The sequence below is a fragment of the Pseudomonas sp. On1 genome (assembly GCF_033783325.1).
Genome location: NZ_JAWPOA010000001.1, coordinates 57672 through 162461, shown reverse-complemented (window position 1 = coordinate 162461; position 104790 = coordinate 57672). Strand labels below are relative to the sequence as shown.

The following is a 104790-nucleotide window of genomic DNA, read 5'->3' as shown; positions in this document are numbered from 1 at the left end:
CAAAGCACCCGGAAAGCGGTCAGTTCCGTCGATTCATCGACTGAGTGAAGGGGGTGAAAGAAACTTCAGCCGCTGGTGGTGGCACAGGTTGAGCAGCTCGAACATGGCTACATCAACGCACAAGCGAGTAATGAGCCATGAACCTGCAGCATTCTCCACTCCAGCAACTCACCGCCCTCGGCTACACCGTGACTTCTGGAGCCACGCGCTTCGACGTCGCAATGTCGATGGGCGTGTCCATCCTGGCGCGTGACGATCAGGGTGCCATTCTGCAGATCAGTTGCAGCAAGGGCATCCTGTCTATTACAGCGGCCAAGCAAACTCCCCAGCTCACCGCCCCGGCGATCCTCTTGAATCGCGTCATCGCTTAGCCACCCCCCAAGAGCGCGTATCAGGAAGATGGATCACAACGATGAACATGGTTGAAGTACAAACTGACGAGTTGCTCGGCGCGGCACTGGACTGGGCAATCGCAACGATTGAAGGCCTGCCGATACAGTACGACCCGATGGCTTTCGGAAATACCGCGAATGGTGGCTACTGGATCTGGGATAAAGCGCCTGGCGGCATGATGGCCAAGATCGGCGACAAGTACAGCCCCTCAAGCAACTGGAGCCAACTTGGGCCGTTGATCGAGAAGCGCGTCATCGTCCTGGGCAACCACGAATCCGGGGACCCGAGCCGCCAAGGTGAGTTTTGGGGGAGCGCTCATTGCTTCGACTCTGGCACCAGCTTTGAAACCTACAAGGGCATCAAGGTGGCCGCCTGCCGCGCAATCGTCGCCAAAGAGATGGGCCCTGTAGTGCGAGTCCCAAAAGTGCTGGTCCAGCCTGGCTGAACCGCAATCTCGGCTCCTGATCAGCCCTTCCGTAAACTGAGGGGGCGCCTGCCCCCTATCCCTGGTTCAACTCCAGCTATTGGCACTGAACTTTGCCCCTGAGTTGCATCCAGCGGCCCCCATATCTCCCCTGAGCAGCAACTCGAAACTTTTCCTCTACGCCGGTTCTGGCACAACCGGGTGCCCCTGAAACTGGGCTCATTCCGATATTCATCGCAGTGAGCCCAGCACCATGACCTCCGCGCAAACCAAACTGACCCAGTCGATTCAAGCCGGCCTATTCGACGCCGCAGAGCCTGCCCCGGTTCTTCTGCAGGTGGTGGACCTGACCTTCGACGAGAAGGTGAAAGCCGCGGTTGAGGCCATCAAGCAGCAGGTGCGCGAAGGTCGTCGCCTAGTGGTGGCCTGGTCGGGAGGCAAGGACAGCAGCGTGACACTGAATTTGGCGTTTACCGCCCTGCGCGATCTGATCGCTAAAGGCCACAGTGTTCCGGCACTGCACGTAATCCATTCGAACACAGGTCTCGAAAATCCAGTGATTGAGATCTACAACAAAGGCCAGATCAGGGCGATCAAGGCTTACGCCAAAACTGCCGGTATCGAGACTCGTGTTTGGGTGGCCTCCCCAAATCTGTCCAACGACTATCTCGTTGGCCTGCTGTCCGGCCGCACGATCATGTCGGTGGGCAACAACACCAAGTGCCAACAGATGATGAAGAAGTCAGCATTGGACCGAATCAAGCGCCAAGTGCGTGCCTGGATAGCCGAAAAGGATGGAGTCAAAGCGAAAGACGCAAATCTGGTAAGCCTGATCGGCACACGCTTCGAGGAAAGCGCGCAGCGCGCTGCACGGATGAAGGCTCGAGGTGAGAGTTCTACGGAAGCTGTCGATGCGATGGAAGATGGTCAACTCGTGTTGAGCCCGATCGCCGAATGGGATGCGTTCGAAATCTTCACCTACATCGGGCACGTCCGCTCCGAGAAGATTGAGGCCTACTCCGACTTCGAAGAGTTGGTTGATATCTACCGGGACGCCAACGGCGGGGACTGCATGGTCAACCAGTACATCTCGGGCCGGGAGCAGAACCGCCCACCCTGCTCCGCCAGGACAGGTTGCTGGGCCTGCGGACGTATCTCGAAGGACACCAGCGCCGAAAACATGATTTCGGCTGAGGGCGGAAAGCACGCTTGGATGAAGCCCCTGCTCGACCTGCGGAACTACATGCTGGCGCGACACTTCGATCCGTCTGCGCGCTGCTGGCTGGCGCGCACCATCAACGAAGAAACCGGGACCATCAAGATCGTTCCCAACGCCTACGCCCCGGAATATACCCTGGAGCTGCTGCGCCTGATTCTGACGGTCCAAGTCCGGGAGCAGATCGCTGCACGCAAGCTGGGTATTGCTCCGCGCTTCCACCTGCTCGACCACCGCCAGCTGATCGCTCTGGACTGCCTCTGGGGCCGGTACCAGTACCAACGCAGCTTCATGGCCCTGCGCACCTGGAAAGAGATCTACGAGCAAGGCAAGCGTTACGACATTCCCGATCTTGCCTCGATTCCGAAGTACACCGAGAAGGACGTGTCCTTCCGTGCAGAGGTTCCCTTCGCGGATGAGGAATATTTCGCCGCGTGGCGTGGATTCCGCAACGTGGAAGCTGCTGCCGTGGATTGGGAAGACACCACCGTTCTTCCGAACGGCAAGATCGTTCAGAACGCGAACGTCGGTGACGAGTTCGAGATCGACGAGGAAGGTGCGGCATTGTTCTGGGAGTTCGACCTCGACTATGCCCTGAACCGAATCTCGGTGCTGGATAACCCCTCGGGCGTTGTCCATTACCTGGTCGGTCTCGGAACTGTAACCCTCTACAAGGGCAGCCTGGGAGAGTGGGATCGGATGATGCGCGTGGGCAACCAGGCGTGGTTCCACGGTCTGATGCCGATCATCAATGACCCCCATGCGCTGGTCGAAACCCTGCAAGCAAAGTTCCAGAAAAAGGAAGAAGACAAGCGAAATGCCCTGATCGGGCAGCTGGCGCTGTTTCTTTAAATCCGAACTACGAGGATGAAACCATGGTCCTGATCACCAGCCTGGCAATCGAAGAAGCCGCAGAAACGCTGACCGAGGACGGAGGCCGCTTCGGCGACACACTCTTCGGCGGTCAGGTCATTGAGGCTGCCCGCGCACTGCTCAAGCAGCAGACCGATGATCAAGGGCTGCCGCTTCCCCTGGGTGAATTCTTCGAACGCAGGGAGGATATGGGCAAAGGACGCTTGCGGTTGATCCTGGACGGCGACTCTGATGTTTGCGTAGCAGTGATCAGCGACGAGGGTGAAATGGCGGACGTGGAGTTCTGTGTGCCCTTCTCCGGCGGCGGCCGCTCCCCGAAAGTCCGTGAAGCGCTGTTGAACCTGTGCCGCGCTATCCGCGAAGAGAACGAAACCAACCCGATCCCAGACTAGCGCCGGCCGACGACGACCAGGCGCTTCAGAAGTACAGCCTGAAAACCCGGGCCTCGGTTTGGCTCGAATAACGCCAGCGGGCCGATAGACTACCAACCCCATGGACTGCCCTGAGAGGTCCTCAGTCGCATGAACGTGGACAGAATGAAGGAAAGAAAGTGAGCAACAGTCAATTCCCACTCTATGCCTCACGAATCGCAGACAAATTCGTGGTTCGCTTCCCGGACGGAATGCGCAACAAAATCGCGGACGTTGCCCGGGGGAACTTCCGCAGCATGAACTCAGAAATCCTTGCCCGGCTCGAAGCGAGCCTCGAGGTCGAATCTGAGGAAGGGAATGAAAACCTTCCTGCAGCGAACGGCGAAGGCCTGTCCGCCGATGAACTTCGCCTAATTGCCCGTTTCAGGAAGCTCGACGTGAAACAGCAGTCCGCGCTGGTCGAACTCCTCACACCAGTGGCCCAGGCTCCTCACCTCGCCAAAGCATCCTGATCGGTTAAGCCCGTCTGTTGAATCCCAAGCCCCCCCAAGTGTGGGGCTTGGGCCTTTAAAGAGGCGTGTTATTCGCGCCGGCGATAATGCAGGAAATGGCAAATGTCTGATACGCCCACAGGAAAATTCACTCTCAGCGACTCGTTACCATTCAGTGGAAAGGGGAAAACCCCCATTGCTGACGCATATTCGGAAGCAGAAAGGATGTTGGCCGAGTATCGTCACGCCCTCAACGATGGTGTCTGCGCGGACAGTGATCGATATGAGTTGATCTGTTATCCCAACTTCATGGGCAAACAGAATGTAGGGGTTGCTTACAGCACCGAGCTTCAGCGGGTGTATCTGCTATTCATCGGCGCAGATCGCCCTGAGCCAGATTATGTACCAGTGTGGCTGCTCGACCAGGCAAAGGAACTCACACTGCTTGCGCGCACATTGGTGGTACCGGATCAGCCCTCGAATACAATCACTATTTGGGAAGGCATTAAACGCGGGCCAATCATGTCCTTCCGCTTCAAACTGGCGGATGAGCCTAGTTCCATAAAGTTCTAATGCATTCAACCAAGAAGCGCCAAAACGCCAAGTTCACACATAGAAGAATTTTTTATGCCACTCTGCAAAATCCCTGGCCAAGTTAAAAAGCCGCGCAGCCCCGTAGGAAGTAATCAGTCTCATGCCAAAATCCCTATCGACATGCTGCTTTTATTTTTAATCGTAGCGTGGGGATGCATGCAAATCTACTTTCAGATTTCATCGAGCCTGCTATTCAGTGCCTCACAGCTTTCACAAGCGTCCCTAACAAACATTAGCTATTTTGTATTTTGGGTTAGAGTCGCACCTTTACTGCTAACGCCCTTTAGAGCGGTACAGCTAATTGTATCGGGTGGTCTTTTTAGAGCTATCGTATACGCAGCAGTCTTTTTCCTTTATAGCGCAGTGTTGATAACGACCGACCAAGAATTTGTGGTTAGAGGGTTGGGATTCACTGCATCCATGTAGTCCTGCAACTGACCACCAGTTATCGAAGTCTGACTTTTTATTACCGCTTAGTATTCGTCCTTGAGATTTCTATGAGCCAGCACATTGTTTGCATTCATTGTGAAAAAATTCGCGGCATGGTTCGAATCCAGCTTGGGTGGGACAAGCCAATGGCTGAGTTCTACCTAGTAGTCATCGCGGAGCCACCTGCGGAACAGCAATACAATGATGAGCAGATCATTTACTCCAACCTCGACGACCCACGTTCTCATGCCCAGGAGCTTGCCTATTTCAAGGGGGTGGCCCGCGAACTGGGCTGCGAGGTCCCGGAGTCTATGTGGCGTGCTGCGTACCAAGATAGAGAGTTTAATGTCGTCAACAAAACCGTATTTTACTCACCGGTTGGGGATGTAGTTGAGCACCTCTAGGTTGCAGACTCCATAGTACCCAAGGCGAATCTATGAACCAGCTGGTGGCACAGGCTGGTAGATAATTCAATGCAGGAACTGACGATGTCCATGGGGGACACGTCGAGCGAAAGGAACCATCATGTTGAAGAACGATACCTTCAGCCGTACCGGCAGCTATCACCAGATATCCGCATCGGTTTACAACCTGATCCTCGGAGCGGTACTTCTCTGGGGCTTCGCCCTAAACTGGTGGATGGTAGCAACCATCCCGACCGAAACCATCAAAGCGATCAACCCGTTGGTGTTCATCATCGGATACTTCGTCAGTGCGATCGTCGGCTGCATCATCATCTTCAGCTCGAAGAACCCGATCATTAGCTTCTTCGGCTACAACATGATCGTGGTTCCGATCGGCCTGGTATTGGTCATGTTTATTCCCGGCCACTCGCAGGAGAACATCATCGCGGCAGTCCGTGTCACCACACTCCTCACGATGTCCATGATGGTTCTTGGAACGCTGTTCCCAACCTTCTTCAAACGGATCGAGGGTGCGCTTTTCTGGGCGTTGTGCATCACGATCGTGGTTGAGCTGCTGCAAATCTTCGTGTTCGACGTAAAACTGGGCGTAATGGACTGGATTGTCGCAGCCATTTTCTGTGGATACATAGGTGTGGATTGGGGGCGGGCCAACCAGATCGAGCGAACCGTCGACAACGCGGTGGACAGCGCGGCATCGCTCTACCTGGACATCATCAACCTGTTCGTGCGGATACTGGAGATCATCTCGAAGAAGTGAGTCCGCCGGCCCGGTTCGCAACGGATTTCAGCCCCTCAACTTGGCTCGTACGGGCCGCCACCACTTCATAGGATAGGGGTCTCCACCATTGGACTCCTATCCATATGAACCAGAACACTGACGCTACCAAGCCCCAGGACACCGAGGTTTCGCCTCAGAAGCAACTGGCCATCCTCCTATCCATCCAAGGTGGACTCACCAACGGGATCACCACCCAACGCTGCCTCTCACAGATTGCCAAGGTCAGTCCGATCGGCAACTGGGAGTCAGCCTCCTCCGAATACGAAATGAGCAGCTCGCTGCCGCGGGCCCTTTTGTGTTCGGGAGCCTTCTGTTCCGATGTCCAGCTGCTGCTCGGATTCTTGGATGGTCCTCAGATCAATCCGCACCAACAACTCGCTCCCGCAATTGAATACCTCAAAGCAATCCTTTAGGAGATCATCATGCTTCGCTTGATCATTTTTGCTGTTATCGGCCTCACCCTCTACTTCGGGCGTTTCAAAAGTGACTGGCTGTATTCGTTGTTCGAGCAAGACATGGCCGCTGATCCGGATCGGATCTTCGGTCTGATGGCGACCATGGGGATCGGGGTCCTGGGCGTTATCTTGCTCGTTGCCGGCTGCATGGCTGCCGGCAAGCGGAGCGCCGTCGCGCAAGAACAGTAGTCTCCCTCAATCTGTCAAGGTAATGAGCCGCCTCAGTGAACGAAGCACCTGCAAAGGTGCTTCACCCCTCAAACCGGGATTCAAATACCCTTTGGAGAACGAATGCCGAAACTCCCCATGTTTGCTCTGGCCGCAGTCGCGGCCGCTGTAATCTCGGTGCCTGCATCCGCCGGCGAACGCATCTCGATCCAGACCGAAGTCACCATGGGCGGCATTGTGGTCAGCAGCGGTACCCAGGAAATCTCGAACGAAGCTACCGCCCATTTCAGCGATGGGCGCTTCAAGGAAATCGATGCCGACGTGACGGTGACCTGCCGGGAAGGCATCAGCCGCTGGTTGAATCCCTTCAAGCCCGCCTGTGACAAGCCGATTCGAGAGAAGGAAAAGGTACCCGTTGGGTTCATGGCCGATATTACGGCTCGAGAAGCGTCCGACGACAAAATTGCCGTCTCTGTCGATGGTAGCTACGTTCAGGTCCTCGGAGAGCAAAAACTCAAACTCGGAGACACCGAACTTGAATCTGCATCCTTCCGTATCCAAAGTCTAAACAGCAGCATGGTCGTCATGGCTAATTCCGAGATGGAAATTACTAACGGAATAGGTGCTGATGAGATCAAGCTGAAGGTAAAAGTTCAGCGCCTATAAGGCCTTCTACCAGCGCCGCTGGGCATTTCACTGCGGTTCTGGCACGCTTCGTCTGCCTTGAAACTGTGTCCATTCTGAACACAGCCAGGGGCTACACGATGACTGCAGCACGCAAACTCCAAACCTCACCTGAGACCCATACGGTCGAAGGGATAGCCGCCATGTACGCTCAGGAGCTGGGCGGGCGCGCCGGTCGAGAAATCCAGGTGCGGGACTATCACCTGCATTTCGCCGAAGCGATCCTGGCGCGCGATGCGTATGCGCTCAAGTTCCTGGCAAACGGATTGAACAATGTCGGCAAGGCAGTGTTCACCGCGGTTACCGGAGTCCAGCTGCCGCGCACTCAATCCGGCACCTGGGCCATTATCCTCGAATGGGCCGGCGTAAGTCCGAAGCAAGACGACCTCAAGAAAGCCGAGCATCACCTGCAGGTTCTGCACACAAGCCTGTGCTCACGTTTCTCTGAAGTAGACCGCCTCACCCGCTTCGCGGAGAGCGGATACGCACAGGGCTTCGTTCAGGTGATCAAGGATGGCCGTCGCTACCTCATGGCGGATGCAAGTGGAAAGGTCGGGCTCAACCTGAGCACTCGTGGGCTTCACGGTGAACACACCCGTCCCTACATCGAGGCCTACCTTGCGGTCCAAAAGATCAAGGTTGAACTGGGCCTGCAGAAGGAGCCGGTGTACGTGCCTGCAGACGCGCCTGCAGGCGACCATTCGCCAGAGCCCAAGCCTGCTCCGGCCACCCAGATGACAGAGCAGCTCGGCATGGGCTTTTGACCAAGCGCCAGCTATTCAGAAGGTGGAGATGGCTTGAACACTCCACCTGCTCATGATCTTTTCATCACCAGCGGGCCAGCCTTGGGCCCGGCCTAAAGGGAACTTCATGAAAGACTCGCTATTCACCCGCATCCGCCGGTCCATGCGCAACAAGTATGTGCAGTCCATGATCGGGTGCGCACTCACCTTGGTGCTGTTCGGGGGCTACTGGGCGTACAACCAATTCCTGCAACCCCAGGCCGCTGATACGGCTGCTGATCAGCAACAAGCAACGATCATGGATCAGATCAGCAAGAACCCCTCCCGATGGACCGATAACAGGAAAACGCTGGACAACCTCATGGAAGATGTCCGTCAGGGGAACGTCATCGAAGCCGACATCGGTAAGGAAGACATCTACATCACGACCAAGGACGAACGGGCCTATGTCGTGAGCGATCAGTTCGGTCAAGTCGCCCGGCAGTTGCTCAATTTGATCTACAACGAAAAGACTCCGTTGTTCACCATTCAGGAACTGAAGATTGGACCTCAGATCAGCGCAGCCCGATCGCTGGACGTAGCGGTTCAACTGATGATGGTCCTCTTCTTCGGGTGCATGCTCTGGCCCATATTGAGTCCCTACCTCACGATCCGAAGGAAAAAAGCGACATCCAAGGTCGCCTTCAAGGACGTGATCGGGTGCGATGAGGCAAAGCGAACTCTGATGGACATGACCGCCTGGCTGCGGACCCCGGAGAATTTCGCCCTGCTGAACGCGCGACCACCGAGAGGTGTTCTGTTCACTGGCGACCCGGGCGTAGGAAAAACGCTCTTGGCCAAGGCGCTGGCGAATGAGTGTGGCGTAAACTTCATCGAAGCGAATGGCAGCAGCTTCAGCAGCATGTTCTATGGCGTTGGCATCCAGAAGGTAAAGGGCCTGTTCCGAGAGGCACGCCGCAAAGCGCCGTGCATCCTGTTCATCGACGAGATAGACGGGATTGGCCGGCGCGTCGACCAAGGGCGCCTTGCCGATGGTGAAGGGAACCGCATCGTCAATCAATTCCTCACCGAACTGGATGGGTTTAGCGAGAACGCAGGGGTGATGCTGATTGCCGCGACCAACCATGTCGATGCCCTGGACAAAGCTCTGCGCCGGGAAGGTCGCTTCGACCGGACAGTTCATGTCCCCCTTCCGACGCTCGAGGACCGAATTCGCTTGCTTAAGCTGTACCTGGGCAAGACCAAGCCGGCAGAAGACCTGGACTATGACCGCCTTGCCAAGAACTGCATGGGGCTGACGCCGGCGGCTATCGCCTTCGTTGCGAACAACGCAGCGCTACTCGCTGCTCGCAGCAGCGATACCGAAGTTGGAATGCACCACATCCTGGAAGCAATCGAGATCCAGCGCATGGGTGAAGCGGACGAGAACCAGAAACTGGCAAGCTCCAAGGACCGCCGTAGAGTGGCCGTTCATGAAGCTGGCCATGCACTGGTTGGCGCGCTTCTCAACACAGGACGGGTGGAAAAAGTCACCATTCTCCCCCGTGGGCCTGCGCAAGGCGTAACCCTGATTCTTCCGCTCGAGGACAAGCGCCTGCATTTGCAGTCCGAGATTCAGGCGCAGCTCGCTATGGTCCTGGCGGGCCGAGCTGCGGAATCTAACGTCTTTCAGGAAGTATCCACTGGCGCTGCTGGGGACCTGAAAGAAGCCACCAGGATAGCCCTCTCGATGGTGACCAGTTACGGGATGTCCAATGACGAAAGCCTCTCCAGCTTGGCGACCATGCGAGAGCTCGGCATAGAGATCGATGCCCGGATCATTATGGAGAAAGTGGATGCGCTGCTTAAGGCTGGGTACGAAAAGGCGTTGGCCCTTATCGAGAACCACCGCCCAGAGCTAGATTTCATCGTCGAGCAACTGCTGGCGCACGAGACCATTGGCGGCGAAGTCGTATATCAGGCCCTGGAGCCAACCGAGTTCCCGGTACAGAGTGTGGAGTCCGCGGCGGTAGCTTGACTGCTCCGGCGGGGCCGGGATTACTCCGGCCCTAGGACTTTCAACCTCGAATCAGTCGCCCCCTGCTAGAAACCATAGGGTGAGGAGCCATAGGGGTTCTGCTGCGGCCCCTTGTAATCCGTCAGGAACTCGTCGAAGCGCTCCAGCATCTGCACAAAGATGTGCAGCGCCCTCGTGGATTCGTCGCGGAACACCAAATTCCCCTCTTCGTCCACCTGGTGGTAGAAATCGAACACTCCCTCACCCATCAATGCCAGGGCAGGCATTTCGGCCAGGCGCCCAGCCATCCGAACGATCTCACTTTCCCAAACCTGAATTTCCGGGGTGAAAGTCCAGTGCGGATGGTATGCATTCCACGGCTTGGCCATGTACATTCCGGCCCGATTACGAATCAGTCTGGCGAACTCCGTGTCGAACTTTACAGTGGAGTTGAACCGATCCCCGGGCGATACACGGAACTTCTCCTGCCGGAATCTCACTCTGACCTGCCAAACCTCATTGAGGAATTGCGCCGCATTTTGATGATCACGGGTGAGATCACTGCCAACCAATAGAGCTTGAGGGCGGCGCCCCCCGGTTTGGTGAGCGGCGATAGCCAGGCGCTTCCAATAGTGCAGCATTTCAACTGGGTAGAGGTGAGCGCTGTGATCGATCATGCGATGGCAAACCGCGCACAACCAAATGCCATTTTCATAGCCGTGACGATCCACATCCATTGGCAGATCGTAATATCGGGCAGCATTAGGGCGCGCTCCGCAGATATGCGCAGCATCGCCGGTCAGCTTGTCTTTGCGCCTGGCCCGATCGTAGACAAAGGTCTGAATCCCACAAAATGGGGCTGAACAGTAACCCCCAACATCCCGCCGTAGATCTTCTTTTACCCGCCGAGGGAATCCATCATCTGTCGTGCTCATGCTATTTCTCCTGAGCCTCTAATTAATAAGTAGCCGCCAATCAAAATCGGCACCGATAGACGAGGATAACCGGGAAATTCACCGTTGCGTTTTGACGTATCCAAGCTTGAGTCGGCCGTTACCATCATGAACCTCAGGAACTCCTGGAGGATCACAGTGAACACGTCGTTGGAAAGCTGCCCGGTGTGGCAGCGCTATCTCGAGGTCGTTGCCGCGGACGGCGCAATGCCCAACCACCTTCCTGACAAGAGCTCGCTCTATCATCGGCTCCGCGCCGGCAAACAGCCACTGGTGCTGCCGCCTCCCTTGTCCCATTCTTACCCCTGGTACGACGTTGTGGAGTCCGAAAAGGTTTTCGCCCCATTAGATGGGCCAGTCGCTTACGAGCCGCTGACGGAGGACGAACCGCCCGTCGATGCGGTATGGATCGACCAAACACCCTGGCTTGTGGTCGAACGGATCAGCAATTCGGAAATGATCGTCTCGCAGCCTGGCTGGCTGGATCTCGGGTTCCGGTGGCGTTACTGGCATAAACCAACCCGCGCAGATCAATCCGAGGCATCCATGATCGCCCACTATGATCGAGCTGTTGGCCGCATCACCACCAGTGCTCAGCTCGACCTGGAGTGCCGGCACCAAGCGGAGCATTGGAAGGCGCACCTCGAAATTGCCGCTTCCTCCTTCAGCAATGAGGTCAAATTGATGGGTATCGACCCCGATCTTAGGGATGCAGAAGATACCCTAAGAGCGCGAATGAACAGGGCCGCGGCTCAAATGCGGCTTGACCGGGCAGTAAGGGATGCGCAGAGACGAGCGGAGGGAGGCCTGCCTGCGGTGCCGTCTGATGCGGAGGTTGAAGCCTACGCGCAGCGCTACCGGATAAACCTCCTTGAGGGTTCATTCCAGGAACAAGATGGCTGGCTGTATGTAGACGGCTGGGCGTTGCAACGAATCTCGCCAGAGAAACTCGGGCCTGAACACTATTTGCCTGGCGCACCGGCAAGCCAACTGCAAGTGAGCCTTGAAGACTAAACTGTGCTCCACCCCTGCAATGAAACTGCGAGAAATCTGCTACTTCGCCTCGAAGCAGCTGGCCTGCGGGAGAGTGCTACCCTCAGCCTCGACGTAATCGGCAGTTACTGCATCGGCGTTCGGGCGACCAACGCCATCGAGGTGTTCGAGCTTAGGAGGGCTCAGGGAGCTGATTTCGGCAAGATCCGCGTCGAAAGCTATGCGGAGGGCCACATCATCGCGTTCCCTGAAGCGCTGGTAAAACTGGATTACGGTTCTGCCTGAGCATTTCCAGTTCGGTCTGCTGCACCGGTTCTGGCACAACCGGCGCAGTCTCACGATAGGTCCATCGAATTCATCAACGAAGGATCTACTCCATGAGCACCAATAACCCCAACGCTCTCGACCTCAATCGTGCGATCAACACCTATTCCAGTGACGAGGCGGAGCGCCTGGCCTATCAGCGTATGCAGGAGGTCGGCTTCAAGATTGCTGACATCCTCATAGAGATGCCTCTCGGGACCATGGCTGATCTAGGCCAAGGCGAGTGCCTGTTCGTAGCCCCGTATGCCGGCCGAATCGAGGTTTTCTCTACCCCGGACTGGCATGACAACTGCCGCTGGGGTGATGTCAACTGGTTCTTCCTGAATGACTACCAGGGCCTTGCCGCCGAGGACCTGGACGAACACCGAGTCACGATGGAAAACTGGCTGAAGAACCCGGTATTCCGGCAGTGCGTGCCTGCGGACAACGCATTCAAGGTCATATCTGCTCAGGAAGAATGGGCCCAGAGTCAAACCGGGGCGGCTCCCTCGCCGCTGAATCGCTATGATCATGACAACGTCAAAAACCTTATCGGCGGCTACATGGCCCCTTCCAAGACCAAACCGCAGGAAACACGAGTGGAGCAATTCAGCCGGGCGAAAGCTGAGTTGATCGGTCACTTGGAGCGCCAGCTCCAGCAGGTTAAAGGCTTCACCTTCTTGGATCTGTCCAAGAAGGTGAGTTGAGCTCAACTCCAACTCTTTGAACCCCGCATCGGCGGGGTTCTCTGTTCCTGGGTGGGGCCTAGGCCGAATTTTAGCCCTGCCATTTCGCTTGTGCGCGCGCCCACGGGCAGGACACTAGGGCCTTTCTCACCCAGGGAGCCAACATGATCAGCATTCGAGACAAGAAGGTTTTCGAATCCGCGGACGAAGTCCAAATCGTAGTCCATCAGGACGACATTCATCTGAATGCCCTGGGGCAGTTCACAGCGGTACGTTGCGGCTACGGCGGCCATACTTCCTTCACGGCCATTCAAGAGGACAATCCCTTCGATTCCCAAAAGCCCCTGGTGCAGGTGAAGGAGGGCTACAACACACTTGCGTGGTTCACCAGCGAGGTAGAAGCCAACAAGCTCCTAGCCCAGCTTCGCGAGGTGTTTCTGGAGATAAGGACAAAGCAGAACGAGAATTACCGTCATGAGCCGGACTCCACCACCGTCAAAGTGATCAAGCGTTCTATCGAGTGGATCGGAATCGTCCTGACAGCGCTGGTAATCGCCTTTGTCGGCGGCTTGACTGCATATCCAGGCTGGAAGGTGGGCGAGGGCCTGTATCACTCTGTGATGAACAGCTCTGAGACGTCGGCTGGGCTGAGCTTCGATTCGGCCGCGGAGTTGCTCTCGCCGGCAGGATCACCCGAAGCTGATCCCGCGATGGAGCCCAATCAACCCAGCGAAGCATCTCCGCCAAAAGACTGAAAATCAAAAACCCGACACGCACTCAGAGAGGTGTGTCGGGCTTCGTCCCAGATGTCAGACCACGCCAGCGCGGATCGCCTCGTAGACGACTTCCAAGAGGGGCTTATGGTCTTCGAGCGAACCATCCTCATCCATCTGGTCGTATGCCGTTAGCGTGTCGAGCCAGGTGAAGAACGCCTCGAAGTCGTCATATCCGCTGATCACATCAAGAGGATGACCGTCTTCGCCCAGCAGGCCTGATACCTGAGCCATCAGCTCGCGATAGGAAGGCAGGACCCCATCCAGCTCAGCTGCGAGCTCTTCGAGTTTTTCGTTGTAGCGTTGTTCGAATGCGGAAGTGTTGGTGGCGTACGGCATGATGCTGGCTCCAGTGGTTGGGGCCCTTTGCCCCGCGATGGAGTCACTATCAAGCCGTCCTTCTTGTGCCAGAAGCATTCCGGCATTTTTTCTTGAAGGTCGGCACTTTCCCCTTCGGTTCTGGCACCTCCAATCTTGATGGAACATGAGCACTCGATCAGGAGAGAACCATGTTCCCGAAGCAAAAGCACTTCTACCGCGGTACCAAAGCCAGAATCTCGAAATTCCAGCCCGCAAGTCGCGGCACTTTTGGTTCCGGCCTGTATTTTGGGGATCAAGCCTGTGCCGATGAATACGCAGGACCTGGCGGCTCTGTCTGGGAGGTCCAGCTCGACATGGGCAACCCTCTCCACTGCTTGGCCAGCCTTGAGCATGAGTACGACCTGGACAGTCCGGCCGTTCCCCTTATCGAGCAGATTTTCTCGGAAGAGACTGCAATTGAGCTGATAACCAGGGCTATTGAAACCGACGGCCATTTTGGGATTGAGATTCAGCAGCGAATTGAGCAGCTCGGTCATGACGGACTTGTGGCCACTTACCCGGATGGCAGTTACGAGGTAGTGGTTTTTTCCCCTGCACAGGTACTGGACATTCGTCGACTGGATAGCCGCGCAGCGTGACGCCTCCAGCAAGGAAGCGTGGAGATCACACTCTGAATTCAGGGGATTCAGGCACGCCAGCAGGTGGCAGATTATCGGCCTGGCGAATCGGGATTTCAGCGGGCCATTTTGGCTTTGTGTCACCCGTCAAATCGCGCAACCTCTTCCCCACCCCCAGCCAAAAGGAATCAGGCAAATGGTCAAATTCACCCCCAAACTTCTCGATGGTTACACCTACATGCTGGATCGCGATCGTACGGTGGACACTGCCGTTCTGGAGTTGAAGGAGGCATTTTCTCCGCAGGCAATCTTCGATTCCGCGGAACGCAGGTTGATAAAGCTGAATCCTGGTACCACCCACGACCTGCACGCCTACATCGGTGTCGGATACAACCAGTTCGGCGCAGACGCCCGAGCAGTAGCATTCAAAATTCTGGTAACCGATACCGGACAGACTGCTGCCAATGCTCTCCTCTGCGCCGAGGGCTATTTCATCGCCACGACCTGCAAAGGCCTGGATCTAGTCATCGCGATGGACAGTATCAGCCAGGACGTTTACCTAGCCGGGGAACTCTTCAGTCAAGGATGGCCACGCCGTAATGGCACCTTCACGCTTTTCACCCAGCTGATCGTTCACCCCGATCTGCGGTCCCCTGTACTCCATGCCCTGATGCTGGAGCTCGAGGGGGAGATCTGCTCATTATCGCCGGATATCCCGACTCTCTCTTCAGGGCTAATGCTGGTTTTCAACCGGGACTCCGAGCCGACCAATAACCTGCTGGAAAATTGCAGTATTTGCACTGTTCACGAACAGCGGGACAAACTGCGACTGTTCAGCATACCCACAAAGTCATTCTTCAATCGGCCAAGCCCCCGCACCACTGGCGAGCGAATTTGCGAGTTCAGCTTCGACGCTTGCGCTTAACCCCCCTCCTCCGTAGCCGGCAGGATCTCACCCGTTATGATCTTGCCGGCAACCGCTTTCGGCTTATCAGTCCAACTTGAGGTCCCCATGCCTATTCGCCATTGCATTGTCCATTTCATCGACAAAAAGCCCGACGGGAACCCGGCGGCACTCCATTCCCGGGATGCGGAACTGGAACACAACGAGGCAGCAGATAACCTCCTTGCCGATCTCAACGATGCCTACAATGCCAAGGCAACCAAAGGTTGGGGACTTTTCCATGGTCAATCGGGGGCCTATCCACTGAGCGGGTGGCTGAGTGAGTACCTGGATGGTGGGCAAGATTTCGTGAGCTTCAGCCGCCAGGCAGCCGAGCACCTGATGAAGCTGATGGACGAGTCAAGCCTGACTGTCGGCGGCCATTTCTTGCTGGCGCATTACCAGCAAGGCATGACTGACTACCTCATCCTCGCGATGCTCCATCACCGAGACGGTGTCGCGCTGACCGAAGGCCTAGAGGTAGCCGCCATCAAGCATCTCGACGTGGGGCAACTCCACCTTGCCGCAAGGATCAATCTGTCTGAGTGGCGTAACAACCCTAAGTCGCGCCAGTACATTTCCTTCCTCAAGAAAGGTGGCCGCAAGGCTTTCGACTACTTCCGCGACTTCATCGGTTGCGAGGAAGGCCACGATGCTCCAAGCGAGACGCGAACTCTGCTGAAAGCATTCTCCGACTTCGTTGAAAGCGAAGACCTGCCAGAAACAGCTGCCAGGAAGAAAACCGATACGCTGGTTGATTACGCCAGTGCCCAAGCGCGGCTCGGGCAACCGGTAACCCTGGACGAACTTTCGAGCCTGATCGACGAAGACCGACCGAGAGCCTTCTACGACTACATCCGGAACAAGGACTATGGTCTGGCTCCGGAAATTCCAGCTGACAAACGTACTTTGACCCAGTTCCAGCGATTCACCGGCCGTGCTGGCGGCCTGGCCATCACCTTCGAGGCCCATCATTTGGGATCGACGGTTGAGTACGATGAAGATCGCGATATGCTGATCATCCGCAACATTCCGCGTCAGCTCAAAGACCAACTCGTGAAGCGGAAGGACTCTCAAGGGGCTTAAGCGGCCCCGACCACTCTTACCGTGAGATCACCGCATTACAGGAGAATTGGGTGCCCAGCCTGCAACCGGATCAGATCCTCAAAGACGTCAGAACAATGTTCGAGTCGATGCTGCACTCCTCACTCGGACATGAGCGTACGAACGGCACCTGCCTCTACGCCGCCATCCTCTGTGAGGCACTGCTACGGAAATTCGCCGCGCTGGACCCGATAATTCGAGGTGGTGACGGTAAGGAGGATGGGGGCCTGGTGATTGATGGGGTTCCGCATGGCCACTACTGGGTTGAAGTCGAATATCAGGGCGGAATCCACGTCGTAGACATCACTGCGGACCAGTTTGGCCTCGACGCCATGGTGTTTGCCCCGAAAGACAGCATTTCTGCTGATTACGTGGCCGGCGACCAGGCGACTGTTGACGCTCACGTCCAGGACATGAGGAACAAGATCAAAGAGGATGCAGATCGGGAGCTCCCTTAGCAGAGCCAGGCAAAGATTACTGCCTGACTTTTGTCCGAGCGGATTCTGGCACGCAGCCGTCACCCTGAGACTGGCGACTTTCCAACAGGGAGTCGCCCATGCTTCTACCAATCGCTCTCTTCGCATCCCTCATCTGCGCAGCGCTGGCCATGACTTGGCTGGCCAACACTCTTCCAGTAGCCTTTGCCACTGAAATTCAAGGTGTGGCAGCTATCCTGGCACTGTTCGCGCTTGCCCTCCTGATCACTGCATGCCGTCCGAACCGGTACCTCCAATGACTACCAAGAACAGCAAACCAGAAGTCCTCGATGCTCGCTGGGCTGATTGGAACCACCAGGTGGTCACCATCAAGAGTGGGCGCAAGCATGCCTGCAAGGTCCCTTGCAAAGATTGCCCATGGAGGCGTGATGCCGTCGGAGTCTTCCCGGCCGAGGCATTCCGACTTTCCGCCGCTACCGCCTATGACATGAGCGACCGAACCTTTGGCTGCCATACCACCGGGAAGGAGAAGCCAACTACCTGCGCGGGCTTCCTCCTCAGGGGAGCCGATCACAATCTCTCGGTTCGGTTAAATCTCATCAATGGTGAACTGGACCTGAACCAGGTTTCGGACGGCGGAGTCGAGCTGTTCGACAGCTATGCAGAGATGGCCATCGCCAACGGCGTCGACCCCGAAGATCCGATCTTGAAACCCTGCAGGAACAACTATTCCTGACCGGGGGTTGGCTTCTGGCACACCTGCCTAGCCTTGATCATGGCTCCATCTCATAAGGAGCCATGCGATGAACGTAACCTTCACCTACAGCTACAACCACAGCATCGTGCCCCCTCGCTGCCGGTTGCCTCGTACAGTCCGCGAGCACGACGGACTCATCACCGTCGAAATTCGGGAAATCCCGCCGGAGCAGGCCCCGGTGGCGATCATCAGCCGAAACACGAGCGACCAGGGCCACGATCCGGTGGAATACCGCACTTTCGAGGGTTGCCTCTGGACGAACTGCAAGCTCTTCGCCGGCGCGCGGGACAACAAAGCGGAAGGAGGCCCGAACGCGACCCATCGCATGCCGGAGCCTGAGATCTCTCTGGTGACGGAAAGCGTCACGCTGAGCCATTGGGAACAGGGAATCTACATCGGCGCCTATCAGGGAAAGGCCGGGATTGACGAATATCTGGAGAGGTGGGCACGCGATCGGATCATCATCGATGGCCAACTGTTCCTGCCGGTCGGAGAACCCATGTATGTGGTGATGACCTTCGGCCTGTCAAACAACCACGGCGGTACGTCCCTCCATTGCACGGACTTCTTGAACGCCAACATCAAGTCTTCCTCCTACTTCTCCATTTTGGAGTTCGACCGAGCTCTGGAGTACGCCCGTCAGGTGGCAGCAAACCGCGGCGACACTATCAAATTCTCCGTCGATCCTGGCTTCGAGTTTCAGGTCCTGATTCACAAGGCCGTTCAGTGGAAGAACCCTGGCTTGTCAGTGGCTGCATGACCGCGCCCTGACTCCTCACCCGCCATCACCCGAGCTTCTAACTTGCTCAATAGAGACCTTGTGCTGGCTGGGTGATGGTGGCACGACCTACCTGGTCAGAAAATTCCCTCATCAAATACACACCCAAATCAGACACATACCGTCTGAGCCGATGAGGAGATGAAATGGCTAAGTTATCCAAAGAAGCGGCGAAGCGTCACAAGCAGGCGCTCGACCTGGTTTACTCGGACAAGAGCCTGCGTCTCGACGACCGCTACTTCATCTTGGAACATTTCCATGAGTCCGCGACCAACATGAATGGTCTAGCCGGTGCATTCTTCACGCCAGAGGGACTGGCCAACGATTTCTCCATCGAAGTCCCGGAGTGTGAGTCCTTGATTGACCTTTGCGCAGGCATCGGGAGGCTGGCTTTCGCCTGTCGCGAGCGTGCAAAGCGTATCGTGTGTGTCGAGATCAACCCGGAGTACGCTGAAGTCGGGAAGCGAGTGCTCCCAGAAGCGGAGTGGATCGTTAACGATGTGTTTTCTATCCCGGATATGGGGCGTTTCAGTACAGCGATTTCGAATCCACCCTTTGGATCTGTGAAGACTGGCCAGGCGTTCGACGGTCGCTACACAGGGGCAAGCTTCGAGTACAAGCTGATCGAAGCCGCATCCAAGATCGCTGATCACGGCGTGTTCATCATCCCGCAGACGTCCGCCCCATTCCGCTACTCGGGCCAACGCTCCTATAGCGTCGAGATTACCCGGGAGTGTGAGAAGTTCATGAGTCAGACCGGTATCGTGCTCGACCATAATTGCGGCCTGGACACATCTGCCTACAAGAACGAATGGCACGGCGTTAGTCCGATCTGCGAGATCGTCTTGTGCAACTTCAACCAAGACCCTGCCGAAATCCCAGCAGCTCCGGCAGAGGCAGAGCAGAATTCCGTGTCCAAGTCTGTAGTCGCGCCGCCTGCATTAATTCCGCCACCGGCTCCAGCGCAAAGCGAACCCTCGCTGGCGGCCGTGCCCGATCGTGCCGTAGCGTCAGCACCAACTGCACCGGCCCGAATGAAAGCCTCCAGGAAGCCAGACACAGGTTCTGCCAACCCGCAGTCCTTTGCCCAACTTTCCCTTTTCGATGCAGCGTAGAGGGCATTTTCCGGGCGCTTCTGGCACACCACCTGCGCCTTAAGAATGGTCATCAGTCCCCGGACTTGGCTGGAATGAAAACCAAGCATCCGGACAATCAAGGCAGACCACTCTGGAGAATCAGCCCGTGATGAGCACCACCGTCTACCATGCCCTCGAGCAGATCGCGAATATCCCTGGCACCAACGACAAGTTGGCGCTACTGAAGACCCACGCCGACAGCGAAGCCTTCCAGCGCGTCCTGATCTACATGCTCAACCCATTCATCACTTTTGGCATCCGCCCGGCCCGGGCTAGCCAGTTCGGGGCCGAGGAGTTCAGCCAGGAAACCTGGTCGATGCTCGACCAATTGGCCGCCCGAAGCCTTACCGGACACCGCGCGGAGGAGGCGGTTACTCGGGCATTGACGTCCTTGAACCCAGAGTCCTCTGAATTGCTCTGGCGCATCCTTTCCAAGGACCCGCGCGCCGGCTTCAGCGAAACCAGCGTCAACAAAGTCTGCTCCGGGCTTATTCCTGAGTTCAGCTACATGCGCTGCAGCCTCCCTCACCACACCAATCTTTCGGAGTGGAACTGGGCTGCTGGTATCTACTCGCAGGTCAAAGCCGACGGCATGTTCGTCAACGTGACGATCGAAGCCAATGAGGTCAGCCTCACCTCGCGCGCTGGCACCCTTCTCCCTGCAGCACCGTTCCAAGAACTGCTCGACGGGCTTCGTCAGCTTCCGACCGGGCAAGCGCATGGCGAACTGCTCGTCGAATGCGACGGCAAGATTCTCCCCCGTGAGGTCGGCAACGGCATGCTGAACTCGGTAGTCCAGGGCGGCCAGTTCGACCTTGGCTGCCGGCCGATCATCAAATTGTGGGATCAGATCCCGCTGGCCTCGGTCAAGAAAGGTGGGCGCTGCGACACCCCATACAAGGACCGCTTCGGTCAGCTGACCGATCTCGTAACGGCGCTCGCCCACTCGGCGATCTCGATGATCGAGACGCGCATCGTGTACTCCTTTAAGGAGGCCATTGACCACTATGTGGAGCAGCTTGAACTTGGACTGGAAGGCACGATTATCAAAAAGCCGGAGGCTATCTGGTTTGACGGTACCAGCAAGGATCAGGTCAAGCTGAAGCTCGAAGCCCCTTGCGAGCTTGAAGTGGTTGATTTCCTTCCTGGTAAAGGAGCAAACGCAAAGACCTTCGGGTCACTGCTCTGCAAGAGCGCCTGTGGCCAGTTGGTTGTAGGAGTAAGCGGCTTCAAGAAGAAGAAGCGAGAGGAGATCCATCTCAACCGGGAGACGTGGCGCGGGATGATCATCACCGTACGGTCCAACCAGATCATGCGTCCGAAGAAGCCAGGCAAACCCTACAGCCTCTTCCTCCCCCGATTCGTTGAAGAGCGCTTGGACAAGTCGGTGGCGGATGACCTGGCGCGGATCGAGGAGCAGTTCGAAAACGCTATCCGCATGGCTGCCCTGGGCTTGGCTGCCTAATCTCAGATACGAAAGGGGCCGCCATTTGGCGGCCCTGACCAAGCTCGGCTCTGAAAAAACGGACTACTCGGTCTCGAGGGCCTGGATCTCCAGCAGCAGGCAATTTCCATTGAATAACGACTGGCCGCGATCCAGTCCGTAACGGAGTAAACACAATGCCGACCAAAACGTCTGGCTCGGAACTCAAGGCCTTCTACAACGACGACGGGTTTTGGAATCCGAATGGTGAAGATGATGTCTGGCATGAAGAGCTTGAGCTTGAAGTTAACGGCCAGGTCATGGATGACTCATTCTCCATCGACGAAAACCTCAAGCCAGAAGACCAGGTTCGAATTATGGCTGGGTGGGTGCAGTCCAATGACGGTTCTGTCGACGTTTCCTTCGAAACCTACTTCAAGCGCTGGAAGAAGAAACAAGACACGGTTTTCCTCTCGGTCCAGGCACCGAAGGACAAGCTGGATGCCATCAAGGAGGCGATCATCGCCGCCGGCGGAAAAGTAGCATGAGCCCCTCAATAGAGGGGTTCGCCAAAGTCCCGCAGTGGCTTCTAGATGAGGGATTCTGCAGGGATGAGGTGGCCACCGCTGAGCAGGTCCAGGCAGTAGCCCAGAAACTTGAGGGCGAAGGGAACCGTCTCATCAGCCTTGCAGAAGACATACGTATCCAGTTGTCCGCGACACGCCCAGCGGACATAACGTCATGGTGAGGTGAGCATGTCCTGGGCAGATCGAGCGGCACCGATAGTGGCAGAAGTCATCAACCGCGTCGGACGGAAAGACATGACTGCATTGCGCAAGGCTCTCGCCGAGGCATACCCCTGGGGAAACCGCGCAAACAGGCCTTACAAAGCGTGGCTCTCTGAGGTCAAGCGCCAGCTCGGGCACCCGCTTAACGCCCCCAGGACTGACCTCAACAACCGGCAAATCGATTTCTTGCAAGATCAGTGATCATTCTCTCCCGCGCCGGTTCTGGCACACCGTCAGCCCCCTGAAGATCTCCTCAGTCCACGCAACTGAGGAAGTCACATGAACTACACATCCGTCAGCGCCGGCCTCGGCTTTATGCGTGCCGCTTTCAACGGTATAGGCAAATCGGTCGGTGATCGGGAGCGCTCCAAACTTCTCCATGAAGCGATGGAAATCGCGATCAAGGGCAAGATGGCCTTTGATCTGGATGACGTTGAGCCGATGAAACGTTTGCAGATGACCACTTCGGTCGGCGTTTTCCGCCCCTTCTCGGACCACAACTACTTCACCGCATGCTTGGCAGGGGGAACGTTTTGCCGGCTGTGGGAAAAGGCCTTTGACTTCAAACCCTTCAAAGCCCCGCTGGTTGCGATATCGACCTCCGAAGTCCTGAAAGACAATCGGGTCGCACCAGGTGTCGCACTGTTGGTGCCCGGCGATGACACCGACCTGATGATGCCTCGATTCCAGGACCTGCAGGTGTGGTGGTGCACCAGTCTCAGTACCAGCAAAGACACGATTACCCTCAGTCGTTATCGCCTGACAGAGGACCGTCGTTACCCGTTCTCCCGTGAGGGGCATCCGGCAAACCTCAAGCGCCTGACCCGGGCAACCTGGAAGGACTTCGTCTGCGGCGCAAATGGTGCTGAGCGATGATCCCGCTCTACCCAGCGCTCGACCTGCCCGCTCTTGATGTAGCTTGTTTGCGCCGGGGGCTGGCCGTGCAAACCCGGATTTTCTTCGCCGACAGCATTCCTGGGAACAAGGCAAGGGTCATTCGCTTCTGGGATACCCCAAAGGGCGTCTTTGTCCGCTGTAACTACGGCAAGAACCAGGGTGGGCAGTCGTTGCTTAAGACCATGCCAGCCAACGTGCTGGCCCTGGCCGATTAGCTCACGGCTTCCGGAACGCGCTCGGTCTCTCGAGCTTAGACCTGATCAAGTACGAGGACGTTCGAATGATTTCTACGACTCCGCCCAAATCCCAGCTCGAAGAGCTGATCGGCGATTCCCAGAACCTCACTGTAGGCCGGCGTGAATTTGCTGTTTCAAACATCCGCCGCGAGGGAGATCTTGGTCTGTTTGCCACGTTCAAAACCAAACGCGCGGAGTTCATTGCGATGAACATTCCCGCCCGTGTCATCGGGCGTCCCAACGCCGAAGCCTGGAGTGTGCTGTCCCTTCGTAACCGAGGGAGCAAGATTGTTGACTTCGCGATCGATCAGGGCCGCGTCCTGGTACTGGTGTGACAAGAGGAAATGCTCATGCTGACCATCTTCATGGCGTCTGCATCGCTGGCTTGTTGGGTATGCACCGAACGAACGGCTCAGCGAGGATTCGGATTCAACCCTGCCAAAGGTCTGGCAAAGCTGATCGACAACGTGCCTCATCTACTTGCGTTCGTCGCCTCGGCCGGCCTGGTAGCTCAAAGCCCCATCCTCGGTGTTGTGTTGTTGGCCATGCACAACGTGGTTTTGTTACTGCTGGCTCTGATGGTAAGAGCCGACACCTTGGATGCCCGATCCCCACGGCTTCGAAAGCGCAGTGATGCGTTGGCAACAATGGACGGCCGCCGTATCTGGAGGCTTACCTCCATGTACACCACGATCCTCATGATTGTTCTTGGAGTGCCGGCGTTCTCGCTGCTGCTGCACCTGCTGAACTGAGCCGACGATGGCCCACGAAATATAGGCCACCCACTTGGCTGGTGACACACACCGTCCAGCCTCACCATGGGACATCGATTGAAGGAGTCACCTCATGAGTACCAAGATCAATCACGGCCGGATCAAACGCCGCGCAACTCTGGAGCAGGCACTTGCCGAGCTTGTACGGATACGCCCTGCTTTCATCCAGGAAGCTCGCAAGGCGGTGGCTACCGTCATTGCTCGAAAGCTCGCCTTCGGCCGGGACCTGGCGGAGAACTACTGCTTTGTCGATGAGGACCGCAATCGCTGGTCCCGAAACCATGTGTTAGGCCAGATCGAGGACGCCTACCGTAATCAGGACAATACGATCAAAACCATGAATTGGGACTTCATAGGTTCGGTATCGGTTTTGCCGTATCGCGGTGATGTCCTGATGCTGACGTATTGGCGCAACCATGCGCCGTTCGCTCGACTGATTGAAGACGCGGGATTCGCTGACTACCACTACCAGAACTCAACCGACAGGCCTGACACAATCAGCGAAGCTGAGTGGGACACCAGGAGAGATGCGTGGGATGAGGCACTACCCACCGGCAGGGCAGTCGATGTCGCTTTCGAATTCCAGCTGGTGGATTGGTACGACATCCTTTCCGCAAGATATGACGCCGATCTGATCCGAGCCTGCGCTCCCAACGAGAAGGCCCGCAGGGAGCGAGTCGCTTACCACCTCACGGAAATCGAAGAGTTCCACGGATGTGATACGACACAAGGCGCAATGCGCATTGTTCGGAAGGTTCGGGAGCTCTATCCACTGCGTGTGCCGTCGATTCATCTCTGCGAAAAACCTTTGCAGGATGTGTGAAGCACTCCCACCCTGCATGGGCGTAGTTGCATTCTCGCTACACCTTCTGTGCTGAGCCGAAGATAGCCAACGAAACCTTCAAGGTATTTGGCGGGTAGCGCATGCTTCTTGAAATACAGACTTGGAGATTGTGTTCAGCAGTTCGACAGGATTGCTGAATATCACTCCTTTTGCTTGATCAAGAACCGTTGAAGGCTCTACCCAGAGCGATCCCAATGAGAAATATAAAAAAATGGCTAGTGATCAAAAAAATCAGCTTATGAATTTTTCGCCTTACTACTATTTCCTTAGCTATAACCTCTTCAAAAGTAGGGTACGGTTTTGAATGCCCCATAGCGCCTCCATCCAGGTCAAGAAGTGAGATTTTTTTGGCTTCCATGCTTACATAGCGGACCAAAATCCAATTTCTGTGGCTACCACGCCATAGAAAACGTAACAAACCAAAGCCAAGGCGGGCAGCGACAAAATCACAATAATGAAAAGCTCGATCTTAGATGGTTTCATAAGCTTATACTTCTCAAAAGACAATTTCAGGTTTACACACTATATACCAAAAATCAGAAGTGTCGCACAAAGCACGCGCTTGAAGTTCTGTGCAATATATTTCGAGCAAGTGATCCCGCCGCTTCTGGCACATAAGGCTATGGCAGATCCTATTGGCCCTAACCAATAGGACTAGACCATGCCCTTCTACAGAATTTCCAGCTCCAGCGAACCACTATCTATCCCGCCTCTAATCACTGATTCGATGGATTTCCGCGCCTACTGGAAGGCCAACGAAGATATTCTGATTGCCCACCCCGGGCGCGGGCTCATTCTGCGCTGCCCAGAAAGCCCGCACTTCAGAGAGGTCAACTTTATGGTTGGGGGTGATGTCTGCTCGGCACCACTCCATGAAGATGGTCTGATCGACGTTGATGAGATTGGATGTCTTGATCCCAGATGTTGGGACTTTGAAGGGGAGGACTGGGTAGTTCGGCAGTTGAACAAACCTGAGATCATCGACATTCGCCTAAGACCCTACGGGAAGGTCAGCGACCTGTACTTCGAACATGAAGACTTCGAGATCCGCGACCCAACGCTCAGCGAGTGTGGGCGCTTTAAAGTTGAACCCAGGCATTACGGGTTCATGAAGATTTCGCCCGACGATACGCTTTGGTATCGGACTGCTCCACAAGGCAGCCTTGTGGTGACTCCCACGCAAGTAGTTCTCATGGATGGATCGGGACAGATTCTTGCTGCGAGGGACATCGACGCGATCCCGGTACCTGGCGAGGAAGAAACACCAGTCTGACCCTGGCCTGCTTCTGGCACACTTCCATCGCCTTGATCCTGTTACCAATACTTTCATAACAGGATCAACGAAATGTCCTTCCAGCGCCGCTTCATCAGCACCACCCCTGACATCGACAGATTGCTGGCAGCTAATGCTGCAGTTGCTGTCGGCGTCAGCGGGGGCCAGGACAGCCAAGCTTGCCAACTGGCCGTGCACGAACATCTCAATTCGATCGGCCATACCGGTCCCCGCATTGCAGTGCATGCTGACCTGGGCCGTGTTGAATGGGATCAGAGCCTTTCGAAGTGCCAGGAAATGGCAGACTTCCTGGGATGGGAGCTGCTAGTCGTGCGTACCGGCAACGGCGACATGATGGATCGCTGGTTGACCCGCTTTGAGAACAACGTGAAGCGCTACATCGACCTCGAGTGCGTCCAGTTGATCCTGCCCTGGTCTACCGCCTCGATGCGTTTTTGCACCTCCGAAAAGAAAGCAAAACCGATTGCGAGCGCCCTCAAGAAGCGATTTCCCGGCCAGGACGTTATCAACGTGGTGGGTGTGCGACGGGAAGAGAGCGCGAACCGGGCAAAGCAACCTGTAAGCAAACCGGATAGCACTCTGGTCACCCGGGGTATGGAGGGAGCGACCTGGAACGCGATCATTGATATGAAACGGGAAGAGGTGATCGACTTCATCGAGTCGTACGGACTTTCCAGGCACGTCGGCTACACCACCTACAACATGACTAGGATTAGCTGCGCATTTTGCGTGCTTGCTTCTGCAGGGGACCTGTTGTCGTCGTCTGGGTATGAAGGGAACCACGACATTTACAGAGAAATGGTCGGGCTCGAAATCGCATCAACCTTCTCGTTCCAATCTGGGAAATGGCTGGGAGACGTGAGGCCTGATCTTTTGACGCCAGACATGCGCCTGGCTCTGGAGGATGCAAAGCGTAAAGCCGTCACCCGCCAGAATGCTGAAGCTCGCCTTCCGAAGCACTTGCTGTATGTGAAGGGGTGGCCTGTTGCGGTACCTACCCACGGGGAGGCCGAGCTGCTCGCCGAGGTGCGATGCACTGTTGCCGATGAACTTGGGTTGACCATCAACTATCGAGATGCACAAAGCATCATCGTCCGGTATGAGGAGCTTATGGGCGAGGCCGCGGCGAAAGGTAAGGGACTCCCCCCTAGCTTCGAGCAGCAAGCCTCAGGCTTGTTGATTCCTGTTCAGCAGATCGATGCTCAAAAGCATGCCTGGCCTTTCTGAGGTCTGGCCTTGGCTATTACGAATGTTTGGCTACATCGCTGACTGTGAGATTTAGAACAGCCAATCAAGGGTTGTGTCGCGTGGATCGCGGGGACGTTCAGGCGTGCTTGTGCGCTCAAGCTCCTCGCGGCAAGGGGCACACAATATGTAGCAAACACCGGCAGACGTATAGCTGCGAGCTGTTGGCTGTTCTCTGCTGCAGCGATCGCAGGTGAGAACAATCGGTTTCACCGTTATCATCGATATTTTTCCGAGATCAATTGCTTGATAGGTCGGCAACTTACAGTGCATCACGCCTCATTGTGTAATTTTTCCAAAACGTCCTTCGCATCACGCAACTGGTTAAGCATCGCCAGGAAGCCACACAGACTAATCAGCGCTACCACTTTGAGAACGCCGCCGGCATCCGTGCACCAGGCAGCGACTGTTGAAACCAAAGTGGACAACAGTGCCATCCCAGCGACAAATTTTGTCACCCGACAAACGCTGTCCAATTGCTCTATACGATCATGATTATTCATACCTTGTCCTGGCCTAAAACGAGCGAAATCTAGGGTACGGCTTTCTTACCCGAAAGTTACAGGTTCTTATATGGATAAATATTAGTTGAGGACCTTTCCTGCAAACCATCCGATGCCGATACCCAATGAACCAATCCATATCCCGGCTTCGGTGGTATATGGCCTGCCAATATCACTCCAAGCCAGAAGGTTGAGTATGACTCCGAAACTGATCATTGCAATCACGATTACGAGCACGACATTTTTGATGTTGCGCTCCTTTCGATAATCATCTGCCGATTTAGGTGTTGAACGGTTAAACGGTTGAGTTTCCATTTTCGCTTTCCTAGTCATTCGTGCTGCTGGTCGGCACCTAGTTTCCGAGTGAATAATTCTAATTCTGCCCATCACAGATAAACGAAGCGTCGAGCTTGTTTGCGCCTACTGCATGACGCGCTTGGCATTTTCCTACCTACTTCGACTTCGTCTTTATGGACTGAGAATCCAGCTTCGTGGCTATGTGTGATGATAGACCCGGACTAGGGCATCTTGTATCACAACATCGGGAGCCGCCTCGATGAGTTTAACGCCGCAAGCACCAGGGTCAACCGAATCTGGTTGCATCGGATCACCCTCTGCTTTTGTGCCAGCATCACTCAGGGTAACCGCGACGGGAGAATCTTGGCTCTGAGATATTGGTGCGATAACCATATCCCACCCCCACAATGTAGATACATGGTAGATACTAGGCGCACCTTATCAAGCGAAGTGTAGGGCCAACCTCGCGCAGTCGAGCTTTTCGAGCGCCGATCCTCATGGTCGTATTCTCGATCTTCGTCTACAAAGTCAAGTGCGGCGTGGGCGCCCCGCAGAGCTACAAGCTCGGATAGTGATTGACAATCGAGATTCGCGAACGGGAATTCCAGCCTTCGGCTTTGGTTTTGGCCTTTAGGTGTTGAATGGCAGGATCGCTACGCTTATGGCACAGGCCGTAAGCACGCATGCTGAATGCGATCAATTACTACGGCCACAACATGAAAAGCACCATCGCCATTCTCCTAGCCAGCATTTCCATCAACTTGGCTGCCTCGCCCGCTCCGGTACCGGCGGACGACCCGCGCCTTCAGCCTGCAGCAGTGACGTTCCTCAAACCGTCTGAGGATGGCGGATTCCCTGAAATCTACATCGACGGCTATATCCATCAGCCAACGGTGGAAGCATTCAAGGGCGTCGGCAATCTCAATGGGGCAGGCCTGGGAATGGTCTACTTCAACTCGCTTGGCGGGGACCTGGTTGCAGCAATTGAACTCGGCCAACTCATTCGAGAACGAGGCTTTTCAACGAGAGTAGGTCGACGAGGCGCTGCGGGCACTCCACAACCTGGTCGCTGTGAGAGCGGTTGCCCATTTGCATTCGCTGGGGGGCACTTTCGTTTCCTGGATGAGGATTCGAAGATGGGCGTACACCGTTTCTATCGGGCTGCCGGCCAGCAAGCAAACGACCTGTCATTGGCGCAGGTCGCGTCGACACTGATCGCAACTCACCTCAGCGCAATGGGAGTTAGCCTGAGTCTAATGGACCGTATGGTCTCGGCTGGCAGTGAGAGCATGCGGTATCTGACTCCGCAGGAGGCTTATGACCTGGGCCTGATCAATGCGGGTGAACTGCCGGCGCGGTGGGGTATCGAAGAGGTCCAGGGAGCCATCGTACTGGTGGGGACTCAGGAGAAGGTGCAGGGTACAGGTAAGATCGCCTTGGCCTGCAGTCAAGATGACAGCGTCGAACTAGCTGCCCTTTTCAAGTCCTGGTACTCCCCTTCGCTGCTCCGGAGAATGGATACCATCACACTCACTGTCGATGGGGCTCCGACCGGCCAAGCCTTGGCCGAATTGAATCCTGAGCTTAGAAACGGATTCCTGACATTCACAACAGAACTTTCCGCAGAGCAATTGAACGCAATTTCGCGAGCCAGGACTGTTGGGTTCCGGTACGGCAAATCCAGGACTGATCTTCGGGCTGGATTCGACGTTGAGGTGGATGGCGCATCGTCCATGATCGGTAGCTTTATCCAGCTTTGCCAAGGGAAACGGCCAAGACTGGCTGCCCGCCAATGATCAAAATTTTTTCGTAGATGGTTCTGGCACACACCAACCAAGCTGAACATTCCCCCATCGCAAACAACACCTCGGGGAAAAGCCATGAGCAAACTGAACACCCTAACTTTCTTCTCCAACAGCACCTGCTACCTCTCCCATATCGTTCGCCTGGTGCTGGCAGAGAAGGCAATCGACGCGCGCATCTTAGATGTCGCAGTACCGGCCAATGCACGATTGATGGCTCAATTCGGTTCCACTATGCAGGCTCCAGCACTGGCTGAACGCGACCTCGCACTTCATGATGTGGACATGGTTGTCGAGTATCTGGAGGAACGCCACCCGCATCCGGCGCTCTTACCCAGCACCACCGTTGCCCGCGCCCATACCCGTATGCTGGCTCGCCGTATCCACCGGGAACTCTATCCGCTCTTGGATAAAGCCCAAGATGGTTGTTCCGATTCGCGCAAGGAACTGGCAAGCACTCTGCTGGCGTTGGCACCGCTCTTTGAGCAGAAGAAATACTTCATGAGCGACGAACTTTCGGTCGCTGATTGCACCCTTGCCCCTCTCCTTTGGCGGGTAAAGTCCCTTGGGATAAACCTGACCAAGATTCGCGGAATCTCCGAATATTGCCAGCGCATATTCAACCGCCCTGGCTTCATCGCCAGCCTTTCCGAGCAAGAGCAAAAGCTGGCTTAAGTCCTATGCGGCCTCTCTGAGGCCGCACTACTGGTGCTGCCATGAAATTCTGCAAGAAGCTACACCTTGCTCTCGACAATGCTGCTCACGCCGTTGCTGTAGCACCCGAGGTCCATTGCCACTACGAAGACCCGCCCCAGACCTTGTGTGACAACATTCGCTACTGGATTTTGGCTTTCATAGACGGTCTGATCGGCGATCTGCCGCTGCGCACCCTTCGATGCAAATTCATGGCGCTGAAGCAAAAGGCGGCAGCCAAACTCCGCGTCCTCCTACACCAGGTCCTTCAGAAGTGACCAAGCCGGTTCAATGGACCGGCTTGTGGGAGGTTGAACCAATTCTCGACTCCGCGTTGTTGGCCTGGCGGCTCCCGATCCATTCCGGCCCCTGCTTTGGGGCTTGAATTAGAACCTGCCGTTCACGTCCCCTTTTGGGACTAGAACATCCCTCGCTCTGCTCACGTGCAATCTTCAACCGCCTGCCTCGGTGGACAGGGGTTGGAATATCGGGCCATTACAGTGCTTCTGGCACACTCAACCGGCGGGGAAGATGGTTCCAATTACACACCACGGGGAACCAGAAGATGAACGTACCTGAACCTATCACCGAGAAGGAAGCGGACATGATCGGCCTGTCCAGCATGCAGGCCACCTACGCAGCCTTGGAAGCAATCTGCGGCGACCATTTCCACGACAGCTATGAGAAAGCGCGCATCGTCTTCAACAAAGACGGCCGGTTTACTACGGTCATGCGGGATGGCCAGTGCGTTGCGCACATGGCAGGCCGCTTTTCGAAGCAGGAGCTTCGTGACGCACTCAAGGGCAACATCAAGGATCATGGGCGCTATGTTGCCGGCAAGATCAAATCGATCCTGGAACAGAAGCTTGCCCTGCCTGATACCTACCTGTTCCGAATGGACATCGAGGACGATCTCCGCTGGGTAGATTCGATCCGGAGCCGCCAATTCTCCGCCTGGGTGGTTCCAAAGGTTCCGGACAATGACGATCCCAAGCAAGTGCGAGCTGAGTTTCGATTCTGGATCGCTGAAGCTCGCGCAATCATCTTCGCCGACAAGGGCAAGGCCTGGGCCTGGCAACACAAGGCCATCGTAACCGACGGCCTGCAGCATCCGAAGGCGGACACGCACGAGGAGCTGGCCCACCTTGTCGCAGATACTTTCAACAAGGCCGTGGTGCACGCCGGCTGGGACTAACTCTGCCGTGTTGGCATGCATTTGGGCAGCAAGCGCTTGCTGTTGCCCCCTGCATTTTCCCCTCCCCAAATGGCCGGGTTCTGCACCAAACCTGGCCAACTCTCCTCAATCACACCCTTGATTTTCATCGGGATGAGGGCCGCCTTGAATTTCAGCACCCTCACTTCACTTGAATCCCTTCCCACGATCGGAACACTGGCCACCGCCAGTACGTACTGTCATCCGGAGCTTCAATGCCTTCCACACAACTCGAAGCCTATGTGGCACAGCATGGTTCATCCCTGGACTTCGCCGGCGAACGCATCCAGGTTCGCAATTTCATCCAGCGGACAGCCGAGTCCGTTACCGCCGAGTTCCTGGGTAGCCGAAACCTCTACCTAGGTCGTTGCGACAGGCTGGATGACGATGCCAGTAGCTCGAGTCATTCCGAAGTTTGGGAGCTAATCCGGATTTCCGGTCGAGGTAACGTCGCCGGAAGGCTCATGGTGGAGAACCAGACGATCACTCAACTTTGAGTCTCGGCTCAGTCGCCTGGATTCTGGCACGCCCTGCCGCGCTTGAATTCGACATGCTTGCCAAGCACGGCGACGATAATGCTTGGCTGGTATGTGCGGTGTACCAGGACGGAATGTACCTCTACATCGAAGACCTGCCTGAGACCGTCCCGCAAGCTCTGCGCGACATCCGCCACTGGCTCAATACGCATTCACGTCTCGGATGGGTGCGCCTGGACGAGCAGTTCGATACCGTGGAAGGACTCGCCATTTACGACCAGAGCTAGGTTCAGCCTGGATTACAGCTCCGATGTTTGGCGGGCACTCCGCCAGCTCGACCGGCACAATGCGTACCACGGCCACTCTTGGCCGTGGTACCACAGAAGTAGGAGTATGGACGAAGCGATGAAGAACAAGGACAGCAACTCCCGTACCGCCCCCAAAGTCATGGTCCGCCTCAACAGCCAGTGCCATGAAGGCCTCACCGACCTCGCCCTACAGCATGGGAGGAGCATGAATGCAGAATGCGTCATGGGCCTCATCTCTTGGCTTGACCACCAGAAACGCTGCGCATTGATCCGCAAGATGCTGATCTCTCAACTTGATGAAGCGGACGTCGCGGTGCTTCTGGCAAAACTGCCTGTCGTCACCGAAGAGCCCGGCCTGGCTTCGGACAAGATTTCGACCATGCTGCGCTACACCCCTTACATTCGGGACCGAATAGCAGAGCAAGCCAAAACCCATGAGGTGAGTGTCCACAGCATGCTGCTCACAGCCTTGGCGTGGTGGGTGAATGTCTCGCGCCAGGTGAACGCATTGCTTGAAGCGATCGTAGACCAAGGAGGAGTACTCCAAGCTCAACTGCTCGATCAACCAGCTCGATCCGCTGCCTAGGTTCTGCCACGCCTGACCTCATGGGGTAATGGCTCCAGTCACTCACTGGAGCCACCGCATGTCATCTTCCCGCTCGATCTGCCCCCGCACTCAAAGCGCCGCTCTTGCCCTCCGTCGAAACTTCGTTGTTGGCCCTTCCTATGACCAGCCAATTGTCGAGATCAACACGATCCCAGCGCGGGTAATCGATATCGCTGCACGGCAGAAATCCTCCGGTTTCGTTTGGATGGACTACGGCCAAGAGGTGCTTCAGGTCGCAACCTATGACGGCAACGGACTGGTTTGCTTGGGCACTGATATCGCTGGACCGAAAGCATCACCGGAGTCGCTGCTGGTCTACGCAGAAAGCATCTACCCAACTATGCGCGTAACGAGCACTCCTGCAGTGCCTGTAGCCGGCATCGCTTCGTTCTACCGACCTGACCCTGCTTTTCGAGGTCCGGTAGTTCCTCTTGAGGTGAGCGATGACCGAATGGAAGCGCTGCTGCTCAGCAACAAGATGATTTTCTCCTATCAAAACTCTGACCACTTGTCGTCCAGCGAACTCGTTGACCAAACGTTGCACCTCCTCAAAACCAAGCCAGAGGGATGTGGCGGATGGGAAGCCCGGGTGGCGGCTCGAATCCAGGCGCTAGGTGATGCTTTGCGCTTCTACGAAGGAACGGTCAGGCAGGGGGTGAAAAATGTTGACGAAAGTGCTCCTGGCACACCGGCAGCGGCTTAAGAATTTCGACAAATCCTACAGAGGTACTACCCCATGATTCTGCGCGTTCTCGCTGTCATCGCTTTTGTCCTACTCGCTTCCGGCCTTCAATTCTTCGTTGTGGAGTACGGACACTGGGCAGAGTCCAACATTATCGTCGGCATCTCCGTTGCTGCCCTGATCTGCGCGTTCTTCGCCGGAGGACTGTCTGCCTTGGATGATCAGGCCGCGCGCAAGCGCAAGAAAGGGTAAGCGGCCAAGTGTAAGTGGGGCGTTAGCCCCCACTTCCCTTCGGGGACACGAATGCCGAGTACCACTCCTCGCTTCTGCCACTCCCAAATCAATCGGATCATGGCTAGACCAAACAGGAGCCATGCCATGCAGCAAATCAGCCTCACCCTCCCCAGGGATTTGAAATCCTCCGGCGTTGTCCCAGCACTTGAATGTCCAGTCCAGCCTATGGACCACGTGATCTTCACACCTCATGACAAGTCCATGCTGAAACCGACAATTCGTGGACGAGTAATGAACACTCTGCGCACCGCCGCGGGAAACTGGCGATGCGCAATCGTCCTCCAGGGCGAGCCATTCCCCTACGGCAACAGCGTGAACGTTTACTCCCATGAAGGATGCTTTGATGTAGTCGAGGGGCACTTCAATGGTTAAGAGGACCCCAGCTCCAGGCTCCGCAGCTGAACTGATTGCACAGCAGGGTATCGAGGCGCTCCGCGGCCGGCCCCTGAAAGATGGCAACACAATCGTGTACATCGCCAACACAGAGGTTGATCGGCTCCAGGCGGAGGAGAAGGAAGATCAGGAGAGCGGCGAATTCCTTTTCCCGGCCTGGAGGAAGCGAGTCTACGGTGGGGAATCTCCCGACGCTCAGATGGTGCGCTGGGTGAACCTGAATAGCGTTTTGCCGACCCAGGATCTGATCGAAGAGGACCATCATGGTTGATCGAAAAGCGCTGCACCTGATGGCACGGAATCCCAGGCTTCACGCACAGTATGTTCGGACAGGACGTGTACCTGAGTTCAAGAAGCCGGAAAGCCCTCTCATCACGCTACTGGAGTCGATCAATCCACGTGACAGACTGGCCATCACAGCCGTGGTGATCGGCCCGGCATTGGGCTATAGCGGGCGGCGTTGTTTTCAGAATGCCGCCCAGGCCCTGAACTGGCTCAAACCCCAGTACACGGCATCAAGCTACCCGAGCGAGTCCTGGCGGATCAAACGATTCGCCCAACGTCTCGGAATCGACGATCTTGCTGAGTGTGCTCAGGTTCCGGAAGGGATCATCAAAGAGTGGAACCGGAGGCATCACCCGGGCCGCTAATCGGCGGCCCTACCGTCTGAGTTCGATTTCCCAGGTGCCCACATCCTTGCTGCCGCCTTCCTGCTCGCACCAGTCTCCGTCCATGAGGTTCCCCTCTGGTGCGCATAGGGTGGCCTCCCCAACAAATCCATCTGCTTCTGGCCAGTACCGCAAAGAGTAGATGCCGTCCTTCAGGTGTCCCCGATATGTGGAGGGTTGCCCCTTGCGGGTGTATTCGATTACCACCTCTTCGTCGCGAAAAATAACGACGCATGGCTCAGATTGCCCGCCGACGCAGCCGTTGAAATAGGTTGTCATGAGGGAATTCGGGTAGCGCATATTTGCAGCCTCAAAACCATACGAATCCTGATCATAACCGGCTGGTGGCACACTCAGGGCGAGTCACCATTTGCATGAATTCTGCTCATGGATCTCAACATGCAAGACGCCGCCTTCACCCCGCCAAGCTGGATGACCCCCTACAAGGAGGGAAGCCGAGTCGGGTACTCCCAGGCTGTTATGGCCTATGCCGACTACTACAACCTCGATGGCAGTGCTGATCTGGAACCGGAATGTGAGGAGCGGCTGCCCGTACATCGCCGCGAGATGGTCTCCTACGCAAGCAGAACTGGTACCAAGCAGAATCTTGCCGCCATGCGTGAGGCTGGCTGGCGACTGCTGGTGAGTCCAACTGGAGTATTACGGACGGAAGATTTCCGGTACTGCCTGGACAATGGCGCTTGGACAGCATTTCAGCAAGGACGTCCATTTGATGAGCGCGCATTTGGGCGAGCAATCGACCTGCTCGGCGAGGGAAGCGACTTTTTCATCCTGCCTGACATTGTGGCCGGTGGGATGAGATCACTGGAGTTCAGCCTCAAATGGAAGGAACGACTTTCAGGGATTCCCACCCTGACTTTGCTGGCGGTGCAAGATGGCATGGAGCCCGACGATGTACGAGAGTATCTCAACCCGGCATGCGGAATCTTCCTTGGTGGGTCGACGGAGTGGAAGTTGGCAACGGCCAACGCATGGGGTGTCCTGGCAAGACGAAGGAACTGCTACTACCACATTGGCCGGGTGAACAGCGCGAAACGAATCCACCTCTGCGCAGCCGCGGGCGCGCATTCGTTCGATGGCACCAGTGCTACCCGTTTCTCCAAAACGTTGCCCAGACTTGATGCCGCCCTGGATCATGCAGAACGGCAGGTGGATTTCTTTTCACCTCAGGCGAAGCCAATGGGTGAGACAGATTTCGACTGCGGGTGGCCCTTCAAGCTAACCCGATAGACGCTCTGGTTGTGCTGAGGACCCTTGCACACAACCGTCACCCTCAGGATTACTCCATCTAACAAGGCCTTCATCTGAGGTAGATAATGCAACCGATTCAACGAGACCAAAACCAAGACCAAAGCTGGACACCGTTTTATTCGAAGTGGCGTCATGGAGGCTGGTACGTATCCAATCTTCGTTACCCAAGCGGGGCTTGCGGCTGCGTCAGCAACAACTATCCGGACGGTAAGTGGCGTATTGTCTGTGACCGCCGCCGCACCGACTTGGGCAAGGAAGGCGACTTCATCTTTGAGACTCGAGATGGAGCAGCACGCGCCGAGTTCGACCTGGTGCAGAACATAATCGCCGAGCAAGCTCTGCAAGCTGCGCTGCAGGATGGATACCTAACCTGGGGTGGATCGCCTATCACAGGTCCTCACCTTCCACACGGGCTCAGTGAAGCGAGCCAAGTCGAAGTGATCTTCCGCAACGGCCAGCGGCACACCGGCAGTGCACAGGCCTTCGGTTGGAACCACAGTGGTTACAACCCACACGCTCAAATCGTGGCCTACCGTGTGGTGGATATTACGGCCCACTCTCACTTTGCTGGCTGATTCCAGGACTCTCAATCCATGAGCACTCAATCCGTAAACGAACCGTACTCGAGCATTATCCAGCAAGCGTTGACCAAACGAGGCCACGATGCGGACGACTTTTCGCGCCATCCCCAGTACAGCGCGCCAAACTACGTGGTGAGGATGTGCACCAGCCTGACCGAAGCGGTCCACAAAGCGGGTAACCAGGCAGTCACTCTGGAGCAACTCATTCGACTTGAGAGTACCTGCACCGGGACCGATTACCAGCACAAGCTGGCATTGCGCTGCAATCGCCTGGCGCAAGGAATCGGCTGCTGAGGGGTATTGCAAGGGGCTGCTTCTGGCACACCTTGCCTACCATCAACATGGAGCTCCATCTCAAGGAGCTCCAGCATGAACAAACTGCTCAAACCCTTCAGCGTCCTCGTAATGCTCGCTTGCCTGGCCGGCTGTGCGACCAACCCCATGACCGGTGAGCGTGAAATTAACCGGACCGCCGTCGGGGCCGTAGTAGGGACTGTTGCAGGCGGCCTAATTGGCGCGGCGATCGGCGATAGTCGTGCAGCCCTCATTGGTGCGGCAATTGGTGCTGGTATCGGCGGTGGCACCGGGTTCATCCTCGACCGTAAGCATGGCGAGCTTGAGGCAAAGCTGAAAGGGACAGGCCTCACCGTTGAAAAGCAGGTGGATGATGCGAACACCACCCAGGCACTCGTGGTGAGCGCGCCCGCGGACATTACGTTCAGCACTGGATCGGCAGATCTGCAAAGTCAGGCTTTCCCGTCCCTAGCGCGACTGGCCGAATCGCTGCGGAACCAAGGTAACCTTCGCATTGAAATCACCGGCCATACGGACAACACCGGTCCGTTCCAAAATAACCTTCGTCTCAGCTACAACCGAGCGCAGGCGGTTGGACAGTTCCTTTACGCAGGTGGAATTCAGGCTGACCGGATTGCAATTCGCGGGGTGGCCGATTCGATGCCGGTCGCAGGAAATGAAACACCCGCCGGTCGCCAAGCCAATCGCCGGGTGGAGTTGCGAATAAGCGCGATCTAGGGCGGCTGCTGAAGGTCAAGCGAGCATTTCAAGTTCTGGCCAATCAGGCGCAAGGTTGGCCAGCCACTGAGCATCGGTCGAAGGATCGAGTAGCTCCACAATCCAGTGTTCTGGCTCCAGGACGGTCGATTCGGCCACTCGCCAGGTTCGAACCTTGCCGACGTCGACATGGATGAATCCCTTCGTGGGATAGAAGCCCACACCTCCGACGCCAATAGCCTGGGCCAGCTTTCCCAAGTTCTCGACGGACAAGCCTGGTATGCGAATATCCGCGGCCATCGCCTTGATATGAAGTGATTGCTTGGCTGCGCCCTCCAATTTGGAGTTGTGCTGTGGGGTGCGGTACCCACTGTTCACAAGGATCTTGTAGGGCAATCTGTTGATCCTCAACCAGACCTGGATGAGGTACAGCAGATCAAGTAGCTTCGGGCTCATGCGAACGGTTGATTTGAATTTCACGTCTCGCAGGATGCTGCAGGCTTTCTGGTATCCACCAACGTCCCAGCCCTTCCCTCCGCGGAAGTAGCAGAAAGAGGCCTTCTCACCGCTATCTGGCCTTTCAAGATCAAGCCAACGATCTCGGTTGAGCGCTACTACGCGCCAATCGTACTTACGTCCTGAAGGGACATTGCCGAGGGCTTGGCCCAGTGTGAGTGCGGCTGGCGCGGCGAGAAACGCTGCAAGCAGTTGCCGTCGGGTAATGGTCGATGGTTTCAACGCCTGTATCCGATGAGCTCCGAAAGTCGGAGCCCACGATAGCTGGCGCATCTCGTCATTCAACTCAAAACGACTGCGGCTTTTCCCGAGCTGGTGGCACACTTGGATAATGCCAAGATCGGTGCTCCCAACCAGATGATAGGTACCTCGATGCACCAACTTAATGAAGCAATGCGGAAGCGTGTCGCAGCCGCTATGGAGAAATCAGGCTGGGAGATGGACCCGGAGACCTCTGCCATTCCTGCAGTTCGATGCTGGTTTTACTCTGTGAACATTCACCGAGGTCCTCGGGTGGCCGCAATGGTTTCCCAGGATCTCTATCGCTCTGTAGTCAGTGGTGATGGGATCATCGCGGAACTGCTTCGACGAGATCCGAAACACAAGCCGTTCGAGCAGTATCTCGGTACAGTTGCCGAATTCGACTCCCTTCCGGAGGCATCTCAGCGAGATCTAGGTAAGAAAAATACGGTAATCGCTTGCCTGGCCAGCTTTGCGCGGACCACGCAGACCTGGGGCCTTGCACCTCCGCTCAACGAAGTTCCAGGGCTTCATTTTGTCGCGATCGATTGGCAGGCAAAGAATGGTGCACACGTACTTCGTTCTGGCCTGGCGATTGGCGACGCCCCCCTAACGAAAGAGGACCTGGCCAAGATCGCTTCGATTCAACTCGGTTTGCATCTGGCGCGCTGCCCCCAAGAATCACCGATCGACTTCTGAGTGTCAGGCCCTTCGGGGCCTGATTTTTACCAGCTGGTGGCACAGATTCTCGAGCATCACGATGGGCGTACTCAATCTGGAATCCCATCACATGAAACGTCTCCGAGAACTACAGAAAGCACATCCCCTCTGGGAAATCTCCATCACCCGGGGAACACACTTACGTTTCAGCCGGCCAGGCTGCCCTCCGGTGTTCGCCTCGTACACGCCAAGCGATTGGCGAGCGGACAAGGATCTAGCATGCAAGCTGCGCCTGGCAGAGCGCTCCTGCCCAACCAGCACCATTGCCACAGCTGCCTGAGGTGACCACAGTGCCAATATACCTGGAAGGCCCAAGCTGCGATCCGCGTGGCCCTGATGGAGGCGGTAGGAATCGCTTACGCATCGATTCGATTGACCCTCAACCCCGCTGCGCACTCCGGCCGCGGACATTTGCAGGGCTTCGGGAATCGATGAATACGGCCATTGCTCAGTGGGGTAGTCATTTTGATGTGTGCTCCGGCGGCGGTGAATGCTCGGCTTGCTTCCGATTCACTCGTCGACACAACATCCAATCACCTCCAGACGCACTGATAGTCCGGCTTCATCCCGATGGATCGCTCCATTACACCAGCGACGTTAAAGCAGGGTGGAATGCCGGTCTGACCCCGATCGCCTGGGATGACCTGGCTGCGCTTGAGGAAGGATGGAGCCTCGGCCGGGTACTGAGAGACGAACACTCGCAGTACATAACTCTAAACCGGGCTCGACCGCGTTAGAGTGAGAAAATTGGCCTCAGTTTGACTTGCGATGGGTAGGGCGTGGTGATACAAAAAACATGCTTCCTGCTTGAGTCCTTGGACTTTAAGCACCAGATGTACGCGCTAGAACTCTAGGGTGTTCATCGGGCCCCGTCTGAGACCTGAGTTTCAGTTTTCAATCGGGGAGTCACCGCTGGCTCCAACCACTGCACATTCGTGCACACCGAGTGACTCGACTACAGTCGACTTACTCAAATCCTCGAAGTGAGACCTGTCGGGCAACTCTCAAGCTGCTCGCCTGATGACGTGCGCCTTTCCGGCCGGCCATGTCGTGAAGTCAATCTGTGGATGAAGACAACCTGGTTGACCAGGAGCAGCACACCGCGCATAGCGTGGTTCGAGCGCCCTGGCATCCGCCGGCGCGTCCTCTAACCCTACCCGGGGCACATCATGCCCTGGGCTTGAGTGCTCCCTTGGAGTTCTCATGGATAAAGACCTTCGAAATCGCTTCATCGTGCAGGCAATGGCAGTCCGCCAAACCTTCGGGGATGGCGAAGACCTCCATGCCGATCAAGCTGGTCTATCGCCTTCGGTCCGCCAAATGCTCCGGGAAAGCATGGAGCGGCACGAAGCCCTGACCGTCTTGTACAACGAACTGGACCGGGTTGGCGTAGGGTTGATCCTCAAACATTGGTCCGGGAACCAATGGGCGCTGGTTCTTCCTGATGCCTCAGAACCCGGTAAATTCCGCTACCAGGCTTTCGGTCTGCACGGCTGGATTACCCATCACACCTGCACAACTCTGGACGAAGTCGTATCAGACGCCTTCTGCGCCGGTTTTCGTATGGTGGCATCTCCAGATACCCTCGATCGGGTTGCATCTACGGTCGAGTGGAAGAAAGGGTGCGAGCGCCTGGAGTTCATCACGCGGCACAATTGCGGCGAGATCAGCTACCGGGAAATGCTGGATCAGTTCCAAAACATCGACGCCAAGTACGCATCCGCGGCTTGAATGTCACCAGCTGGCCTTTCGGTTTGCTGGATTTCAAAGTTGGAGCCAACAAAAACCCCGCTACCTTCACAGGTGCGGGGTTTTCTTTTCTTGGCTGATCTACCAGATCAGTTCATGCCGAACTTAGCGACGTCCACGCCCATGCAGTAATTCAACGCTCGAGCCCGTGCGGAATCTTTGTGGGTGCTAGCCAGGTGGTCGACGATGTAATTGCAGTCATCGAATGCCAACGAACGGGCTTGGCTTGCAGTCAAGGGGGTGGGCTGCGCAGATACCTGGCCATTCAAGGACGTGGGAGTTTCCGACGTAGCATGGGAGCTGCAACCGGCAGCGATGGTAAGGGTTGCCATTACGGCAAGTCGACGTATCAAGGGGGCCTCTCTTTGCCAGGATCTGGCGTCACCAGTGATGCGTCCAAGGTACAGAAGCGTTTGAGCGATGCACGTCAAGTTGACCCTATGAAATTCTGACAGCGGTTCTGGCACAGCCCTTCCCTGCTGATACTGGGCCTATCCCAGACAGAGTACCTCCCCATGCAATACGCTCAATCCAACCTGCTTTCCTTCCTGGCCCATGCTCCGGTTGCGGTTACTACCAACCTGGATCACGGAACCGAGACACCCTCAGGGCACATTTTGATGAATGCAGCTCGCCCACTACTGGGCCAGACCACGTTCCAAGGTGACTTTCTCCGCGGCCGCTTCTACGCCACGCTAGACCCGGAAGACAGCATCTCTGAGGTTTTTGCAAGGGAGAACCTGAAGCTTGATGGCAAGGTCGTCTTCGTAGTCGACCGCGCGACCGCGACTGAACTCATCCTGGATGGATGCCGCTATCGCAGCCAGTACATGGCCATGGAGGAAGAAGAACGCTGGTCGATTCTGCGCGATCGAATTTCCGATCTGCAGGACATGCCCCTGGCTGGTTTCATGGACAAACTGGCCAAAGTCAAGGGCAGTGCCACTGAGAACCAAACCCAAGCAGCATGATGAAACGGGGCTACCTTGAGTGGCCGTTTTTGAAGGGGCGACCATGCACCAATGCTGTATGTTCGTCCCTGTGGAGATCAGAAACACGGAGCCAGTTCTTGAATCGAATTGCACATCCTCTGGAGTTGCACGGCACCTTCTATGGACTCATTACCGATAGCGTAATGGTTCGTATCGTCGCCAAAGAAATATCAGCGGCGCACGCCAGCACTTCTCGAGAGCAGAAGAGCGAAGAAAACACGCCGCCGCCTACCCCTCGCAGAGAGCCCCTACGCACCGATCCTGAGAGCGCCAGCCACTCTCCACTAGACTGAGACAGTCTCACATCACGAAAATGTAGGGACCGCCCAAAGGGCGGCCCCTTTCGCACTCCGATCTACTTAACGGCCGCCTCTTTCGCCGGAATCTTTGCCGGCGGCGGGACGCACTTCGCCCGAGATTGATAGCCCGACATATCCATGATGGCGTTGAGGACCGTTACGCATTCGGCCTGGCTTTGGTACGGGGTAACGGAAACGATGGGGTACTGCTCTCCTGCTGGAGTGCCATAACCACCTTGTAGAAAGGTGATCACTACCAAGGTCCACTTCAAAATCTGATCTCTCCTTCGCGATTACTGTTCGCCTAAAGGAAGCTAACGACCTGAATTTCAAATAAAAAGAACACCTTGTGTCATTCCATAAGGGGGTTCTGGCACAGCCCCGCAGGCGTGAGGATTACTCCACGTTCCAATAAGGAGAATCCCATGTTTCATACCAACCAGCTCCAAGCCCTATTCGATCAACTGGAAGCTCTCCAGCAGTTCGACATGGAGACTCAGCCCGCCGACCTGAAGGCCGTGCTGGTGAAGGTCAACGAAGAAAGACAGAAGCTCATCACCCTGGATCAGCGACTGATGATCGGTGTCCGCGATACCCGTCATTCCACCGACTACTACCCGGTGCTCGTTCCTCGTTCTCGTAGCTACGGCGACGAGGACTTCAAGGGCACTTTTGATACCTCCGCCGATACCAGTGAGGACTACACCTACGTAGTCGATTGCGCCGGCACGAAGGTCGAAATCATTTCGCGGGAGGGTGAGGCGTGAAAGATCTGCCATATGAAGAGGTCAAGACCTCTCTGACCTCCGGCGAGTCGATTCCTGCAGCAGTAATGCAGGCGTTCCGGACAGCTCTTGCGGGCCTTCGTCCGCACCTGGCTGCGCAGGTGTATATGAACCTTAGCCAGGCTGGTTGTATGGACATCGAGATCGCAGCGATCGCAGGCCGATCATTGCGCCATGTGAAGACCTTGCTTGAGTTTTCCAAAGCACCGACCGCCCTGGTGGACATGGTGGCCAACCGAAAAGCGTCCATTGCCGCAGCACACAAGGCAATGCGTGTGGCTGAGTCCACAGGGCAGGACGTTATGGCTGTGATTCAGGAAGCGGCCCAGGAGGAAGACAGACAGAAGAAGCCTCGCAAGGATCGCCCTGTCGCCGCGGCAAAAGCAGTAGTCCGTACACTGCTCAAAGCGAAGGTACCGAGCCAACTCCGCGCCGGCATTGCCGGTGGCGCAGACATGGTTCAAATCCGCACGAATGATGCGCAGCGGTTGCTGCACGCCCTGGAACAACTAGCTCCGACGACACGCCGCCGGGCCTGATACACGGGAGAGGCAGCATGCCTTGGATCAGCGTACTCACCGCGCCAGCAGCCACAAATACCGATCACTACCCCCCCCGGTCTGAAGCTTTACAGGGACTATTCAGGGATGGAACCCAGGCAGTCGTTAGGTGGTATCCACCAGAAGAAGGTGAGTGCTCCGGCCGATGGAGAACCACCTGCTCGTCTACTTGGGATGTGACCGAGCAGATCACCCACTGGCGCGAGCTTTTTCCATCGCGCATTGAAAGCATGAAAGGGTTCTTTCTCGAAGGTGAGCAGCTCTGCGGCCTTAAATCCATCATGCAGGGCATATACGGCGATGGTCGAATTGTCACTTCTGATGCGCGTCGCGACCTGGCTAATCGCCTTCACCAACTGATTGGCGTAATCCAGGCGCAAACAGTTGAGATAGACGTGTAGCCTCGGCATCTCACTGCACTTTAAGGAGATTACTTGCCCGCCATCGTTCCTTAGGTGGGCCTCAGTGTCCGAAATTCCGGACCGACAAATGGCATTGAATCCCCCTCGTTGTTTGCGAACATATCGAACTTCGGATGGCCCCACCCAATATGAGCGGGGCCAATGGATAAGGAAGATTGCCAGTGCCCCTCTCTGCCTCCCCTGCCCCAATACCTTCTAGGCCCACTGAATCCCTCCGCCTGACTGCCCCTCGCCTCATGCGACAACGCCGCTGGCTAGATGACAAACGGTTCCAGATGCGACGGATCGTGATTCTTAAAAACCAGGACGGCGAGGTCGTTGGATACAGACCAACGATCCAGCAAGGCACGAAGGAGCATCGACGAGACTATTACCAGACCTTCAAAATCACACCCGAGGTCTCCCTCACCGAAGCTCTACGCGCAGCTATGGATTGGCGTGATTTGACAGAGAAGAAGCTCGGCATCGATCCAGGCAGCCATAGCGCCGCGTGTTCTTCCAAACCAATCGCCAGTATTTCCTTGATCGTTTCCCAGTCACCGCCCTATCGCGCCCACTGGGCAACCAATCAAACTGCAGACGGCGCCCCTAAAATCAGGGTCAGCATTGGCGTTCGAAACTACCAAGATGCTTACGAGGAAACGGTGCTTCGTCTGGCTCAGCGCGAGGGGATTCCTCCCCCGGAGCAAATCCCCCTTGCCCCACCTCCTCGACGTGACCAGTACCGCAGGATGGTGAAAGCAGGCCTACAAGACATTCCGAAGCCACTATCCGCACGATCGCGTCAGAAAAGCAGGTCCTGAATTTCCGGGATGCATTTTCACTGGAATGGACGGGGGAACCCGTTAGTTTTCTGTAGAAACCCTATTCTCGGAAAGCAAAGATGCCATCCATGCAATCTCTTAAGCGAATAGCCTTGGCGATGTCCCTCACACTGATCGCCGGCTGCGACAACTCAGTTGTGGGGGCCTACAAGGCAACGATGGAATCCGAAGGAGGTCAGGCCAGGACGGTTGGTATTGCGGTGATCCAAGAAGGAAATATCAGCGCCGATGGTCAGGACGTAAAGGTGTCCAGCTGGAGCAGAGAATCTGGATCAATTACCGCCCTCGATCAAGAAGGCAACCGCATCGTTCGCTTCGAAATCCTTGAGAATGGAGACCTCTCCCAAGACACGCCGGCAGGAAAGCTGACCTTCAAACGGTTCGACCTGTAGTGCGCCTGGTGAAGATCAGGAACTTGGCCTGGAAGGCTTTTGGCGCTGCCTTGAGCCTCAGTCTGATGTTCAGTCCTGCTACCGCTGGCGCATCGATCAAAGTGCTCCAAAGCACATATCCGGATGGAACCGCCGCGCCCGCAGAACTGTACCTTTCAGGCGAAATAACCACCTCGACCAAACGGGAAGTGCTGGGCGCTCTCGACCAGATCGGCAAGAAGGTGCCGATGCTCTACCTGGACTCCGCAGGTGGAGATCTGATCGCAGGAATGGAGCTTGGTGAAGCGATCCGGCGCAGAGGCATCAACACTTCAATCGGCAAGATCAGTGGTAGCTATGGCAAGCCTCTGCCCGGGATCTGTTACAGCGCTTGCGTCCTTACATTCAGTGGCGGCCACTTTCGGTTTGCAGACCAAAACGCCCGTATTGGCATCCACAGGTTCTATCGCCGAACCACCTCGACGGCGGACTTGGATGTCGGGCAGGTAGTCAGCGCTGCCATCACCAGCTACTTGATCCGAATGGGGGTCAGCCCTTTGCTGTTCGAAAAGATGGCCCAGGTCGGTGGCGGCAAGATGCAACTTTTGCCGATCTCTGAAGCCTCTGGCTTGTCATTGGTGAACAACGGGATTCTATCGCCCCAGTGGGGGATCGAAGGCAAGCAAGGAACTGTCTACCTCAAGGGGGAACAGGAAACCTGGAACGGTACCGGCAAGCTGATCGTCACCTGCGCAGGTCACAACGGCGTCAAGATCTCCGCTCTATACGATGCAGGCACCAATAACCAAGAGATTTTGCGGAATGCGCAAAATTACACCCTGAGGGTGAACAGCCAGTTTCTCCCCATCCCTCGCCTGCAATCCGCTCCCAAGATCAATGGTGATTATCTGACGGCGACCTTCACTCCTGACCCCAGCATGATTTGGGATATGCAGGCCGCTGAACAACTTGGATTTGGCTTTCACCCCACAGGCTCTGACTCCTTCTACGGCTTCCTGATTGACGCTAGGTCCGAACGGGATCTGATCAGAAGTTTTGTGCAGCACTGCCAAAACCGGGACTGATAATACTGCGGGTTCTGGCACACCGTTCAACAGCAGAGGATCACCTCACCCTTCAAGGCAAACTAGAGGTGATCCCATACTCATTCCCTACGACCAGCTACAGCCTGAAACGCTTCACAACCTCATGGCCGATTTCGTGAGTAGGGACGGAACTGATGGTGGTGACGACACTCCTGAGGCAGTGAAGATCGAACGAGTGATGAGGGCTCTGAAAATCGGTGAGGCGGTCATTCTTTACGACGTAGCCTACCAGCAATGTATCTTGACTCTCCGCTCCGAGGTTCCGGCGGAGATGCTCAAGGCCTAGACCTAACGATCTACAACAGTTCCTCGCATGGGATTCTGGCACACACCTACCTGCCAGATTATGTGCGCATCCACTTTTTCCTGGTCGCTCAACTACTGGAGATCGCCATGTCCTCTCTCGCCTTACCTGCTCCAATCCTTGCTGGGAACCAGCGCTCGTATTCAATAAGCGCACTGTGGGAGGGGACCCCGGCCCGCACTAACGTTGATCAGGAGCGTCAGCTTTTGAACCTGGTGCTTCCGCCGTGGCAGCGTCCGCCCAGCTGGGGCCTCGACCAACAGGTCCAATTCATTGAGGGGATTTTCTTGGGCCTTGGTACCGGGTACTACGTTATCAATGGGCGCGACTATGACGACCAGGGCCATGACAAGCCCATGTCTGGTTGGTTGATTGATGGTCAACAGCGAATCACTGCGATCGCCCGCTTCTTTCACGGGGAGATCAGCATCTTCGGGGGGATCTTCTTCCAGGACTTGAGCCTGGGTGACAAGCGCCGCCGCTTCAACAACCTAATCTTCCCCTGCATCGAGATGGACTACACCAATGACGAGAAGGTCCTGAAGGAGCTGTATCGTCGACTGAACTTCAGTGGCACCCCGCACACCGAAGCTGACCTCGAATTGCTCAACGCCTAACTTCCACTGAACTTCAGCTACTACCCGTCCTGGCTGTGAGCCGGACTAAGGATCTCGCCATGCCGTACAGCATCACACTTGCTGGAGACATTCAGCACTGTTACCCCGACCTCGGTACCGCTCGTTCAGATATCCTGGAACTGCGTGGCCAAGGCCAGAAGCCTAGGCTCTATTACTCGACCTCATTTGAACACTTGGGCTGTGAGATTGATGATTACGGGACCCCTATCCCAGAATACACGCACATATCCTGGAACGATTTTGCCAAGTTGCTCCCGCACTTCGAGGCTTGTTGGTCAGTAGTGGATGACGAGCTGTCAAGTCCGACCTATCGCCTTGTAGACGTCTTTGTGCTCTTCTGCGGTTGTTCCCATCACCTGGCAGATATGCACTACCCGCGATGTGAGACAGTCCCTGACTACCTTCGCGTAAGGACGAGTTTTCTTCGCGTTACACAGGGTCTTATGGACCCAGATGAAGTGTAAAATCTAACTTAACCGTATCGGGCACATCTACCGATCGGGCTGATGATCCCCATGGGGACAGACACCATGCTTCTTCTGAACTTCGAGCGAAACTTCGAAATTCTCTACGTTCCAGATGAATATCCCGACCTGGAAGGGTCAGTTCATTGCTTCGAAAATGCGGGCCTGGCTTTCGGTTGGGCCTCTCTGCTGATTCTGTAATCCTTGCCAGCCTATGGCTAGGAAACCTTCTGCATGAGACGCTTGAACATCCCCACCACCTTCCTGTTAACGCTCATCGCATCTGGCTGTACCTCCCAAGTCACACGGGAGGGAAACCCCTTCGACGAGCCTCTTGCGCGAGAACCACTCCAAGCACCCGTCGCGGAACCTGGTCTCATCCTCAAAACATCACCGCGGCAAGTCCCTGCCGATTTGCCCGTCGCTCCGTTCAGGCAGACGGCTGACATCGAACCCGACGTTCGGGTCTACCCTGCTGGTGCAGTTCCGACCCCGATTTCCTCTAGGCCGAACGTTCCAGTTGCAGTAACACCGGCAACCGACTCCGGCCGTGAGGCGCTGGCCGAGGCGGAAAAGGTAGCTACCACCGGTGACACGACGGCAATGATCGAACTGCTAGAGCAAAGCGCCTTCAGGGGGAACATGGATGCCCTGTACCGGCTGGCCAAGGTCTACCAGAACGGAGAAGGAGTGCCAACTAACCCAGAGCTCGCAGTCGCTTATCTAACCACTGCATCCGGACTTGGCCATGTCGAGTCTACCCGGGTGCTGGCCTGGGACTATCTACTTGGAAAAGGGGTAACCAAGGACATCCCATATGGGACCACTCTGATGGAGAAAGCTGCAGAGACCAGCGTCAGGGCCAAACGGGAATTCGCCTTGCTGCTCAATAACACTTACCAACCCAACCTCAACGATCCATCCCGAGCAAAAGATCTCTTGAGTCAAGCTGCAGCAGCCGGAGACTCCGAATCGGCTAGAGCTCTCAACATGTTGAATTCTGGCTTCAGCGTACCGCGCACGCTGGGCGCGCCAGCTTCCCTGGTGGTGCAGCGTCGTACGCAGGGAGACCCCGCAGATGTACGAGCGGAGTCTCTCAAGCAGAAGGCGTACAGTGGCGACATAGAGGCGATGTATCGGTTTGCCCTGGGGCTAAGCCTCGGGAAATACCCTTCAATTGATGGCCAGTTCGAGGCGTATTGCTGGTATGCCGTAGCTGCAAATCATGGACACGCAGAGGCAGCAGCTGAGCTATCCGCGCTGGCCGGAGTGAAGACCCTTTCGGAGCGAAAAAGCCCGGGCAAGCTGGATCAGTGCATCCAGGAAACGAACGAAGCTGTCGACCAGGGCTAATCACCCCGGCTGCTGGCACAGAACAGATGGGCGGATGATGACCCTGTTCCACGAGCAGTCTCGACTGCAACACATCCACTCAAACAAGGATCTGCTGATGAAAAAATCAGAAATCGGAAAAGGTCGGTTCTACAGCGATGGCAAGGTTGGACTGAGGGAGGTTCTTGATGAGGGGCCTCAATACAAGCTCTACGCCGGCGTCGAAGATGAAGACTGCCTGCGTTTTCGCTGCCTGAACGCCAAGTCCTCCACCGACATCGGACAGGAGAGCAATAGCACACGGACCTCATTTGCCGCCTGGGCGAAACTGGAAATCCCTGCAGACCAGGTCCATACGCACCTGATCGGGCTTCGCGCTGACAAAATTGCGGGAAAGCTCACTGAGCCTCAGGCGCGGTTCGTGCGGTCCTTTGATAACGACCTGACTGAAACGGAATCAGTGGAGTGCGATCGAGAAGAGCATCGCGTTGCGCTCTCCTGCATGAAGAAGGGCATCGTCGCTGAGATGCCGGACCGGCTCGACTCTGAGGATCGTTGTTTCGACGTCAAGTTCACTGCACTTGGCCTGGCAGTTATCGCGAATGTTCTGAGCTCTTCGAACCAGTAGAGGGGCTCTCCGACTGGGGCATCTTATGCAAAGGCGCCCCCCAGTCACGCCAGAATTCGTGCAGTGATCGGGAGCTTCGAAGCCCGAGCCTGCTCGGCTCCGGATTCTGTAAGTGCGAACCGGGATACGCTTTCGTCACTCCGCCGGCGCTCCAACAGCCCCATCCCCTCCAATCGCTTGATTAATCGGCCCCCCAGCAACCTTTGATTTCTTGCTGAAGCGACTTTGGTCGAAACCAGCGTGCCTAACATGCCGGCGTCCGTGATCTCACCACCTAGGTTCTGGATGACGGCAAGAGCGTTTCGATCCACCTCGGTAAGGGTTGCGGGGGCCTTGAACAGGCCACGTGCGATCTTGATCTGAGTGAGAGGAGTCATTCTGAAGGCACTTTGCTACGGACACCCCGACTTTATCGAAGAAAGTTACTGATTCAACTCGAAATGCTGGTCTGCTTTCCAAGTGGTTCTGGCACAGGTCTCGGAGCGTTCAAATAGCCCGGAATTTCCTGGCTGACGAGGCTATTTGATGAATCGCAATCACACCCCCCAACTTTCGGACACCGTAGAAGGTGTGCTCTATGGCTGGAAGCACCAGGCTGGCCAGAGTCCCAGTTCCAGTACCTTCGCAAAGATCTGTCCCGGCCCGACGTTCACAATTCTGTCCGACGGAAAGATGCACAAGGTTGTCGACACGATCTCGACAGTTGAAGCCACTCCCCATGATGAGCAAGACCTGCGAGATGCGATATCTGCAGGCCAAGTGGAGATTTACCGCATGGAGCGCGGGGCAAAGCAAAAGGTGCTAATGCATGCTGCCACTGGTAACCCGCTGAAATCCGGAGGCGAGGCGTGAGCAAGGCAGTTCAAGGGTGGTACCGAAGCCGGCCAGGCATCTATCAGCACGAGACAGGAGCTCGGATCTGGAGCCATACCGCGCCTTCCAAAGCCGGTAATCAGGCCCTGCAGTGGGAAGTACGTCTTTCCGATGGCTCGCGGCAATCGGGCTTCAAATCGATGAGTGACGCCATGCGTCTTGCTCAGGAATTCGACCCGGAAATGCGGCGATTCTGATGCGGTGAAAAGTAGCAAACTGACTTCACTGGATTATCAGCAACAGACCGGCGAACATTCGTCGGTCTTGCCATTGATGGCACGTAATCCCGAGGACCCCTATGAGTAATCTATCCCCCTTGCGAGTCATGCTTGTCGATGACTCCCGAACTATCCGAAAAACGGGCGAAGTCATGCTCGCTAAGGCAGGATGCGAGGTGCTTTGCGTTGTCGACGGGTTCGAATGTCTCGGCCGAGCTCTGGACTTTAAACCAGACCTCATTTTCATCGACGTTCTCATGCCGCGGCTCAACGGTTACCAGACCTGCCAACTGATTCGTAGCCGGGACAGTTTCAAGTCAGTTCCTGTGGTGATGCTTTCGTCGAAGGATGGCCTGTTTGACATCGCCTTGGGCAAAAAACATGGCGCAACCGACTACATCACCAAACCGTTTACCCAGGACGATCTACTCTCCGCGGTAAGGAAACACTGCCCGCAATTTGAACCTGCGGTTTGACACCACTCAGCTGGTGGCACCCCCTAACGCATTCAAGAATGGCTCCATTGTTCTTCAATAAGGAGCCAAAACGGAATGTCGAGCAACTCGCGTTTATATCCCTACCACCCGATCTCGGGTGATCGTCTGGCCGGCACTTTTGAAGTGATCCCAGCTTGGGTACCCCGTGAAATCCACAAGACAGGTGACACCATTACTCTTGAGGACGGTAGCGAAACCCTAGTGAACTGGAATGGCCAAGAGCTCCTGCAGATCAACAACCAGTTGGTCCTGGTGACTGAAGGTGGAGATACCTGCCTGACGAGTGAGGCCATCTGGAGTGAGCAGGACACACAGCACATCGAAGTCTCCCTGCCTGGCCCGGCGTCCTCCTACCCCACTAACAACACCCTCATGCATGCTTACGTGGATCTTCATGTTGCGGCATCGTGTGCACTCCATAATCTGCAGCAAGGTGACATCGAGGGCGCTTTGAAACAGCTGCAAGGGCAGTTGAACGCGATACTCGACGTGGACCGGCTAACTCCATAGTCACAGTGACCCCGCTTCGGCGGGGTTCTCATTTTCCGGCTGCACCTTGAAACAAGACTCAGCCTGGTTATACCTCTGCTCATGCCGGACAGGTTGGCCCGGCGAAAGCCCAAATCAGAAATGTCGGTTTAGCTAAGGAGCTACCACATGATCACCGAGTCTTTCCTCCGCGTTGCATTCATGGCCATGACCCTGTTTGTAGTGGCCTGCGCTCTCACCACTACGCTCATGTTCGGTGAGGGCACCACCCTCAATCCGATCGCATGGTTCTGCATCGGCAGCCTTTGGATGGCGTTCATCCTTTTCGCGCTCCTGGTCGCCTGGGCCACTCATCTCCACCGCGCCCACCGTAAAGGCCACCGGGCTCCGGATCTGGCCCCAGCGGTGTAATTCCCCTCCATCTCCGGCTGAGTGCACCAGGGCCCTTCTGGGATTACTCAGCCGGGAGTCTCCATTCCAAGCCGAGCTTCTGGCACCTCACTGAACGAAGGATCATCACTCCCATGCAACGGGAGCCCGCATGAGCCTGAATCAGACCCACAACTACCTTTGTCAGCAAGGTAGCTCCAATAAGTTCTACACCTTGATGCTCAATTCCACCTCGGGTGGTTGGGTGGTCCTCTCGCATTATGGCCGTGCTGGGACAGCGGGAACACAACGGGTTGTAAAGTCCCAGAGCTCCTACTTCGCGGCTCTTGAGGCATTCGAGGCAGCTTGCAAGAAAAGGCTTGCACGCGGTTACGTGCTCGTGGGTACCGCTACGGACGCCCCAGCAGAAAAAATTCAACTCAAGTCAGAGATGGCTGCTGCGGATCAAGCAGCAAGGCAACAACGACTTGACCAGCTCAAGGCCTTGCCAGTTCGGGCCGTTGAAATCGATCCAATGCGTCTTTGGTTGTAGTTGGGCTTCGCAACTGCGCGCCCCACTGCTTTCGCTACTACCGCAGCATTTCGGCTGATAGCCTTGGCGTATCGTGAATGAGAGATACACCATGACCAACAGAGGCTCGACCCTCAATGAGCGCATCGATCAGCATCTGAATGCGCTACGCAACACCCCTCACGGCCACACCTCAGGCCGCTTCCTATCATTCGTGGATATTCCCGGCGACAGTGAAGGCAACGTAGAGGGTCCTGATCACATCCTCCGCATCCTGATGAATGACGTCGGGAACACCGTCGGTGAAGACTTCCTCAGCAATGTCGACTCGGTCCCTTTGGAGCAGTTTTGCCTCATGTCCGTAATTCGAAATGAGGGCACCGGCGGGATGCTGCGCTCCTTGCTCGACAGCTTCATGTCCGCATATGCCAATCCCGCTACCTCTGATGAGGCAATCGCCATCCTGAAGCGCCTCGAAGAGCTCAAAACTGTGCCAGTTCCAGCCTCCAACTAACAGGTTCTGGCACACCTCTTAGGACCACATCCTGCTCCTACAACTCGGGAGCGGGACACTCAAGCTGGCTCCTATGGATCTCAGCCCCGCGAGTCAATCAACTGCAGACGAGCATGAAGCCATGAACGAAATCTTCGAGTGGGTGGGTACGATTTGCGGAATCACCGGGGCGGCATTGATCGCTAGTAACGTTCGCTTATCCCCTTGGGGATGGTGGTTGTTTTTGATTTCAAGCCTGGCCTTGTGCAGCTACGGCCTAATCGTAGGCGCTTACGGGATTCTCCTACTCAACCTTTGCTTCGTCTTGACGAACCTGCTTGGCATTGTGCGGGTCTGGCTGCCGTATATGCGTTCGCGTGGTCGGACCGTCCACTCCGAAATCCACCACTGATCGAATGACACTCCCTGGGCGGCGTACCAAGAATTCGTAGATTTTTGAGGCACGCCGCTTCTGCCACTCGAAACCTGCACTTCCAATGGAGCCATCTTCAGAGGAGTGCACCAGCATGAAAAACACACGCTCTATCGTCCGGGCCCCACAGATGGCCCTGGATTTCAGCTTTCAGCTACCTACTCACGTTTCCATCAACAGCAGATCTCCAGCGCTGGTTCGCGCTGAAGAGGACGACCAGGTCCACGCGCCAAGTAAACGCAGCGCCGGCGCAGAACTTGGTGACATGGTGGTTGACGACCGCGTGCTCTCCCAGGGGATCACGACCTGGCGAAATCTGATCGATTTCGCAATCCGTACCGGACACACCGAACTCTATGAAAGCGAGGATGGACGACAAGGTCTCCGTCGGCCGGGTTTCCGGTATGCCCCAATTTCCCGGCTGCCGGAACGCGCGCCGGAGTATGTGAAAGACGTGCTCACGGGCCGGCTCGCATCCTACTTGGAGCAGAAGAAGCTGCAGCTGACATCGGCAAGGGTTGCCGCGGACGATACCTTCAAGGCCCAGGTGGTGTTGGAAAGCTCAACCTTCCAGATCTCGATCTTCGAAGGACGAAAGCTTGATTCGACCTGGTCGTTCAAGCTTATGGATCTCCCGAGAACACCAGGACTGCAGGCCGACGATGAGGAAGCACAGCTGACATTCGTCGCCAAAAGGATCAAGCGCATCCAGCGAGAGGGCCGTATCGCTGGCGGAGACGCTCGACTGATCAGCAAAGCAGTCATTCGAGCTGTGGAATCGATCCTCAAGAACATCGAGGTATCGAAATGACCACATCCACTGTCAATCACCAGGTAATCCAGCATCTCTTGGGGAGTGGTCACCCAGATCTGAGGTATGGCGGAGTAACCGCCGGTCTGGTCGCGATCGCGGCCGAGGAGGTTGCAGGTCAACTCCTTGATTTCGGATTTCGTCTCCATTCGGCTTTTCAAGATGGGTTGGCTGTAGTCCAGAACTACTACGAGCCACGTTCCGGCGCTTACATTCCAGACGTTGGGCTCTCAATCGGAATATTTGAATGCAAGGGATCTCCAACCCTGAAGGTGATGCTCAGGGTAGCCCCACCCTCTGCTGATATGCCTCCCGGGCCGGATGGTCTATTCGATCCAGCAATACGAGTACGGCGGGTTTGGTTTATGCCGCTGAATGATGCTGCAAGACCTTCAGACCTGGTTGAGTACCTACGCAAGTTCCCTGGCCAGAGCTTGAGGGCTGCAGCATGAGCACTCCGAGTCGCCCGTTAGTAACGCCTATTGACCTGGCTGCACTCCGTGAGGCTTTTCGGCTGAGCCAGCAACAGGTAGCCGAGATTCTGGGGGTTCATCGAACCACCGTAATCGACTGGGAGAAAGGGAACCAACCCAACTGGCTACACTTGGCATGCCTGGGGATTCCTACAACCCTGGTGCTTCGCAGCGCAGTGTCGGCGCTCACTGCCGAGGACCTCATTTCAGCCCGCGGTTACTTGAACCTCGAGCAGGCCGAGCTGGCATGTCACCTAGGTGTTCACGTCCGAACGGTCCGAACTTGGGAGAGCAAAACTCCTCCCACCTGGTTACCGATTGCGCTCATCGGCCTTTCGCTGCAGTTACAGGCCCCCTTCTGGCACGCCCGCATCGCGACAAAATGAGCACAGCCCAAAGGCACTCCGCCAGCGGTACAGCGAATAGGAATTCAAGAGCATGATCACCCTCAGCACCCCAAATGGCCCAACCGTTCAATACGCCTGCACCGATATTGCAGTGGCCATGATGGACTTCGCGCGGACACACATGACTGGCTACCTGGTCCAGGCGATCGAAGACCCAGAGGCCAAGTTCGGCATGCGCTTCGAAGCAATCCAAATCAACAACGAACTTACCTCCACCACCATCACCGTGCACTGAAGGACACCGAGATGACACTGGCAAAAACCACCAGTTCGACGTTTACGGTTGACGTCCTGGGGGACCAAAAGGTGCCTGGTGACCTGATTCACCATGCCTTGATGCAATTTCTGGCTGACTTTTCCATCAAGGTCAACGAAGTCAGTACCCGGGAACTGGGTGTCGCTGAGACCTTGCTCAGCTGCGCTGAGCACGGCAGTGATCCCTCCTTCTTTGGTCTGCAGGTCGATTCTGAGCGGCTGGACGAGACGATCCATACCCAGCTCGAGCGATCGGTAAATAGCTCCCTCAATGAGGGGGTGTTGAGCCAGATCAGTTGGGTGCTGGCCCACCGGGGCCCCGACGCTGCGCTGGACATTCTCGTTGAGCTCGAGATGGCCACAAATCATGCAGTAAGCAGCCTCGGCAAAGTGATGATTCGCGAGGTCTCTCTTTGGGTAATGCTCGAGGACAATCGACCTCTGTCGTTGATCTGGAGCCGGGCCACCATTGATGAGTATCAGAAAGCTCAGTTGGCGACGCGAAACGATGATGTCGACATCGATAGCCTTTTGACTGATGTGATCCTGGACCTGGTCGGTCAGACCGGAGCCACTATCTGCAACCGTACGGTATTCGAGCGGGTGCAGTGGCTGGCACAGACCATCGGCCCGGAAGCCGCAAATGGTGTACTCGCTGACTTTACCCTTCTTACCTGACCAGGAGTCCACATGGCTCGCATCACTTTCATGACTGATCGAGTGATCAATGGAAAGAAAAGCTACCACGTGACGAAGGATGGCCCGTGTGTAGCCACCATCTACTACGTCGACAAGGCTGCTCTCAATGAAAGTGGCGGCGGGCTTAACCGGCCTCATTGGGTCCTGAAGCATCTATCAGGAAGAGTCGATCGGCACCCCTCCCTTGCAGAAGCGAAACTCGACGCAGCCAAGATCTAGCCTGTCGATGGCTTCTTGGGGACACTGATGAGAATTCCAGCCATGTTGGTTGAGTTGAACTGATCAGTGCCATCGTTACTCTGGCTGCCTCCCCTGATAATGAGGCAACCCCATGTGGTTTAAGCATCTGCTTGCGTACTCCCTTACCCAGGACCTGCAACTCACCGCGGAGGTTCTCGAACAGGCATTGAAAGGCAAGCCTGCTCGCCCCTGTGAGAGTCAGGAACTCACTACCTACGGATTTACTGCCCCTCTGGGAAAAGGGCCTGATGCGCCGCTCGTGCACGCCAGTCAGGGCTTTTTCCTAGTAGCGGCGAAGAAGGAAGAACGCATCCTTCCCGGCAGCGTGGTAAACGATGCGGTCAAAGAAAAGGTCGAGGAAATCGAGACTGCGCAGTGCCGGAAGGTCTACAAGAAAGAACGTGATCAGCTGAAAGACGAGATCATCCAGGCTTTCTTGCCACGCGCGTTTGTGCGCCGCTCCACCACGTTCGCTGCAATTGCTCCAAGTCTGGGGCTGATCCTGGTTGATACCTCCAGCGCAAAAAAGGCGGAGGACCTCCTTTCCACACTCCGCGAGGTCCTGGGGTCCCTTCCTGTGCGCCCGGTCAGCGTCAAGGTCGCCCCAAGCGCTACCCTCACTGACTGGGTTAAAACCCAGAAGGCCGCCGGGGACTTCTATGTCCTGAGTGATTGCGAGCTTCGTGATACCAACGAAGACGGTGGCTCCGTCAAATGCAAAGCTCAGGATTTGACCAGCGAGGAAATCCAACTTCACCTGTCCGCGGGTAAGCTGGTCACCCAGCTGGCGCTGGCCTGGTCGGATAAGCTGTCTTTCATCCTCGACGACAAGATGGCCATCAAGCGTCTCCGGTTTGAAGATCTCCTACAGGATCAAGCAGAACAAGACGGCGGCGAGGATGCCTTGGCCCAATTTGATGCCAGCTTCACCTTGATGATGCTGACTTTCGCCGAGTTCCTACCGGCGCTCTTCGAGGCACTAGGTGGTATCGAGGTTCCACAAGGCGTCTAACCTAGAATGCCCATCGATCGATGGGTATTTCTCCAGGAGCACTGAATGTTCAGCCCCAAGCAGTTCGCAATGAACCATCTCGGTACCGACGAGCTACCTGACACCCTAGCGATGGAGCAGGTACTGGACCTTCTGCTAGCTGCCCATACCGCAGCAGGTGATCAGCGTTCTGACCTCGACGAGACTCGAATCAGAGATCTGCGCAAGGCACTGGCTGACATCGAAAGCGCTACCAAGGACCCGGTCTCTGCTCTAGTGGCAATGCGGGCTCTTACCAACGATGAGGATTAAGAGTCCATGACTCAAGACGTCACCAGAAACCTGTGCGCCCGGCCTGCGCTTGAGATCATTTCCAAAGGTCGCACGGAAACCACCACCTGGTATCAGGTGGTTCAAGGACTGAAGGTCTTATTCAATTTCGCCGGTATCGATGTCACCGAGTGGAAAGAGGCAGAACCGGACATGCTCGAACTGAGGCTTGAGCGTGACGATCAATCCTCGATTATTTGGTTCAAACCCCTGGAAAGGGGTGTCACCGACATGCCGGTTTTCCCTGTGATGGTGGGTGCGAAGTTCATGGCATGCAAACCGTCCGCCACGCCGCACGACGACTGTGAGATCACCTACTTCTACTTACCTTGGGAATGCACGGCACAGGATCTGATCGATATCGCTTTCGGCGAGGTCACCTACCCGTGGATCGAGTCAGTCCAGAACTTCTCAGCTGCATACGATATGTCCGCTCCCATCGAGCGCTTCCCTCGGTGTGCCCTCGTCATGCTGATGGACAGCAGCACGAAGGGGGATCAGCGTGGGTCGGTCTACTTCAAGCTCTGGCATCAAACCGAAAACTCAGTAGAACTCCTTGATCTAGAGCCTACCAACAGCCCTTTTTCAGCTGCAGAGCAAGCGAAGCAGCTTGGCCACTTCCCAACCGTCTACCGCTGCCACAGCGGTTGCATCGTCCCATTTCTACCCACCAGCGGATTCGATTTCCTATGAACATGCGCGCGGCCATTGCCGCACTTCTGACTCTTAGTCCCATGGCAGCCGTCGCGGCGGATCTGCTTGAGTTCAAGAACCCGATTTCTTCGGAACTGCGTGTAGAGGCTATTCTCTGCAAATCTCCAGAGTCGCTTTTCCTGCTGTACGAAGGGAGCACGCTTGCGATGAAGGGAGGCGGACAGAATGCGTTCCAGTCCTACTTCCAAGCCTCCGCCACGGCTCTGGAGAAAGCTGGCGAATGTGTTCTGGAAAAGGAACCGCAGAAGGTCAAGGTGACGGCTATGGCCACACTGACGAACCCGCTCAAAATGCCCGCCGGCGGCAAAGTCTACGGTCGGTTCAACATGAAGGGGCTTAACCGTGATGTGTATGCAATGTCGGAGGACCTGCCAGGGCTGACCGCCTACATCAACAAGGCGGTGAATACTGCCGACAAATAGCAACTGAAAATCGATGCGTACTTGATCATTTGACGGGTCCGCACATTTACTGCCGCGCCTTCTATCCGCGCGGCTGCGAGGGGAAATTGAAAGTCTCTGCACTCCTTCATCGCTATAACGATAGCGTTGAGCGCCGTCAGTCACATGCACTCCAGCTCGACACCCAGATTCGACGGTTGGAATCATCCACCCGTCGTTCTGGTGGTCGGCTGGAAACCAGGCTAAGCCTTGCTCGTCATCGAAGGGACAACCTTGATCGAGAGCATCGTGCTGCAGCTGACTGGAAAACGACAGTCGCGGTACCGCTATTCAACATCCTGTCAAAGCAACTGGGTCGGTACTACCGCGGAACCATCCTTGCCGGGGACACAGCAGATTCGTTGCGAATCAGCTTCCGCCTGGCCCCTGATACTGATCAGATGATTGGCCCCCGGGCTCTCACAATCACGATGCAGCCGGAGGGTGCGCCGCTTAGGCTCTCGATCATTCGGGCCGTATGTGATGAGCATGGCCGGTGGCACGAGGAACACCTCACCTCAGATACCCGTATCGCTGATATGGCGTCTTGCATGATGGAAAAAGCCCGGCAGTGAGCCGGGCTTTTTTGTCGAATTTCTTCAGTTTGGTGCGGGCTCAGATTCCACCCACTGCCTTACCGCTGGGATGCCATAGGCGTCTTGTTCAATCGAGTAGACGTTGGTAATCAGCTCACCTGGCTGCTCTACACACCCTTTTTCCGATGTGCATATCTTGGGGGCCTTCTTCTCGTATGGCTTTTCCTGGCGGCACTCTATCGCTGACCACTTCGCCTTGCAGACGTAGCCCTCTAATTTGAGGTCCTCGACCAGGTTACGTGTGGTTGAGCTCGGGTTCTGAATCCACCCCGCGGCGCACCCAGACACCAGAACTGCCCAGATGATGAGAGAAGAACGCATCGGATTACGGAGCAACATTTTCTTCCTGGATACGCTGATAGATCTCTTCGCGATGGACTGGCACATCTTTCGGGGCATTGATTCCCAAGCGAATGTGACCTTGATTGTTCGCCACCACGGTTACTGTGATGTCATCACCGATGTTGATGGTTTCGCCGACGGTACGGGTCAGGATGAGCATAGGGCACCTTCTTTGGTGGTTGATCCATGGCTCACCTTAACGACTGAATAGTCCTGGTACCAGCGAAGAGAGGGGGCGGATTTCAGCACTGCATTTTGACTTGGATTCATCCGCCCACTGGTTAATCTCGGCCAGTCATCATTTGCCGGATCAGCATGTGAAGCAGGTAAGCCCCCACAAACGACTGATACTCATCGTGAGTTTCGCAGCCTCTATCGCGGCTACGATTGGTGCGATTCACTACAGCCACACAACGCCAGGCGCGATGCCGGCTACCACCTCCACAGAGTCCAGCGATGAGATCGTGAAGGCTTCAATTCAGGAGGATTTTCTGAAGGCCCCCGCCAAGTTCGACCTCACCACGGCGGCCAAAAGGCTGTCGGACGTTACCATCGAGGAGGGCTATCACATTTGCTCTCCTAAGGACGAGATAACGGCAGATCAGTACATCGACATCTCGCGCATGCTGGACACACAACGCTCCCATGCCGTCGAGTTCAAAAAAGCGGTTGATCTCGCATTAAGTGCACCGGATGGCGTATCTGATTGCACCTTCAGGGTGCTGACGCTGATCGATCGAGCAACCCCGTGAAAGGAAATGAAAAAGGGGCCTCAATTGGCCCCTCGGTCACTGGCAGCTTACTGTGCCCAGCCCTTGACAGTATCGGCGCCCCACTTCTCCTTCCACTCCTTCAGGGTTTTGTGGTTACCACCTTTGGTTTCAACCACTTCCCCGGTGTGAGGATTCTTGAAGCGCTTCAGCGTGCGAGCTCGACGAGTACCTTTGCGATCGACTTTCTCTGGCACTCGCCGGTCTGGATCAAGGATGGCGATGACGTCCTTCAAGCCTTTTCCGTAGGAGCCAAGGAGCTCATTCAGCTTCCCGTTGAACTCGGCCTCGGATTGGTATCCAGGGCTATTGATGATCTCTTCTCGTTGCTTTTGAAGCTCCTGGAGCTGAGCTTCAATCGCTGCAACCTGCTGGACTTTCGAAACCATTCTGTACCCCTTCCTGTTGTAGTAAATGGCATGCCGCTATGGATGTAATCGAATCACAGAACGACTTGCTCACAGGCCTCGATTGTAATTCGCAATCCCTCTCGAGGAAAGAAACGGGAGTCGTAGCCCGTTTGAATAGCATCAGAAGCAAAGCTACTGGAAAAAGAATCCAGGAGCCTGCGTCACCATCAACGCTGCCCTTGTTCTCGGCATACCAGATCACTCTCGATGATAACGATCTGGGAAATCTGGTGAGCATTTACGATGCGCTTCCTCGGTTCGCATGGTCTGGGAAGACTGTACGTTCAGTCGCCGAAATGACTATTGTTAAGGAAGGTACGATTAACGGGGAGCCGTTTCGTGTAATTCTTAAAGCCGTTCCAATGCAGAAGCGGCTCAAGGTGGATGGCAAGCTATCGAAGCAAGTAGAAGATGTTGGTGTTTTCCCCGGCGCTCGTGAGGAGTTCGTTGAAGAAGCGCTTCGCAAATTTTCAACTCAAGGCAATGCCAAGTTTAACGAGGCTGAGTGCTCAGTTCAATTTACTCTTTATGAACTACAGAAAGAGCTTCAGTCGCAGAAGCATACTTATACGTACGCAGAGCTCCGGGAAGCCTTAGAAATCCTCAGCGAAGCTCCACTTACTATCCAAACACGGACGGCGGATGGCGAGGTGATTGACATTAAATCGACCTATCTTCCATTCCTGGCTATCCGTAGTAGAAATAAAAGAAGCTCCGCATATGTGCAGCCCTCTCCGGATGACGACCCTGAGAGTTCTGTGCTTTGCAAAGCTGTTCTTCACCCGCTTATTTCAAGAAGCATCGCAAATGGTGATTACCGGCTTTATCAATACACCACATCCATGGGGCTTACGAATGGCATTGCTCGAGTCCTATATAGGATGCTTTCCTTCAAATGGCGAAACGCATCTCCAAGCCATCCGTTTACCTTTTCACTGGTAGACTTCTTATCTAACACAGCCCGAGGTCTTTCAAACCGCATGCCGGAAGACTTTCGCGCGATGAACATTGCGTTGGAGCAGTTAGTTAAAGAAAAGGCTATCCAGCGTTACGAACACACCAAAATTGCGAAGTCAAAGGGGAAAGGGGCAAAAGACTATACTTACAAACTCTGGCCGACTAACGAATTTGTTTCCACTATCATCAAAGGGCATCAAGCTGAAGCTCGCCGAGAAATTCAGCTGATGGCAAAGCGGGCGCGCTGACCTGCGGTCTGCCGGCAGCCCACCTGCCGGCACCTCCACCGAACCTTCCACTACTCAGGTTTAGTCCACGTATCTCCCCTAGGACCTTCTGGCACCATTTCTTCTCATAGACAATCTGCCTATCACTCAGGAGGTAAGTAGATGTCGGCCGAGCCATCCCCCGCACAAACAATTGCCAGTGCTCGCGAATGTGGAGCGCTAGCTCCCTTAAACCGCAAGAAGATTCGCGCTCAGTTTGGGTTGGTGGATGTGATCACTGCAGACCATGTCCGTAGGGCGACAGCCCTAGTGCTGGAACGTATTCAGGACTATTACGAGGTTGTCCAGTACACCGGACCTGGCTACGTATATGGCCGCGTGGACAGTGAATGGCCATCCGCCCTCTACGCAACACCAACGTTCAACTACATGGAAGGGAAGTGGAACCATACGGAAATGACGCCAACTCATCCGATCTGTACCTCAGAGCGGCTGTTCAATGAAGCGGGCTGGCTTTGTCTCGACACTGCTGGTCGGGTTGCAGTGTATGAAATGTGCCTTGAGGTCCCTGAGGCCAAGATGGTCTTGGAGCAGGCCCGATATGCAATCCTGAGCATGTGCAATGACCGCGCGTTATCAGAAACGGATTGGAGAAATTCACGACGCAGGATCGGTACCCGAGGCATACGCAAACTGCTCGAGCGATTGGGCTCGGTACTTCACCTAGTCAACATTGGGATAGGGGCAGTCAGACCGGTTGTTATGGCTCCCGGTTCGACTCTTGCCGGTCTCAGACACATTACCGACTGGTCAATGGGATCTGAGTCAGGTCGAAAGGCTGGCCACATTAGTTGGTAGCCAAACCTCAGTGCATCCCTACTGAGGTTTGGAGCATGATTTCTCTTCTATTCCCCATTCCTGGTTTTGATCCACTATCACTTCCAGGCTCATCGAGCACTGAGGTTTAGTCCACGATTGATGTTTGGTCAGCCTTGCGGGCCAGCCCCGGCGCACACTGAGGTTCACCCCACGATATTGGCCTGGACCCGCGCCAGGCCAAGGTCGCACACGAAGGCACCATCCATGATTCTGGCCCCCGGCCTGCCCCAGCTCCCGGCGTACACCGAGGCTTCGCTCATGATTTGGACCCGCGGCCTGGCCAACGGCGCGCACGAAGGCTCCCCCCCTGATTCTGGCCCCGGCCCTCAACCCACCCGAGGCTTACACCGAGGCTTCGCCCATGATCTGGACCCGCGGGCTGGCCAACGGCGCGCACGAAGGCTCCCCTCCTGATTCTGGCCCCGGCCCTCAACCCGCCCCCGGCTTACACCGAGGCTTCGTCCACGATCTGGGCCTGGAGCTGCATCCCGGCCGCCACCAGCACCGAGGCTTCGCCCACGATCTGGACTTGGACCCGCGGCCAAGCTAACGGAGCACACGAAGGTTCCGTCCATGATTCTGCACCGGCCCGCAGCCCGCCCCCGGCGTACACCGAGGCTTTCCCCACGATCCAGTCCCGGGCATGTAACTCAATCCGTGCGCACATGAAGGCTCCTACTACTCAGGTTTCTCCCACGATTCCCCTTCTTTCTCGGCAGCATCACGTATGCAGTACCCAACCGCATAGATTCCCCAGCGTTGGGGTCCACCGAAAGATACTGAGGTTTACTCCACGATCCCCGCTGCTCCAGCGATCGATTCCTGATCTGCTCAACCGGGCCAATCCGTCCTAACCGGTTTATCCAGTAGTCAGGTTCACTCCACGGTTGTACTGAGGTTTGCTCCACTCAGGGGTTTTATGGGGTACTTATCTACAGGGCTAGGGTCGATAAAGCCGCTCGGCTACTCAGGTTTCCTCCACGTCTCGGGACGGCATAGTCAGGTCTGCTCCACGATTCGATTCTATACAGTGAAGGTTTGGTCCACGATTCTCTTGATGCCGGCCAGGCATAGTGAGGATTGGCTCATGATTCTAGGCAGGTTTGCCTCACGATTCTCCGCTCAAATCCTTGTTTTTAAAGGGATTTGTCAGCCTCTCCTATATTCTTCCTTTTTCCTTATATTTCCTTTGTCTTGAGGGTTCTGGCACAAGCAGCATCATGAGGGAATCCACCTACCAATTCAGGAGGTGAACCACATGCCCAACAACAGCCAGAACTCCCTCACCAGCCGGGCAAAGACCTGGCTTTCTGCTCCACGGACTCTCGAGGAAATTCAGGACGCACATTTGAGGCTGGTCAAGAAGACCCAGAAGGATAAGTCGATCGACCCGCAGGACGGTCGAACAGCTCTCGAGGCACTGATTGAAGGGTACGTGGACGCTGGCGGTGAAATGTTCGATCTGTACCAAGCACCGGAAGCGTGCCAAGTGGCCCAAACCGAAAAAGCGGCCGTGACGACGTCCTCGGTGATAGATCTATCGCCGCTTTGTCCTGACGTTCAACCAATTCCACCTTTGACCATGGAGGAGAAAGCCAAGGCAATTCAGAACATCCGAGCAATGCTTGCCCGGCCGAGCCAGGTGTCGGCCCAATGAACGCTCTAGGTCAAGCTCAGCAATGGCTGCAGAGTGAGCTGCCATCGCCAGATGAAATCAGGCAATCCATCGACAACCTCTGTCATCAACTCGCAGGTTGCCGAAGTCTCGAGGGACAGAAGGACTTACAAGCCGCGATACAATTGCTGATGAAGCAATTCGGGGAGAATCCTCCAGAGGTGTCACTCCCTGACGTTCCCGCGCCTACAGCTCAACTCGATATAGGAAATCTCATACCCGATGAAGATGGGGAGGAGGCTTCACTGACCACTGAAGAACGTCGAGCTCGCTTCAACGCGCTCAAGGATAAGTTGGCAAGACCGTTTTAGGGTACGGCCTGCTTTCGCCCTTTGAGTGGCTCCGCCGGCAAAGCAGGCACCACCTCCGCATCGACGTAAATGTCTGCGTCGAAGAAAGCGACGACTTCCTTTAGCTCAGGTGACCGAAGGAGATCCGCTAACCCAGGATGGTTATTCGTGATCGTCTTCCAAGCGTCCTTCTTACGGTTATCGGGCAGTCCTGTAAGGCGCACATACCTCTCTCCAGCTTGCACCGTGGGCACAGAAATCGTCGTAAGCCAGGCCATTTCTTGCGGAGTGCTCATGTCCCCTCCTCTACGAAAACTTCGACTCTGACAGCCCGTCAGCCGCATTCAAGCCAATCAGCAAGCCTGGATTTCAAGCCCGCGTTTTGGCGTGAATCCATATGCTGGATCGTTAAAATCGTTCTGGATTCGGAAACCAACAATCCAGGAGCGGGCAATTCCGCCCTGGCACTCGAAAAGGACCACTATGCGAATCATCACGCTCGTTCCTCTCGCTGCTCTGGCCGTAGCCTTGTCGGGTTGCGCTAACAAGGAGTTGCAAGAGACCTCCTACAGTTACGAATCGACGGCTCACTCCGGAACTGTCCAGGTTGTCGAGCGTACTGATGGCCCTTCGGATCAGTGCCCCAAATTTTGGCGGGATGGAGAGCCGTATCAACCGACCGGGCTGAAGCAAATGACTGGCTTCCGGCTGAAAGTGAATCTCCATAGCGGCTCGGATTCGAGCCACGGTCAGGACCTGGATTTCGTTCTGCCTTCGAACAATGGGCATCATGTAGTCATGAAAGACTTTCAGAAGGAGCGGTCTTGGCTGCTGGGTGTCGACACAAATGGGCTGGTGAAAACAGGCGAACTTTTCCATTACCCCGAAGGATTCTTCATCCGTGCTGCAAGCCCTCAGATCTCGGACAACACGATCAGCTTCTGCCTCGGGGTGGATCGGATGTACGTACCGCAGGCTGACCTGAACAGCAGCACCAATCCACTGATCCGATTGGATCGCTTGAATATTCGGTTTGCCGGCGAGAGTGGTGAGGTCGTTCGGTATGAGTTCGGGACAGTTGATCCGATTCGGGTGACCGTGTCTGCGGAGGCGCTATGACCCAGCTCACCGCGGCGACAAAGTCGGTTCTGCGATTTGGGGGCAAAGCACTGGCTTGCCCGTTCAGCAAACTGACTGCCAAAGAGCTTCTGGAGTACATCCTGGGCTACTACGAAAGTTTGCACCCAAGCTTCATCCGCATCGAGTACCCGCTAGGCAAGGAAGAATTCCTCTACAACATCCTGAAGGACGGCTATGGGTTGGCACCAATTACCAGCTGGGGGCCTGCCCAGGTGGAAGTATTGGAGGTCGCAGCCGAAGACCTGAAAGCGACCCCCAAAGACCAGCTGGATCATGACTCGTTCATGGAACAAGCGGCCTGGCGTCTCATCACCCGCACCTTTGCTGAAAAACTGTGAGGACCTCAGTGATCAAGCGACTTCTCCCCCTGCTTCTTGTAATTGCTGGCAGTGCCGAGGCAAGCCAGGCTCAAGTTTCTGTCATCGTGGGCTCCAATGAGCCGGAGGTGTTCATTGTGCCGTTCGACGGCCAAGCTCACGAACTGGACATCCGTGATTCTCATCGTTACCACGCTGCATTTGTCGACCCGGCGACAAAGCGCGAAATCTGCCGTGATGGTGAATACAAGACGGGGCTTGTACTGAAGCTGCGTTCGCTTCCGATCGAAGGAACTGAACAGCCGATCGAGGTGTTGGGGATGGTTTCCTCTCTCAGCGCCATCAATGACGGGGCAAAACTCAAGTGCGGGACCAATCAGGAGGTCAAGCTGACGAACACCGCCTTGTCTGACACTGTTCGGTTGCAGCCCAACAAGACCAAGCCAATGGTCATAGACGGCAAATGGACCGTCCTGCTCAAAATGCAGCGGTGACCTAAACGGGAGGGAATCGAGATGACTTGGAGCTATTTGCGTAGAGACTTCCTCCCTCCTCTGGCCATCTGCACTTTTTGTCGTCGGCCATTGCACAGTGAAAAGGGCATCGTCATCACCGATGAGGACGGTACCGAAGCATTCGCTGGCCCCAGCTGCGCTAAGAAGCATCTAGGGCAGCCGGAAGAGCGGCTGCTTGATGTATCTCGGCTGGCCCTACTGGTTGTGGCTGACGAACCAGCGCTGCACTACGAATCGGGCCCATCACCGGCATGTCCAACTCCAAAGATAGGGGCTGGAACATCACCAACGTCTAGTCCACAACGCCCTCCTCTCCCGCCAATAGACGAGGTAGTGCAATACGTTCGCCTCCGATGTGAAGCAATGAACGGCTTCAAGTTCGCTGTATCGAAGGTATTGAAGCTGGCTCACGAGGAGCACAAACAAAGCGGAGAGATCGAAGATGATCTCCGCAAGCAGATCGGCGGCGCCATGCGTAACGCGGCGGCCAACAAATCGGTCCTGAGCCCAATCAACGTCAAACGCTGCATTGGCCTCAACCACTGGCTGGTGGAGGCTGTTCAGCACACGAATAAGGATCGACGCGAGTTCCTGGAGCAGATGCAAGCGCACCTCCACCGTTTCTGGATGCTCACTCCAAAGCAGATGGCCGCGATAAATCGTTGGGGCGAGCACATCCGGAAGCGAATAGACGATTTCCCGCTCCTCGATGAGGAAGCGTTCTCAGGCGTCATCCTTCCCGAGTTCATGCAACGGAAGCCATCCAGCCGCCGATAAGTTCAACCCTCCATATCGGTTTGGAAGCGGGGACATCAAAGCCCAAACCGCTAGGCCCTGCCCTGCGGAAAATAATTGCGGCCCGGTTCTGCCACACACCGACACCCCTGAAAGTTTGCCCATCGCAAACACACAGAGGCACTCACCATGACCGCCGTGATTCAGCACATCTCCACCCATGACGCAGCCTCCGCAGAACAGGCCGATATGCAGCATGTAGCTGTTGCCCGCATTCGCCGCAACCCTACAGTCGATCCCCGTAAGGGCCGGAACACCGCTCTCTACTCTCAGATCAAGGAGAGCATCCGTCAGCATGGGGTACAGCAGCCGATCATCATCCGCCCGGTTGATGAGCCCGAGTTCGACTATGAGGTGGTTGCAGGCAACACCCGCTGGCAGGCTTCCGTCGATCTGGAACTCCTGACAATCCCAGCGATCATCCGTGACCTCACTGAGGCTCAAGCACGGATCATCGCGGCCATCGAGAACATGCAACGTGCGGATTTGACCCCGATTGAAGAAGCACAGCATGCCGTTGTTGTTCTGGCCGACTGCGGCAACGATCACACGGAGGTGATGAAGCTGCTCGGCTGGTCCCGTACCCGCCTCGATAGTCGGATCATGCTTTCCCGCGCCTGCCCGGAAGTCCGCGATGCTCTGCTACAAGGTCAAATCAAGATCGGCCACGCTGAATTGCTGTGCCGTCTGGTGGAAAGCGAGCAGGCACCCATCCTGGCCAAGATCATCGATCAGAATCTAACGGTTAAAGACACCCAGGACCGGCTCTTTACGATTGCCCGCGATATCTCGTCCGCTCGCTTCGACACCAAGGACTGCGCGTCGTGCCGCCACAACTCGGCGGCTTACGTGGACCTGTTCGCCACCTCAGTAGCCGGTGCCAAATGCCAGAACGCCACCTGCTGGAACCAGAAAACTAGCCAACTGATCGAAGTCAAGCTCATCGAGGCCCGCGACGAATTCGGGGTAGTGCATACCGACCTGACACTGCCAAAGGACGGCTATGTCCAACTGGAAGCGAAAGGGCCGAATGGCGTTGGTGATAGCCAGATCACGGCCTGCCTGTCCTGCTCCAACTATGGGGCCGTCGTGAGTACCACTGCGGGTCAAGAAGGGACCGTTGCAGGAGGCTACTGCTTCAACCGTAACTGCAACAAGGACATGCGTGAAGCCTACAAGGCCGCACTCGCAGAAGCGGCTGGGCAGCAAAACACCCATGAGCCGGCCAACAATCACTCGACTGAACCGCTGTCCAAAACTACCTCGGCCACCACTCCGGCATCGAAAGAAGCTGCGGGCAAGAGCAAGGACAAGCCTGCACAACCGCAGGCGTTGAAGAAGTCCATCCGCCGTGAGGCATTCAACCTCTATGGCCAAATGGGTTCCAAGGCAGTTCAAGGCAATCGCAGGCTCGCTTTGGCCATCGCCGTCGTCAGCATGTACCTGGAGATGCGCAGCAGCTTGCCTCACGAGCTGGCCAACCGGATCAAGAAGAAGCTGGGCATGCCTGAAGCCATGCTGGACAGCAGCCGCTGCAATGTGGAGGTAGAACTGGCCAAGCTGGAGGAGTCCGAGCTGCTGGAGCTGCTGACCAATCTCGCCTCCTGCACCACCTTCCGTAACGATAGCGCCGACTCTTTCGAGAAATCGCTGCCGGGTAGTCAGTCGATTGCCTACATCAAGCATGAAGGCATGCAGCCGGTTGAATATTTCCAGATGAGCGAGAACTACCTCAAATCTCTTGTGAAAGCGGGAATTATCGCGGACTGCAAGCGCTCGGGATTCGAGGCTAAGTACAACGAGGTTCACGGCGACAAGGCTTTCGTCAAGCTCTCGACCGAGAAAACAGACACCCTGATCAAAGCGGTACTGGAATTCAAAGAATTCTCTTGGTCCGGGTATCTCCCCGAAGCATTTGAGATTTCTGTTCAGGCCGGTTCTGGCACACGTCGCTCGGCCTAACAATAAGCTCATCGAAACCAAGGAGCCGCCCAAATGAACACCTTCTTCACCGCTATCAGCCAGGCGCTGACCGACAGCAACAAACGCATCAACATCGACGTCTCCGGCCTCGAAGGAGGCCGTGTGAAAGTGGTGCTGAGTGCGAACATCGGCCCCACTCCTGCAAAGGCTTCCGAAGCCGAGATCAAACTGCGCGCAGCCATCGCCAAGCCGATGATGCTGTCGGGCACCCCGGAAGAAGTAGAAGCCGCGCTGTTCGAGCGTGTCCGCAGTCATGCGGAAGTAGTCAACCACGGCATGTCCGCCTTGGACGAAATCCGCAAGCTGAGCGAGGCGGCAGTGCAAGCAGCGAAGCCTGCTCCTAGCGCACCCACCGCCGCGAAAGGGAACAGCGCTGCTGCAGAGGACGACAGCGACGATTCCGATCTGGAAAGTGGCTCTGAGCCGGCAACCAAGCCGTCCACCTCCCCAGCTCCGTCCCAAGCGGCGGCACCCGCCCCCTTCGCCAATCTCGCTGAACGATTCTGAGGAGCGACACGATGAGCATCGCAATCGTCACCCTGGACCGAGTGTTCCGTTATGCCGGGCGCGACTTGGACGATCCCGATCCGAGCATGGAGCCGAGCGACGTGCTGAAGCACTACAGCCGCCAGTTCCCACGATTGGTAGGCGCCAAGATTGTTGAACCTATCTCTGAGGGCGACCGCTATGTCTATGAATTCCGTGAAGCCAGCTTCGGAGACAAGGGTTAAGGACGCCCTCTCCACCCTCATGGCGTGGGCGGACGGAGACTCCTCCGCCCGCTCCGTCCCGACCAACCCCGACCACGATCTATCCAACGAACAGTTGAGGCGGCTATGGGCGCTCTTGAACTCTCCAGCTTCTCCCGGAACTATCAATTCCCAAGTTCCGCGCTGAGCCCTCTGGCTCTCCCGCAGGTCACCACGGCCATGCGGGAGGCCCATAGCCGCGCTTTTGGCGAATACAGCCACCTTGTAGATCGCAAGAGCCATGCTGCCTTCTGTCTTGATGCGCACGAAGGCGGCCTGATCGGTGACAAGGAGTTGGATTGGCTCAACGCCTATCCAAACGACTATGGCTTGCACCTGGTCACCAACGAGGTGATCGGGGCCATTGAATCCCGAATTGGGTTCTCAAAGGTCGGGCTGATTCCTGGAGTCAAGCGACGTACCAAGCTCATTGGATTCCCAGCGTACGAACTCCAACCCGCAGCGCAAACCACGCTGGCGTGCATCGAAGCAGGACTCTTCACTGCTGAGTCGGTAGAGGACTTGGTCGCCCTCGGCCCCAACTGTGCCTACCACCTCATGCAGAAGGTCGAGCAAAGCCTTGTTGATTTGGCTACTGCCGATTGCCCGGATGTGAAGAATTGGCTGAATTTCGGTGTTAATGGGGCAAATTTCTACATCAGCGCCAGGTTTTTCAACCGCTACGAGTTGACTTTGCCATCAGAGGACTGCGAGGAATTCCGAGAGGTAGCAGTCTTCCTGTTCAAAGCACTAGACGCCATGACCACCTACCTTGTTCATTTCCACACGCCTTCCAGCTTCATGGGTGTTTACAGCTACGACAACCATGGGCTGGCGGACGCTTATGGCGCAATTAAGGAGCGTATCCAGAATTCTTCTTTAGATGAACTCATAAGCTACTTAATGGAAACCCCTGAGGATAAGTTCCCTTTTGAGTCATGGATGATGGGCATAGAAGGGGACGACCGCGACCAGGATTGCATCGAGAAGGTTGCTCACCAACTGAAAGAAATGGATGGTCTAACCCGCCGCACGCATTTCACGTTGACCCACTCGGAAAATTCCAATCACCCAATCGAGATACAGGAGCTGATCGATCAGGTTCAGGATTCAATCAACGCAGGCAGCAAATTCAAGCCCGTACTTGAGGTCATAAAGGACGCTTTTGCGCTTTGCCTTACCTACGCACAAGCTGAAAGTCGAGCGATAAGTGAGCACGAACTTGAGAGTTCTGCAGAAGAAGGGGTAGGACTTTTCGAAACGCTGGTTGTAACGATACGCGGAGAATATGAAGACCTTGAAGAGGAAGCCTGCAACGGGTTCGATGAAAGAGTGAGCGGAATCGGGGGGCTGGAGCTAACCCTTCCTCTTGATGCGAAGCTTCTGGCACAACAAACCATACCGATAATTAGGAAAACCAAGCAGTGCGTAACGCTGCTCAGCCGCCTCACCCAAGCTCTCTAAGGAACGATCATGCTCAGTGAAAAAGTCGAATGCCGCGCCATGCTCATCCATCGCCACGTCGAAACCCATCGACTGGATATCACCAGCCATGAGGTCCTGCCACTGGACGGGGGGAAAACCTTCACCCTTGGTGCTGGCCGAGCCTTTTCGAGCCTGGACAAGGAGGTGCTGATCGACCTCCTTCGTGAAGAAGAACCCAGCATTGAGTTCCTGCCTGAGAACCTGCTGGTGCGGGGCCGCAACAAATTGGTGTGGTACACCGCTCCCCAGGTGCTGGAAATCCCGTTCCGTGGCGAGATTATCAAAGCACCAATCCCCGGCCTCATTTACTTGGCTGGCGGTGTGCTGCGCTGCTATGCCTACAAAGGCAAGAGCCGTCCGACGCCGGAAACTGAACTGCACTTCGCTCCGCTGGGCAATACCTATAACAACGGCACATTCTGCTCCGGTAACGTCAATCTGCCGCGAGAAATCCTGATCGAGAACATCCCCACCTGGCAGCGTTTTGTCTTGGAGAGCACGAATACTCACGGCGGAGGGGTTACCCCCCTCAAGGGCATCAAGGACTTCAACGAGTTGGTGCAGTTCTACCGCGACCTTTCCGCCAAGCAAGCGAAGAAGTTCCCTGACCGTTGCCTCAAGCTGTCGGAAGTCAAAGGCAAGCCTCTGACCCTCAAAGCAGCAATCAATGGGGAGGGTTGAGTCATGGGGGCCGTTCAGAATTTGATCCCGGAAACCATCAGCTTCAAGACTCCAGACTCTTGGCTGTCGAGCGCACCACGAATTGTCGTCATCGGGGCTGGTGGGAACGGCAGCGAAGTAGTGGATTGCCTCGCCCAGTTCCATCACGCCATGATTTCGCTCGGGCACAAGCATGGCCTGCATGTCACCATCATCGACGACTCCGTTGTACGCGAACCGAATCTTGTACGTCAGCGCTTCTGGCCTTGCGACCTCGGCCAGTACAAAGCAATCAGTCTGGCCAATCGATACAACCTGCTGCTGGGGATGAAATGGGAAGGACTGCCCTATCGCTTCCCCTCTCGCGCAACTGATGACGCTATCCGCAATGCTGACCTCATCATTTCAGCAGTAGACCTACCCTCGGCCCGTGTGGCCATCGGCGCCTGCGAAGCGGTCAAACATAACTGCATGTGGCTCGACCTCGGGAATGGACACCGTCATGGTCAGGTGGTTTTTGGTGGTATCAACAAAGTCATGCGCGACCGTTTTCCGAATGTCCTCGATGCCTACCCGGAAATCCCCACTTTGAAAGATGACCACACCAAATCTTGCTCAGCAGCCGAGTCTATTCGTACTCAGGACTGCCTTGTGAACCGTGCGGTGACCACGGCAGGGATGGGCATCGTGTGGGAGCTACTGCGTAATGGTGAAACGTCCAAGCATTGGCTTGTGCTGAACTTGGGCACAGGAGAGCAGATGAGTTACCCCTTCCCTCCACCTGCGGCAAAACAGACAAAGGCAACAGGCAAGAAAGGGAAGGTATCGAAACTCAGAAAAGTGTGAGCTGGTTGTGGGAGACATACATGGCCTCCAGCGCAGCCTGTGGTGATACGTCGGCAGGCTGATCCGGGAGCGCGGCAAGTATCCGCTCCCGATATCCTGAGCGCAAATACGCCGTAGTACAGCGAGGGCAGATTGTGAACGTGTGAAGGTGGGGCAGGTCGCCAGTGTCCACATAGGCAATCTCAGGAGAACCCTCCAGTTCATCCCCGCAGATTGCAACTGAATTCGCCGCAAGCACATCCGCCTGCACCGAGGCAATATGCACTCGGCCATCCAGGCAAACCAGGGCAATGGAACCGCCACCATTCAACTCGTGCCACCTCTTTAACTAACTCCTCCCGAGTATATCGAGCAGATTCCAGCATTCCAGCGAAGGCCTTGGTCGGAGCTTCTACTCGATGATGAACCATGGCAGCCAGTTCAGGGGCACCTGGTCCCCACTATTAGGGCGAACCAGGTGAAGAACTCATGCCAACCATACACTTCTACGACACAGTCACTGCCGGGCGCTCTCCAACCGAGGGCCAGGTTATTCGCTTTGACTCGGCGGTCTATCCAGCCCGAGGATCGGTAGACCTCTCAACTACCAACATCAAGCTCCGAGACGACGTATACCTCGATCCTGATGTTGTGATGAATAGTGACTTGGCCCTACTGGCGTTCGACCAGGGTTGCAGCGAAGTAGAGTGGGCCAGGAGGGTCTTCGCGGATTTCACCCGACCAAACACTCTCCATATAGCCTTTGGGTCAACGACAAGGCACGATCCATTCATTCGAGCATCGTTTTACCGGAATCTGCTCCCGTACCCCTGCCTGGGCGTACCTGACACTGCCCACTTCCTCGATCTGGATGTACTACTTCGAGCAATTCTCCTGATCCGTCCAGGAGAATGCCCTTGGGATGTTGAGACGCTTACAGGTGGAGCAGCCGGCCTCTACCAGTTCCTCATGTGGGACGCGGGACTCGGCACTGAGAACCGGGCACTTCGGGTCAAAGAGGTTCTTTCCAAAATCTCGGAAGCGAGTCCGAAGCTTCTCCACCATGCCGTCACAGTCAGCTCTCCTGCCCAGATCAAGGCACTCTTGGGCCTTGATGGAGGTGAAGTCTGGGACCTGCGAAGTGTGAAGCCTGTGGTGATGGTCCACCCCTCGCTCCCCGACAATCGTGGAGCAATCCTCGCTATGCCAGTGGCAGCTGACGTGAGTTATCCCGACCTGATCTGCATGGTGGACTTAGAGGCTGACCTTTCAAGCTTATGCTCAGACTCCACGGAGTCACTCCAGCATTTGTCTAGGGCAAACAAAGGGGACCGCTCCGCGCCGCTTTTCCACATCAGTATGTCCCGAATTCCCTTCGTGGCCCCGCTGAGCGCAATTCGACCGGATGATGCTAAGCGCCTGGGTATCAATATCTCCGCAGTGAAGGCGAACATCCAGCGCCTGACATCAGCGAAACACCTGGTGGGCAGATTGCGGGATGAACCAGTGCTGCAGCTAAACGCACAGCCCGCTGACGTTGACCACCGAATGTGGGCGGGTGATTTCCCTTCAACTGACCTCGACCTAATGCGCCAGCTGCATTCTTCGGGGTTCAAATCCTGGCAGGACCTCCTCTTAACTGGCACTGACCGCCGACTTCGGGATCTCGGAAACCGGTTGCTTGGCAGGTACCAGCCTGACGCTCTATCGCCAAGCGACCGGGGAGTATGGCTGCGGCATGTGGATCAGAGAGTCCGGGGAGATTTCAGCGGTTCGTTTCGGCTGGAACAGCTCATGGAACGAGCGGAGGATATGTGTCAGCAGTACCCGACGGCAGCAGGTGTCCAGGGCTTTCGGGAACGACTTCATCGTTTGAAGAGGATGATCAATGATGGATATTGAAACACCGCCAGTCTTAGACCCATACGAGCACAGACCGTTTCAGGGTTATATGTGCAGCGAAGGCCAGCAAGTGGAGACCTATCTCTCTCTCATGCACTTCATTGAGGCAGAGAAATTCCGCGGTTTGGACGAAGGCTACCGTCGGTACATCCTGAGTATCGAGGACCGCGATGACTTCATCCTCGAAACAGCAGGGATCACCCAAGGTGTCCGCCGACCGGACTGGGATGAGATCAAAGTACCAATGGTCCGCGCAGGGCTCTGGATGCAACTGGTACAGCACAAAGATTCAATGGTGCCGCTCGTAACACATCCGGGATGTGAGTGCCCTGTTGGCCTGGTCAATGAGGCGATTCAAGAGATATACGAGCGGCTCCATTCTGGCGATCCATTGCGGAAAGTCTTGCTCGCCGGAGACGATTCGCCTGATGCCCTGAGGAATTCGTCTTTCGACGAGGTGCTCGATCACATCTTCAACGTCCGACAGCCAGACGAAGTCATCGTCTCGGCGGATGGTGGGGTATCCATGCGATCTGCTGCGTATGCAGCACGACGCTACATTCCGCTGCGGTTTCTTCCGCGGGCCCAAAGCGCAGCGGAGTTTGCAGAGAACGCGATCAGCCAGGCCACCCATGTCTTTCTTCTGGGCACCCATGGCCAAGCTTCCTTTGCTCAAGCAGCATACGATTTAGCATGCGAAACCGGTCTTGTTGCCCACCAGGTCGAGCTGCCAGCGTGAAGGCCCGGAATCTGGGAGTCATACTGTTCCCCATACTCATGGGAGGGTGCGCGGTTGAACAACCTCGCTGGGTAACGGATAGGCCCGCTGCGTACTGTTACAAAACTGCTGACAAGGTATGTCTTGCGGACCTGATCTCGGCCCACCTACAGAAAGCTCCTGGCGGTACGATTCGTGATGACGCTATGTGGAGAGCCGCCGCTGCGGTTCGAATTGCAGGAGGTCAGTTCCCAGAGGCTCTGAAATCGCTTCAGTCCTCAGTAGAGGCGTTTTCCTGCACTGCCAAAGGGTTCTACTGGGAAGAAGCCTCCGCAGCAGTCCAAGAAGCTCAGCAGGGAAGATTTCGGAATGCACTATCCGCCGCCCAACAGATCGATGGGAAGGACGCCCGTACCTATGCCCTTTCGCTGATCGTGCAGATCTCTTCCGAGGCCAAGGATGACAAAGCCCTTGGTAAAGCCCTGGATGTATTAAGCAAAGACGATGAGCGAGCTTACATGGATGCTTTGCTTCTTCGGCTGCAGGTGTTACTCGCTCAGGGAGATCTGGAGCGATCCTCAGCTCTCCAAAACCACCTTCTTGCTTTTTTTGCCAAAGACCCAGAGACAGGGGTTGAACCAGCTACAGAAATGGCAATCACCTATCTGTCGCAGGGGTTAAAACTCGATGCTCGGGATTTCCTGGTCAGGGCCGCTGATGGGATTCCAGGGGTGAGGTCTGCGGATAACCTGAAGCTGTTCAATCTTGTCGGCCAGGTCATCGATGGGTACCGCCCCATACCCGATGACTTCTACCAGTTCAGCTCTGATTCGGCACGTTTGCGGGCTTATCTGGTGGTGGCGCGGTACTACCGAAACACCGGGAATCGGGCGATGGTCACTTCTATGCTGGTCGACGCATCTCGCTTCACCCAAAAGACAAGTTTCAAAGCCAATCGCACCGAGGTCGCAAGCCGGTTAGCTGACTTCCTCCGCGATTCGCACTAGACCTTTTTCCCCAGGAATTGTGCATAACTCGGCGGATAACTCTCTGTACTCCAGTCCGTAGCTGGCTTCTACACGTATGGGCGTTTTTCAGCCAGATAGGACATGCTGTACTGGTTCTGGCACAGCCGCGCATCGCCGTAAATGGGAGCATCTTTCAGAAGGAGACTCCCATGAAGTTCACTGTCCAGGCTGCACCTTTAGCTGCCATTCTCAAACAGTGCGGTCGTGTCGCATCTAGGAAGGCCGGGGATATCAACGGCAATTTCCTGATCGATGTTCAGGATGGCCACCTCAATGTAACGGCGAACAATGGCCACCAGCAGATGAGCCTTCACCTGCAGGACCCAAGCCTGATCGTTCGTGAAGCTGGCTCCGTCTGCATCTCGGCATCCAAATTCGAACAAATCGTTTCCTCTCTTCCCCTAGATCGTAATGTGACTGTATCCGTGGGCGAGGAGAAAGCCACTGTCACCTGTGGACGCTCACGATTCAGCATCGCCACCCTGCCTGCGTCTTCTTTCCCCAAGGCCTTGCATTCCGATGGCCAGCTCCAAACGGCACTGACTATCGAGTCGCATGCCTTGAGGGACGGCATCCGTGGTATCGCATTTTGCGTTGCCCGGAACGATGTGCGTCAGTACCTGAACGGGATGCTGTTCGAGGTCTCAGAAGGGAAGCTGACGCTCGTGGGCACCGACGGACACAGAATGGGCATTGTAGAACTCCAGATCGAGAAAAGCTCATCCATGAAGTTCATTCTGCCTGTTGCATGCCTTGAGGACGTTGCCGGTTTTGCCAGCCACGGCTACGTCACCATCACCCACTCTGGCAATCTGGTCAGTTTTACCGCAGTCAATGGGACCATGACCTCCCGCCTTGTCGACGGGGCCTTCCCTAACTACAGCGCTCTCATTGAGCGTGCAGAGACTGGTCAACTGATCAACTTGAACCGTGATGCGATTACGAGCGCTGTTGCTCGTGTCAGTCTCCTCTCGGATGGTAAGTCCCAGGCAGTCCGCCTCAAGTTTTGCCAACAAACGGTCGAGGTCGTCTCTGTGTCGAATGATGCCCTTTCAGAAGCCGAAGACCTGCTGCCGTGTGACTTCGATGCGGCCCCTTTCGATGTTGGGTTCAACAGTCGCTACGCACAGGAAGCTTTTAAAGCTGTATCCAGCACCGACCTGCAACTTTTTTATTCCGGCCCTGCTTCTGGCACGCTCATTAAGGCCAAAGACTGCCCCCATCAGAAATTCGTACTCATGCCGGTTCGCCTGTAAGGCGGACCTCTGAAGGGGCAAGAAATGAGCCACACCGATCGCTCTAACCTGACTGAAGGCACCAACACTAAGTTCGACTGCCGCATAGTCAACCAGGAGGCCCGTAAGGGCTTCCTGTTGCCTAAATCACTCCCTGCCCTGCCTTCTTTGGAAGGCCCCAAGGCTTTGCTTTCTCTGAGCCAGGAACAGTCCCTGGGCTACCGCATCATTCTTGGCCAACTCAGCCTGCTGAAAGCAATTTCGAGCGACACCAGCATTCTCCAAGGGCTGGTGACCGACATTTGGAACTCCATTGGCGAGAACGATAGCGTCGATAAGGCCGCCGCACTGATCTTCCAGGACGGAGCATGGGTTCGCGCGGGCTCAATTCCTGACAGTGAGTTTGCATCCATTCTTCGCAAGAAGCTGAACACCATCCAGACCCTGATTGCGGAACTGAAAGCGTTCGCTCTTCCCAGCTTCGAGGACGATCTGTTCGTGGCGGCTGTCCGAGACGAAATCCAGAAGAAGGTTCTGGAGATCCTGCCCTACGACCTCATCCTCAACCGCGCGGCGGGAGAATTCCGAACCAAGTGCAAGGAGCTGTCCAGCCTCTGCAAAGCCCTGGTGAAGTACATCTCAGAGGAGGTTCGCCTTCCTCGTTCCAAGGTCGCAAGAATCATCAACGGGAAATGGACGTCACCCAAGCTGATGCCTGGTCTGATGCTCTCTGGGGGCTACGAGTTGAAACTATATCCTCAGAGAGAGTTGCGCCGGCTGCGCCAAGAGATCGTTGAAAAGCAGCGGGGCATCCTTTCTGCGGCGTCGACTGCAGATATGCCGGCCGAGCAGCTGCTGGCCGCCTTGGAGGGATTCAACTCTGCCGAGCGGGTTGTTCACGAGACCGTAGGGTTCTTTGCCAATGCGAATATGCGCCTGGTTGACCAGATCGTCTCTGGGTATCGCTTTGCCACAGACCTCGAGCAAGTCCGTTCAGCAGCTCAACTGGGCCTCGTGAGAAGCATCTACCGGTACGCACCGGAGATGGGCTTCAAATTTTCGACACTGGGCATGACTTGGATTCGTCAAACGATCCTGCGTGACCTCACCCAACAGGAGCTGATCCGTTTGCCCGAAGGATCACATGGAGCCTTGAGCAAGCTTACAGCTGCTCTGAAGGAGCAACCGAATGCATCCAAAAAGCACCTGAGCAAGGTTTGTGGACTCTCGATGGATGACGTCGAGAATCTCCTCTACTTCGTGGGTGTAGGAAAGCCCATGTCTATTGACTCCACCTTCCAGGAGAGTGGCAGTTCAGAGGCGGAGGGGATGCACGATCTGCTCGCGGACTCGAACAACAGCTTTGTTGAGGAGGTGATGGAGGAGGATGCCGCCGGCTACATAACTGAGGTGCTCGGGGACGTTCTCAACCAGCGGGAACTGCAGGTAGTGGTTGCACGCTATGGAATTGGAGGAGCGGAAGCCCAGACTCTTGCGACCCTCTCCGAGATCATGGGTGTTTCGAAGGAGCGGGTACGTCAGATCGAATGTGAGGCCCTGAAAAAGCTGAGAGAAAGTGAGCACGCAGAATGTCTGCTGGAGATTTTGGAATGAGTAATTTGAGCCTGCCTCTGTACGGTGCTGAGATCGAGGCTTTTGGAGTTCTTGGCACCTTCATCGGCGCTGACTTGATGGATGATGGCGATGTCCACTTCACTCTGAAAATGCCGGAATCCAATGTGCGATTGGCCCACAGTTACGCGGTGGACGAAGATCAGTTCTGCCTAGTCGTGGGAGTAAGTCTGATCCAGCTGTCGAAGAAGAACTGCGTATGGCGCAGCTCACCAGGCTTTGATGTGACGGATGATGAAGGATTCATTGCGTTTCGAGTTGATCGGCATGTACGAGCGGCAGTAACGGTAATGAAATTTCAACGAGCCATCTCTCGTCTCAATAGGATCTGAGCTCGATCGCGTTGCCTTACCGATGCGGTATCCATCTCAAGGACGAGCTTGGCGTACTCGGCCACACCTTCGAAGTCACCGACAATCAGTAGCTGGTCTGCTAGCTGGAGGTTCATAGCTGCATCATCACAATCCACCTCCGGCCTGGTGACGAGTACGGGCTCTTCCACACGTACTTCCGCTTTCGCCAGTTCGATCACTCGTTCAGGCTCTGTAGGTGAAGTCTGGTTCGGCGTAGCAGATACATGGGGAACCATGTTGATTTTCGGCTTTGCTGGAAGTGTTTCGTCCAGATGGTGGTTACTGCTATGCGCTTCTTCGCCAGCTGAAGCCTTCCCCGCGGCACTATTCAGTCGACCGATCCATAGGGCGGCTATGGCACCGAGAAGAAGCACTGATCCGATGACGCCCAAAATCTGAGATTCCACGTTTCTATCCTCATTTTCCTTGTCCTAATAGTGTCTCGAGGGTGCCTCTTTTTCGGTCACGCTGGTGGCACACGTGAACATCTCCAAAATGCGCATCATCAGCCACAGGAGTAGTTCTATGCGTGACAACGACGATGCGTTTCAGACAATCGAGGTACCGGTAAACCTCAACGGAACGGTGAAGGTGCGTGTGCCCAGTCACTGCCACCCAGAGGAAGTGGAAAAGCTAGCGCTGGAGCAGTTCAAAGCTCGACTCAACCAACCAGTAACTTTTGGTGAGTCTGGCTACTGCTCCTATGAATTCCGCGGAGAAGCATGGAGCACCAGAGGCCAGGCCCGGGTAGGGAACCTTGAATTTGAGGTTCGCCATGACATGGCCTTGAATGTCTCTGGGGCCATGGTTGCTCTGGCACCTGCGGCAGGACAATTCGGGGCTGACAGGCTCCGAGCTCGACTCACAGCCTACGTATCCCGGGAAGCGGTCTACATCACGGGTCGTAAACCTGGTACCGACCTAGAGCATGTAATGGTGATGGTCGACATCCAGGACGGAGAACCGACGGTGAACGTGATGTCGCCAGACGGCGATGACCAGTTTGACGCTGACGGAAGCATGCCGATGGTCAGTGTGGGCTTCCCGGGTATGTGCTGGAACCTCAACTGAGGGGCACTCCCAACCCACTATTAGACCAAACCCTTGTTCTGTAGGTGAGTGAATTGGAAGTCTCCCGTCGACGCTTCGTGAAGATGTCGGCTGCAGCCAGCGCTGCAGCCGCCATTGGGTTTGGGGTGAAAACTCAGGAAGCAGCCGCGATGAGTGCCAGCATCGCCACTCTGCTTTTCATCGACCCCATCACCCTCGAATACAAAATTTTCGGGCCATGCTGCCATTTCTGCCCAGACCATCTGATCGTCTCTCATTACCAGCCAGTAGCGTTGGTGGAAGTGATCAAAGGTGGTGGAGATACGGTACTCGGCCAACCCATTGGTGGCCCACTCAGTGTGGGCACGGACAACAACGATTACACATCGATGGCAGTCCGTATCTGGCAATTGCCGGACTGGGCGATCGACATCGCAATGGGCTATCAGTCGTGCAAGCTTTGTGGTGTGGATGCTGCTCGCACCACTAACTTTTCCCTGACCTCTGCCTTAGACATGTGCGGTGCAGTGGCCAACCCTATCGTGTCAAAGGGCGTCAATGCGTTCAATTCAGCCCTGCCGAACTGCTTCCCGAGATTGCTCTACAGCACCGAGTTCGACCCAACCTGGAACACAGGATGTCGGGACATTGGAGCAGCAGAAGCGATTGCGGGAGTGATTTGCAATCCGCTCACTGGCTCATTCTCCATCCCTGGAATGGAGATCTGCATAGGACAATGGGGTGGTCTCTATCCCCGGCAAATGGCTTCCCATAACGACAACGCGGCGATCGCTGCCGGAATTGCAGCATACCGAGCAATCCACCTCAGCGGCTTCACAATCGGTACCTTTCCCTTCAGCGCGGCCCTCTCTGTTGGGAAGCTGCAGCAAACTCAACCCTGGCCAACCGTCGGTTTCAAGGCCGGTAGCGCTCTCCTGGACACAGCCATGAGGCTATACCCCGTCTCCCTTGAGGAGCTGTATGCCTTCGTTTGGTGGACTCCTGTGGTCTGCTGCAAGGAGTACGAAGAGATCATGGGGGTTTGCTCCCCAACAATCTGCGGTTGAGGCGCTTCTGCCACATCCAGATATCCATAGATTGGTCTCAAGTGCCACATGAGGACCAATCTATGGACAGCTTCCAAATCACCACCTCTCCCCTTCTTCGCCAGTTCGCAACACGCCTCGACCCACGGACCATCCAGGTAACGACCAAGCTGGGCGTGGCAACGATTATTCGCGCTGATTTCGATCCAGTGTCCTTCCCAGCAGATGAAGAACTGCAGGAGGACTTTTTGCGCGATCTGATCAACCGGGCAAATCCTGGAGCTCTTGAGCTGCTCAATCAATCACTCGGCAAATGCCTTGGTGATCAAGCCAAAGCAATTCGACAAGTCTTGGGTTCTGGCACATCTGAAACCGGCCGAGATTGATCTCACGCATCCTGCGTCCACAGAACGGAGCAACTTCCATGAATGAGCAACGTAACAAGGCCCTTCAAGCAGCACTGGGTCAGATCGAGAAACAGTTCGGCAAGGGCGCGGTAATGCGCATGGGCGAACACGAGCGCCAGGCCATTCCTGCGATTTCCACCGGCTCAATGGGTTTGGATATCGCCTTGGGCATCGGCGGACTGCCGAAAGGCCGGATCGTCGAGATCTACGGCCCGGAATCCTCGGGCAAAACCACCCTGACCCTCTCGGTCATCGCCGAAGCTCAACGCCAGGGCGCCACCTGCGCATTCGTTGACGCCGAGCACGCGCTGGACCCGGACTACGCCGGCAAGCTGGGCGTCAACGTTGACGACCTGCTGGTCTCGCAGCCGGACACTGGCGAGCAGGCCCTGGAAATCACCGACATGCTGGTGCGCTCCAACGCGGTGGACGTGATCATCGTCGACTCCGTGGCGGCGTTGGTGCCAAAGGCCGAGATCGAAGGCGAGATGGGCGATGCCCACGTCGGCCTGCAGGCCCGCCTGATGTCCCAGGCGCTGCGCAAGATCACCGGCAACATCAAGAACGCCAACTGCCTGGTCATCTTCATCAACCAGATCCGCATGAAGATCGGCGTGATGTTTGGCAACCCGGAAACCACCACCGGGGGTAACGCCCTGAAGTTCTACGCCTCTGTGCGCCTGGACATTCGTCGTACCGGATCGGTGAAAGATGGCGATGAGCAGATCGGGAACGAAACCCGGGTGAAGGTGGTGAAGAACAAAGTTTCTCCACCATTCCGCCAGGCTGAATTCCAAATCCTCTATGGGAAGGGGATCAACAAGCTCGGTGAGATTGTTGATCTTGGGGTAGCTGGTGGCTTGATCGAGAAGTCGGGGGCTTGGTACAGCTACGCAGGTCAGAAGATCGGCCAAGGCAAGGCGAATGCCTGCCAGTATCTGCAGGAGAATCCCGCGGTCAGCGATGAGATCGAGGCGAAGCTCCGCAGCCAGAAGATCACCGGTGTTGCGGTGATCACCGACTCTCCTGGTGATGACGATCAAGAGGTTGCATAGACCAACTGAAAAGGCCGCCAATTTGGGCGGCCTTCTGTTTTGTGATCAGTGATTCCCGATGCCGTACATCCGGTACATATGTCGGGCAAGCTCGGCCGGTTTACCCGAGAAGGATACAGCCCCAGTTTCCCTAGCAGCATCAGGCATCGAACGGGCCTGGCTGGACTCCGCATCCTGGGCCATAACGATCTTCGCCTTTCCTTTCAGATCACGAATTCCCGAGGCACCGTCATCCCCCATCCCGGTGAGGATGATCACTCCAAGCTTCCCTGCAATCGAACTGAACACAGACCGAATCACGCTGTTAATCGACGGGCTGTAGGTGTTTGGCTTGACCGGCCGGAGTTGGATCATCCCGCTTCGTACTTCAACTGTGGTGTCACGGGGGACAACGAAGATGGTACCGGCCTTAAGCTTGGCGCCATGCTCGGCCGCGACCACCTCCCACCGCGAGGTACATTCGCGTACCCGCTGGACATAGGTGTTGAATGCAGCTTCGGTGAGGTGCTGGACCAGGAAAATACTGACTGGCAACGTTGGTAACTCGCCAAGAAAATCACGGATAGCTTGAGGCCCGCCAGAGCTACAGCCGATCACCCAGGTGTCGTTCGCGTTTCGGGATTCAATCTCAGCTTTCTTCGCATCAAGGCTTTCTGCAAGGTCGGGGATGCTTCGCTTAAGCTCATCGACAAGCTTGTTGCACCAGGCCTGACGTTCTGCAGCGCTCATCGAATACAGCTCACGTTCGTTGAGCACACAGACAGGCTCATCTCGTCCCAACATTTCGAGGACATCTTCTGAGTTGAGAATCGCCTCGTCGCTGAAGTCGACGATCAGTGCGTGAACGCCAGTCGCTGACAGGTCTCCATTCTCCACGTGGCTCATGTCATAGACCGTGAGTTCTCCGACAACTGGCGAGAGAACCTCTTGGATGAGAGCCACTTGGACGTTGCTAGTTGAAATGATACCGACTCTCATGCAGCGGACCCTTGCAATGCTTGTTCTGGGCGAACTTCTGCAATCGCGTTATCGAGCGCGATGCTGTCGCACGGTTTGTTCAGATAGACGTTTACGCCAGCTCGCAGGGCCTCGTCCTCTAGATTTGTGCGAGTGGTGAGCATGATGATTGGTACCTCATTGAATTCAGCCCGGGCTCGCAGTGCCTTTGTGAGTTCCAAGCCAGTCATTCGAGGCATTTCCATGTCCACCATGACGATTTCGGGGAGTCTCTCGAGAGGGAGCATGTCCATTGCGTCCTGACCGTCGCGGGCAGTAATGACCGTATACCCACGAGCCTCGAAGTGCTTCTGCAACAGCTTGCGATAACTCGTAGCGTCGTCAACGACGAGGCAGACCGGTTTTAGATCTCGTTTCACAGACTTGACACGGTTTTGCCGAACCTTGAAGCCGGTGTCTGTCCGCTTGAGGTTGAGCCTCACCAGCTCCATGACATCGATGACGAAGACCGGCGAACCGTCTTGCATCTCTGTCTCGCCAATGATCCCGCGCACTTTGGAAAGGATGCCGTCCAGCTTCCTGATGTGGATCTCGGGCATTGAATCAGTGCTGTCGACCTCAATACCAATAGCCATTTCGCCTTGTTGACACAGAATGACCAGGACCTCCTGGTCCAAATCGTGAGTGGAACGCATCTCAGGCATCGCAAGTAGGTCGGCCAGATGCACAACCTCGAAGGACTTTCCTTCGTGATGAAGTACCGCTTTCCCCTTCTCCAACCGCTGTTTTTCCAGATCGGCTCGGGTGCACTGGATGATCTGGTACATGGTGTAGCTGGGAATCGCAAACCATTGACTGCCCGTACGGCAGATGAGAGCTCGGTTCGAGCCGATAGTGAATGGCATTTCCAAAGTGAAGGTCGTACCCCAGCCTACCTTGCTCTCAATTACCAGCCGGCCGCCCATGCTTTCTACCGTCGTAGCGACAATGTCCATACCAACACCGCGGCCGGACAGCTGAGAGACTTTTGCTGCAGTAGAGAACCCATTGTGAGTGATGAGTCTCAGGAGATCCGATTCGGTCAGTTGATCATCCTGCCTGATGATGCCTTTCTCCAGTGCCTTAGCCTTGATCATCGCGGTATCGATGCCTTTGCCATCGTCCTTGACAGTGATGACGATGTTCTTAGCTCGTCGGCAGACGTTTACCTCCAAGCTGCCATGCGCGGATTTCCCTTGAGCAATCCGCTGTGCTTCAGGCTCGATACCATGGTCGAGAGCATTGTTGAGTAGGTGGACCAGTGGATCACGCACAGCATCGAGCATGACTTTGTCCACGATTACGTCGCCACCGGTGAAGACGGTGTCTACTTTCTTCCCTAGTTTTGAAGACTCACGCTCGATGAGATTGGTCAGGGCTGGACGAATGTTTTGGAACGGTACCAGGCGGCTATCGAGAAGATCTCGTTGCAGGCTGCTGATGAGCCCCGCCTGTTGACGGTAGGAGTCTTTGATCAGCTTGCCCTGTGCGAACATTTCCTCGACGTCTTGGATGGTCTGGGCCAGTTGAGCCCCCATGGTCACATTGAGAGCTGAAAGATCATTGAATCGCTCAAGCTGAAAATCACCTGCCGATTGATGGGCCAAGGCGGTTGGAACGGGTTGGTTTGTGTGAAGACGCAGGGCGCTGGTGAACTTCATGTGGTTCAACTGTTGCGCCTCGAGCTTCTCCCGAATGATGGTTACGATCATCATCAACTCGGCATGCAGCGCCTGTTGGCGATATCGGGCTGCGGTCAGCTCGCTGGACTGCTCGACTGCAGTGTCCAGTAGTCGCTGATCCACTTTGATTTTTTCCGAGCCACCGCTTCGACGTTTGCTGCCGACACCGTGGATGGAGTCATGGGCTTTCGCCAGGATCTCGCGAATCACCGAGCTGCTAACAGGCTTGGTTGGGGCAGATTTAGAGGTTATGCCTTCGACCGACTCGCGAAGAGTTCTGCTTTGCCGCTCTGGCTCATGGTGTACTTCCTGCTCTTGTGCAGTAACGGCAGAAATTGACGGTAGGACTTCAACGAGTTCGGGAATTGCTACAGGTGCCGGCACTGACTTGCCAGACTCTTCGGGGGTAGCTTCCGGGACGGCGGGCAAAGCTGGACTCTCGACCTCGACTGAGTCTTCCGGCTCCGAGGACACCACCAGACTGTCTTCCTGAGCGGGTTGAGCGTGAGCTGCCATACGGGCCGCGTGTCGTTTTGCACCACCTTTTCCTCGAGACCTGCGACGAGTCTTTTTGTGTCCTGACTCTTCCTCCGCCAAAGAGTTTTCCTCACCCTGAGGATGGACGATGCCTTGCTCGAACTCTTCAGTCTTAGGCGTTTCTTCTTCAAGTTCTGCGATAGATTGTGCTTCACAAGCTTCTAGGGTTTCGGCCCTGGCGTCTTGGGTGGCCACCTTCTCTAGCTGGATATCTTGAAGGAGGACCTCGCCGGCTGTGCAGGGCTCTTGAGCAAGAAGGCCAAGATCCACTCGATTATGCTGGACTGCAGCTTCAACGCAACGGATCAAGGCCGAGGGAACTTCGTACCCGACAGCGCGACGCATCGCGCTAGTCATTTGATCCAATGCGACCAACACATACTCGACCAGCCTGGCGCAGTCATCTGATGCAGGAATGATGCTCAGGGAAAGACTCTCGAAGAGGCTTTCCATGTAATGGGTAATCTCTCTGATCGAAGCTGCCTCTGCCATAGCTGCAGCGCCCTTCAGAGTATGCATCTGCCGCTTGATGGTGGTAACCAGGTCATGGTCATCCATCTGGCCCATCCAGCGGTCTACGTTCAGCTGAAGCTGAGGGAGAACTTCCTCGGCTTCTTCAATATAGAACTCAGCCATCTCCGGGTTGTATTCAATCGCCGGCGGGGCAGAAGGCTGCTGCGCATGCTTGGTGGTGGACTCTTGTACATCATCGCTTTCAGAGTTTCCCGGTTTAGCATGCGAAACTGGGTTCAAATTTTCCGGCTGATGACTTTCCTGCGGAGCATCCGGTTCCGGTTTAGCATGCGAAACTGGAGTGACCTGAGCGACCTCAACGTACTCAGCCTCTTCCGCTCCGCACCCCAATGCCTGGACAACCTCTAGCCAGGAGTGAAGTGCGGGAGTTTCAGTCTTCCAAGGGAAAGCTTGCTGGAAACGTTCAGCATCTGCCAGGAAATCCAGGAGGGCTTCTACATCACCCTGGAGCAGTTCAGCCTCTTCACTTCTCAACTGGAACAGGCGAGTCTCTAGGGCTGCAAATGCACTTGCAAGCGGGAGGCAATCAGCACTGGACGAAATTCCATGAAGGGTATGAGCGACACGGCAAAACGCTTCGTTGACGTCTTTTCGCCCGCTTTTGAGATACGCACTCATTGCTGCGTATTGCTCGGTGAACTCCTGACGGAAGATATCGATCAGGACCGGATCGACGCCCTCGGGCATTTCCCGTTCTTGCTCATGGGCCAGTATCACTGCATCCGGCTCGGCAACGACTTGCTCGAGCTTGTTCTGGACTGCAGGCTGATGAGTTGCGTTAGTAGACGATGCCGGTATCTCTGGATGAGACGTGTATGCCAACTGCATTTCCGGATCAGCTTTAGCCATGAGTGCATCGGCCACATCTTTCACAAACAAGGAGACCTTGTTCCTGAGAGAGTATTCATCCATGCAGCGGAGGCACATCTCCACGCCGGAGCGCAGCAAGTCATGCTCCTCCGCATGGTCGAAATCCTCTTTGAGGGCTCGGTTTGTTACGCCTTTGCTGAAGGCAGCAACACCACTGGCGATCTTTCCGAACGACTCATGACCGTGCATACGGGCGGCCATGGAGAGGCGGTCTGCAGCCTTGTAGAGTTGCTCAATGGACGAACGACTACGCAGGTCGAGGCTCGTGAAGCTATCTTCGAAGACGCTCCTCAGCTCGAAAAGCTCGGTGAGGAACGGATCATCGTCTTCGCGTACCTCTTCCTGGGCTGCCTCAAATTTAATCAAAAGTTCGTTGGTGGTTACCGGAGCCACCTCCGTGAAATCTATCCCGAGTTCGCGGAGAGCTTCAGCTGCCTTCGTCAGGTTTTCGGGATCAGGTTCAAGTTTGGATTTGATGGCTTCGAGGTACATCTCAATCGCCACCAAGGCTTTCGCCAGCAGATCCAGCTCCGGGCTGTACGTGAGTTCCGCATTATCTAGGAGACCTACCATCCCAGAGCAGACTGCACCGAGCAAATCACCAACCTGTTCTGCTCCCGAAAACTTCAAGGCCGCAGCAGTATTGACGAGAGATGCAAGTCCGTCCTTCAGTTCATCCTGGCCAATGCCACTTTCTACGTGAACCGAAACGGAACGACGAGTCTTCACCACTTCGATCAAACATTCCGAGACGAGTGTGTCCAGAACGTCGGCACCGACACCCTCAATGTTCAGTGCCTTTGTCGCGTCATTTTCATTGATGAGATTGATGCGCTCGTCGAGGTAGAGGATGTAAGACTTCAGATCGTCTACCACCTCGGCAGCGATGGCAGAAATACCTTCCTTGCCAGCCACGAGTGCGATGGACTTATTGGCAACCCCTGCAAGCTCATCCTCGCCCACCATATAGAACACGTTCGCTACTGAACGCATCGCCGCACTATATGCAGACAGCTGGACACTGAAGATGTCGTCAGAGCGTGCCCCCAGGGCCCGCCCCAGAGAGACCATGGCTGCATCCAGAAGAGGCTTCAGCTCCAGGACGACGTCAGCAATGGTTGTAGCCTCAGTAGATTCGAGCTTGCTCTGAAGCTTTGCCAACGAGTCGGTGTCGACTGACTTCCCGACATTGAATACCCTCAACGCGGCTTCGATGCTAGGCGTGCTTTTTGAACTTAGGCTCAGTACGTAGAGCAACGACTTGAAGCGATCGATACCCAGGACTTCCAGGGCGGCTTCTTCACCACCTAGACCGATTTTCTGAACCGCGACAGAGAGCATGCGGACCTGGGAGACGGTGTTACCGCCACTACGAAGGCCCCCGACGGCAAGTGCCTCGAGTAGACACTCACCAACCCACCAGAAATCGCCCACTTCCGGCTTATGAGAAACTTCCTGGAGTTCTCGGAGGACCTGGCGCATGTCCGCCAGCGCCCCTTTGTTCTGGGTCCCAATGTAGGAACTGAAGGCTGTCTGGAAGCGACGAGATGAGGTCGAGAAGACCTCCTGCTGCCGGGCATCGTCAACGTTATGAATCTTGCGGGGAGGATCAACAAACTCGAATGAGAGCATGCTAGGGGGGAGGCTGTCCTCGACAAGCAAGGGAACGCCCCTGACCTCACGGATTTCATTGATCTGCCTGGAGAGGATGCCAGGAGCATCAGGGGCTCCATCAATGACCATCTTCAGATAGTTTGGCAGCATGATCATGCCGGACATCATGGCGAGAATTGCGGGGGCCACCTTCTCCTCTTCGAGGAGTTTTTCTTGGACACTGGTGCAGACTACCCGCATTTCAACCGATAAAGCCGAGCCTCCGGGGCTATCGCAGACAGTCAGCGCAGAGTGAATCAACTCTACGTGTTCACTGACGTTGCGGAATGCATCGGCCATCGCCTTCTTCTGGTTGGCAAACCATTCAGCCTGTGCCCCTTGAGGAGGATTCTGTAGATCAGCATGTTTTTTGAAGTAGGTGTCGATAGACGCCTTGGCGATCTCGACGCTCTTGATGATCGGGGGCCGAATCCAGGAAAGATGTGCCGCGTGGACATTCTTGGGCATTGCTAAGCAACCCTTACAAAGAGATTGAGAAGGTGGTTAGGGAGTCGCTTCAACCCCAGCGGATTCCAGTTACCGTCCTCTGCGGGGCCGGTCAGTAAGTACCCCCCAATCGGCAACATGGCCGCCAGCTTCTGCAGTATTAGGTGCCGCGTTTCGACGCGGTAATAAATCAGCATGTTCTGGGTGATGATCACGTCAGGAGCGGTGAAGTTCACCGGACGCTCAGCAAGAATGTTGTGCTGCTCAAAGGTGACCATGTCTCGTATCCAGGCGTGAAACCGGACCTCATGCTGGCCTTGTGGTGCAGCGACATCGAGTCGTATCTCGGGGTGCCCGCGGTAGATCCCCTGCCGCGCTTTATCGATACATGGCTGGGACACATCGGTGCCATGCACATGAAATGCTGCATGTCCAGCGCGAAGCAATGTGCATGCGATGCTGTAGGGCTCTTCACCTGTTGAGCAACCGACTGACAAGACTCTGGGAGGTCTACGAATATCAGCACAGGCGTCACGGATAGCAGATAACGATGGGGGATATCGGAAAAACCGAGTTTCGTGATTGGTCGCCAGGTGCAGAATCTGGAATCTCTGCGCTTCCTCCAGACGCCCAGACACGAACAGCTTGAACAGGCTTTCGAGGGTCTCACCAGTTTCGCATGCGAAACTGGTAAGGGCCCTCGCAAAGGCAACACGCCGGTGCTCGTCAATTTCGATGGCAAAGCGCTCCTCGATGATCTTCATCCAAGAGTTGGCCATCCCCTCATCGAGAATTAGATCATCGACTGTATTCATGCGCGTTCGCGTTGCTTGCTGTAGAAGTCTTGAATGCCACTGTGCAGGTTCTGAGCTTGGCGATTCAGGTTGTTCATTGCAGATGCAGTCTGCTCGCTCGCAGCCGAGTTTTCGGAAGCGTAGTGACGAATAGAACTCATCGTCTCGGATACCTCGGACGACTGAGAAATGAGGCTATTGGTCCGCTGATTGACGTCGTCAACACTCGTGGTGAGGCTCTCAGTAATGCTCTGAATGTCTTTCAGGGAAGCGAGCGCCGCATTGGAGCGGGTCAGCAGGCCCTGCATTTCGCTCAGTGATATGTCAACAGCGGTCTGGGTATCGCGAGCAGCTTCATTCATGTCCTTGAGCAGTTGCCCAATCTCGCTCACCACAGCTTTCGACTGGGTGCTGAGGTCCTGGACCGCTTCACCGCTCTTAGCCATCGCACGGGACAGCTCGGTATTGCCCTCGACTTGGTCCGATACCAGGTAGGCGTTGTAAGCAACCAGCTCGGACTTTGTCGCAACCTCTTTTACGAACTCACTGATCCTTTCCAGCATCTGGAACCGTTCGATCAGATGCTTGTTTCGATGCTGGATAGAGTTCAGGTGCTGGGTCTGGACCAAAATACCTTCGTGCACACCATTCACAGACTCACTGCCGGCGTGGACTTTGTTAGCCACGCTGTTGGCAACGCGCTGGGTATCACCCATGAGCTGCTGGATCAGATTGATGAAGGTATTCATGTCTGCGATCAGAGAGCTGATGTGCTCGATCGCCCGGAATTGCTCGTCACGATTGCGGTCAACATTGCGAGCTGTGGTGATGGTTTGTTCCGTCGCCGCAGCAAGCCCCATTACGGTCTGGCTGGTTTCGGTGAAAATCTCATGGAACCGCGCGAATACCTGGTTGAGCAGTTTCGCGATCTCTTTGGTGGAATCGCGATCATCTGTCAGGGTAAGGTCCAACTCTCCCCGCCCTACTCGCTCAATTTCAGTCAAAAGGAGACTCAGCTCCTTGGACCGTTCACGCTGACTACCCTCAATCGTGCTGCCGCGGGTTTCAACCGCCTGAGCCCGAGAAGCAGATACACGAGCCACCAAGAGGACACTCAGGATCGCGAGGCCGATAGTTAGAGCACCCAGGACTGCCACGAGAGTTGGGTTGATGGCTCGTGCATCCGGCAAAGCCTTCACCGAAGCGATCAAGGTATCTGTCGAAGACGCGATCTTGTCCCGTGCCTGCCAGATTTCTTTAGCATGCGGAAGATTCTGGGCCGAGTTGGAGGAAAGGCCGCTTGCCTGGCTAATCAGGCTCTGAGCGGATTGAGCGCTTCGGTAGCTTTTGATCAACTCATCCATCATTGCCTTGTCACGAGGCAACGAATTCCCGAATGCGGTGAGCGCGCCTAAATACTTGCTAACCCCTGCCTCTGCGCCTTGCAGCCCGGTGGCATCGACTACTGTAGTAGCAGTGACTCCCGCTACGTCAGCTTCCAGCTCAGTGAGGGCCTGAGCCAGCTGGCTCTTCTGCTGGGAAGTAGCATTCAGCTTAGATAGCAGCGCTTCAGCCGAGCGGCCACTCTCAATCACTTTCACAACGGCCGTCTTCGCCTCCTTGGCGGCTCGGCTGAAGGCTTCGGTCCCAGACTGTCCACTGATCAGTTTGGCGATCGAGGGGGCAATGCCATCCCAGGAAGCACTCAGGGACTCCAGGCTACGCAGTACCGATTCCGGTGCGCCGGGAATACCCTTGATTGGGTCTCCATTGCGAAGATGCATCAGGGCGCGCTCTACCTGACTTTCCGCGTCGACGAGCTGGCTTGCATATGCACCATCAGCCGCTGCTTTGTCTGCCAAGTAGATGGTTTGCATAGCGGCGGACTTCAGTTCGTAGGTTTCAGCCACATAGAAGGAATCAGCCCGAGTGTCTTTAAGGAAGCTGTATCCAGTCCATGCAGCCGCGCTGCCAGTTGCGATCAGCAGGACCGCGGTAAGGGGAACGAAGGAAAAATTGTTGCTCATGCGGTCCTGTCTCATGTGAGGTCAATCGTTTGCATTTTGGGATCGGCAATTAGCGCCTGAATGTCGATGACAGCCCACGTCCGGGCGTCGCCTGTTACGACTCCGACTAGGCAAGCACCTAACCCGGGTGGGATCTTCAAATTGGCATTTGGGGCGTCAGTGAGGTTGCCCGAAGGGATGAACCCAACCACTTGATCTACGATGACGCCTACGTCACCCACATCAGCTCCGCCCCGGACGATCAAAGCCACTGGGTTACTGTGTTCTGCCCTGGACATGGTCTGAGGGATCGAGAGGAACCGAGCTATATTCACGAAAGGAATGATGTCTCCATCCAGCTTGGTTGCCCCGAGCAACCAGGGCTTCGTTCCGGGCACTTGCGTGGGACTAACAGGAACCTGAGTGATGGCGTTTACCGCCAATGAAGGGCTCAAGCAGTAGGTATCGCCGATCCGATACCCAATGCACTTGTAACGACCGCTGGAGATATCACTGCTCATCGATAATCGCTTCCATATCAATGAGTGCTTTCGCGATCTTGTCGCCTGTGAACGGCTTGGTCAGGTAGAGATCTGCGCCTGCCAAGAGCCCTTTCTGTATGTCGAAAGGTGAACTCGCACTGGAAAGCATGGCGATGGGTAGGTGCTTGAATTGAGTCGAAGCTCGTAGGATTGAGGCAAGCTTCAATCCGTCCAGGTTAGGCATTTCGATGTCGATGAAGCACGCATCAGGCCTAGCCTCGCGAATAACACGCAGGGCCTCGTACCCATCCTTTGCGAGGTGAACCTCGATATCAGCTTTCTGCAGAAAGCCGGCCCCCATCTTCCGCATTCCGGGGGAGTCGTCGACGATGCAGACAGATCGAATATTGGACATGGAACAACTCCTGATTCATGCCCTAATAATGTTCAGGAGGTGCCCTCTTCTGGACGTACCTGCCCTTACCGAGCTCAAGCAGGTATAAACTGGTCATATCTCAATGCACGGTTATGGTCCTCCCTTGTTTCTGGAGGACCTATGCGTAAGTCAAACCACCGGGCTGCATTCGCCAGTGATCCCAAATTCCTGGAGCGGATTGCAAGGCAGCTCCAAAGCGAGCCAACATCTACCCCGCCCTCCCCTGCTGATAAAAAGCCGAGCAAGGCGGTCCAGCGCCTCGAAAAAGTCCAAACCGCCAATATGGATGGGAGGAAAGACAGGATTAGCCTGGAATCTACATCCAGGGTACTGACCATTTGCTTCCCCGGGGCGAAGCTGGTCTCTCTCAACACCATGCTCCGCGTCCACGACGCCAAGGCCACCCGCCTGAAGAACACATGGCTGAAACGAGTGGAGGCCCTTCGATACACCTACAAGGCTGTTCTCGAGGAATGGATAGCCATTGCGACCTATCCTCTGTTGGTCGAGGAGGTATACATCACAGGTGAGAGCAGCTTGCTCGACCCAGAAAGTGTTACCGCGGCCTGCAAACCGGTTATTGATGCACTTGTTTCGAATGGGTTCTTGCCGGACGATGATCCATCCCACATTGCTCACCCCCTACCCTACACCTCCAGAGGCGAGTCTCCTGGCCTGGTGATCTGCTTACGTCCTGCAGGGCGGCCTTGGGGACTAATCGAAGATGCAACGATTCAGGTGGCCAGCTCATTAGGGCGTTGATTTTTGCGGCCAATCCGTTATCCCTCGTGTATCATGTTTCACGAACGCACGAGGGTTTCACGTGTATCAATCAGAGACCGGAATCAACCCCACAGAGTCCCACTGCCTGGGTATCAACCTAGTACCTGTTGAGCACCGAGACGTCGATGTTGATCTCATGCAGCCTGGCATCTGGCAAACCCGTCGGAACTTCACTCTTGCAGAGCTGGAAGAGCTAGGTGACAGCATGGTCAAGGCCGGGGGGAATGTAACCCCGGTGGTGCTATGTCCCCGGGCTCAGGGCGGCTACTTCATCATTTCCGGCGAACGACGTTGGCGCGCGGCGCAACTCAAGATGATCCCACGCCTGCATTGTCGGATCGGGCACTACACGGATAACCAGGCCCGTTTCATTTCTGCTGTAGAGAACGTTCTCCGGGTGCAACTCAACCCGATCGAAGAAGCTCAAGCCTATGCAGACATACAAGAAACCGGTCTCTCCCACGAGCAAATAGGCAAGGAGCTGGGTAAAAGCAGGTCGCACGTTTCCAACTACCTGCGGTTGCTCACCTTGGACATCACTGCCAAGGACTTCCTGATCCACGGCAAACTCACGGCGACCCAGGCTCGCCCGCTGTGCTCACTCGACTCGAAAGGCATCCAACGTGAAGTCGCGACGAAAGCCGTAAGGCTGGGGTGGAGCGTTAAGAGGATCGAAGATGAGGTTGCCAAGCACCTCAACAAGCCTAAGCCAAAGGTCAACTTGCCCAAGCAAGACGCCGACATCGCACGTCTGACCCGGCTGGTATCCGATCACACGGGGTATCCCTGTGTGATTCAGAAGACACCGAGTGGCAATTGGCAGATGGGCTTTCTCATGACAGGTGACGATCAATTCGCAGGGCTTCTGGAGCGGCTAGGCATCAAAGTCGACGAGTGTTAGGCCCTACCCTCGAATTTGGGCACTCCGTTTCCATTATTACGACAGAAGCCATTGTTATGGCCCTGCCGAACCTTGCCGACCATCCTGCGGGTAGCCAGAGGCCGAAGGTATAATTTCGCATGCTAAACCGACCATTCCCGGTGCCAACTCTGCTGGCTATCGCTCTGACGGCAGTGTTAGCCGGTTGTACCTCCACCCATGAGCCGGTGGAGCTAGCTTCCATCGAGCCTCAATCCCAGTACGATCAACGTATCCAGGATGGTCTCGGTAGCCAGAAGTACACCGAATCGCAGATTCTCTACATGCGCCGCCTGAACGAGTTCAAGGATCAGATTGATTCGCTCGAAAAGCAAAAGCAGGCCTTGGAGGCGTCGCTTTCTACAACAGCCTACGAACAGGATCTAGGCTCGGGTAAAGCTCCCTCAACTGAGTCGAGCCGGATTGAAGAGTTCCAAGCGGCAACCCAGGCCTCACAGGCCCGTGTTGCTGAAGAGAATTCAAAGGCGGCCATACGCCAGTCCATCATTGAGAATGACCGTGACCGCGCATTACTCGAGGCTGAGAATCGAGCAATGGCTGAGATTGAGCAGTTGAAAGCTGCTGATGCAGCCAAGCAGGCCGATCTGGCGAAACTGAAAGCTCAGCTTGCGGAACAAAAGGCGGAAAGCTCCCGCACTCTTGAGAAGCAACGCTTTGCAATGGCGGTAGCTAACGCGGACGCTGAACGGCGAGCAGCAAATGCGGTTGTTGAAATCAATAACCAGATTAGTGAGCTGAAAGGGCAACTCTCCCAGCTTGAGACGAAATTGGCAGCGGCTCAGAAAGAGCATGAACGATTGGCTGATCTCTCCCGTCAGCTGCAGACACCTGTGGCGGTGACAGCAGCAATTACGGATCAGCCTTCGCCTGAGATCGGGAGCTTAACAGAGAGCCGAATCGCCGAAATCAAAGCACGACTCGCTCGTGAGAAAACTGAAATCACCGCCAAAGCCCGGACAGAGGTAGCGGCCTTGACGGCCGGCGCTGAAATCAAAAAGGCTACAGTCGTGGCCCCGGTCGTCACTGGTCGAGCGGTCTACGCAGGCTCCTATGGTGAAAAGCCAACCACCTACGCCAAGGTTGACGACAAGCCGGTCAAACAAGATGCGAAGCCCTTGGCTATCGCATCCAAGCAGGCACCAGTAGTAACTGTGGCCAAGTTCGAGCCTAAGATCTCTCCGGTTGTGATTCAGAGGGGCTCAGATGCTGGTAGCGCGGTGCTTGCCGGCGGCCCTGTGACATCTTCAGTACAGTCCCCAGCACCGATCGTCGTATCCCCAAAGTCACGTGTGATCTACGACGTCCTCTACGTTTATAAGGATGAAGGTAGCTGGCAGAAGTTCCAGCGCTACCTGGAAGCTTACGGGATCAAGGATTTCGAACCGGTACACAAAGGGAGCACGTACTACCTTTACATGGGGCGCTTCTACGACAAGCTCGCTGCAGCGAAGCGCGTCGAGTATTTGAACCGCACGACCAATACCAATCATGCGACCGTGCACCCGCAAGAGGTGCCGATGTAACGCCGGTTTAGCATGCGAAACTCAGTGAGAAGGGGCGAGGGGATTCGCCCCTTTTTGTTTATTGATTTTGCAATGCGGTCGCCGCCATGAAAAAAAGCTGCAAAGCAGGTGTTTTGACTTGAAATGGACTGCAATGCGGTTAGAGTGGACTCCATTGCAGACAAGGAGCCTCACATGGCCGCAATCCCGTTCAAGAAGAGAAAACTGCTCGCCGACGTCCATGCTGTTACTAACCAGAAGGGCGGCGTAGGCAAAACGACGATCGATTTCCATTGGCTGGTTTACTTGGTAGAGCAGGGATACCGCGTGCTGGGTATCGACCTGGACAGCCAAGGCAACTTCTCCAGTCGACTCGCGCCTGATTCCCGCAATGGAGGGCTCCGCAGCGCGCATCTCTTCAAAGAAGAACTGCCTGATCTCAAGCCCCTCCAGACGGCACTCGGCGCCGACTTGATCTATGCCCTGAACAAAGACGATGAGTTGAGTTCAGTAGAGCAGATTGGCTTGTCGGCGGTAGGTCCCTTTGCCAAGCACATCCAAATGTTGGCAGAGGATTACGATTACATCGTAATCGACACCCCACCTACCAATGGGGTGCGGATGATTGCGGCATCTGTGGTATCGGATCACATCTTTGTACCTGTGGAGCTGGCGGCGTTCGCTGTAGATGGCGTGATTTCTCTAATCGAGACGTTCGATATGGTCGGGCCGTTGTTCGGCACTCAGATCACTCCAACTGGGATCATCTGTAACAAATACAACACTCGCGTGAACGCTCACCGCGAGTCGTTGGAGGACCTGCGAAAAGTAGTTGGTCCCAAAATTCTTCAAAACAGTCTCTCGATCCGAGGTGCAATTGATACCGCGCTGCGCCAGTGCAAGCCCGTTTGGAGCATGCGAACCAATGGTGCTGAGCGTGAGACCGGCGTAGAAATGATCAGGCTGATGGAGGAAATGGCGCACCGAGCAGGCGTAGAAATTACGCCTGTGGTGATCGCACCGAAGGTGCCTCGGAAGAAAAAGCCGGTAAAGAAAAAGAGCCAATCGCGCGCTAAGAAAGTGGGGGCAATCTAATGGCTAAGACACTAGACCTAGGGAGTTTGACTCGACTGAATGACCTGATGGACCTTGGCCGGGCCGCACAGGAGAATCAGATTATTCTCCTCAGCGTAGATCAGATCGAGGTCAAACCCCAGGTGAGGAAAGACTTCAAGGAGATCGAGGAACTGGCAGCTAGCTACGATGACGAAGGGCAGCAAACCCCCATCATCGTTGGTCCGATGAATCCTGAAACTCAGAAGTACCCCTTGAAGAAAGGCGGTCGTCGCTATGCCGCTGCGGTACTTCGCCCTGGCTTTAAGCTGAAAGCTATCGTTGACGGCAAGAAACGCACGCCGGCCAAGGAGATCCTCTCGCAGCTGATCGAAAACGAGCAGCGGCAAAATCTCAACCCCTATGAGGTTGGTCAAGCCTTGGCTGAAGCCAAAGCTGAAGCTAAGGCTGCTGGGGAGCCCCTGTCCAACCAGGACTTGGCTACCTACATGGGGAAAAGCGAGACCTACATCTCTATTCATTTGGGACTCGCAGACCTTCCCGAGGAACTGGTTGACCTGATCAAAGGAGGCATTACGAGCGACAGCGAAGTCTTACGGGAAATGAAGCAACTGAAGAACCTTCAGCCCGAGACGTTCACTGCATTCATTGAAAGGGCAAAAGCGGAAGGCTCCATCAGCAGGCAGCAAGTACGTGATGCGGTCAGAGCAGCAAAAGGCAAGACAGTGCCCACGAAAGCTCCTCCGGCACAAGAACCGCAAACTGAACAGCAAGCTGGAAAAGTCGGGCATCCATCTCAAGATGGGGTAGGGAAGGGTGGTAATTCTTCTCAGGCGAACCCTCCTAGTCAGACCGACCAGTCCCCAGTTTCGCATGCTAAACCCGAGGGACAGTCAAAAGCCCAGGGCCAGGGCGAGACAAATACGCCAGCAGTTGTAACCACCCCTTCGCAGGAACAGGGGCCGGCCGCTGCGCCGAATGGTTCTTCGAAGAAGAATGGTAAGGGATACATACCGATTACTGCGGAGCGTCAGGTAATCGGTATCAAGGTTGCACTGGACAGTGCGGTAGCGTCCGGGTATTTGATGAATGATCGCGTCAGCGAAGATCCTTCCAAGGCATGGTGCATGCTGATGATCGGCGGATCACAACAGCCCAAGCAGATAAAGGTGGATCAGATCGACATCGTCAGCGTCGCAGCGATGGAGACCGATGGCTGAACTAAAACTTCAGTAGGGGAATAGGGCGCTTCAAGCAATTGAGGCGCCCTTTTTCATTTTGGGACACGGCGTACTTGAATGGCGGGGTAGGGCGACCTATCGTGAAGGCGTTTTCTCGTGATCTCCCGCTGTTGGTGAACTCACTGATAGCTGATCACAACCCGCCCCCGCCTTTGAATTCAAGGGTTGTGGTGGGAGATTGGTTCAGTGACTGTATTCAGTCGCCGTTCTGATCATCTCGCTTCAAGGTGAACCTGGTGCTTTTCACTTGGTTCATCGTTTTGCGATGTTCCAGTTGCATTGCATCTTGATCATCGTGATCTACCTGCTTCACGTTCTTTAACAAGTCAGTGTCGCGTGAGTTCGTAAAGGACTTCACTCTGCGATTTTGCGTTTTGGTGTGAACACGCCCATTCGCCAATTTTGCTGAGCTGGTTGCTGCGTTGTGGTGACATTCGCTCGGTTTGGTGTTTGGTGTGTGCCCCCTTGGCCTCATCATTCGCTATTCCGTCGCAGAGTGTTTTCTAAGCAAATCTCACTCGACCCCTAGGGCGATCCACGTCGCCTTCGGGAGGGTAGTGGTCGTCTCAATTCACATTGAGGACCACGACATGAAATATGCACTCACCTTTGCCTTTGCGCTTTCTGCTGCTCTCTTCCTTTTTCAGGGAGATGATGCGCGAAACACAATGACGAAGGTCCAACACGACAGATGTGCTTCCTTTGAAGCTGCTGGAGTTGAATGCTGATCTCGTGCCCTATGACTTAGTCAAGGGCACCCCTAATACAACCTTTGCAGGCTGTATTAGAGGTGCCCTAGACAGATGAGACGAAAGGCCCGGCGCAGCGATGCACCGGGCCTTTCTGCATTTGTAGACTTCATGTCCTTGATTTCAGCTGGGGGCCTCCTTAGCGTTGGAGGTGATCTTTCCCCCAGCTTTCGCATGCGAAATTCCGCACGGATGTCTGGAGAAGATTCCAGTCCCAGAATTCTGGAGCTGGGTTCTTTAAAAACTCGCGCTCGCGCAATTCCCACCCTTAGGGCAAGCCATCCCTAAGGGGACGTGGCTGCCTTGCAATTGGAGGTAGCTATGGATCGTCAAGACGACAATCGTCCGAAACTGTCTGAGGAAGTCCTGGAACTGGTGAAGAGCAACGGCGGTTGGCTTAACGTGATCCCACGTTTGACTAGCTCGTTCGATGCTGCACTCAAGAACCATGGACATCTGGTCGACTGCCCTTTCCCACACCGTCACCGGAATGGGGGAGGGAAGAGTGATTTCAGATTCTCAAACAAGCCGGGCTACGAAGACCGCGCTATCTGCTCCTGCTTGCAGGACGGTGGCCGGGACCCAGTAGAGCTTCTGATTCTGGACGGCGTCGGTCGCAACTTCACCGACGTAATGTTCAAAGTCAGAGATGCACTAACAAGCGGCAAAAGCTATACCCGTAAGGTCACTCCTGTAGTGGTCAATTCACGGGCTGGCATAAGTCCGGAGGATGAGCAGAAGCGGAAGGCGAAGCACATCAAGACTGCACAAGGCTTGATCTCGCTAACCCACCCGGATGCTCTTCCTGGCCGTTTATACTTTCAACACCGCGGTATCCCGCTTAACAGCAACCTTGGTGACGTGAAATTCCACCCGGCCCTCGAGTATTACGAAACCCGTAAGAAAGATGGTCAGGTTGTGAAGGAGCTCATCGGTCGGTTCCCGGCCATCGTGTCGGCGTTTCGGAGCAGGACTGGTCGAGTGGTGAACTTCCACAAGATCTACCTGACTCCGGATGGTCATAAGCTGGAAGGTGTCTCGAAGGTGAAGAAAATTGATTCCCCGTTGTCTGGCTTCAAAGGAGCGTCAATCCGAGTAGCAAACGTCGAAGGTTGCAGGACGCTGCATGTGACCGAAGGCGTAGAGAAAGGATGGGCAATCCACCTGGCAACAGGCGAGTCTGTTCGAGTAGCGCATGCCTGCACCACTCTGGCGACGTTGTTTGTCGATCGTGCTGAATTCGATAGGGTAGTTATCTGGTCTGATAACGACCCATACAACGAAGCACGTGGGAAATATGGCGATGGACAAACCTTTGCGTGGAAGCTCTTTATTGAGCTGATGCGTAAAGGGTTCGAGGTGGCCTTCATGCTGCCCGATGTGATTCACACTCCTGGAGCCAAGGGCCAGGATTGGGAAGATATCATCGTGGTTGAGAAGGTCTTTGGACAGCCATTGCCGCAACGCTTCCACCTCCTACGTGCGAAAGCATGCGAAGGTGGGATCTTCATGGGCTTCAAGCCAGCCAACGCAGATGGCTTGCTCAGTGCCTGTGCGTGAGCGCTCAAGAAACCCCGGTCCAGCTTTTGCTGGTCTGGGGTTTTTTTTCGCATGCTAAACCCAGAGTAGGTTTGTTTCGACCTTGGACATCTTGACTACTAGGATGTGCTCGGCTAAAAAGTGTCTGTCCCATTTGCCTTTCTCCGAAAGAGCAAACCCAGACTACGTTGGTGAATTCACCGAGGTTTTCAGGGGTGCGACTCGATACTCGAATTCGAGTTAGATGAGCACAGACATTGTTGGAACAGACTGGACGATCGTCTGATCAGTCCACAATCTCGAGATACCAGGCATGTCCTTTGCTCCTGCAAGGTAGACGTGTTCCAGGAACGTGTATCTCCCCGCCATTTCGGTATGTGTGTTCGCACACTAACCAGTCAAAGGCACCCTCCAGCTTCAATGCTTACCCCTGCACGGGATCTCTTCGCGAGCTTATTCCCGGTGCAGCGGGGATATAGGAGGAAACACCATGACAGGCCAAGTTGAACTTCTCGAAGCTCCATCCTTGTGGCAACAGCCAGAAGGTGAGCAATTGGAAATTGCGCAAGGGCGTTTTTTCCGCGGTGAGGATGACCAACCTGAAAAAGAATCTGAAGTCGTAGACTTCTAAACCATTCAAGAACCCACGAGGGCGACAAGATTGCCCTCGGGTAGTCGTGTGCGCCTAGAAAAGGTGATCCCATGACTTCGTTCGTGAATCCGCATTACATCTTCAATCCACTCCCGGATGAAGTAGACATAACGCTGTCTCCAACGCAGATCATGAAATCCATGGTTTGCACTCGGCTGCTGGGGTACTACCGAGCTCGTGTAAAACCCGAGGCAACCCCGCTCAACCTACTGTTCGGCTCAGCCTTGCATTGGGTGATCGAAGGGTTCGTCAAGGGATACATTCCAGAGGAGGAAATGGCCACTCAGTTTATTAACAAGTTCGAAGGTTTATCCGACGGAAAGTTGATAAGCATGGCCAAGTCTAAGTCTCGGGAAACAGCAGAGGTTCTTGGTAAACAATTAGCTGCAGGCTTTCCGTCTTACTTCCGTAATCTTGGCCTCAAGCCACTGATTATTGAAGGACAGTTCAAGTTGAAAATCGCTGAGCGTACCTTCATCACGCTAGTAATCGACTTTGTCGGTGAATGCACAAAACCTATATTCAACCCGAAAGGGGAGATGTTGGCTGATGTTGGCGACGTCGTGATCTTGGACTGGAAAACCGCTGCACAGCCTGAGGGTGAGTTGTTTTCCCGATACGGGTATCAGCTGACCTACTACTGGCTGGCAGTGAAATTAGCATGCCAGCAGTTGGGAATCAGGGAGCCAAAGCTTTGTGGTTATGCCTCAGGGCAGAAGCCCAACATCACGAAACCGGACTCCAAATCAGTTGTGAACGCCATCTGGCATCCAGTCCACTGGGTAAAACGGACGGCGGCCGACATTGGGGAAGCAGTGGAATATGCCCGCGTAGTTGCCAAACGGCTTCGCGCAGGTGAGTTTTTCCGTGCCCCTCATATGGCCTACGACTCACCCTGCGATAGTCACTCCAAACGGTGTGACATGGCGGGGCTATGCCTCGAAGGTTGCTTGTCGGGATACAGCGTTAAAGCAGGTCTGACACTTGCAGACCTAATCTGAATTTAAACAACCCTGTGGGGCAAAACAGCCCTACGGGGCTGGTGCGCCCTCGAGGAGGCTACATGCGTGAGTCTTATCGAATGGAGCGCTACGCTCAACGTGCTGTACGAATTCGCCGTGACAAGGAAGCTGAGGATCTCGCCAGTCGTAAGATTGGTGAGTTCCTGATGCGGAATTACTTGGCCGAAGGCGCCTTACTAGCTGAAGAGTTTGGGAGGGTGTCGTACCACGAGCGTTTACAGCTTATTGCCAACTCCTCTGAACTCATCATGAGCTCCGACGGGGAGGAAGGCATCAATGTGGTCTGGGGCTCGAATAAGCAGGTACTAACGCACAGGTTGCTGTCTCCGAGGATTCGGAGCGACTTCCACGGTGCGCATTACCTCGGTTCGTGGTCCCGCTCGATGCCCAAGTGGAAACACAATGAGCTTCGAGATGAAATCAAAGCCAAGTTAGAAGCCAGAGTTAAGGACCGA

Annotated in this window: 141 protein-coding genes (2 of these 141 running past the window's edge); 119 read left to right on the top strand and 22 right to left on the bottom strand. The window is 55.5% G+C overall.

Annotation, left to right across the window (positions count from 1 at the left end):
• From R5C80_RS00980 to R5C80_RS00915, 14 genes are all read left to right on the top strand, one after another.
• Positions 1-44 carry the final stretch of a hypothetical protein gene (locus R5C80_RS00980; RefSeq protein ID WP_209418916.1) on the top strand. Its footprint begins 448 nt before the window's first position, so 44 of the gene's 492 nt are visible here — the last part of the coding sequence; its start codon lies beyond the left edge, outside the window; its stop codon occupies positions 42-44.
• 93 nt (positions 45-137) lie between these two features.
• A complete protein-coding gene (locus R5C80_RS00975; protein WP_209418917.1) occupies positions 138-371 on the top strand; it encodes a hypothetical protein in 234 nt (77 codons plus the stop codon).
• 47 nt (positions 372-418) lie between these two features.
• Entirely contained in the window at positions 419-838 is a 420-nt protein-coding gene (locus R5C80_RS00970) for a phage protein NinX family protein (RefSeq protein WP_319049717.1), read from the top strand.
• A gap of 232 nt (positions 839-1070) precedes the next feature.
• Positions 1071-2885: a phosphoadenosine phosphosulfate reductase family protein gene (locus R5C80_RS00965; protein WP_319049716.1), complete on the top strand. Its 1815-nt coding sequence runs from the start codon at positions 1071-1073 to the stop codon at positions 2883-2885.
• A 23-nt stretch (positions 2886-2908) separates the two neighbouring features.
• Entirely contained in the window at positions 2909-3298 is a 390-nt protein-coding gene (locus tag R5C80_RS00960; RefSeq protein WP_010794398.1) for a hypothetical protein, read from the top strand.
• 158 nt (positions 3299-3456) lie between these two features.
• Positions 3457-3789, top strand: a complete 333-nt coding sequence (locus tag R5C80_RS00955; RefSeq protein ID WP_172688617.1) for an Arc family DNA-binding protein — start codon at positions 3457-3459, stop codon at positions 3787-3789.
• Positions 3790-3891: 102 nt separating this feature from the next.
• Positions 3892-4341, top strand: a complete 450-nt coding sequence (locus tag R5C80_RS00950; protein ID WP_319049715.1) for a hypothetical protein — start codon at positions 3892-3894, stop codon at positions 4339-4341.
• Between the two features lie 563 nt (positions 4342-4904).
• Positions 4905-5195, top strand: a complete 291-nt coding sequence (locus R5C80_RS00945) for a hypothetical protein (protein ID WP_319049714.1) — start codon at positions 4905-4907, stop codon at positions 5193-5195.
• A gap of 121 nt (positions 5196-5316) precedes the next feature.
• The gene (locus R5C80_RS00940) at positions 5317-5973 is read left to right on the top strand and encodes a Bax inhibitor-1 family protein (protein ID WP_282853696.1); all 657 of its coding nucleotides are present in this window, start codon (positions 5317-5319) and stop codon (positions 5971-5973) included.
• Between the two features lie 104 nt (positions 5974-6077).
• The gene (locus tag R5C80_RS00935; RefSeq protein WP_209418922.1) at positions 6078-6407 is read left to right on the top strand and encodes a hypothetical protein; all 330 of its coding nucleotides are present in this window, start codon (positions 6078-6080) and stop codon (positions 6405-6407) included.
• Positions 6408-6416: 9 nt separating this feature from the next.
• Positions 6417-6638 (top strand): hypothetical protein, encoded by a 222-nt coding sequence (locus R5C80_RS00930; protein ID WP_272837664.1) that lies wholly within the window; start codon positions 6417-6419, stop codon positions 6636-6638.
• A gap of 102 nt (positions 6639-6740) precedes the next feature.
• Positions 6741-7283, top strand: a complete 543-nt coding sequence (locus R5C80_RS00925) for a hypothetical protein (RefSeq protein WP_319049713.1) — start codon at positions 6741-6743, stop codon at positions 7281-7283.
• A 98-nt stretch (positions 7284-7381) separates the two neighbouring features.
• Complete coding sequence (locus R5C80_RS00920; RefSeq protein ID WP_282853694.1) at positions 7382-8065, top strand: hypothetical protein; 684 nt, start codon at positions 7382-7384, stop codon at positions 8063-8065.
• A 142-nt stretch (positions 8066-8207) separates the two neighbouring features.
• On the top strand, positions 8208-10061 hold the full coding sequence (locus R5C80_RS00915; protein ID WP_319049711.1) for an AAA family ATPase: 1854 nt from the start codon (positions 8208-8210) through the stop codon (positions 10059-10061).
• A 65-nt stretch (positions 10062-10126) separates the two neighbouring features.
• Here the strand turns inward: R5C80_RS00915 and R5C80_RS00910 are convergent, their stop codons facing one another.
• Positions 10127-10975, bottom strand: a complete 849-nt coding sequence (locus R5C80_RS00910; RefSeq protein ID WP_319049709.1) for a hypothetical protein — start codon at positions 10973-10975, stop codon at positions 10127-10129.
• A gap of 156 nt (positions 10976-11131) precedes the next feature.
• On the opposite strand from R5C80_RS00910, the gene R5C80_RS00905 reads away from it, so the two are divergent.
• The 4 genes from R5C80_RS00905 (at position 11132) to R5C80_RS00890 (ending at position 13730) form a co-directional block, all read left to right on the top strand.
• A complete protein-coding gene (locus R5C80_RS00905; protein WP_319049708.1) occupies positions 11132-12007 on the top strand; it encodes a hypothetical protein in 876 nt (291 codons plus the stop codon).
• Positions 12008-12010: 3 nt separating this feature from the next.
• Positions 12011-12271 (top strand): hypothetical protein, encoded by a 261-nt coding sequence (locus R5C80_RS00900; protein WP_319049707.1) that lies wholly within the window; start codon positions 12011-12013, stop codon positions 12269-12271.
• Between the two features lie 92 nt (positions 12272-12363).
• Positions 12364-12996: a hypothetical protein gene (locus R5C80_RS00895; protein WP_319049706.1), complete on the top strand. Its 633-nt coding sequence runs from the start codon at positions 12364-12366 to the stop codon at positions 12994-12996.
• Between the two features lie 143 nt (positions 12997-13139).
• On the top strand, positions 13140-13730 hold the full coding sequence (locus tag R5C80_RS00890) for a hypothetical protein (protein WP_319049705.1): 591 nt from the start codon (positions 13140-13142) through the stop codon (positions 13728-13730).
• Positions 13731-13784: 54 nt separating this feature from the next.
• On the opposite strand, the gene R5C80_RS00885 is transcribed toward R5C80_RS00890, so the two are convergent.
• On the bottom strand, positions 13785-14087 hold the full coding sequence (locus R5C80_RS00885) for a hypothetical protein (protein ID WP_209418935.1): 303 nt from the start codon (positions 14085-14087) through the stop codon (positions 13785-13787).
• A gap of 170 nt (positions 14088-14257) precedes the next feature.
• Between R5C80_RS00885 and R5C80_RS00880 the strand changes: the two genes are divergently transcribed.
• The 17 genes from R5C80_RS00880 (at position 14258) to R5C80_RS00800 (ending at position 24781) form a co-directional block, all read left to right on the top strand.
• On the top strand, positions 14258-14707 hold the full coding sequence (locus R5C80_RS00880; RefSeq protein WP_319049704.1) for a hypothetical protein: 450 nt from the start codon (positions 14258-14260) through the stop codon (positions 14705-14707).
• 175 nt (positions 14708-14882) lie between these two features.
• Positions 14883-15611 (top strand): hypothetical protein, encoded by a 729-nt coding sequence (locus R5C80_RS00875; RefSeq protein WP_209418939.1) that lies wholly within the window; start codon positions 14883-14885, stop codon positions 15609-15611.
• Positions 15612-15698: 87 nt separating this feature from the next.
• Positions 15699-16715, top strand: a complete 1017-nt coding sequence (yejK, locus tag R5C80_RS00870; RefSeq protein WP_319049703.1) for a nucleoid-associated protein YejK — start codon at positions 15699-15701, stop codon at positions 16713-16715.
• 50 nt (positions 16716-16765) lie between these two features.
• A complete protein-coding gene (locus tag R5C80_RS00865) occupies positions 16766-17191 on the top strand; it encodes a hypothetical protein (RefSeq protein ID WP_319049702.1) in 426 nt (141 codons plus the stop codon).
• A 98-nt stretch (positions 17192-17289) separates the two neighbouring features.
• Positions 17290-17469, top strand: a complete 180-nt coding sequence (locus tag R5C80_RS00860) for a hypothetical protein (protein WP_319049701.1) — start codon at positions 17290-17292, stop codon at positions 17467-17469.
• Positions 17466-17906, top strand: a complete 441-nt coding sequence (locus R5C80_RS00855; RefSeq protein ID WP_319049700.1) for a DUF6283 family protein — start codon at positions 17466-17468, stop codon at positions 17904-17906. The genes R5C80_RS00860 and R5C80_RS00855 overlap by 4 nt, the downstream gene beginning before the upstream one ends.
• Before the next feature lie 67 nt (positions 17907-17973).
• The gene (locus tag R5C80_RS00850; protein ID WP_319049699.1) at positions 17974-18687 is read left to right on the top strand and encodes a hypothetical protein; all 714 of its coding nucleotides are present in this window, start codon (positions 17974-17976) and stop codon (positions 18685-18687) included.
• Positions 18688-18851: 164 nt separating this feature from the next.
• Entirely contained in the window at positions 18852-19820 is a 969-nt protein-coding gene (locus R5C80_RS00845) for a methyltransferase (RefSeq protein WP_319049698.1), read from the top strand.
• A gap of 130 nt (positions 19821-19950) precedes the next feature.
• Complete coding sequence (locus tag R5C80_RS00840; protein WP_319049697.1) at positions 19951-21306, top strand: hypothetical protein; 1356 nt, start codon at positions 19951-19953, stop codon at positions 21304-21306.
• A 155-nt stretch (positions 21307-21461) separates the two neighbouring features.
• Positions 21462-21812, top strand: coding sequence for a hypothetical protein (locus R5C80_RS00835; RefSeq protein ID WP_319049696.1), 351 nt, complete (start codon positions 21462-21464; stop codon positions 21810-21812).
• Positions 21809-22012: a hypothetical protein gene (locus tag R5C80_RS00830; RefSeq protein WP_319049695.1), complete on the top strand. Its 204-nt coding sequence runs from the start codon at positions 21809-21811 to the stop codon at positions 22010-22012. The genes R5C80_RS00835 and R5C80_RS00830 overlap by 4 nt, the downstream gene beginning before the upstream one ends.
• 7 nt (positions 22013-22019) lie before the next feature.
• On the top strand, positions 22020-22253 hold the full coding sequence (locus R5C80_RS00825; protein WP_010792748.1) for a hypothetical protein: 234 nt from the start codon (positions 22020-22022) through the stop codon (positions 22251-22253).
• 78 nt (positions 22254-22331) lie between these two features.
• Entirely contained in the window at positions 22332-22928 is a 597-nt protein-coding gene (locus R5C80_RS00820; RefSeq protein WP_319049694.1) for a hypothetical protein, read from the top strand.
• On the top strand, positions 22925-23164 hold the full coding sequence (locus R5C80_RS00815; protein WP_319049693.1) for a hypothetical protein: 240 nt from the start codon (positions 22925-22927) through the stop codon (positions 23162-23164). The genes R5C80_RS00820 and R5C80_RS00815 overlap by 4 nt, the downstream gene beginning before the upstream one ends.
• 65 nt (positions 23165-23229) lie before the next feature.
• On the top strand, positions 23230-23520 hold the full coding sequence (locus tag R5C80_RS00810) for a hypothetical protein (RefSeq protein WP_319049692.1): 291 nt from the start codon (positions 23230-23232) through the stop codon (positions 23518-23520).
• Between the two features lie 15 nt (positions 23521-23535).
• Complete coding sequence (locus R5C80_RS00805; RefSeq protein ID WP_272837684.1) at positions 23536-23937, top strand: hypothetical protein; 402 nt, start codon at positions 23536-23538, stop codon at positions 23935-23937.
• A gap of 94 nt (positions 23938-24031) precedes the next feature.
• Complete coding sequence (locus R5C80_RS00800; protein ID WP_319049691.1) at positions 24032-24781, top strand: hypothetical protein; 750 nt, start codon at positions 24032-24034, stop codon at positions 24779-24781.
• 178 nt (positions 24782-24959) lie between these two features.
• Here R5C80_RS00800 and R5C80_RS00795 read toward each other — a convergent pair whose 3' ends face one another.
• A complete protein-coding gene (locus tag R5C80_RS00795) occupies positions 24960-25160 on the bottom strand; it encodes a hypothetical protein (protein ID WP_196251208.1) in 201 nt (66 codons plus the stop codon).
• 303 nt (positions 25161-25463) lie between these two features.
• Between R5C80_RS00795 and R5C80_RS00790 the strand changes: the two genes are divergently transcribed.
• Positions 25464-26075 carry a hypothetical protein gene (locus tag R5C80_RS00790; RefSeq protein ID WP_319049690.1) on the top strand — a complete coding sequence of 204 codons (612 nt, stop codon included), beginning with the start codon at positions 25464-25466 and terminating at the stop codon, positions 26073-26075.
• Between the two features lie 72 nt (positions 26076-26147).
• Positions 26148-27323 carry a phosphoadenosine phosphosulfate reductase family protein gene (locus R5C80_RS00785; protein ID WP_319049689.1) on the top strand — a complete coding sequence of 392 codons (1176 nt, stop codon included), beginning with the start codon at positions 26148-26150 and terminating at the stop codon, positions 27321-27323.
• Between the two features lie 290 nt (positions 27324-27613).
• Here the strand turns inward: R5C80_RS00785 and R5C80_RS00780 are convergent, their stop codons facing one another.
• Positions 27614-27844, bottom strand: a complete 231-nt coding sequence (locus R5C80_RS00780) for a hypothetical protein (RefSeq protein WP_019438026.1) — start codon at positions 27842-27844, stop codon at positions 27614-27616.
• 81 nt (positions 27845-27925) lie between these two features.
• The gene (locus R5C80_RS00775; RefSeq protein WP_272837688.1) at positions 27926-28159 is read right to left on the bottom strand and encodes a hypothetical protein; all 234 of its coding nucleotides are present in this window, start codon (positions 28157-28159) and stop codon (positions 27926-27928) included.
• Between the two features lie 665 nt (positions 28160-28824).
• Between R5C80_RS00775 and R5C80_RS00770 the strand changes: the two genes are divergently transcribed.
• The 12 genes from R5C80_RS00770 to R5C80_RS00715 all read left to right on the top strand — a co-directional run bounded on the left by R5C80_RS00770 (position 28825) and on the right by R5C80_RS00715 (position 35259).
• Positions 28825-29937 (top strand): hypothetical protein, encoded by a 1113-nt coding sequence (locus R5C80_RS00770; RefSeq protein ID WP_019438024.1) that lies wholly within the window; start codon positions 28825-28827, stop codon positions 29935-29937.
• Between the two features lie 84 nt (positions 29938-30021).
• Positions 30022-30618 (top strand): glutathione binding-like protein, encoded by a 597-nt coding sequence (locus tag R5C80_RS00765; RefSeq protein ID WP_272837690.1) that lies wholly within the window; start codon positions 30022-30024, stop codon positions 30616-30618.
• Between the two features lie 41 nt (positions 30619-30659).
• Entirely contained in the window at positions 30660-30914 is a 255-nt protein-coding gene (locus R5C80_RS00760; RefSeq protein ID WP_272837691.1) for a hypothetical protein, read from the top strand.
• Between the two features lie 287 nt (positions 30915-31201).
• Positions 31202-31831, top strand: a complete 630-nt coding sequence (locus tag R5C80_RS00755) for a hypothetical protein (RefSeq protein ID WP_319049685.1) — start codon at positions 31202-31204, stop codon at positions 31829-31831.
• 233 nt (positions 31832-32064) lie between these two features.
• The gene (locus R5C80_RS00750) at positions 32065-32346 is read left to right on the top strand and encodes a hypothetical protein (RefSeq protein WP_272837693.1); all 282 of its coding nucleotides are present in this window, start codon (positions 32065-32067) and stop codon (positions 32344-32346) included.
• A gap of 53 nt (positions 32347-32399) precedes the next feature.
• Positions 32400-32612 carry a hypothetical protein gene (locus R5C80_RS00745; protein ID WP_319049683.1) on the top strand — a complete coding sequence of 71 codons (213 nt, stop codon included), beginning with the start codon at positions 32400-32402 and terminating at the stop codon, positions 32610-32612.
• 106 nt (positions 32613-32718) lie between these two features.
• Positions 32719-33219: an Arc family DNA-binding protein gene (locus tag R5C80_RS00740; RefSeq protein WP_319049682.1), complete on the top strand. Its 501-nt coding sequence runs from the start codon at positions 32719-32721 to the stop codon at positions 33217-33219.
• 58 nt (positions 33220-33277) lie between these two features.
• Positions 33278-33943, top strand: coding sequence for a hypothetical protein (locus tag R5C80_RS00735; protein ID WP_282853670.1), 666 nt, complete (start codon positions 33278-33280; stop codon positions 33941-33943).
• A 33-nt stretch (positions 33944-33976) separates the two neighbouring features.
• A complete protein-coding gene (locus R5C80_RS00730) occupies positions 33977-34174 on the top strand; it encodes a hypothetical protein (RefSeq protein ID WP_010794404.1) in 198 nt (65 codons plus the stop codon).
• Between the two features lie 126 nt (positions 34175-34300).
• Positions 34301-34588 carry a hypothetical protein gene (locus tag R5C80_RS00725; RefSeq protein ID WP_319049681.1) on the top strand — a complete coding sequence of 96 codons (288 nt, stop codon included), beginning with the start codon at positions 34301-34303 and terminating at the stop codon, positions 34586-34588.
• Positions 34581-34880 carry a hypothetical protein gene (locus tag R5C80_RS00720; protein WP_209418991.1) on the top strand — a complete coding sequence of 100 codons (300 nt, stop codon included), beginning with the start codon at positions 34581-34583 and terminating at the stop codon, positions 34878-34880. Before R5C80_RS00725 ends, R5C80_RS00720 begins: the two co-directional genes overlap by 8 nt.
• Positions 34873-35259: a hypothetical protein gene (locus R5C80_RS00715; RefSeq protein WP_282853668.1), complete on the top strand. Its 387-nt coding sequence runs from the start codon at positions 34873-34875 to the stop codon at positions 35257-35259. Before R5C80_RS00720 ends, R5C80_RS00715 begins: the two co-directional genes overlap by 8 nt.
• A gap of 9 nt (positions 35260-35268) precedes the next feature.
• Here R5C80_RS00715 and R5C80_RS00710 read toward each other — a convergent pair whose 3' ends face one another.
• Positions 35269-35556 (bottom strand): hypothetical protein, encoded by a 288-nt coding sequence (locus R5C80_RS00710; RefSeq protein WP_201020895.1) that lies wholly within the window; start codon positions 35554-35556, stop codon positions 35269-35271.
• A 108-nt stretch (positions 35557-35664) separates the two neighbouring features.
• Here R5C80_RS00710 and R5C80_RS00705 point away from each other — a divergent pair, with 108 nt between their 5' ends.
• The 4 genes from R5C80_RS00705 (at position 35665) to R5C80_RS00690 (ending at position 38162) form a co-directional block, all read left to right on the top strand.
• Positions 35665-36528: a hypothetical protein gene (locus R5C80_RS00705; protein WP_282853666.1), complete on the top strand. Its 864-nt coding sequence runs from the start codon at positions 35665-35667 to the stop codon at positions 36526-36528.
• 86 nt (positions 36529-36614) lie between these two features.
• Positions 36615-37124, top strand: a complete 510-nt coding sequence (locus R5C80_RS00700) for a hypothetical protein (protein ID WP_319049680.1) — start codon at positions 36615-36617, stop codon at positions 37122-37124.
• Positions 37125-37142: 18 nt separating this feature from the next.
• On the top strand, positions 37143-37424 hold the full coding sequence (locus R5C80_RS00695; RefSeq protein ID WP_010792720.1) for a hypothetical protein: 282 nt from the start codon (positions 37143-37145) through the stop codon (positions 37422-37424).
• A 75-nt stretch (positions 37425-37499) separates the two neighbouring features.
• A complete protein-coding gene (locus R5C80_RS00690) occupies positions 37500-38162 on the top strand; it encodes an OmpA family protein (protein WP_010792719.1) in 663 nt (220 codons plus the stop codon).
• Between the two features lie 15 nt (positions 38163-38177).
• Here R5C80_RS00690 and R5C80_RS00685 read toward each other — a convergent pair whose 3' ends face one another.
• A complete protein-coding gene (locus R5C80_RS00685) occupies positions 38178-38879 on the bottom strand; it encodes a YcbK family protein (protein WP_319049678.1) in 702 nt (233 codons plus the stop codon).
• A 93-nt stretch (positions 38880-38972) separates the two neighbouring features.
• On the opposite strand from R5C80_RS00685, the gene R5C80_RS00680 reads away from it, so the two are divergent.
• Together R5C80_RS00680 and R5C80_RS00675 are read left to right on the top strand one after the other, a co-directional pair.
• On the top strand, positions 38973-39596 hold the full coding sequence (locus R5C80_RS00680) for a hypothetical protein (RefSeq protein WP_319049677.1): 624 nt from the start codon (positions 38973-38975) through the stop codon (positions 39594-39596).
• Positions 39597-40820: 1224 nt separating this feature from the next.
• On the top strand, positions 40821-41348 hold the full coding sequence (locus R5C80_RS00675) for a hypothetical protein (RefSeq protein ID WP_319049676.1): 528 nt from the start codon (positions 40821-40823) through the stop codon (positions 41346-41348).
• Between the two features lie 107 nt (positions 41349-41455).
• Here R5C80_RS00675 and R5C80_RS00670 read toward each other — a convergent pair whose 3' ends face one another.
• Positions 41456-41698: a hypothetical protein gene (locus R5C80_RS00670; RefSeq protein ID WP_019438013.1), complete on the bottom strand. Its 243-nt coding sequence runs from the start codon at positions 41696-41698 to the stop codon at positions 41456-41458.
• 183 nt (positions 41699-41881) lie between these two features.
• Here R5C80_RS00670 and R5C80_RS00665 point away from each other — a divergent pair, with 183 nt between their 5' ends.
• Complete coding sequence (locus tag R5C80_RS00665; protein WP_010792716.1) at positions 41882-42337, top strand: hypothetical protein; 456 nt, start codon at positions 41882-41884, stop codon at positions 42335-42337.
• A 376-nt stretch (positions 42338-42713) separates the two neighbouring features.
• Here R5C80_RS00665 and R5C80_RS00660 read toward each other — a convergent pair whose 3' ends face one another.
• Positions 42714-42911, bottom strand: a complete 198-nt coding sequence (locus tag R5C80_RS00660; RefSeq protein ID WP_319049675.1) for a hypothetical protein — start codon at positions 42909-42911, stop codon at positions 42714-42716.
• A 171-nt stretch (positions 42912-43082) separates the two neighbouring features.
• Between R5C80_RS00660 and R5C80_RS00655 the strand changes: the two genes are divergently transcribed.
• Together R5C80_RS00655 and R5C80_RS00650 are read left to right on the top strand one after the other, a co-directional pair.
• Entirely contained in the window at positions 43083-43424 is a 342-nt protein-coding gene (locus tag R5C80_RS00655) for a hypothetical protein (RefSeq protein WP_319049674.1), read from the top strand.
• The gene (locus R5C80_RS00650) at positions 43421-43981 is read left to right on the top strand and encodes a hypothetical protein (protein ID WP_209419009.1); all 561 of its coding nucleotides are present in this window, start codon (positions 43421-43423) and stop codon (positions 43979-43981) included. The genes R5C80_RS00655 and R5C80_RS00650 overlap by 4 nt, the downstream gene beginning before the upstream one ends.
• Before the next feature lie 98 nt (positions 43982-44079).
• Here the strand turns inward: R5C80_RS00650 and R5C80_RS00645 are convergent, their stop codons facing one another.
• Positions 44080-44412: a hypothetical protein gene (locus R5C80_RS00645; protein WP_319049673.1), complete on the bottom strand. Its 333-nt coding sequence runs from the start codon at positions 44410-44412 to the stop codon at positions 44080-44082.
• A 248-nt stretch (positions 44413-44660) separates the two neighbouring features.
• On the opposite strand from R5C80_RS00645, the gene R5C80_RS00640 reads away from it, so the two are divergent.
• From R5C80_RS00640 to R5C80_RS00610, 7 genes are all read left to right on the top strand, one after another.
• Positions 44661-45227, top strand: a complete 567-nt coding sequence (locus R5C80_RS00640; RefSeq protein WP_319049671.1) for a hypothetical protein — start codon at positions 44661-44663, stop codon at positions 45225-45227.
• Positions 45228-45316: 89 nt separating this feature from the next.
• Positions 45317-45640, top strand: coding sequence for a hypothetical protein (locus R5C80_RS00635; RefSeq protein WP_209419014.1), 324 nt, complete (start codon positions 45317-45319; stop codon positions 45638-45640).
• A 65-nt stretch (positions 45641-45705) separates the two neighbouring features.
• The gene (locus R5C80_RS00630) at positions 45706-46704 is read left to right on the top strand and encodes a hypothetical protein (protein WP_319049670.1); all 999 of its coding nucleotides are present in this window, start codon (positions 45706-45708) and stop codon (positions 46702-46704) included.
• A gap of 76 nt (positions 46705-46780) precedes the next feature.
• Positions 46781-47011 carry a YheU family protein gene (locus R5C80_RS00625; protein WP_319049743.1) on the top strand — a complete coding sequence of 77 codons (231 nt, stop codon included), beginning with the start codon at positions 46781-46783 and terminating at the stop codon, positions 47009-47011.
• On the top strand, positions 46960-47646 hold the full coding sequence (locus tag R5C80_RS00620; RefSeq protein WP_319049669.1) for a DUF262 domain-containing protein: 687 nt from the start codon (positions 46960-46962) through the stop codon (positions 47644-47646). Before R5C80_RS00625 ends, R5C80_RS00620 begins: the two co-directional genes overlap by 52 nt.
• Before the next feature lie 719 nt (positions 47647-48365).
• Positions 48366-49484, top strand: coding sequence for a tetratricopeptide repeat protein (locus tag R5C80_RS00615; RefSeq protein WP_319049668.1), 1119 nt, complete (start codon positions 48366-48368; stop codon positions 49482-49484).
• A 97-nt stretch (positions 49485-49581) separates the two neighbouring features.
• On the top strand, positions 49582-50091 hold the full coding sequence (locus R5C80_RS00610) for a hypothetical protein (protein ID WP_319049667.1): 510 nt from the start codon (positions 49582-49584) through the stop codon (positions 50089-50091).
• Between the two features lie 44 nt (positions 50092-50135).
• Here R5C80_RS00610 and R5C80_RS00605 read toward each other — a convergent pair whose 3' ends face one another.
• Positions 50136-50468 carry a hypothetical protein gene (locus tag R5C80_RS00605; RefSeq protein WP_209419021.1) on the bottom strand — a complete coding sequence of 111 codons (333 nt, stop codon included), beginning with the start codon at positions 50466-50468 and terminating at the stop codon, positions 50136-50138.
• Between the two features lie 148 nt (positions 50469-50616).
• On the opposite strand from R5C80_RS00605, the gene R5C80_RS00600 reads away from it, so the two are divergent.
• The 19 genes from R5C80_RS00600 (at position 50617) to R5C80_RS00515 (ending at position 59930) form a co-directional block, all read left to right on the top strand.
• Entirely contained in the window at positions 50617-50943 is a 327-nt protein-coding gene (locus tag R5C80_RS00600; RefSeq protein ID WP_209419023.1) for a hypothetical protein, read from the top strand.
• Positions 50940-51161: a hypothetical protein gene (locus tag R5C80_RS00595; protein WP_128683640.1), complete on the top strand. Its 222-nt coding sequence runs from the start codon at positions 50940-50942 to the stop codon at positions 51159-51161. Before R5C80_RS00600 ends, R5C80_RS00595 begins: the two co-directional genes overlap by 4 nt.
• A 101-nt stretch (positions 51162-51262) precedes the next feature.
• Positions 51263-51658, top strand: coding sequence for a response regulator (locus tag R5C80_RS00590; RefSeq protein WP_209419025.1), 396 nt, complete (start codon positions 51263-51265; stop codon positions 51656-51658).
• Positions 51659-51733: 75 nt separating this feature from the next.
• Complete coding sequence (locus tag R5C80_RS00585; protein ID WP_272837712.1) at positions 51734-52189, top strand: hypothetical protein; 456 nt, start codon at positions 51734-51736, stop codon at positions 52187-52189.
• Positions 52190-52336: 147 nt separating this feature from the next.
• The gene (locus R5C80_RS00580; protein WP_209419029.1) at positions 52337-52579 is read left to right on the top strand and encodes a hypothetical protein; all 243 of its coding nucleotides are present in this window, start codon (positions 52337-52339) and stop codon (positions 52577-52579) included.
• A gap of 130 nt (positions 52580-52709) precedes the next feature.
• Positions 52710-53090 (top strand): WGR domain-containing protein, encoded by a 381-nt coding sequence (locus R5C80_RS00575; protein WP_209419032.1) that lies wholly within the window; start codon positions 52710-52712, stop codon positions 53088-53090.
• 91 nt (positions 53091-53181) lie between these two features.
• Positions 53182-53583, top strand: a complete 402-nt coding sequence (locus R5C80_RS00570) for a hypothetical protein (protein WP_209419034.1) — start codon at positions 53182-53184, stop codon at positions 53581-53583.
• A 73-nt stretch (positions 53584-53656) separates the two neighbouring features.
• Positions 53657-53974: a hypothetical protein gene (locus tag R5C80_RS00565; RefSeq protein ID WP_319049666.1), complete on the top strand. Its 318-nt coding sequence runs from the start codon at positions 53657-53659 to the stop codon at positions 53972-53974.
• A 115-nt stretch (positions 53975-54089) separates the two neighbouring features.
• Positions 54090-54806, top strand: coding sequence for a hypothetical protein (locus R5C80_RS00560; protein WP_209419039.1), 717 nt, complete (start codon positions 54090-54092; stop codon positions 54804-54806).
• A complete protein-coding gene (locus R5C80_RS00555; RefSeq protein WP_319049665.1) occupies positions 54803-55258 on the top strand; it encodes a hypothetical protein in 456 nt (151 codons plus the stop codon). The genes R5C80_RS00560 and R5C80_RS00555 overlap by 4 nt, the downstream gene beginning before the upstream one ends.
• Positions 55255-55665, top strand: coding sequence for a helix-turn-helix transcriptional regulator (locus tag R5C80_RS04925; protein ID WP_010792699.1), 411 nt, complete (start codon positions 55255-55257; stop codon positions 55663-55665). Before R5C80_RS00555 ends, R5C80_RS04925 begins: the two co-directional genes overlap by 4 nt.
• 52 nt (positions 55666-55717) lie before the next feature.
• A complete protein-coding gene (locus tag R5C80_RS00550) occupies positions 55718-55921 on the top strand; it encodes a hypothetical protein (protein ID WP_209419041.1) in 204 nt (67 codons plus the stop codon).
• Between the two features lie 11 nt (positions 55922-55932).
• Positions 55933-56619 (top strand): hypothetical protein, encoded by a 687-nt coding sequence (locus R5C80_RS00545; RefSeq protein WP_319049664.1) that lies wholly within the window; start codon positions 55933-55935, stop codon positions 56617-56619.
• A 12-nt stretch (positions 56620-56631) separates the two neighbouring features.
• The gene (locus R5C80_RS00540) at positions 56632-56859 is read left to right on the top strand and encodes a hypothetical protein (RefSeq protein WP_010794241.1); all 228 of its coding nucleotides are present in this window, start codon (positions 56632-56634) and stop codon (positions 56857-56859) included.
• Positions 56860-56971: 112 nt separating this feature from the next.
• On the top strand, positions 56972-57892 hold the full coding sequence (gene rdgC, locus R5C80_RS00535; RefSeq protein ID WP_010794240.1) for a recombination-associated protein RdgC: 921 nt from the start codon (positions 56972-56974) through the stop codon (positions 57890-57892).
• A gap of 45 nt (positions 57893-57937) precedes the next feature.
• Positions 57938-58183, top strand: a complete 246-nt coding sequence (locus tag R5C80_RS00530) for a hypothetical protein (RefSeq protein WP_010794239.1) — start codon at positions 57938-57940, stop codon at positions 58181-58183.
• Positions 58184-58189: 6 nt separating this feature from the next.
• Positions 58190-58894, top strand: a complete 705-nt coding sequence (locus R5C80_RS00525; RefSeq protein ID WP_319049663.1) for a hypothetical protein — start codon at positions 58190-58192, stop codon at positions 58892-58894.
• Positions 58891-59337 carry a hypothetical protein gene (locus R5C80_RS00520; protein ID WP_021263417.1) on the top strand — a complete coding sequence of 149 codons (447 nt, stop codon included), beginning with the start codon at positions 58891-58893 and terminating at the stop codon, positions 59335-59337. The genes R5C80_RS00525 and R5C80_RS00520 overlap by 4 nt, the downstream gene beginning before the upstream one ends.
• 86 nt (positions 59338-59423) lie before the next feature.
• The gene (locus R5C80_RS00515) at positions 59424-59930 is read left to right on the top strand and encodes a hypothetical protein (protein WP_319049662.1); all 507 of its coding nucleotides are present in this window, start codon (positions 59424-59426) and stop codon (positions 59928-59930) included.
• 24 nt (positions 59931-59954) lie between these two features.
• Here the strand turns inward: R5C80_RS00515 and R5C80_RS00510 are convergent, their stop codons facing one another.
• Together R5C80_RS00510 and csrA are read right to left on the bottom strand one after the other, a co-directional pair.
• Positions 59955-60272 (bottom strand): hypothetical protein, encoded by a 318-nt coding sequence (locus tag R5C80_RS00510; protein WP_319049661.1) that lies wholly within the window; start codon positions 60270-60272, stop codon positions 59955-59957.
• A gap of 4 nt (positions 60273-60276) precedes the next feature.
• Positions 60277-60453 carry a carbon storage regulator CsrA gene (gene csrA / locus R5C80_RS00505; protein ID WP_010794235.1) on the bottom strand — a complete coding sequence of 59 codons (177 nt, stop codon included), beginning with the start codon at positions 60451-60453 and terminating at the stop codon, positions 60277-60279.
• Between the two features lie 265 nt (positions 60454-60718).
• Between csrA and R5C80_RS00500 the strand changes: the two genes are divergently transcribed.
• Positions 60719-61045 (top strand): hypothetical protein, encoded by a 327-nt coding sequence (locus tag R5C80_RS00500; RefSeq protein WP_010794234.1) that lies wholly within the window; start codon positions 60719-60721, stop codon positions 61043-61045.
• 47 nt (positions 61046-61092) lie between these two features.
• On the opposite strand, the gene R5C80_RS00495 is transcribed toward R5C80_RS00500, so the two are convergent.
• The gene (locus R5C80_RS00495) at positions 61093-61452 is read right to left on the bottom strand and encodes a histone-like nucleoid-structuring protein, MvaT/MvaU family (protein ID WP_057382964.1); all 360 of its coding nucleotides are present in this window, start codon (positions 61450-61452) and stop codon (positions 61093-61095) included.
• Between the two features lie 38 nt (positions 61453-61490).
• On the opposite strand from R5C80_RS00495, the gene R5C80_RS00490 reads away from it, so the two are divergent.
• The 4 genes from R5C80_RS00490 (at position 61491) to R5C80_RS00475 (ending at position 65522) form a co-directional block, all read left to right on the top strand.
• Positions 61491-62678 carry a replication protein gene (locus R5C80_RS00490; RefSeq protein WP_319049660.1) on the top strand — a complete coding sequence of 396 codons (1188 nt, stop codon included), beginning with the start codon at positions 61491-61493 and terminating at the stop codon, positions 62676-62678.
• A gap of 1219 nt (positions 62679-63897) precedes the next feature.
• Positions 63898-64086: a hypothetical protein gene (locus R5C80_RS00485; RefSeq protein WP_319049659.1), complete on the top strand. Its 189-nt coding sequence runs from the start codon at positions 63898-63900 to the stop codon at positions 64084-64086.
• A 708-nt stretch (positions 64087-64794) separates the two neighbouring features.
• Positions 64795-65193: a hypothetical protein gene (locus R5C80_RS00480; protein ID WP_209419058.1), complete on the top strand. Its 399-nt coding sequence runs from the start codon at positions 64795-64797 to the stop codon at positions 65191-65193.
• On the top strand, positions 65190-65522 hold the full coding sequence (locus tag R5C80_RS00475) for a hypothetical protein (protein ID WP_209419060.1): 333 nt from the start codon (positions 65190-65192) through the stop codon (positions 65520-65522). Before R5C80_RS00480 ends, R5C80_RS00475 begins: the two co-directional genes overlap by 4 nt.
• On the opposite strand, the gene R5C80_RS00470 is transcribed toward R5C80_RS00475, so the two are convergent.
• Entirely contained in the window at positions 65519-65797 is a 279-nt protein-coding gene (locus tag R5C80_RS00470) for a hypothetical protein (RefSeq protein ID WP_272837725.1), read from the bottom strand. The two genes, R5C80_RS00475 and R5C80_RS00470, sit on opposite strands and share 4 nt — an antisense overlap.
• A gap of 187 nt (positions 65798-65984) precedes the next feature.
• Between R5C80_RS00470 and R5C80_RS00465 the strand changes: the two genes are divergently transcribed.
• From R5C80_RS00465 to R5C80_RS00390, 16 genes are all read left to right on the top strand, one after another.
• Complete coding sequence (locus tag R5C80_RS00465) at positions 65985-66620, top strand: hypothetical protein (RefSeq protein ID WP_319049658.1); 636 nt, start codon at positions 65985-65987, stop codon at positions 66618-66620.
• Positions 66617-66979, top strand: a complete 363-nt coding sequence (locus tag R5C80_RS00460) for a hypothetical protein (protein WP_209419066.1) — start codon at positions 66617-66619, stop codon at positions 66977-66979. Before R5C80_RS00465 ends, R5C80_RS00460 begins: the two co-directional genes overlap by 4 nt.
• Before the next feature lie 8 nt (positions 66980-66987).
• On the top strand, positions 66988-67452 hold the full coding sequence (locus R5C80_RS00455) for a hypothetical protein (RefSeq protein WP_019437330.1): 465 nt from the start codon (positions 66988-66990) through the stop codon (positions 67450-67452).
• Positions 67453-67836: 384 nt separating this feature from the next.
• A complete protein-coding gene (locus tag R5C80_RS00450) occupies positions 67837-68250 on the top strand; it encodes a hypothetical protein (protein ID WP_209419070.1) in 414 nt (137 codons plus the stop codon).
• Between the two features lie 147 nt (positions 68251-68397).
• A complete protein-coding gene (locus R5C80_RS00445; RefSeq protein WP_319049657.1) occupies positions 68398-70230 on the top strand; it encodes a PRTRC system ParB family protein in 1833 nt (610 codons plus the stop codon).
• 33 nt (positions 70231-70263) lie between these two features.
• The gene (locus R5C80_RS00440; protein ID WP_319049656.1) at positions 70264-70758 is read left to right on the top strand and encodes a PRTRC system protein E; all 495 of its coding nucleotides are present in this window, start codon (positions 70264-70266) and stop codon (positions 70756-70758) included.
• Between the two features lie 11 nt (positions 70759-70769).
• On the top strand, positions 70770-70982 hold the full coding sequence (locus R5C80_RS00435; RefSeq protein WP_010792614.1) for a PRTRC system protein C: 213 nt from the start codon (positions 70770-70772) through the stop codon (positions 70980-70982).
• 105 nt (positions 70983-71087) lie between these two features.
• The gene (locus R5C80_RS00430) at positions 71088-72464 is read left to right on the top strand and encodes a hypothetical protein (RefSeq protein ID WP_319049655.1); all 1377 of its coding nucleotides are present in this window, start codon (positions 71088-71090) and stop codon (positions 72462-72464) included.
• Between the two features lie 9 nt (positions 72465-72473).
• Entirely contained in the window at positions 72474-73166 is a 693-nt protein-coding gene (locus R5C80_RS00425; RefSeq protein ID WP_019437335.1) for a hypothetical protein, read from the top strand.
• A gap of 3 nt (positions 73167-73169) precedes the next feature.
• Positions 73170-73991 carry a PRTRC system ThiF family protein gene (locus R5C80_RS00420; RefSeq protein WP_319049654.1) on the top strand — a complete coding sequence of 274 codons (822 nt, stop codon included), beginning with the start codon at positions 73170-73172 and terminating at the stop codon, positions 73989-73991.
• A gap of 468 nt (positions 73992-74459) precedes the next feature.
• Positions 74460-75872: a hypothetical protein gene (locus tag R5C80_RS00415; protein WP_319049653.1), complete on the top strand. Its 1413-nt coding sequence runs from the start codon at positions 74460-74462 to the stop codon at positions 75870-75872.
• A complete protein-coding gene (locus R5C80_RS00410; protein ID WP_319049652.1) occupies positions 75859-76611 on the top strand; it encodes a hypothetical protein in 753 nt (250 codons plus the stop codon). Before R5C80_RS00415 ends, R5C80_RS00410 begins: the two co-directional genes overlap by 14 nt.
• 185 nt (positions 76612-76796) lie before the next feature.
• Positions 76797-77597 (top strand): hypothetical protein, encoded by an 801-nt coding sequence (locus tag R5C80_RS00405; protein ID WP_319049651.1) that lies wholly within the window; start codon positions 76797-76799, stop codon positions 77595-77597.
• 170 nt (positions 77598-77767) lie between these two features.
• On the top strand, positions 77768-78874 hold the full coding sequence (gene dnaN, locus R5C80_RS00400) for a DNA polymerase III subunit beta (RefSeq protein ID WP_319049650.1): 1107 nt from the start codon (positions 77768-77770) through the stop codon (positions 78872-78874).
• 24 nt (positions 78875-78898) lie between these two features.
• Positions 78899-80467 carry a sigma factor-like helix-turn-helix DNA-binding protein gene (locus R5C80_RS00395; protein WP_319049649.1) on the top strand — a complete coding sequence of 523 codons (1569 nt, stop codon included), beginning with the start codon at positions 78899-78901 and terminating at the stop codon, positions 80465-80467.
• Positions 80464-80817 carry a hypothetical protein gene (locus R5C80_RS00390; protein WP_319049648.1) on the top strand — a complete coding sequence of 118 codons (354 nt, stop codon included), beginning with the start codon at positions 80464-80466 and terminating at the stop codon, positions 80815-80817. The genes R5C80_RS00395 and R5C80_RS00390 overlap by 4 nt, the downstream gene beginning before the upstream one ends.
• Here the strand turns inward: R5C80_RS00390 and R5C80_RS00385 are convergent.
• Entirely contained in the window at positions 80784-81245 is a 462-nt protein-coding gene (locus R5C80_RS00385) for a hypothetical protein (RefSeq protein ID WP_057382975.1), read from the bottom strand. The genes R5C80_RS00390 and R5C80_RS00385 overlap by 34 nt on opposite strands.
• 73 nt (positions 81246-81318) lie before the next feature.
• Between R5C80_RS00385 and R5C80_RS00380 the strand changes: the two genes are divergently transcribed.
• The 4 genes from R5C80_RS00380 (at position 81319) to recA (ending at position 84396) form a co-directional block, all read left to right on the top strand.
• The gene (locus R5C80_RS00380; RefSeq protein ID WP_319049647.1) at positions 81319-81909 is read left to right on the top strand and encodes a hypothetical protein; all 591 of its coding nucleotides are present in this window, start codon (positions 81319-81321) and stop codon (positions 81907-81909) included.
• A gap of 53 nt (positions 81910-81962) precedes the next feature.
• The gene (locus tag R5C80_RS00375) at positions 81963-82955 is read left to right on the top strand and encodes a twin-arginine translocation signal domain-containing protein (protein ID WP_223290564.1); all 993 of its coding nucleotides are present in this window, start codon (positions 81963-81965) and stop codon (positions 82953-82955) included.
• A gap of 62 nt (positions 82956-83017) precedes the next feature.
• Positions 83018-83320: a hypothetical protein gene (locus R5C80_RS00370; protein ID WP_319049645.1), complete on the top strand. Its 303-nt coding sequence runs from the start codon at positions 83018-83020 to the stop codon at positions 83318-83320.
• Positions 83321-83358: 38 nt separating this feature from the next.
• Complete coding sequence (gene recA / locus R5C80_RS00365) at positions 83359-84396, top strand: recombinase RecA (RefSeq protein ID WP_319049643.1); 1038 nt, start codon at positions 83359-83361, stop codon at positions 84394-84396.
• A 45-nt stretch (positions 84397-84441) separates the two neighbouring features.
• On the opposite strand, the gene R5C80_RS00360 is transcribed toward recA, so the two are convergent.
• The 6 genes from R5C80_RS00360 to R5C80_RS00335 are packed head-to-tail and all read right to left on the bottom strand — an operon-like array spanning position 84442 to position 94812.
• Positions 84442-85374 (bottom strand): chemotaxis protein CheB, encoded by a 933-nt coding sequence (locus R5C80_RS00360; protein WP_209419097.1) that lies wholly within the window; start codon positions 85372-85374, stop codon positions 84442-84444.
• A complete protein-coding gene (locus R5C80_RS00355) occupies positions 85371-91136 on the bottom strand; it encodes a response regulator (RefSeq protein ID WP_319049642.1) in 5766 nt (1921 codons plus the stop codon). Before R5C80_RS00355 ends, R5C80_RS00360 begins: the two co-directional genes overlap by 4 nt.
• Before the next feature lie 2 nt (positions 91137-91138).
• On the bottom strand, positions 91139-91930 hold the full coding sequence (locus tag R5C80_RS00350) for a CheR family methyltransferase (protein ID WP_019439029.1): 792 nt from the start codon (positions 91928-91930) through the stop codon (positions 91139-91141).
• A complete protein-coding gene (locus tag R5C80_RS00345) occupies positions 91927-93936 on the bottom strand; it encodes a methyl-accepting chemotaxis protein (RefSeq protein ID WP_282853634.1) in 2010 nt (669 codons plus the stop codon). Before R5C80_RS00345 ends, R5C80_RS00350 begins: the two co-directional genes overlap by 4 nt.
• Before the next feature lie 11 nt (positions 93937-93947).
• Positions 93948-94436, bottom strand: coding sequence for a chemotaxis protein CheW (locus R5C80_RS00340; RefSeq protein ID WP_019439027.1), 489 nt, complete (start codon positions 94434-94436; stop codon positions 93948-93950).
• Positions 94426-94812, bottom strand: coding sequence for a response regulator (locus R5C80_RS00335; protein WP_010792598.1), 387 nt, complete (start codon positions 94810-94812; stop codon positions 94426-94428). The genes R5C80_RS00340 and R5C80_RS00335 overlap by 11 nt, the downstream gene beginning before the upstream one ends.
• 141 nt (positions 94813-94953) lie before the next feature.
• On the opposite strand from R5C80_RS00335, the gene R5C80_RS00330 reads away from it, so the two are divergent.
• The 10 genes from R5C80_RS00330 to R5C80_RS00285 form a co-directional block, all read left to right on the top strand.
• Positions 94954-95595 (top strand): hypothetical protein, encoded by a 642-nt coding sequence (locus tag R5C80_RS00330; protein WP_019439026.1) that lies wholly within the window; start codon positions 94954-94956, stop codon positions 95593-95595.
• Between the two features lie 61 nt (positions 95596-95656).
• Entirely contained in the window at positions 95657-96517 is an 861-nt protein-coding gene (locus R5C80_RS00325) for a ParB/RepB/Spo0J family partition protein (protein WP_019484885.1), read from the top strand.
• A 119-nt stretch (positions 96518-96636) separates the two neighbouring features.
• Positions 96637-98079, top strand: coding sequence for a hypothetical protein (locus R5C80_RS00320; protein ID WP_019484886.1), 1443 nt, complete (start codon positions 96637-96639; stop codon positions 98077-98079).
• A 174-nt stretch (positions 98080-98253) separates the two neighbouring features.
• Positions 98254-99153, top strand: coding sequence for a ParA family protein (locus tag R5C80_RS00315; RefSeq protein WP_319049641.1), 900 nt, complete (start codon positions 98254-98256; stop codon positions 99151-99153).
• Entirely contained in the window at positions 99153-100352 is a 1200-nt protein-coding gene (locus tag R5C80_RS00310; RefSeq protein ID WP_319049640.1) for a ParB/RepB/Spo0J family partition protein, read from the top strand. The genes R5C80_RS00315 and R5C80_RS00310 overlap by 1 nt, the downstream gene beginning before the upstream one ends.
• A gap of 611 nt (positions 100353-100963) precedes the next feature.
• A complete protein-coding gene (locus R5C80_RS00305; RefSeq protein WP_153274579.1) occupies positions 100964-101101 on the top strand; it encodes a hypothetical protein in 138 nt (45 codons plus the stop codon).
• Between the two features lie 342 nt (positions 101102-101443).
• Positions 101444-102682, top strand: a complete 1239-nt coding sequence (locus R5C80_RS00300) for a toprim domain-containing protein (RefSeq protein ID WP_042854769.1) — start codon at positions 101444-101446, stop codon at positions 102680-102682.
• Positions 102683-103151: 469 nt separating this feature from the next.
• Positions 103152-103292 carry a hypothetical protein gene (locus R5C80_RS00295; protein WP_019439024.1) on the top strand — a complete coding sequence of 47 codons (141 nt, stop codon included), beginning with the start codon at positions 103152-103154 and terminating at the stop codon, positions 103290-103292.
• Between the two features lie 71 nt (positions 103293-103363).
• Positions 103364-104314: a PD-(D/E)XK nuclease family protein gene (locus R5C80_RS00290; protein ID WP_019484889.1), complete on the top strand. Its 951-nt coding sequence runs from the start codon at positions 103364-103366 to the stop codon at positions 104312-104314.
• A gap of 62 nt (positions 104315-104376) precedes the next feature.
• Positions 104377-104790, top strand: the 5' portion of a protein-coding gene (locus tag R5C80_RS00285; RefSeq protein ID WP_272837747.1) for a hypothetical protein. Its footprint extends 84 nt past the window's final position; the window shows 414 of its 498 coding nt (coding positions 1-414); its start codon is at positions 104377-104379; its stop codon lies off the right edge, out of view.

What these genes read in the sequence shown, in the direction of transcription:
- R5C80_RS00425 (WP_019437335.1), top strand. Translation starts at nt 72,474, where the DNA reads ATGCTCAGTGAAAAAGTCGAATGCCGCGCCATGCTCATCCATCGCCAC.
- R5C80_RS00585 (WP_272837712.1), top strand. Translation starts at nt 51,734, where the DNA reads ATGTCGAGCAACTCGCGTTTATATCCCTACCACCCGATCTCGGGTGAT.
- R5C80_RS00705 (WP_282853666.1), top strand. Translation starts at nt 35,665, where the DNA reads ATGGATCTCAACATGCAAGACGCCGCCTTCACCCCGCCAAGCTGGATG.
- R5C80_RS00875 (WP_209418939.1), top strand. Translation starts at nt 14,883, where the DNA reads ATGGTCAAATTCACCCCCAAACTTCTCGATGGTTACACCTACATGCTG.
- R5C80_RS00405 (WP_319049651.1), top strand. Translation starts at nt 76,797, where the DNA reads ATGTGGAGAGCCGCCGCTGCGGTTCGAATTGCAGGAGGTCAGTTCCCA.
- R5C80_RS00740 (WP_319049682.1), top strand. Translation starts at nt 32,719, where the DNA reads ATGGACGAAGCGATGAAGAACAAGGACAGCAACTCCCGTACCGCCCCC.
- R5C80_RS00745 (WP_319049683.1), top strand. Translation starts at nt 32,400, where the DNA reads ATGCTTGCCAAGCACGGCGACGATAATGCTTGGCTGGTATGTGCGGTG.
- R5C80_RS00765 (WP_272837690.1), top strand. Translation starts at nt 30,022, where the DNA reads ATGAGCAAACTGAACACCCTAACTTTCTTCTCCAACAGCACCTGCTAC.
- R5C80_RS00525 (WP_319049663.1), top strand. Translation starts at nt 58,190, where the DNA reads ATGACTCAAGACGTCACCAGAAACCTGTGCGCCCGGCCTGCGCTTGAG.
- R5C80_RS00815 (WP_319049693.1), top strand. Translation starts at nt 22,925, where the DNA reads ATGATCCCGCTCTACCCAGCGCTCGACCTGCCCGCTCTTGATGTAGCT.
- R5C80_RS00605 (WP_209419021.1), bottom strand. Translation starts at nt 50,468, where the DNA reads ATGACTCCTCTCACTCAGATCAAGATCGCACGTGGCCTGTTCAAGGCC.
- R5C80_RS00795 (WP_196251208.1), bottom strand. Translation starts at nt 25,160, where the DNA reads ATGGAAGCCAAAAAAATCTCACTTCTTGACCTGGATGGAGGCGCTATG.
- rdgC (WP_010794240.1), top strand. Translation starts at nt 56,972, where the DNA reads ATGTGGTTTAAGCATCTGCTTGCGTACTCCCTTACCCAGGACCTGCAA.
- R5C80_RS00450 (WP_209419070.1), top strand. Translation starts at nt 67,837, where the DNA reads ATGAACGGCTTCAAGTTCGCTGTATCGAAGGTATTGAAGCTGGCTCAC.
- R5C80_RS00715 (WP_282853668.1), top strand. Translation starts at nt 34,873, where the DNA reads ATGGTTGATCGAAAAGCGCTGCACCTGATGGCACGGAATCCCAGGCTT.
- R5C80_RS00630 (WP_319049670.1), top strand. Translation starts at nt 45,706, where the DNA reads ATGTTCAGTCCTGCTACCGCTGGCGCATCGATCAAAGTGCTCCAAAGC.
- R5C80_RS00615 (WP_319049668.1), top strand. Translation starts at nt 48,366, where the DNA reads ATGAGACGCTTGAACATCCCCACCACCTTCCTGTTAACGCTCATCGCA.
- R5C80_RS00290 (WP_019484889.1), top strand. Translation starts at nt 103,364, where the DNA reads ATGACTTCGTTCGTGAATCCGCATTACATCTTCAATCCACTCCCGGAT.
- R5C80_RS00670 (WP_019438013.1), bottom strand. Translation starts at nt 41,698, where the DNA reads ATGGCAACCCTTACCATCGCTGCCGGTTGCAGCTCCCATGCTACGTCG.
- R5C80_RS00485 (WP_319049659.1), top strand. Translation starts at nt 63,898, where the DNA reads ATGATCTGGACCCGCGGGCTGGCCAACGGCGCGCACGAAGGCTCCCCT.
- R5C80_RS00355 (WP_319049642.1), bottom strand. Translation starts at nt 91,136, where the DNA reads ATGCCCAAGAATGTCCACGCGGCACATCTTTCCTGGATTCGGCCCCCG.
- R5C80_RS00415 (WP_319049653.1), top strand. Translation starts at nt 74,460, where the DNA reads ATGCCAACCATACACTTCTACGACACAGTCACTGCCGGGCGCTCTCCA.
- R5C80_RS00690 (WP_010792719.1), top strand. Translation starts at nt 37,500, where the DNA reads ATGAACAAACTGCTCAAACCCTTCAGCGTCCTCGTAATGCTCGCTTGC.
- R5C80_RS00825 (WP_010792748.1), top strand. Translation starts at nt 22,020, where the DNA reads ATGTCCTGGGCAGATCGAGCGGCACCGATAGTGGCAGAAGTCATCAAC.
- R5C80_RS00915 (WP_319049711.1), top strand. Translation starts at nt 8,208, where the DNA reads ATGCGCAACAAGTATGTGCAGTCCATGATCGGGTGCGCACTCACCTTG.
- R5C80_RS00470 (WP_272837725.1), bottom strand. Translation starts at nt 65,797, where the DNA reads ATGAGCACTCCGCAAGAAATGGCCTGGCTTACGACGATTTCTGTGCCC.
- R5C80_RS00835 (WP_319049696.1), top strand. Translation starts at nt 21,462, where the DNA reads ATGCCGACCAAAACGTCTGGCTCGGAACTCAAGGCCTTCTACAACGAC.
- R5C80_RS00475 (WP_209419060.1), top strand. Translation starts at nt 65,190, where the DNA reads ATGAACGCTCTAGGTCAAGCTCAGCAATGGCTGCAGAGTGAGCTGCCA.
- R5C80_RS00770 (WP_019438024.1), top strand. Translation starts at nt 28,825, where the DNA reads ATGCTGAATGCGATCAATTACTACGGCCACAACATGAAAAGCACCATC.
- R5C80_RS00710 (WP_201020895.1), bottom strand. Translation starts at nt 35,556, where the DNA reads ATGACAACCTATTTCAACGGCTGCGTCGGCGGGCAATCTGAGCCATGC.
- R5C80_RS00360 (WP_209419097.1), bottom strand. Translation starts at nt 85,374, where the DNA reads ATGAGAGTCGGTATCATTTCAACTAGCAACGTCCAAGTGGCTCTCATC.
- recA (WP_319049643.1), top strand. Translation starts at nt 83,359, where the DNA reads ATGAATGAGCAACGTAACAAGGCCCTTCAAGCAGCACTGGGTCAGATC.
- R5C80_RS00435 (WP_010792614.1), top strand. Translation starts at nt 70,770, where the DNA reads ATGAGCATCGCAATCGTCACCCTGGACCGAGTGTTCCGTTATGCCGGG.
- R5C80_RS00560 (WP_209419039.1), top strand. Translation starts at nt 54,090, where the DNA reads ATGAAAAACACACGCTCTATCGTCCGGGCCCCACAGATGGCCCTGGAT.
- R5C80_RS00550 (WP_209419041.1), top strand. Translation starts at nt 55,718, where the DNA reads ATGATCACCCTCAGCACCCCAAATGGCCCAACCGTTCAATACGCCTGC.
- R5C80_RS00495 (WP_057382964.1), bottom strand. Translation starts at nt 61,452, where the DNA reads ATGGTTTCGAAAGTCCAGCAGGTTGCAGCGATTGAAGCTCAGCTCCAG.
- R5C80_RS00420 (WP_319049654.1), top strand. Translation starts at nt 73,170, where the DNA reads ATGGGGGCCGTTCAGAATTTGATCCCGGAAACCATCAGCTTCAAGACT.
- R5C80_RS00350 (WP_019439029.1), bottom strand. Translation starts at nt 91,930, where the DNA reads ATGAATACAGTCGATGATCTAATTCTCGATGAGGGGATGGCCAACTCT.
- R5C80_RS00700 (WP_319049680.1), top strand. Translation starts at nt 36,615, where the DNA reads ATGCAACCGATTCAACGAGACCAAAACCAAGACCAAAGCTGGACACCG.
- R5C80_RS00430 (WP_319049655.1), top strand. Translation starts at nt 71,088, where the DNA reads ATGGGCGCTCTTGAACTCTCCAGCTTCTCCCGGAACTATCAATTCCCA.
- R5C80_RS00885 (WP_209418935.1), bottom strand. Translation starts at nt 14,087, where the DNA reads ATGCCGTACGCCACCAACACTTCCGCATTCGAACAACGCTACAACGAA.
- R5C80_RS00845 (WP_319049698.1), top strand. Translation starts at nt 18,852, where the DNA reads ATGGCTAAGTTATCCAAAGAAGCGGCGAAGCGTCACAAGCAGGCGCTC.
- R5C80_RS00590 (WP_209419025.1), top strand. Translation starts at nt 51,263, where the DNA reads ATGAGTAATCTATCCCCCTTGCGAGTCATGCTTGTCGATGACTCCCGA.
- R5C80_RS00545 (WP_319049664.1), top strand. Translation starts at nt 55,933, where the DNA reads ATGACACTGGCAAAAACCACCAGTTCGACGTTTACGGTTGACGTCCTG.
- R5C80_RS00315 (WP_319049641.1), top strand. Translation starts at nt 98,254, where the DNA reads ATGGCCGCAATCCCGTTCAAGAAGAGAAAACTGCTCGCCGACGTCCAT.
- R5C80_RS00695 (WP_010792720.1), top strand. Translation starts at nt 37,143, where the DNA reads ATGAGCACTCAATCCGTAAACGAACCGTACTCGAGCATTATCCAGCAA.
- R5C80_RS00610 (WP_319049667.1), top strand. Translation starts at nt 49,582, where the DNA reads ATGAAAAAATCAGAAATCGGAAAAGGTCGGTTCTACAGCGATGGCAAG.
- R5C80_RS00390 (WP_319049648.1), top strand. Translation starts at nt 80,464, where the DNA reads ATGAGTAATTTGAGCCTGCCTCTGTACGGTGCTGAGATCGAGGCTTTT.
- R5C80_RS00295 (WP_019439024.1), top strand. Translation starts at nt 103,152, where the DNA reads ATGACAGGCCAAGTTGAACTTCTCGAAGCTCCATCCTTGTGGCAACAG.
- R5C80_RS00805 (WP_272837684.1), top strand. Translation starts at nt 23,536, where the DNA reads ATGCTGACCATCTTCATGGCGTCTGCATCGCTGGCTTGTTGGGTATGC.
- R5C80_RS00300 (WP_042854769.1), top strand. Translation starts at nt 101,444, where the DNA reads ATGGATCGTCAAGACGACAATCGTCCGAAACTGTCTGAGGAAGTCCTG.
- R5C80_RS00890 (WP_319049705.1), top strand. Translation starts at nt 13,140, where the DNA reads ATGATCAGCATTCGAGACAAGAAGGTTTTCGAATCCGCGGACGAAGTC.
- R5C80_RS00840 (WP_319049697.1), top strand. Translation starts at nt 19,951, where the DNA reads ATGAGCACCACCGTCTACCATGCCCTCGAGCAGATCGCGAATATCCCT.
- R5C80_RS00565 (WP_319049666.1), top strand. Translation starts at nt 53,657, where the DNA reads ATGGATCTCAGCCCCGCGAGTCAATCAACTGCAGACGAGCATGAAGCC.
- R5C80_RS00855 (WP_319049700.1), top strand. Translation starts at nt 17,466, where the DNA reads ATGACTACCAAGAACAGCAAACCAGAAGTCCTCGATGCTCGCTGGGCT.
- R5C80_RS00600 (WP_209419023.1), top strand. Translation starts at nt 50,617, where the DNA reads ATGAATCGCAATCACACCCCCCAACTTTCGGACACCGTAGAAGGTGTG.
- R5C80_RS00790 (WP_319049690.1), top strand. Translation starts at nt 25,464, where the DNA reads ATGCCCTTCTACAGAATTTCCAGCTCCAGCGAACCACTATCTATCCCG.
- R5C80_RS00810 (WP_319049692.1), top strand. Translation starts at nt 23,230, where the DNA reads ATGATTTCTACGACTCCGCCCAAATCCCAGCTCGAAGAGCTGATCGGC.
- R5C80_RS00640 (WP_319049671.1), top strand. Translation starts at nt 44,661, where the DNA reads ATGCGACAACGCCGCTGGCTAGATGACAAACGGTTCCAGATGCGACGG.
- R5C80_RS00655 (WP_319049674.1), top strand. Translation starts at nt 43,083, where the DNA reads ATGTTTCATACCAACCAGCTCCAAGCCCTATTCGATCAACTGGAAGCT.
- R5C80_RS00720 (WP_209418991.1), top strand. Translation starts at nt 34,581, where the DNA reads ATGGTTAAGAGGACCCCAGCTCCAGGCTCCGCAGCTGAACTGATTGCA.
- R5C80_RS00575 (WP_209419032.1), top strand. Translation starts at nt 52,710, where the DNA reads ATGAGCCTGAATCAGACCCACAACTACCTTTGTCAGCAAGGTAGCTCC.
- R5C80_RS00310 (WP_319049640.1), top strand. Translation starts at nt 99,153, where the DNA reads ATGGCTAAGACACTAGACCTAGGGAGTTTGACTCGACTGAATGACCTG.
- R5C80_RS00445 (WP_319049657.1), top strand. Translation starts at nt 68,398, where the DNA reads ATGACCGCCGTGATTCAGCACATCTCCACCCATGACGCAGCCTCCGCA.
- R5C80_RS00725 (WP_319049681.1), top strand. Translation starts at nt 34,301, where the DNA reads ATGCAGCAAATCAGCCTCACCCTCCCCAGGGATTTGAAATCCTCCGGC.
- yejK (WP_319049703.1), top strand. Translation starts at nt 15,699, where the DNA reads ATGCCTATTCGCCATTGCATTGTCCATTTCATCGACAAAAAGCCCGAC.
- R5C80_RS00760 (WP_272837691.1), top strand. Translation starts at nt 30,660, where the DNA reads ATGAAATTCTGCAAGAAGCTACACCTTGCTCTCGACAATGCTGCTCAC.
- R5C80_RS00735 (WP_282853670.1), top strand. Translation starts at nt 33,278, where the DNA reads ATGTCATCTTCCCGCTCGATCTGCCCCCGCACTCAAAGCGCCGCTCTT.
- R5C80_RS00665 (WP_010792716.1), top strand. Translation starts at nt 41,882, where the DNA reads ATGCAATACGCTCAATCCAACCTGCTTTCCTTCCTGGCCCATGCTCCG.
- R5C80_RS00775 (WP_272837688.1), bottom strand. Translation starts at nt 28,159, where the DNA reads ATGGAAACTCAACCGTTTAACCGTTCAACACCTAAATCGGCAGATGAT.
- R5C80_RS00635 (WP_209419014.1), top strand. Translation starts at nt 45,317, where the DNA reads ATGCAATCTCTTAAGCGAATAGCCTTGGCGATGTCCCTCACACTGATC.
- dnaN (WP_319049650.1), top strand. Translation starts at nt 77,768, where the DNA reads ATGAAGTTCACTGTCCAGGCTGCACCTTTAGCTGCCATTCTCAAACAG.
- R5C80_RS00570 (WP_209419034.1), top strand. Translation starts at nt 53,182, where the DNA reads ATGACCAACAGAGGCTCGACCCTCAATGAGCGCATCGATCAGCATCTG.
- R5C80_RS00830 (WP_319049695.1), top strand. Translation starts at nt 21,809, where the DNA reads ATGAGCCCCTCAATAGAGGGGTTCGCCAAAGTCCCGCAGTGGCTTCTA.
- R5C80_RS00950 (WP_319049715.1), top strand. Translation starts at nt 3,892, where the DNA reads ATGTCTGATACGCCCACAGGAAAATTCACTCTCAGCGACTCGTTACCA.
- R5C80_RS00930 (WP_272837664.1), top strand. Translation starts at nt 6,417, where the DNA reads ATGCTTCGCTTGATCATTTTTGCTGTTATCGGCCTCACCCTCTACTTC.
- R5C80_RS00620 (WP_319049669.1), top strand. Translation starts at nt 46,960, where the DNA reads ATGTATCTTGACTCTCCGCTCCGAGGTTCCGGCGGAGATGCTCAAGGC.
- R5C80_RS00920 (WP_282853694.1), top strand. Translation starts at nt 7,382, where the DNA reads ATGACTGCAGCACGCAAACTCCAAACCTCACCTGAGACCCATACGGTC.
- R5C80_RS00510 (WP_319049661.1), bottom strand. Translation starts at nt 60,272, where the DNA reads ATGCGTTCTTCTCTCATCATCTGGGCAGTTCTGGTGTCTGGGTGCGCC.
- R5C80_RS00340 (WP_019439027.1), bottom strand. Translation starts at nt 94,436, where the DNA reads ATGAGCAGTGATATCTCCAGCGGTCGTTACAAGTGCATTGGGTATCGG.
- R5C80_RS00335 (WP_010792598.1), bottom strand. Translation starts at nt 94,812, where the DNA reads ATGTCCAATATTCGATCTGTCTGCATCGTCGACGACTCCCCCGGAATG.
- R5C80_RS00540 (WP_010794241.1), top strand. Translation starts at nt 56,632, where the DNA reads ATGGCTCGCATCACTTTCATGACTGATCGAGTGATCAATGGAAAGAAA.
- R5C80_RS00490 (WP_319049660.1), top strand. Translation starts at nt 61,491, where the DNA reads ATGGATGTAATCGAATCACAGAACGACTTGCTCACAGGCCTCGATTGT.
- R5C80_RS00370 (WP_319049645.1), top strand. Translation starts at nt 83,018, where the DNA reads ATGGACAGCTTCCAAATCACCACCTCTCCCCTTCTTCGCCAGTTCGCA.
- R5C80_RS00320 (WP_019484886.1), top strand. Translation starts at nt 96,637, where the DNA reads ATGCTAAACCGACCATTCCCGGTGCCAACTCTGCTGGCTATCGCTCTG.
- R5C80_RS00520 (WP_021263417.1), top strand. Translation starts at nt 58,891, where the DNA reads ATGAACATGCGCGCGGCCATTGCCGCACTTCTGACTCTTAGTCCCATG.
- R5C80_RS00895 (WP_319049706.1), top strand. Translation starts at nt 12,364, where the DNA reads ATGAGCACCAATAACCCCAACGCTCTCGACCTCAATCGTGCGATCAAC.
- R5C80_RS00800 (WP_319049691.1), top strand. Translation starts at nt 24,032, where the DNA reads ATGAGTACCAAGATCAATCACGGCCGGATCAAACGCCGCGCAACTCTG.
- R5C80_RS00480 (WP_209419058.1), top strand. Translation starts at nt 64,795, where the DNA reads ATGCCCAACAACAGCCAGAACTCCCTCACCAGCCGGGCAAAGACCTGG.
- csrA (WP_010794235.1), bottom strand. Translation starts at nt 60,453, where the DNA reads ATGCTCATCCTGACCCGTACCGTCGGCGAAACCATCAACATCGGTGAT.
- R5C80_RS00530 (WP_010794239.1), top strand. Translation starts at nt 57,938, where the DNA reads ATGTTCAGCCCCAAGCAGTTCGCAATGAACCATCTCGGTACCGACGAG.
- R5C80_RS00945 (WP_319049714.1), top strand. Translation starts at nt 4,905, where the DNA reads ATGGTTCGAATCCAGCTTGGGTGGGACAAGCCAATGGCTGAGTTCTAC.
- R5C80_RS00880 (WP_319049704.1), top strand. Translation starts at nt 14,258, where the DNA reads ATGTTCCCGAAGCAAAAGCACTTCTACCGCGGTACCAAAGCCAGAATC.
- R5C80_RS00675 (WP_319049676.1), top strand. Translation starts at nt 40,821, where the DNA reads ATGGATAAAGACCTTCGAAATCGCTTCATCGTGCAGGCAATGGCAGTC.
- R5C80_RS00440 (WP_319049656.1), top strand. Translation starts at nt 70,264, where the DNA reads ATGAACACCTTCTTCACCGCTATCAGCCAGGCGCTGACCGACAGCAAC.
- R5C80_RS00460 (WP_209419066.1), top strand. Translation starts at nt 66,617, where the DNA reads ATGACCCAGCTCACCGCGGCGACAAAGTCGGTTCTGCGATTTGGGGGC.
- R5C80_RS00500 (WP_010794234.1), top strand. Translation starts at nt 60,719, where the DNA reads ATGCCGGCTACCACCTCCACAGAGTCCAGCGATGAGATCGTGAAGGCT.
- R5C80_RS00410 (WP_319049652.1), top strand. Translation starts at nt 75,859, where the DNA reads ATGATGGATATTGAAACACCGCCAGTCTTAGACCCATACGAGCACAGA.
- R5C80_RS00975 (WP_209418917.1), top strand. Translation starts at nt 138, where the DNA reads ATGAACCTGCAGCATTCTCCACTCCAGCAACTCACCGCCCTCGGCTAC.
- R5C80_RS00555 (WP_319049665.1), top strand. Translation starts at nt 54,803, where the DNA reads ATGACCACATCCACTGTCAATCACCAGGTAATCCAGCATCTCTTGGGG.
- R5C80_RS00755 (WP_319049685.1), top strand. Translation starts at nt 31,202, where the DNA reads ATGAACGTACCTGAACCTATCACCGAGAAGGAAGCGGACATGATCGGC.
- R5C80_RS00730 (WP_010794404.1), top strand. Translation starts at nt 33,977, where the DNA reads ATGATTCTGCGCGTTCTCGCTGTCATCGCTTTTGTCCTACTCGCTTCC.
- R5C80_RS00750 (WP_272837693.1), top strand. Translation starts at nt 32,065, where the DNA reads ATGCCTTCCACACAACTCGAAGCCTATGTGGCACAGCATGGTTCATCC.
- R5C80_RS00820 (WP_319049694.1), top strand. Translation starts at nt 22,332, where the DNA reads ATGAACTACACATCCGTCAGCGCCGGCCTCGGCTTTATGCGTGCCGCT.
- R5C80_RS00940 (WP_282853696.1), top strand. Translation starts at nt 5,317, where the DNA reads ATGTTGAAGAACGATACCTTCAGCCGTACCGGCAGCTATCACCAGATA.
- R5C80_RS00935 (WP_209418922.1), top strand. Translation starts at nt 6,078, where the DNA reads ATGAACCAGAACACTGACGCTACCAAGCCCCAGGACACCGAGGTTTCG.
- R5C80_RS00965 (WP_319049716.1), top strand. Translation starts at nt 1,071, where the DNA reads ATGACCTCCGCGCAAACCAAACTGACCCAGTCGATTCAAGCCGGCCTA.
- R5C80_RS00850 (WP_319049699.1), top strand. Translation starts at nt 17,974, where the DNA reads ATGAACGTAACCTTCACCTACAGCTACAACCACAGCATCGTGCCCCCT.
- R5C80_RS00910 (WP_319049709.1), bottom strand. Translation starts at nt 10,975, where the DNA reads ATGAGCACGACAGATGATGGATTCCCTCGGCGGGTAAAAGAAGATCTA.
- R5C80_RS00580 (WP_209419029.1), top strand. Translation starts at nt 52,337, where the DNA reads ATGATCACCGAGTCTTTCCTCCGCGTTGCATTCATGGCCATGACCCTG.
- R5C80_RS00780 (WP_019438026.1), bottom strand. Translation starts at nt 27,844, where the DNA reads ATGAATAATCATGATCGTATAGAGCAATTGGACAGCGTTTGTCGGGTG.
- R5C80_RS00785 (WP_319049689.1), top strand. Translation starts at nt 26,148, where the DNA reads ATGTCCTTCCAGCGCCGCTTCATCAGCACCACCCCTGACATCGACAGA.
- R5C80_RS00970 (WP_319049717.1), top strand. Translation starts at nt 419, where the DNA reads ATGGTTGAAGTACAAACTGACGAGTTGCTCGGCGCGGCACTGGACTGG.
- R5C80_RS00395 (WP_319049649.1), top strand. Translation starts at nt 78,899, where the DNA reads ATGAGCCACACCGATCGCTCTAACCTGACTGAAGGCACCAACACTAAG.
- R5C80_RS00645 (WP_319049673.1), bottom strand. Translation starts at nt 44,412, where the DNA reads ATGCCGAGGCTACACGTCTATCTCAACTGTTTGCGCCTGGATTACGCC.
- R5C80_RS00960 (WP_010794398.1), top strand. Translation starts at nt 2,909, where the DNA reads ATGGTCCTGATCACCAGCCTGGCAATCGAAGAAGCCGCAGAAACGCTG.
- R5C80_RS00465 (WP_319049658.1), top strand. Translation starts at nt 65,985, where the DNA reads ATGCGAATCATCACGCTCGTTCCTCTCGCTGCTCTGGCCGTAGCCTTG.
- R5C80_RS00345 (WP_282853634.1), bottom strand. Translation starts at nt 93,936, where the DNA reads ATGAGCAACAATTTTTCCTTCGTTCCCCTTACCGCGGTCCTGCTGATC.
- R5C80_RS00330 (WP_019439026.1), top strand. Translation starts at nt 94,954, where the DNA reads ATGCGTAAGTCAAACCACCGGGCTGCATTCGCCAGTGATCCCAAATTC.
- R5C80_RS04925 (WP_010792699.1), top strand. Translation starts at nt 55,255, where the DNA reads ATGAGCACTCCGAGTCGCCCGTTAGTAACGCCTATTGACCTGGCTGCA.
- R5C80_RS00305 (WP_153274579.1), top strand. Translation starts at nt 100,964, where the DNA reads ATGAAATATGCACTCACCTTTGCCTTTGCGCTTTCTGCTGCTCTCTTC.
- R5C80_RS00860 (WP_319049701.1), top strand. Translation starts at nt 17,290, where the DNA reads ATGCTTCTACCAATCGCTCTCTTCGCATCCCTCATCTGCGCAGCGCTG.
- R5C80_RS00925 (WP_319049713.1), top strand. Translation starts at nt 6,741, where the DNA reads ATGCCGAAACTCCCCATGTTTGCTCTGGCCGCAGTCGCGGCCGCTGTA.